Source organism: Pseudoxanthomonas sp. SE1, assembly GCF_029542205.1.
In the GTDB taxonomy this organism is placed as follows: domain Bacteria; phylum Pseudomonadota; class Gammaproteobacteria; order Xanthomonadales; family Xanthomonadaceae; genus Pseudoxanthomonas_A.
In genome coordinates this window covers 655,686-771,028 of record NZ_CP113783.1, presented here as the reverse complement: position 1 = coordinate 771,028, position 115,343 = coordinate 655,686, and the positions used below count along the sequence as shown (strand labels likewise).

Genomic DNA, 115,343 nt, shown 5'->3' with positions numbered 1-115,343 from the left:
GCGAGAAATTGTTAGCGCATAGCCTGGGGGTGCGTTTTAGGATCGCCCGGTACACGTGATCAAGCTCGCCTTCCGAGATGGGCGCTGGATTGTTCCGAAAGTAGTCTGGTGAGAACTCTTTCTCGTAGTCGGCACCGAACGCCTGCACTGCGAGCCTACGATCGTACTCATGGTCGTCCGAATTGTAGCCATTCTTGTTCGTGACTATGGCCAAGAAGGGCTGCGAAACTGCAGAGACCTTCAATCGCAGCATGTGTGCGTTGTCATTGCTCACAAGCTTGCTCGCGCCAATCGCCTGAAGCCCGGCAAAGCCAACTATCGCGAAAACAATTGGCAACCAGAGCCTGCGTTGCGCAAAGACACTGCGCCAGCCGAGCAAGAGAGGCACCAATACCGCGTTGAAGATCATTCCGTGGCGCATGCCAAGGCAGAAGAACAGCGAAAGGCCCAACAAGAAGCCATCCATCCCGGTTGCCCGATACCCTGGCTCGGCCCTCATCCTGTAAGCGAGTGCCGCCATGAACACCAGGCCATATGCGATCGGCACATCTTTCCAAACGACGCCGAGGTAGAGCAGCGTATGGAGTGATGCAGCCCAAGCGACCACGGCGACACACCCAAGAAGCCGGGTGCCTTGGCGATGGAGGGAGTGACGTAAGGATTGGTACAGCAGCATGCAGCACCAGGCAATCTGCAAGCTGGTGTAGAGCCAGTAGGAATCCAGCGGAACCGCGAGAAACCTGACGAGCAACGCATTCAGGAGAGGATGATAAGTCGTGTACTCACCCCCGAGAGCCTCTCGGGTTATGAATAGCGAGTCATGCGTCGCGAATCCTGGCCAAGAGTAGAACCTGGCGACGACACCTGTCAGCACGATCACCCCAAGGATGAAGGGCAGCGTCCGTCCGGCTTCCTTTCGTAGATGACTCATACTCTGCTCAATCCTCGATCAATGGCGTCCATACGCAACCTCACGGCATCACCAAACACTCGCTCTCCAATCAGGCTCGTCGCGCTCGACAAGACTCTGGAGGTCAAAGCTTCGTCCGCGCAAGCTCGCTCGATGCTGGTCGCCCACGCCAACGCGCTATTGTCTGACTTCATGCAATCCATGTCGACGCGAAGCGACGAATACGCCGGCACGTCCGAAACCAAGGCGGGCATGCCAAGCGCGGCGTAGTCCAACACCTTGATATTGCTCTTGCTGTCATTGAATCGCGAACGCAGCAAAGGAGCTACCCCCAGCCTTCGAGCCCCTTGCAGGCAAAGCCAGTGCACGAAGGCCGGGTAAGACGCACCTATGTGCGAGGGAATGGCTAGCACCTCGAGCCATGGGAATTCACCATAGTGTGAGGACACGCCGACGACGTCCAACTTGTACCTGCCCGGCGCACGCCGCTCAAGCAGGGCCATCGCTTCGTTGAGCAGGTCGAGATCTGCAGCGTGAGTCCGAGTTCCCATGTAGAGCAGCCTCGACACAGGACCACTTACCAAGGCCGGGCCACCGGCCGTTACCCACAGGCCTGGATCCAACGCATTCGTCATCAACAATGGAGGCGATCTGGAAATGCCAGCCGAATTTCCGGCCAAGTTGGGTGTAGAGCACCAAACCTGGTCCGCGGCCTGCAACGACGCTCGGACTGCTTCGAGCTTCCCGGCGTACACGCGCCGCTCGAACTGATCATCCAGCTCGAACAGGTTGTCGTCCAGATCGTAGATCATGGTCGCGCCGACTGCCTTCGCGACCTTCACAACCGCAGCGACATCATCCGATGTCGGCAGCGCCACACGCTGCCATACGATGACATGAGGTTGAAATGCCTCGACTTCCTCTGCGACGAGGTAACGGACCTCCCAACGACCATGTGTCGCATCGCGAATCGCATCGAAGAACGTTGACAGTCGAATCGTTCCACAGGGCGACAGAACGCCTCCCAGCCTCTCGGGAATGACGGCTATCCGCATGATCATGCTCGTCGCCCCCGTGGGATCGACAGCAGGAGATCAGCAAGCGATCCGGCCGAGATCGTCGGAGGAACCGTCCTGTGGAGGTCATTCCCCGCCAATCGTTCTATGAACGCACCCAGATGGGTTGCAACGATCGGGACACCGGAGCGAAGAGCCGTCGTCAGGGTGTATGAATAGGTCTCCGGCGCCTGCGACGCAAAAAGGATGATGTCAGGCTGTGCCTCGACAACTAGATCATCAAGCTTCGAATCATCGTACCTGCCGGAACTCGAGAACACCGGCGACAGTCTTTTCGGAACCTCGCCTTGAGGATCACCGATGAGGTGGATTTCAAGCGGCAATGATCTTCTCAGCACCTCTTCGGCCAATGCGAGTACCAGCTTCCTGCCCTTGTGGGGTGCGAGGGCGCCGAACAGCACGACCCGACGCTTCGTCCTCCCACCGACAGGTACGTCAAAGGTACCCAGCGACCTCAGGTCTTCGTGCGGCACGACTTGGAAGGCGCGTTGGAAATAGCGCTGCATCCGTGACGCGCAATCTCCACTTGGTGCTGCGAGAGCACTCGCACCGAGCACCAGCCACTCATTGTGAATCCGCCAGTTCCGGATGTCGCTCGAAGCATGGCTGGGCCGCGTGCTTATGCACTCGTCGCAACCTTTGAGTGCAGGCTCGCCACAGTAATTCCCCGACGCATCGGTCAACGTTACCTGCGGGCAAATAGCGAAGTAGTCATGGGCCACGAAGTCAAACGGAAGACCCGAGATCGCGATCGCCTTGCGTAGCACCTCGGTGAACCCTAGTACATGGTGGATCTGGATGCGTCCGGCACCCATCGCCAGCAGCAACGCGGAGAGCTCTTGGGCGTTCTCCACATCCACCTCTACAGCGAATCCGTCCGTCGCATGGGGGCACTCGACCCTCACTCTCCGTGCATAACCTTTCACGGGGCGGATCACGATCGTCCTGCTGCCGGATGGAGTCGCGCGCGCCACGTCCTGCACGTGGCGCTCGGTCCCCCCCCCCAAGGCATGGGTGAACAGGACGCGTACATCAATGGCCAGGGTGCGCCATCGAGCAAACGTCAGCCTGATCCGTGCATGCAGGCCAGGGTCACCGCGCACGAAATTGGTGACATCGCCTGCATATTCGGGATAGCGCCCGCGAATGATCTCCTCGCCAATCAGTTTGCTCGGCTTGCTTGAGGTGGTGAAGCTGACTTCCCCGGCATGCTTGACGTATACATCGAGCGCAAGCAAATTCTTCATGCCATTGCGCATCGCACGCTGGCAGAAGTCGACTTCCTCACCGTAGCCCTTGCCGAAAGCCTCCTCATCGAACAAGCCGATCTTGCGCAAAGCCTCAGCCGTGATCAACATGCAGAATCCAACGCCCGTCGGCAGCTCAACACTGAGCCCGGCATTGGTGGCCGCCGCCAGCGAATCGATACTTCCCGCCGTCTCCCCCTCGGGGACAGCATTGGGGCCCAGCTGCGGATAGCTGCAGATGGTTGCGTTGTTTGACATAGCTGTCACGGTGGCGACATCGCTGTTCGCGTCCACATGGCCCCGGAGTCTCGCAACCCAGTCACCTGAAACTTCCGTGTCGCTGTTCAGCAAGATGACACTGTCAAAGTCCGGGAAAAGCAAGGCGGACTTCATCGCCTTGTTGACTGTCCTTACGAAACCGAGGTTCTCATCGTTTTCTACATAGATCAGTCGATCATTCTCGGCCGCCAACACACGCAAGAATTCCGTGATCTCAGGCTCAGGCGATGCATCGTTGTAGAGATGCAGGCGAAGCCTGTTCTTGGGCATATTCTCCAGCACTGATTCAATGCAGGCTCGGGTCTCTTCCAGCCCGCGATAGACGGGAACGATGACATCGACCGGTGCGTGCGGACGTCGTTTCGCAACGCCATCCACCTGGCCTGTCAACCGGCCCACGCTTAAGTCTCGCTTCAGATGCTGGATGCCTGCTGGTCTTCCAACGACCAGATAATGGGAGAGAGGATCCCACCCGCCAAGCGATGAACGCCCCACGTCGACGACATACCCGAAGGAGTCGAAATCCGGTCCCGGGCTACGGCCCTCAGCAGCTCCGTAAAGGCCGAAGTGCAACGATGGCGCCATGCCGGAACTCGCCACATCGGGATTGGCGGACCTGTACCACGCGGGATCAAAGTACTCGTTCGGTCGGCGACCTTCCTGTTCACCGTACAGCACGAAATGAATGAGCGGGTTGAATCCCCCCTCCCTCACATCATCGTTATGCGCCAGATAGAACGCCTGATCGAAAAGTGCATGTGGAGCATTGAATTCCCTCCAGTTGGACAGGTATTGCGCCAGGACGGCCTTGAGGGTTGGCCGCCGCCGCGCGCTTGAAAGGCGCGCAGCTACTGGATCAAACCATGGATGGGGTCTGAGTCCGATGTAGTCTCCAACAAGCCAGTAGTGGATGAGTGCCTCACCTGCCGTGGCATCCAGGCCATAGCGTGACCTGTACCAATCCAAGCCCAGCAATGGCGAAGCCAGTGACAGCGAATCACCAACCAAGGCCTCCGCAAGCTCCCGTCGCCCTCCCTGAAATCCCGCTACTTCGCCAACCCACTCAGGGTCCAGCAGCGGGCTGGAGGCAATGAGGCGAATCTTCAAAGCGTTAGGCAGTACGCGCCAAGGGTTACTCAACGCCAAGCCGCGGAGCACGTTGCGGAACCGGCTTTTCTTGAGGCGATCGATGATCATGCTTGGCCCTTCTTGGCCCGCTTGGCCAAGTACTTCTGCCTCCAGGTCATTTCCGAGACGCGCTTCATTTCATCTATGCTTGCGTTCGCCTTCCCTAACGCTTCCGCCTGATCCCCCAACTCCTTCTTCAGAAGATCCTGGGCCTCAAGCAACAACGCCAACCTCCCCTCGATCCTCGCTGCCATGTCGGCCAGCCTACCGGCCTGGCTCGCTTGAACTTCTGCCAGGGGCTCGAAAAAGCGACACATCTTCTCTACCGAAGCCGACAGATCGTTCAGACGAACTGACTGGTCATGGTTGCTTTCGAGAAACTCAGCCCGGGTCTGCGCTATTTGGCTCGAGCTATGCTGCAATCGCGACGAGAGCTCGTCGATGTCCCGATGGAGCTCGTCGCGCATAGAAGTCTCGCCCGCTTGGCGGACTTGGCCAAGGATGCCCTCCCTGATCCTGAAAAGCTCATGTGCGATCGCGGAATCCGCACTCTGGTGAGAGAGGGCGAACTCCAGGACGCCGTGTCCTGGGCTAGCGCGGGCGGCGGCGGAAGACCACAGATCGTCAACCGAGAACTCGAAGTAGACCTCACCGCCGTCGTTGAGCAGCGACATCGCTTCGCCGTCACGGAAATGTGCGCAACTCGCTGAGATCAGGCGAAGATGGGTATCGAAGAGTGGGGACAACTCCGCGCGCGCGTCACCACCCCAGCCCCAGCGCATCGCGCGCAAAGTGTTGCAACCAGCGAGTGCTGGCGCACTGATGCGGACGACTTCGGGGCGAGCTCCGGACGGCAATACGAATTTCACAACACTGGCCGCGCCATCGCTCACCAGGCTGGAGGGCCGAACCGACAAGTCATCTGCATACCCATCATCGGCTCGTGCCCGATAGCAAAGCAGCCATCCATCTTGGGGACCTCCAACCGCTTCTGCCCCGGCATCCGCCCGCGCACTCTCGATCCGCAGCCTCGCCATATGGCGAAGCGCTCCGCGCACATCGACCTTAGCACCGCCCGAATCCTGCTCCAGCCCATGACCCCGGAGGTGCATGGCAGCGATCTCCTCCTCCGCTGGTTTACCCAAACGGAAGCGGATGTAATCGGCCGAGAATACCTGCGAGTAGGGAACCAGATAGCCCAATAGAAAGTAGGCCAACTTGCGCCCACGCTGTTGGGGGTCCTTTTCGCGGACGACGAATCCATAGGATGCATCCCCCTCGACATCAACTTCGAGCTCCAGCATGAGGGCTTCGAGGCCAACGCTGGAGTTCACGCAAACCACCTTGTTGCACTGCGCAAGGAAGTCCAGGACGGTAGCCGAAGAGTCGTGCTCCGCCATCCCCTGCCTGACTTGAAATCTACTGCCAGGATGACTCCGTATGAGCGGCAACTCGGGCGGGTTCTCCAGCAACGCCTTCGCAATCAGGCTTGCATTGTCGAAGCCATTACTGAAAGAAATCAGGTTCGAATCATCCTCGACCTGCAGTACCACGCCCAAGCGATTCCCGGGACCGCGCTTCTCGCACTCCATCGATGAGAATGCGCGACGAAGCTCAGGAACATCGAACTCTTGCGCCCAGACGCCTGGATCACTCTCGTAGCGCCGCGCGGCTTCCGTGTTCCCGTTCACCCCGGAAAAATCGAAGTAAGCCGTCGGCCGATACTGGGGCTCGCGAAGGGGACCCACTTCCAGGTGAACTACCGGGATTCCACGTGCCGCGGCGACTGCGCTTAGAGATGGACAGTTACTCCAGCTAAGAATTACCTCGATGTCATCCGGAAGCGAAGACAGGCCAGTCTCGAGCGCTTGCCTTACCTCCGGAACATCTTCGCTCAAGAAAGCCTTAAAGAAAGCCAAAGGATTGCCACCGAAACGTGGCAGCAGCCGCGTCATCAGCTCTGGATCAAGCAGCGAGAAACGATGCCGCTCGAGAGTCGTCGCGTCCGGCAGACCATAACCATGCTCAATCTGACGATGCTGCCCAAGCTCGACCCTGCCTTTCATCGCGGCGCTATCGCACGGCTCCAGGTAATCGGCCGAAAGAAGGAACGCCATGGGTTCTTCAATGGACGACAGCAGCTTGTAGAAAACCCACAAGTATGGCGCGCTTATCCCTCGGAAAGCGTATGGCGACAAGAATGCTGCGATCATAGCCTGCCAGCCTTTGCGGACACGGGTGCGAAAACGACGCCGACTTGCTCGCGAGGAGACCAGAACTTTATGGACTGGATGGGCCGTCGCTGATCAAGCTCTTCGCGCACCCCATTGGCAATTCGCGCGAGGCCACAGTGGATCAGATACTCGCCAGCGCTGATTGGTAGCTTCGCCGAAAACTCTACGACTTGCCGCCCGCGCTCGAGAATGATGGGGAAACCTGCGCGGATATTGTTGTCTCCCCAGATATCCCCCCCTTGTGTCTTGGTGATCGAGACACCGAGGGCAATGTCATCGAGCATCTCGGACGATGCGATCGTGAATCTGAAGGTCAGCTCTTCCCCAGACCTGACGACTGGGCTTTGGTCGAAACTGCTGCCATCGCGCCGAACGATGTCCATTTTTTCGATTATCGCGCGCGCGGTCCCGAATCGCTTCTCGGATATATCGTCGTTTACGCTCCGGCGTTGGGCTGCCGCCAAGTACTCGGCGGTCACTTCCATACGTTCCGGGCAACTGTCGGAGGCCTGCCCGGGCCTGGCCGCAATCATTCCTTTCTCGTAAGTGAGTACAGCCGCCAACACATCGTTGGTGTCGATCTGTATGCTGCCAGCATCCATCACGATGCATCGATCGGCGTACTCGAGGATGCTGCCAGTGGAATGGGTCACCATCAGAATGGTCACGCCCCTCCTACGCAGCTCTTCCATCCTCCTGAAGCATTTGTACTGGAAGCCTATGTCACCAACGGAAAGCGCTTCGTCGACGATTAGTATCTCCGGGTCCACGCAGGCTTGGACCGCGAATGCAAGCCTCACGTACATGCCACTTGAATAGGTCTTGATCGGCTGGTCGATGAAGTCGCCGATGCCAGCGAATTCCTCGATCTCGGGCAATCGCCGCTCCATCTCGCGACGGGACAACCCGAGCAATTCACCGTTCAGGATGACGTTCTCACGGCCAGTGAATTCAGGATTGAAACCTGCGCCCAGTTCGAGCAACGCAGCGATACGCCCCCTGACATCCACGCTACCCTCGGAAGCCGCGAGGGTCCCGCAGATAATTTGAAGGAGGGTTGATTTTCCTGCGCCGTTACGGCCGATGATGCCAATGGTCTCCCCTTTCATCATCTTGAAGGAGACGCCAGAGAGCGCCTTGAACTCTCGGTAGTAGTTCTTCGAAGCAAGACCGAACAGCCTCCTCAAGCGCGGCAGCAGGAACTGCTTCAGCCGATCACGCGGAGTCTCGTAGATCGCGAATGACTTACTGACGTTGTCGACCGAGATCGCGACTTCAGAGGACATCTGCAAACCCCTTCCGCGTCCTCTGGAACCAGGCGAATCCAGCCCACGAAACCACGATGGCCACCGTGAGGCGAAGGACATACGTGCCTCCATGTGGAAACCGCCCTTCGACTAGAACGCCTCGCACGTCCTCGATGATCGATGTCAGAGGATTGAAGTGCATGACCTGCTGTATGTCTGCAGGCAACGCGGATACAGGATAGAAGATTGGCGACAGGAACAGCAGCGCCGTGGTCACCAGAAGTATCACTTGGCTGACGTCGCGCAGGTAAACGCCCAAGGATGCGAGGAACCAACTCAGCCCAAGGGTCAGGAAGAGCATCGGAAGTATCACGACGGGGAAAAGCCATGCGGTGGCTGGAGGCACACCGAAAAAGACGAGACAGAAAAGCACCCAGACCAGCAGACTGACCGCCCCATGAAAAAGAGAGCATCCCAGTGAAACCAGAGGCAGTATCTCCAACGGAAAGACAACCTTCTTAACGTAATTGACGTTCATCAACACCAGCGTCGGCGCCCGGTTGAGGCACTCCGAGAGTATGTTGAACACCAAGAGCCCCGAAAACAGGATCATCGCGAACTCAACCTTGGAGTCGGAGCCCCCACTCCAGCGCGCCTTGAATACAACGCTGAATACGAAGGTATAGATGACCAGCATCATCAACGGATTGAAGAAAGACCAGAGTGTGCCGAACATGGAGCCCCGGTAGCGACCGAGTACTTCCCGTTTTACGAGGGCCCATATCAGCGAACGATGCATCATGAGCGTGGCGGGCATCGACGCGGGACTGATTGGAAATTCCTTCATCACTCGTCTCGCGTGCGGTTGCCAACACGTGGACAAGGGCCCGCGATCATCCGCTTACTGTTCAAGAGCAAGCCCCCTGCGCATGTCCGCAAGCAGGTCTTCGATCGCCTCCGCCCCGACACTCAACCGCACCAGCCCGGCGGTGATCCCCAGCGCGTCGCGCCGCTCCACGGGGACCGAGGCATGCGTCATCACCGCGGGGTGGTTGACCAAGCTTTCGACGCCGCCGAGCGATTCGGCCAGGGTGAACAGCCGGGTATTTTCGCAGAACCGGCGGGCGGCATCGAAACCTCCCTGGATAACGATGGAAATGATGCCGCCGAAGCCTTGCATCTGCCGGCTCGCGAGCGCGTGCTGCGGGTGCGATGCCAGGCCGGGGTAGATGACTTTCTGGATCGCGGGATGCGTTTCCAGCCACTGCGCCAAAGCCATTGCATTCTCGCAATGCGCCTTCATCCGCAGATGTAGCGTCTTCAGTCCACGCAGCGCGAGGAAACTGTCGAACGGCCCCTGCACCGCGCCGATGGAGTTCTGCAGGAACGCCATCTGCTCTGCAAGCTCCGCATCGTCACCCACGACCACCATGCCGCCGACCATGTCGGAGTGACCATTGAGATATTTGGTAGCGGAATGCATCACGATGTCCGCGCCGAGTTGCAGCGGACGCTGCAGGATCGGCGAGGCGAAAGTGTTGTCGACGACCACGCGCAGGCCGCGCTTGTGCGCGATATCGCTGATGGCGGCGATGTCGACGATCTTCAGCATGGGGTTGGTGGGCGTCTCCACCCACACCAGTCGCGTTTCCGGGCGAATGGAGGACTCGAACGCCGCCAGGTCGGTCATGTCGACGAAGCTGAAGTCCAGCCCCGCCGTGCGTCGGCGCACGCGTTCGAACAGGCGGTAGCTGCCGCCGTACAGGTCGTCCATCGCCACGACGTGGCTGCCGCTGTCCAGCAGTTCCAGAATCGTCGAGGTGGCCGCCATGCCGGAGGCGAATGCGAAGCCGCGGGTGCCGCCTTCGAGCGCGGCGACGCAGCGTTCGTAGGCGAACCGGGTGGGATTGTGGGTGCGCGAGTACTCGAAGCCCTGGTGCACGCCCGGACTGCTCTGCGCGTACGTGGACGTAGCGTAGATCGGCGGCATGACGGCGCCGGTGCTGGGGTCGGGCGACTGGCCGCCGTGGATGGCCAGCGTGCCCAGCGCCAGCCCGTTCGGCTCTGCGCTATCGGAAGTGGAGTGTTGCGCCATGTTCTTGTTCCTTGAAACAGCCGGGCATTCTACCAGCCTGGTCTTAACGTAACGTCCCTGCCACGCCGCCGCCCGCGGGGTCCGCGGACGTCCTTCCTTTACTGTGCGCGGCGTCGCAGGTAGTTCAGCAGGTCGATGCGGGTGATCAGGCCCAGGAAGGCGTCGCCGTCGGTAATGATGGCTACCTGTCCCCGGTCGAAGACCGGCAGCAGCGCCTCGATGGGCGACCGTACGTCCAGCCGGTCCAGCTTGCTGACCATCGCGGTGGAGACGGGGTCGCGGAAACGCGCTTCGTCGCCATACACATGCAGCAGTACGTCGCTTTCGTCGACGATGCCGACCAGCCTGTCGCCTTCCATCACCGGCAGCTGCGAGACGTCGTACAGCTTCATGCGCTGGTAGGCGGTCGTCAGCAGGTCCGTCGGGCTCACCACGACCGTGTCACGCTGGCTGTACGGACGCAGGATCAGGTCGCGCAGGTCTCCGTACTGGGGCCGGTCGATGAACCCGTTGTCCAGCATCCAGTAGTCGTTGTACATCTTGGACAGGTACTTGTTGCCCGTGTCGCAGACGAACACAAGCACCTTCTTCGGCCCGGTCTGCTCCCGGCAGTACTTCAGCGCTGCGGCCAGCAGGGTGCCGGTGGACGATCCGCCCAGGATGCCCTCTTTCGCCAGCAGCTCGCGCGCGGTCAGGAAGCTCTCGCGGTCGCTGATCGCATAGGCCTTCTTGACCCGGGTGAAGTCCGAGATCTGGGGCAGGAAGTCCTCGCCGATGCCCTCCACCAGCCAGCTGCCGGACTTGGTGCTCAGCGTGCCTTCGTTGATGTACTGGGTGAGGATGGAACCGACCGGGTCGGCCAGCACCATCTCCGTCTGCGGCGAATGCTCGGCGAAGCAGCGCGACAGGCCGGTCATGGTGCCGGAGCTGCCGCAGCCGAACACGATGGCATCCAACTGGCCGTCCATCTGGCGCAGGATCTCCGGGCCGGTACCGAATTCGTGCGCCGCCGGATTGTCCGGATTACCGAACTGGTTGATGAAATAGGCACCCGGCGTTTCGCGGGCGATGCGCTCGGCCAGGTCCTGGTAATACTCGGGGTGACCCTTGGCCACGTCGGAGCGGGTCAGGATGACCTCGGCGCCCATGGCCTTCAGGTTGAAGATCTTCTCCCGGCTCATCTTGTCCGGGACCACCAGCATCAGTTTGTAGCCCTTCTGCTGGGCCACCAGGGCCAGGCCGATGCCGGTGTTGCCGGCCGTACCTTCCACCAGGGTCGCGCCGGGCTTCAGGTCGCCGCGCTTCTCGGCGGCCTCGATCATCGACATGCCGATGCGGTCCTTGATGGAGCCGCCGGGGTTGGCGCTTTCGAGCTTCAGGTAGAGCGTGCAGAGCCCGGTGTCGAGGCGCTTGGCCTGGACGATCGGCGTGTCGCCGATCAGTTCGAGTACGGAAGAGTGGATCGCCATGCGGCCGTGCATCCGGTGCGGTACAGGCCGGGATTATCGCATTTGGGTGGCGCGGACGGCGACGGCCGACGAGGAGGCCGTCGCCGCCCGCGACAAGAAAGTGGCGGGGCAGGCGTCAGTGCGGCTTGGCGTCGTAGATCCGGAGCAATCGCTCCTTGGCGTGCAGCTTCTCGCGCTTCATCTGCCCGAGGCGGTTGTCGTCGATGGGCAGCACGCCCAGTTCGGCGTCGGTGACCTTCTTGTCCAGCTCGCGATGGCGCTGGTAAAGCTGCTTGAACTCCGGATCGGCCTTGATGAGTGCATCGATTTCGGCCTGCGGTTGACCTTCGAACATGATCGTTACCTCCTTCAGCGGAAATACGAACGCCCCGGCCTTTGCAGGCGCGGGGCGTTGGCTTGGGAGCGGAGCATCTTGCCGGCACCGCGGGCACCTCCCACCGGAATGCCCGCTGCAGCCTGGCTGCCGGCGGGGGTCTCCTGCGGAATCGGTACGGGCGTCATCGGGTCGATTCTCCGGTGAGCCAAGCGACAGGGATCGCTTGGGTATACGACCCTACTCCTCACTGCCGGGCTCGACAAGACCCGTCGCAAGTGGTTGATTCGAAAGGATTCCGCCCGTAAGCGGAGCATTCAGGCCCGCCTCGCAGCCGCCTTGCGGATTCGTACAACCCCATGATTTACATGGGGATATCAATGCGTGATGACGACCTCCAGCGCGCGCGCCTTGCTGCCGGTGCCCTTGCCCGCGCTCTGCAGGCGCGACTTGGGTACGCCGGCCGCCATCAGGGCATCGCGCAGCGCATCGGCGCGGCGCTGTCCGGGGGTCTGCTTGTCCCCGAACCCGTCGATGCGGGCACGGGCTTTCGGATTGGCCTGCAGGTACGCGGCGAGCGCGCTGGCGCTGGACGCGCCGCCGGCGGACAGCTTCGCCGAACTGGCGGTGAAAACATCCGCCCCCAAGGTGAAAACCTCACCACGAGTGTCGAACTTCGAAGCGGGCAGCTTGGCGCCCGAGACCAGTTCCGCCTCCTCGCGCGCCAGCTTCAGCTCGCGCTGACGGGCCGCACTCAACCGGTTCGCCTGCTGGCCCGCGACGGTATCCAGCGTGGTTTCCGCTTCCTGGCGCGCCAACGCCTCGGCTTCTGCGGCCATGCGGAGACGTTCGGTTTCCTCGGCCTGGATCTGCGCCTGCACTCGCAGGCGTTCCGCCTCACGGCGCGCGCGCTCGGCTTCGCGACGGCTCGCCTCCACCAGCAATTCGCTGCGGGTGCGGTCCAGCCTGTCGGCTTCGCGGCGGGCGGCCTGCGTACGTGCGGCGATCTCCGCGATCTCCACCCGGCGTTCCGCTACGTACTGGGCGGTCTCGCGCTGGCTGCGACGCGCCTTGTCGAAGGCGGTGATGGCCTGTTGTGCCCGCAACTTCTCATAGGCCGCCAGTTCCCCCAGCGCCGGATCGGCATGCAGGGCCGACAACCGCTGGTTGAGCTGCAGGACCACCGGATTGTCGGCTGCTGACACGGTGACGGAACTCAGCGCCAGCATCAGCCCCAGCGCACCGGTCCGGATCACCTTGCTGGACGCCCTCATCGCTCGCCCTCCGCGCCGATCTGGCGTTGCAGGTCGGCGATCTCCGTCTTCCGCTGCGCCACTTCGGCCGTCGCCACCGCCTCCAGGCTGCGGGCGCGCGCAAGATCCGCGTCCGCCGAGGCCCGCAGGGCCAGATCCAGCGCGTCCTTCTTGTCGCGTGCCGCATGCGCAGCCTGCGCCTGCGCCAAGGCCTGTCTCGCGGCCTCCAGCGGCTGCGGGGCGTACTGGTCCGCATCGGCCTGGTCTGCGCGCTGCACTGCCTGCACAGCGGCTTCCAGTTCAGGGGGCAATGCGCTCTGGGCCAATGCAGGCCCGCCGGCCACGGCCAGTGCTGCTACTGCGGCCGCCATCACATGCAGGGGCCGGCGGAAGTGTGAGAAGCTAACTGTCATTGGGGTGCCGTGACGTTGAGGGGTGCGCGCGGCCATTGTCGGAAGCCTTTGGCGCCGTTGCAACGTCGCGCCGCGCATCTTGGGAGCTTTGCACATGGACATCGGCTATTTCCTGAAGCTGATGACCGAGAAGAACGCCTCGGACATGTTTCTCACCACCGGGGCGCCGGTGTACATCAAGATCGAGGGCAAGCTCTATCCCTTGGGCAATACCGGCCTGCCGCCGGGCATGGTGAAGAAGATCGCCTATTCGCTGATGGACGAGGGCCAGGTGCCCGTGTTCGAGCGCGAACTGGAGCTCAACATGGCCATCGCCCTGCAGGACGCAGGGCGCTTCCGCGTCAACGTCTTCAAGCAGCGCGGTGAGGTGGGCATGGTGATCCGCGCGATCCGCAGCGTGATCCCCAGCATCGAAGAGCTGAACCTGCCGCCGGTGCTGAAGGACATCATCATGACCCCGCGCGGGCTGGTGCTGATTGTGGGCTCCACCGGATCGGGCAAGTCGACCTCGCTCGCCTCGATGATCGACTATCGCAACACCACCAGCACCGGCCATATCCTCACCATCGAGGATCCGATCGAGTACCTGCACAGGCATAAGCAGTCGATCGTCAACCAGCGCGAAGTGGGCCTGGACACGCATGCGTTCCACAACGCACTGAAGAATGCGATGCGCGAGGCGCCGGACGTCATCCTGATCGGCGAGATCCTGGACGCCACCACGATGGAGGCCGCCATCGCCTTCGCCGAAACCGGCCATCTGTGCCTGGCGACACTGCACTCGAACAACGCCGACCAGACCATCGAGCGCATCCTCAACTTCTTCCCGGAAAGCGCGCACAAGAACGTATTGATGAACCTGGCGCTCAACCTGCGCGCCGTCGTATCCCAACGCCTGGTGAAGGGTACCGACGGGCGTCGCATGCCGGCGGCGGAAGTGTTGATCAACACGCCGATGATCCGCGACCTGCTGCGCCGCGGGCAGGTGCACGAGATCAAGGCCGCCATGGAGGAATCGCTGGAGGAAGGCATGGAGACCTTCGACCAATGCCTGTTCCGCATGGTCAAGGAGGGCCAGATCGAGCAGGAGGAAGCGCTGCGCGCAGCGGACTCGCGCGACGGCCTGGCACTGAAGTTCCGCCTGTCCGAAGGCAGCAAGGGCGAACACGACCCTTACGCCGACTACGACACCGGCAGCAGCAGTTCGCCGCGCATCACGCACGGCTTCGGCTGACTGCACCACGGCGGCAGTGAGCAAAAAGGGCGGAGAACTCCGCCCTTTTTCATTCAGGCATTTGCGTCAGGCTGGTTTTCCGGGCGCGCCTGATCGAAGGCCGGCAGAGCCAGGCAGGCCTGCTCGATGCGGACGATGGCCGGGAATGCCGCCAGGTCCACGCCAAAGCGACGCGCATTGAACACCTGCGGCACCAGGCAGCAATCCGCCAGCCCCGGCGTCTGCCCGTGGCAGAACAACGCGCCCGTTGCGGCGTCTTCGGCGAGCAGCGACTCGATCGCCTCGAATCCTTCGACGATCCAGTGCTTGACCCACTCGTCGCGCTCGGACTGCGGCACGTTCCAGGTACCGTCGAAATACTGCAGCACGCGCAGGTTGTTGAGCGGATGGATGTCGCAGGCGACCATCTGCGCTAGTGCACGCACGCGCGCACGGTCGCGCGCCGTCATCGGCAGCAGCCGGGGGGAAGGCCAGGCTTCGTCGAGGTACTCGAGGATCGCCATCGACTGTCGGATCACGCGCACGCCATGTTGCAGCGTGGGCACCATGTGCTGGGGATTCTTGGCGACGTAGTCCGGATTGTGCTGCTGCCCGCCTTCACGGACCAGATGCACGGGCACCGTTTCGTATGGCAGCCCTTTCAGGTTCAGGCCGATGCGCACGCGATAGGCGGCACTGGAGCGCCAATAGGAATACAGCCGCAGTTGCTCAGCCATGCAAGCCGCCTCCCGCGGTTTGCCCCTTCGATTGCCTGGAATACGCGTCCATGTCCGCCTCGAGCCTTCCTTTGTTCACACTGGCCCCGCGCGCGCCATCAAGGCAAGGGCTGCGGCTCCATCCTTTGCTCGATCACACCAAAAATGGAACGGCCGTCACGGTCTTTCATTTCGATGTGGACGACATCGCCGAACTTCATGAACGGCGTCGAGGGCTTGCCGTCACGCAGGGTTTCCACCGTGCGCTGTTCGGCAAAACACGAGGCGCCCTTGGACGTGTCCTCGTTGGCAATGGTGCCGGAGCCGACAATCGTGCCCGCCGACAGCGGCCGGGTCTTGGCCGCATGCGCGACCAACTGGGCGAAATCGAACTGCATGTCCACTCCTGCCTCGGGTGCGCCGAACCAGGCGCCATTGATGTGCGTCACCAGCGGCAGATGAACCTTGTTGTCGCGCCAAGCGTCGCCCAGTTCATCCGGGGTGACGAACACCGGCGACAACGCCGAACGCGGTTTGGACTGCAGGAAGCCGAAACCTTTCGCCAGTTCGCCCGGGATCAGGTTGCGCAGGGACACATCGTTCACCAGACCTATCAGCTGGATGTGGCCCGCGGCCTGCGTCGCCGTGACCGCCATGGGCACATCGTCGGTGATGACGACGATCTCCGCTTCCAGATCGATGCCATAGTCTTCGCTGACCACTTTCACCGGATCGCGCGGGCCATGAAAGGCGGCGCTGGTGGCCTGGTACATCAGCGGATCCGTGTAGAAGCTCGCCGGGACCTCCGCGTTGCGGGCGCGGCGGACGCGCTCCACGTGCGGCAGGTAGGCGCTGCCATCGACGAACTCGTAGGCCCGCGGCAGCGGCGCGGCCAGCGCCTGCATGTCGATGTCGAACGCGCCGTCGGCGTCGCCGGAATTCAATGATTCGTACAGCGCGTTGAGACGCGGCGCGGTGTTGCTCCAATCCTCCAGCGCACGCTGCAACGTCGGTGCGATGCCGGTGGCGCGCACGCCGCGGGCCAGATCACGCGATACGACGATGAGCGTGCCGTCACGACCGCCTTCCTTCAGGGAACCCAGCTTCATCGGAACTCCAGATGCCGGCGCCCACGCGCCATGGTTTCAATTGTAACGAAATGCGCGCCACAGTCAGCCGGCGCCCGGATCACCTTGGAAGCCGTCCCGACGGAATGTCAGCACCAAGGTATCGCGATGACCCCGTCCATCCAGCGGCTGGATCGGGGTGGACTCATGAATCACGCGCTCGTCATCCAGGAACAGCAACGACCATGGCGCTTCCAGCGTAAAGCGCTGGCCGTCCGGGCCCGCAGCAGCGAACACCCGGGTCTCGCCGCCCTTGATGCCCATGCGCGCCAGCAACAGCACCGCGACGAAATCCACCCCATCCCGATGCGCGCCTTCGGGCGTGGGACGCCCGATACCATCCGTCGTGTCGATGCGGAACTGGTGGGCCTCCACGAACCACGGCCGTTCGCCCTTCAGCGTCGAGCACCATCGCCCTAGTCCGGACAACAACTGTCGCCATGCGGCGTTCCCACTGACGGCAGGCTCTATCGGTTCGAACCAGCGCTGCATGCCGCCATGGAGGGCGTTGTAGTCCAACGACTGCCAGTGCGCACGATGCGGAGCCTGCGCCATGCTGTCCGCGTCGACGATGAAGCAGGAATGCCGACGGCGCCGGTAACGTCCACCGTCCTTCAGGTACTCGTCCACTTCCAGCCGCTCCCAGCTTGGCAGCAGCGGGTCCAGGGCGTCCAGGCCGACGCCGGTCGCGTCGGCCATGGCGCGCGGCTCCAGCACCACGTAACCGCGCTCCTGCATGCGGCGCAGGGCCTCATCCGGCGGACAGAACGGGGGTTGGAACATGGCGACCATCGGCGATATCCCTCAACGCAAAAACCCGCCAGAGGCGGGCTTTTGCGGATGTCCAGTGGACTTCAAGTTGGCAGCCCCGGATGGATTCGAACCACCGAATGCCTGAGTCAGAGTCAGGTGCCTTACCGCTTGGCGACGGGGCTGTATAACCAGTGACGCGTAGTGTAACGCGTCTGTTAGCGCTTGGAGAACTGGGTGGCGCGGCGCGCCTTGTGCAGGCCGACCTTCTTGCGCTCGACTTCGCGCGCATCACGGGTCATGAAGCCCGCCTTGCGCAGCTCGTTCTTCAGGGTTTCGTCGTACTCCACCAGCGCGCGGGCGATGCCCAGGCGGATGGCGCCGGCCTGGCCGGTGGTGCCGCCGCCGGTCGTGGTGACCTTGATGTCGAAGCTTTCGGTGTTCTTGGTCAGCTCCAGCGGCTGGCGCACGATCATGCGCGCGGTTTCACGGCCGAAGAACTCGTCCAGCGGACGGTCGTTGACGGTGATGGTGCCGGTGCCCTTGCGCAGGAACACGCGGGCGGTGGAGGACTTGCGACGGCCGGTGCCGTAGTTCTGAGTGATAGCCATGATTAGATGTCCAGGACCTGCGGCTGCTGAGCGGCGTGCGGATGATTCGGGCCGGCGTAGACCTTGAGCTTGCGATACATGTCGCGGCCCAGCGGGCCCTTCGGCAGCATGCCCTTCACGGCGGTTTCGATGACGCGCTCCGGGTGGCGCTCCAGCGCCTGCGCCAGGGTCTCGGTCTTCAGATTGCCGATATAGCCCGTGAAGCGGTGGTACTTCTTGTCGGCCAGCTTGTTGCCGGTGACGTGGATCTTCTCGGCGTTGATGACGACCAGGTAGTCGCCGGTATCAACGTGAGGGGTATAGACGGGCTTGTGCTTGCCGCGGAGGCGGCGGGCCAGCTCGGTGGACAGGCGACCGAGGGTCTTGCCTGCTGCGTCGACGACGTACCAGTCGCGCTGGACTGTCTCGGACTTGGCGGTAAAGGTGCTCATGTGGATCTCATGTGTCTGGTCGGGCGGATTCCGCGGTTGCACCGGCGGAACTTTGCCACGCGTTGTGAAGGGTGAAACGGAAGAGGCGGGATTGTACGGGGCGAGGGCGCCGCGTGCAAGTCGCCGGAGCGCCCCTGCCCCCATGCCGGTTGACCGGCAGACGCCCATGCGGCGAGCCGGCACAATGGCGGCATGAACACACGGACCTTCTCCCTCCTGGACCACTGGCTCGTGGAAGCCCAGCGCGGCCTGGACACGGTCTTCGGCAATCCGCCGGCCAACCGCCCCAACCCGGCCGGAGATACCCCGGAGGTCGCGCTCGATGCCGCCGAGCAGCATCATGCCGCCGGACTGATGCGCATCAACCACGTGGGCGAGGTATGCGCACAGGGCCTCTATTTTGGCCAGGCCGCCGTTGCACGCGACCCCGCGACCCGCGCCCACCTGATGGAAGCCGCCCAGGAGGAAACCGACCATCTGGCGTGGTGCGCCGACCGGCTGCGGGAGCTGGACAGTCGCCCCAGCGTATTCAACCCGCTCTGGTACGCCGGCAGTTACGCACTCGGAGCCTTGGCGGGCCTGCGCGGGGACGGCTGGAGCCTGGGCTTCGTGGTCGAAACCGAGCGCCAGGTGGAAGCCCACCTGGACGAACATCTGGAAACCCTGCCCCCTGCCGATCTGCGTAGCCGGGAGATCCTGACCGTCATGAAGGCCGACGAAGCCCGCCACGCCGACCACGCGGAACAGGCCGGCGCACGCACTCTGCCCGCCCCCATCCCGACGCTGATGGCCGGCGCCTCCAAGCTCATGAAGGCCGTCGCCTACAGGCTGTAGAGCGGAGCTGGCGCCACTGCCTTTCGGCCGGGACACCATGCGCCGACCCCCATGTGGAGCCGAGCAGGCTCGGCTCTATGTCTCGTGCATCTGCAGACGACGGGCGGCGATGGGCGCATCCAGTCGTGCGCGGGGCGCGCGCTACGACGCCAGCTTCAGGCCGATGATGCCCGCCACGATCAGGCCTATGCAGACCAGTCGCGCCGCCGTGGCGGGCTCCTGGAACAGCCACATGCCGACGAACGCCGTGCCCACGGCGCCGATGCCCACCCAGATGACATAGCCCGTGCCGAGCGGGATGTGCTTCAGCGCCACCGCCAGCAACCAGAAGCTGGCGGCCGCCGCCACCGCGGTGATCACACTGGGCACCAGGCGAGTGAAGCCCTCGGAATACTTCAGTCCCACCGCCCACGCCACTTCCAGCAATCCCGCCAGCACCAGATACACCCACGCCATACGTCACCTCCTCAGGTGGATTGCCCGGGCCATAACGCAGAACGGCCCGGAACTCGCGTTCCGGACCGCCGTCGGTCCTGATGCGCGGCTCGCGCCGCGGGCGGGTCGTCCCGCCGTTTGTGTGGGCAGACTAGCGCAGGCCATCCGAACCGGATGTAACCCGCACCCGTCGCCAACCCGTCATTCCGACAGATTGCGCCCGTGGTACAGCTCTTCGATCTCCCGCTTCAGGCGCGCCTCGATCTTCATGCGCTCCTTGAACGACAGGTTCTTGGCCTTTTCCTCGAACAGGTAGTTGTCGAGGTCGAACTCCTTCAGGTGCATCTTCGTGTGGAAGATGTTCTCCTGGTAGACGTTCACGTCGAGCATCTCGTAGCGCGACTTGATGTTCTTGGCCAGGAAGTCCTGGATCGAATTGATCTTGTGGTCGATGTAGTGCTTCTTGCCCTTCACGTCGCGGGTAAAGCCGCGCACCCGGTAGTCCATGATGACGATGTCGGACTCGAGGCTTTCGATCAGGTAGTTCAGTGCCTTCAGCGGCGAGATCACGCCGCAGGTGGCCACGTCGATGTCCGCGCGGAACGTCGCGATGCCGTTGTCCGGATGGGTTTCCGGATACGTGTGCACCGTGATGTGGGACTTGTCCATGTGGGCAACCACCGCGTCGGAGATGATCTCCTTGCCCGCATCCTTCTTGTCGATCACCGGCTCCTCGGAGATGAGGATCGTCACCGACGCGCCCTGCGGATCGTAGTCCTGGCGGGCCACGTTCAGGATGTTGGCGCCGATGATCTCCGCCACATCCGTCAGGATCTGGGTCAGGCGATCGGCGTTGTATTCCTCGTCGATGTACTCGATGTACCGGCGGCGCTCGTCCTCGGACGAGGCATAGCACACGTCGTAGATGTTGAAGCTCAGCGCCTTGGTGAGGTTGTTGAAGCCTTGCAGCCGCAGGCGAGGCAGGGGTTTTACCACGGCGGTGGTCCCTCTCTGGGGGGTGTCGGATGAGGGGGCGGATTATGCGCCATATGGGATGACAGCGGAATGTCCGCGGCCGCGCGTCGGCGGGCCGCCGCAGGACTGGCCCAGCCCTTGCATGGCCTGCGTTTGCCGTGGGCCACGTATTCGGACTAAGCTTCCTGAATTACAAGCCGTGACCACCATGAGCCCAGGCATCCCCCTTTCAGCCCCCGCTCGCCCCGCCGCCAGCCCCCTGACGCCGGACAACGCCACGCTTGAGCGCTTCCTGGCCCACAGCCATCGGCGCCGCTACCCGGCCCGCGCCGACGTCTTCCGCCCCGGCGACCCGGCGGGCACGCTGTATTACGTGGTCAGCGGCTCGGTCAGCATCATCACCGAGGAAGACGACGACCGTGAGCTGGTGCTCGGCTACTTCGGTTCCGGCGAGTTCGTCGGCGAGATGGGGCTGTTCATCGAGTCGGACCGCCGGGAAGTGATCCTGCGCACCCGCACCCAATGCGAACTGGCCGAAATCAGCTACGAACGCCTGCACCAGCTGTTCATGGGCACGCTGTCGGCTGATGCCCCCAAGCTGCTCTATGCCATCGGCGCGCAGCTCTCGCGGCGCCTGCTGGACACCAGCCGCAAGGCCAGCCGCCTCGCGTTCCTCGACGTGACCGACCGGATCGTGCGCACCCTGCACGACCTGGCCCGCGAGCCGGAGGCGATGAGCCATCCGCAGGGCACCCAGTTGCGCGTCTCGCGCCAGGAATTGGCCCGCCTGGTGGGCTGCTCGCGCGAGATGGCAGGCCGTGTGCTCAAGAAGCTGCAGGCCGATGGCTCCCTGCATGCGCGCGGCAAGACTGTCGTGCTGTACGGTACCCGCTGACCGCAACCATCCAAGCAGGCCACCGAATGGTCGCCTGCCCACCGACCGCCATGTCGTGCGTTCCGGGCATTTCGCACGGCCATTCACCCGAAGCTGAACCCTCTTCGTCCCTGTGCCCCTCCGCGCGTGAGCCGGGCTGACCGTCCGCATCCGCACATGCCGCAGCCGTCCGGCATCAAACGCCTGGACAGGCGCGCGCGGCGGCGATCCGCGCGCACCCGGCCTGCTGCTCCCTCACCGCAGGAATTCTTCAGCGGAAGATATCTTGCGGCGCCTGCGTCCGTTGCTCCATGGCCGGACCTGCGACGCGTTGCTGCGCGTCCAGCGCCTGCTGGTGCGCGTCGACGCGGGCATACCATGCCTGACCGACAGCGGATGCCTGCAGGCCCTGTTGCGCCGTCTGCAGCGCCGCAGGGCTTCCTTCGCGTGCTGCCGCCAGCAGACGTTCGATCTCCGGGCTCGGCTGCCACGCAGCAGGAGCGCCTGACGTGACCGATGGGGCAGGCGTCGCCTGCGGTGTGCCGGTCTGACGGCGCACCTCCTGCGCTGCCGGCTCGCCCGGGGCCATCGGCCCCCGAACGCGATCGATGCCGTCGAGCACCAGGCCCAACGGACCGCGCGCCGCGACCGTGACGCCGCGACGCAGATCGCCTACATCGTTCCGATAGTCCGCGATGATGCCGCGGTGATCCTCCGCGAGCCGCCGCGCCTGCGGATCGGCCAGCGCGGAGCGATCGGCTCGCCCTTCGTCATCCACCGGCAGGAAGTTGTGCATGCTGTGCGAGTCGGCGGACACCACCGACGCGGCCAACGGCATGTCCCGCTGCAGCAGGTCCCGCAGCATGTTGCTGTGATAACCGGTGCGGTGGAGGGTCTCGATCTCCTGCGCAGTTGCGTAGACGCGCATCTGCCCGTAATGGGGACTGGCAGAGCTGACCGCGTCGACCGCCATCACGTGGTTGGTCACGCGGTCGCCACCTTCCGGAATGCGCCGGTCCAGGCTGGCCGCGCCATAGGCGTTGAACGTCTCGCCCCGCAAGTCGAAGTGGTGGGCGGACACTTGGGCCAGCGTGCCGCCGAGGGAGTGTCCGGTCACGGTCACTTCGGGCACCGCTCTGCCCGGCTCGCGTCCCTGCCGTTCCGCGTACTCGACCGCGCGACGGGTCAGTTCCACCGCATCCGCGGCCTGGCTGTTGGTGCGCGCGAACACCATGCCGCCGTCGGCGACCACGCCGTCGCGGAAAGCCTCCCGCCCGAACTCGGTGCCGCGATGGGCGGCGACCACCGCGCCACTCGCCTCATGCTGATAGACGGTGCCCTGGTAACCGGTGCGCGGATTGTCCGCATGGTCGATCACGCGGTAGCGCTCGCCGCCGATGACGACGTCCTTGTTGAGCAGGCCCTGCATCTGCCCGCCACGGTCGTAGCTGTGGTCCGCAAGGTAGGCATACTGCTGCGAGGTGAGTCCCATGGTCAGGCCTCCTTCGCGGTCAAAACGATGCCGAAGAACGCGTCACGCTGGTCGGCCGGCACCTTCTGCAGGTCCGGCTGACCGTAGTCGCGGTAACTGTCCGTGTCCGGCTCGCGCGGATAGCGCGCCTTCCAGTAATGGATCGCCTTGGGCGTGCCCTGCGGCAGTTCGTCGCCATTGAGCTTGGCCACGAAGCGCGTGCCCCCCTCGGCACCCGGTGCCTGAAGCTGCACCTGGGCCTGGATCAGCTGCCAGCGGCACACGCCGCGCCCGTGGTAGTCGGCATCGACCATTCCGTCGGCATGGAAGACACCGGCGTACTCGTTGTCGGAGACGCGCTGCAGGCGCACTGGGATGTCGTGGGTCGGCACGGCCGAGGTATGGCCTCCCGGATTGTCCTTCGGTGGCGGCAGGCATTCGGGATTGACGACGTCGTACTGCGCCGCGCTGGAGACGACCTCCAGGGGACCGGGAGCTCCCTCGATGCGCAGCGTCAGACGATAGGTCTGGCGCGGAGCGGGATTCTCGGTGAATGTCGGGGGGCTGTTCTGACTGTCCATGGCACCGCTGCAGGCTGTGGGGGAAACAAGAAGGAGAAGGAAGGCCGTCGTCAACGCCTTACTTCGCCCATCCGGTAAGTGATCCATCTTCATTCTCCTCGACTCGCATCGGCGACTGACGCCGTCCTCGGGATTCCGGCTGTACGGAGGCACGGCACAAGAACCGGGACCCGCGCACACCTTGACGATTGACGATCGCGTTGAACGACGGGCGCAGAGCCACGCTGGCCGGCGCCCCACGCGACTCAACGGGCCGGACCCGTCGGGTCGCGGCCCATGACGGACGGTTCGATCGTTGGCGATTCCTTCCGCCACGAATCGCCCGCGGGCGTCTTGAGGTAGTCTTCCAGCGCCTGGCGCATGGCCCGGTCATCACCCCCGTGCATCGCGGAGAACATGCGATCCACGAACGAACGCTGCGCATCCTCACTGCGTGGATTCTGCGGTGTAGTTTCGGTGGGCTTGGGGTCGCGGTTGGCCGCCGCCAGTGCTTCACGCGAACGCTCCCCGAAGATCCCGTCCACCTTCAGCCCACGATCTTCCTGGAACGCGCGCAAGGCATGCTCGGTCTGTGGGCCGAACTTGCCCGACACCGTTTCCAATGGGCGACCATCGGCGCCCCGATACCCCAGCTGGTTGAGTTGCTGCTGCAACTCGCGCACCGGGGCTCCCGATGCGCCGTCCCGCAACACCTCAGGCGTTGCAGTGCGGGCCGGCACCGCCGCATCCCGCTCGGCACCGCGCAGAGGGGGCAACGGATCGACCTGACGGCCGTCGCGCCACATTTCGAAGTGCAGGTGGGTATCTCCCTGCGCCGGCGTGTTGCCGGTACGCCCCATGGTGCCGATCTGTTGCCCGGCCTCCACCCGCTGGCCGTTGCGCACGCTGAACTCATCCAGGTGGAAGTACTTGGTGAGCGAGCCATCGTCATGCCGCACGTGCACCGTATTGCCTGCCGCGCCATTGTTCGGGCGCACTACCACCGTCCCACCGGCCACCGCCACCACCGGATCGCCGACATCGCCCTGGATGTCGATGCCGCCATGCCGCCGACCACCACTGCGCGGCGTACCGAATTCGCCCCGGCCTTCGCGCGGCTTGTCGGCCTCGTTGATGTCGCGATTGCCCGGCGTCGGCCACGCGAGTCCGCCTTCGCGCGGCTGCGCTTCCTCAGGCTGGGCGCGGTTGCGCTGCTGTTCGGGCAACGCGAGCTGCTGCGCGATGGCGTCGCGCGTGCGCGCGTCGGCGTTGCCGGTGGCTTCCAGCTGATTTGCTGTCTGGAACGCACGCACCGCTTCCTGCGTCCTGCCGCCATAGATGCCCGAGCGCGTTTCCAGCTCCGCTCCCTGGCCATCGCGGAACCCAAGCTGGTTCAACGACGCCTGCAAGGCGCGCACCTCTTCGCCCCGCTCGCCGTTCTGCAGCACGTCATCGGCCAGCGGCGAAGCACGCTCGCGCACGGCCGCATCGGCCTGGCTGGCCTGGATGCCGCGATCGGGGATGCTGATGGCCGCGTACTTGGTGTTCCAGTACTGCGAGAACGTCGTCGCCAGTTCGCGATCATCGAGTCCGCGAAGTTCTGCAGGCTTGCGCCCTGTCAGTCTCTCGACATCACTGGCACTGATGTTCCCCAATATATTCCGGCGGGTACTCGTGAGCGCGAACTCTCCTGTCGCGATGGCGCTTTGCACAGACTCATAGCCAGCAGCCCCCTGCTGGTGAGCAAGATAAAGATCGAGCCCGCTTGGCGTCGTGTTTCCGGACAGAAAATCGTGGCCGTTACGCTGCTGTCTGCGGCTGATGTCCGCAAGATTGTCCTGGTACAGCGCTGCGGCCGCACGCGTACTCTGCACGGGATCGAATTCCTGGCCCGTTATGCCGTAATCCTCCGCCGTGCGCGGCATGAACTGAAACAACCCCTTCGCACCACTGGGGTTGCTTGCATCGGGGTTGAAGCGGCCGCCCGTCTCGATGTAGGCGAACCGCAGGAAGTCCTCGCGGGGAATGCCGCTCGCCTGTGCCTGGCGTTCGACGATATCGAGGATCTGTTCACGGGTGTAGTCACTGGCCATCACTGGCTCCTCTTGCTGATGTTCGCGACCGTGGGTCGCAGGACGTCAACCGGGCTCGATCCGTGAGCCTTCTACAGGACGGTCAACTCGAAAGGTTCAGGGCGTGTAGCGCTCTGCATTCGCGTCGAAGCGGTAGGTTACCGCATCCGCGGGCCCGAGCGTACGTACCTTGCCGGAGCCGGAGTTCGTGTTTCCCGAGGGGGTGACTTTCAATGCAGGCAGTCCTCCGTCCGACGCCGGCTCGAAGGCCAGTTCGCCGGTGCTGGCCGTGCAGGGCATCACCTGACCGTCACTGCAGGCAGCTTGATTGTCCCCGCCAACGCGCACGCTGCCAATGTATCCCCACTGACGGAACGACAATGCGTCCTTGCCATTGGGATCGAAGAGGAACATGGCGAACGACTGCACCTCCTCGCCATTCATGAAATCTCGCGTGGGAACAGCCAGCACGTAGCGACCATCGGCCGTTGCGTACCCTTGCGCCTTGCGCGACGTATCGATCTCGTCCGCGCGCCCCAATCGTCCGAACTCACCGACGTAGCCATCGGTATCCGGCTTCGACCACTCCACCTTGCCATCCTTCTCGACGCGCGTGAACGTCGCCTGCGAGATGGCGACATGCTCGGGATCATCCATCATCCCGTTCTCGCCCTCTGGACCTTCGCCCTCGCTTTTGCTGCCGAAACCGGTGAAGTAATGCTTCCCGTTCAGATCGAACGCATGGCCGTACCAGTAGCTGACGGTGGCGCCGCCGTCGACTTTGTAGCTGACCGCACCATCGCCGTCGCGCTGGTAGATGAAATACAACACGCTATCGGCGGAGGGCGGCTTCAGCTCTGACATGTCGTGTTCCTTCTTTTCTGGGCGAACTTCCTGATTGGCCGTATCCGCGACGCGTGCGGTCTGCGCATCGCAACCGCTGCCGAGCAGCACCATCACGACCAGGAAAAAATGGAGGGCGTAGTTCATGGATTGCGACCTCGTATGCGATGCCTCAGCATCGGTAGCTGAACTGACCACACTCAAACCGCCACCATGTTCGTGTCTAGCAGGAGCGCGTCAGCTTTCCCTAGAAGCGAGCTAGCATGCGGCATCCCATTTCGGATGACACAGCAGCAACCGATCAGCTGCTCCTCGTCCGCATTGGCCACCGTAACTCGACTCGTATTGGCGCATCCGAACAAGCAACCAACCGTAGGGATGCCACTAGAGCACGACGCATGATTTGTCCGCATAACCGTTGAGCCCATGGTGCAATCTAAAACAAGCAAGCCTGCCGGCGATGTCAACCCATCCGTATCACTCGTAGATCAGGATAGGAGCCGTACAGTTCGTATATTTCACTTGACACACACGCCCTCCATTTTTACTTGAGCAACCATCAATAGCCAGCTTGGAGGCGGACTCAATGGTCGGTGCGCTCTGATAGGTCGGCATCATCGGCGCCTTGAGATCATCGACCACTTCAGCCACTACGGCGCAACTGTTCTTGTAGGTGAAGACGAACTTGCACTCCCAGCCTCCCATGGCCTTGCACTTTGCGACTGCCTCTCGACGTGCGTCTCTGCGACTGAAATGACCTGTGGATGTGCCGACGTTTCCGGAATCCGTGTCCTCTGCCAAAGCTCCCCATGTCGCCTTCCAACGCGTGTAGACCTTTCCTGCAGGAAGATCCCACCGCCCCCCGCCCCTCCACCGGGGCCGCAAGCAGGGGCTGCCTGGCGCCACACCCTGGGGGGGGGCTGTTTGCGCGTAAGAAGCCATCGAGAACATAAGCAAGACTACAAAGACCGTCGTGCGCATCATGAATGATCCATCCTTAGCTGTACCGTCTATGTGTTGGATAAGAAGGAGCATTGCCATGCGCTTGCGTAGGCGCCGGTGACTGCTCGCCACTGCTTACACCGGCTGACCCGGTGCGCCGGGCTGTTGCGACGGCCGAAAAGCACTGTAAGGCGTCAAGTTGCAAGCACTCCCTCGAACAACATCGCGGCCATAGAAGGAGCCTTTACGATGAGCGTGGTCAGAATGAGTTCCAACCAGCCCAGCCGCATCGCTGTGCCGACGACATTTTCGCTGCCGAGTAGGGACGGCCGGTTGCAATTCCCTTTATCGGTAGTCCAACACGGGAGCTGTACAGTTGGAGTAAACGATCTTGCACTTGTGACCATTGTTATCACGAGCGCAAGCTTCAAGCACAGGCCTGCTTGCCTCCTCTACGCTGGGACCGCTCCCTTGAACTGAGGCGATCGGCTGGAGGTCCTCGACAGTCTCGGCAACTACGGCACATTGATTCTCATACGTCAGCGTGACCTTGCAGTTTCTCCCGCCCAAAGCGGCACATTTAGCCATCGCCGCCTTGCTGGCGGCTCGGCGACTGAACTGACCTGTTGAAGTTCCAATCACAGACTGCGCATCATCTGATGCAAATGCACCCCATGTCAGTTTCCAGCGCTGTCTCGGCATCGACGGAGGAGGCGGTGGAAGCCACCCTCCACCACTCGGACCGCAAGCAGGGCTACCTGGCGCCACACCCTGGGGGCAGGCTGTTTGCGCATTGGCTGCTGATGCCCCGCCAAGTAGAAGAAACAACAGTACTTCTTTCGATTCCATGGCAAACCTCACAGAGCTAGGCGATAGCACTTCTATGGCTATGAACGGTCATTGGAGTCTGCTGGACAGAGCTATTCGCTGCTGGCGCCGGCGCGTATGAGGGCTCCACATCGATCACTCGTGGATCAGAACCGGGGCAGTGCAGTTCCTGTAGTTCACTTGGCAGGTGCCTCCTCCATTCTTACTTGAGCAAATCTCAAGGGCCCGCCTGGAAGCGTCCTCAATGGTCGGCGCAGCCTGAACTACAGACATTGGCGAGTTGACAGCATCGACCGGATCAGCCACCGCCGCACAACTATTCTTGTAAGTGAAGATCAACTTACATTCCGAGCCACCGATAGCCTTGCACTTTCCCACCGCTTCGCGGCGAGCGTCCCCGCGACTGAAATGACCCGTTGATGTGCCAACTTTCCCGGCAGCGGTATCCTCTGCCAAAGCCCCCCATGTCGTCTTCCAACGCGTATAGACCTTTCCTGCAGGAAGATCCCACCCGCCTCCTACGCCCCCACCCGGACCGCAACGTGGATCCCCAGGTCCTACGCCCTGTGGACACGCGGTCTGCGCATAAGAAGGGATCGAGAACATCAGCAGGAGCAACGAAATCGTTGTGCGCATCATCGACGGCCACCTTAGTTGTATTGCTTGTTCATTGCATGCGAGGAAGGATAGGTGGTATGCGATGGCGAGGTAACCTGCGCCGAGGATTGTCCCCCGCTGCTTACTCCGCTATAGCCCGGCTGACCTGGCGCACCTGGCTGCTGCAATGGCTGGAAAGCACTGTAGGGCGTAAATTGACCAAGCGTTCCCTGAAACAGCATCGCCGCCATCGGCGGGGCGCTTACGATGAGCGCGGTCAAGATCAAACCGAGCCCACCTTGCTGCATGGCCATGTTGGTAACGTTCTCTCCGCCAAAGCCCAACGCACTGGTAATCCAGAATGCGGTTCCGACGGCAATAACCATGTCCAAGGCAAGCGTGACCATCACGGTCAGCAATGCCATCGAGAACAACGTCCCTATTCCGTACATGAGCCACTTCTGGAAAAGTGATTTGGTTTGCTCGAACAGAAGGCAGAGAATGAAGACCGGCCCCATGGCGATAACCAGGCCGATCGCAACTTTGTTCAGCATCATCGCCACTGCCGCCATGATGGCAGGCGCTCCCAACCCTACGCCCGTGAAAAGCAGCGCCCTTTCTTTCTGCTTCTCGGTCACCATGTCGTGATTGCTGTCTACCGTATCGATGGCGGACAGCGCAACCTGCATGATGGCCAGCGTTCGGTCGATGTCTCCATATGCACCGCCTTCATCCGGTTCGCCCGTCATCGTTTCATTGATGGTCTTCGTCAGCCCGTCCGTCAGCGACTCATAGATCGGACCCCAGGAAACGGCGGCGCCCAGTGCGATGCCCACGATGAATGTTGCCCGAAGCGAGCTGACTACCAGGGCCAGCATGGATTCCCGAGACTGCCCGGTAACGATCCGATATCCCTGGATCATGATCCACAGCGTAAGGAGTATCGTCCCGATACCACCCACGACTCGCATGACTCTTCGGCCAAGATTTGGCAGGTATTCATTGATAAGCTCGTCATCGATGAAATCGTTGATCTCATGGAAGAAGACCATGTTGGGTAATGACGCATGCAGGGGCAGCCATCCTGCTGCCGCCTCCATGATCGAGAGCGCTCCGACGTCCATTTATGTGAGGGCCTGTGCTTGATGGTTGATCACGATCCAGCTTGTCATGGTGACGCAGACGCTATCGCTCTCGACTGCGCGCAACCTGCAGGGCACCCTTCAGGGCGCCGTACTGGACGACGTCACCCAGCAAGCCACGTCCCTTGCCGTTGAACGCGGCCTGACCCAGCCACACCTGCTCGGTGTTCAAGGCTTTCAGACTTGCGTCATAGGCATCCAACAGGGTATTCGCGTTCTGGATGTCAAGAGCAACGTACGCCTCCAGTTGGGCGATGTTGGCTTTCACTCGTTCCAGCGCGCCCGGTTGATCCGCGGGTACGGCAGCAGCCTGCTTTTTAAGTTCCTCCATTTGCCTATCCCTGACATCAAGATTCTTCAGCACTCTCACCATCACGTTGTAGCGCGTGTTCTCTGTCTGGATGATCGCGACACAGTTCTTGAACTGACGCTCGGCAATACTCTTGAGCTGTGCTGGACCTGTGCGCAGGCCACTGCCAGTGCCGCAGCGCTCTGCCACATAGTCGTTCAGACCACGCTCCGACAATGTCTCGCGATAGCCCAATCCACCATTGAAAGATGGTCCGTTCACATACTTCTGCTCAAGCTCGCGGATCTGCGTGCGGTACTGCTCCATCTGCCTCTGCAGCTCTTGATACATCTGCCTGTACTGCTCGATCCACGCGAACTTGTTGATGCCGATGTGCGCGCCATCGATCACGGGAACTCCCGACGCTTGCGTGGCGCCCCACGGTACGAGCAGGATCAACGCCATGACAGAAGCGAGGCGACGCTTCGGCGCGGAGTGGCAGTGGGCTGAGTTGACGTGAGACATAGACCATCTCTCCTTGTGCCGAGCGGGTCACGGCGACCTCGCCTGCCGGCATGCTTGACAGTTGACTTACTAGGTATAGGCGCGCCTACTGCTCCCGCTTTTTTCCTGAGGCGATCGGGAGGAGGCCATACGGCCCGAGCCCTTCCGCTCCTCCTGGAAGCGCGGCAGCCACTGCTCGGGCAGCAGATCGGCCTTGTCGATCTCAAGGCGCTGCGCTTCTTCGTCGACGATCCGGTGCATGATCTCGATGTTGTCGGTACTGGCCGAGATCACCGCCAGCGCATCATCCATGCCGCGCAGGTTGAGTTGACAGACCGTCGACGCATGTCCCTGCTTGACGAGGAAGCAGCGCGAGCGTTCGTCCAGGCTCTTGATGACCTGGAACTCGGCATCGGTCAGCTTCAGGCCATCGATGTAGTCGTCGCGGGACGCATTGGGATTAGGCAACAGGATCAGCGTGGCGGTCTGCTCGATCAGCGCGGCGGAAATGTCGCTCGCCAGCGCATCTTCCGGACTCTGCGTGGCGAAGATGCCCAGGCCATTCTGCTTCCGGATCGTCTTCTGCTTGTTCTTGGCGAAATCCTTGAGCGCGCCACCACCGTCGAGGATCTTCCAGAACTCGTCCATCACGTAGATGAGCGGACGCCCGTCGATCAGCTCCTCCAGCCGGTGCAGCAGGTAATTGATCACCGGCACGCGGATCTCGGCATTCTCGATGACGTCGGTGTAATCGAAGCCGATGATGCTAGCCCGGTCGAGGTCGATGGTATCCACCGGATTGTCGAAGACCCAGCCCAACGCGTTGCCGGCTGTCCACTTGCGCAGGCGCGCGTACAGGCCGTCGTCGCCCATGTTGGGCAGGCTCTTCTGGAAATTGGTCATCGAGCGCAGGTGGAATGGCATGTCGAGCATCGCCTCAACCGCCCGGAACACGTCCTCGTCCTCACGGGCGGTGTAATGCGTCTTGGCCGCCAGCACCTTGATCAACCCGGCGAGGAACTGCACGTTGGCATCCGTTCGCTCGCACTGGAACGGATTGAAGCCGGTCGGCTGGCCATTCTCCAGCGCCAGGTAGTTGCCGCCGCAGGCGCGTACGAAGATCTCCGCGCCACGATCCTTGTCGAAGAAGAAGATGGTCGGCACCGGATCGAACTTCTGGACCTGGCTCAGCAGGAAGTTGATCAGTGCCGTCTTGCCGGTGCCCGACTTGCCGATGACCATGGTGTTGGCGATCGCTTTCTCCCCCAACGAATTCTCGGCAGGATGGGTAGCGTGGAAGTTGAAGTAATAGGGCTGGCCATTGGTGGTCTGCAGTACGGTGACGCATTCGCCCCAGGGGTTATTGTCCCGCTTGCCGGTGGCGAAGTTGTGCAAGGGCGACAGGCCCAGGAAGTTCAGCGAGCTGACATTCGCCAGCCGTGTCCGGTAGCGCCAGTTGCCGGGCAGCTGGGAGTAGAAGGACGAGCACACCGCCAGGTCCTCCTTGGTAGAAACGAAACCGGCATTGGACAGCTCGGCCCGGGCCACCGCGACGTTCTGTGAGAGGCGTGCCTGATCCTCCGCATACAGGGTCATGATGAAGTGATACTCGCCCAGCACGAAGTTGCCCGAGGCGACCTGATCCATGGCACCGTCCAGTTCCGCGATCTGGCTGACCGCCTTGTCGCCGGACGAGATCATCATTCCCTTGGTGCGGTCCAGCACCTTCAGCGCGTCCTGTCGCCCCATCGGACTGAACGAATGGGTGATGACGTACTCGAAGTCGAGGTACTTCAGTCCGTTGAGAATGCCGGGCCAGGTGCCGTCCGTGTACTCCTTTATGTTGAGGATCGCGCCGAAATGGTTCTGCCCGTCAGGCGTACTGACCACGAAGTCGCCGGTCTTCGACGAGAACATGTGCCGGCTGACTGCGAGGTAGTCGTAGAGTGGCGCCCGCAGTACCGGGACAGGCTCCGAGATGCGGTTGAGCACGAAGCCGAAGAACTCCAGCGTCTCGGAGAAAACGCCACCCGTGTCGGACTCGTACATGCCCAGCCTGACCGGCGCGTAGTCCTTCAGCACCGCCTCCACATTGCCTGCCAGTTCCATCAGCTTGGACACGGCCTGCTCCTGCTCGGCCTGCAGGCGAGGGATATTCGCGGACTTCTCGACGAACTTCTTGCCCATCACGATAGGTCGGAAGATCATCGTGAGGTACAGTTCGTTCCGCATGATCTTCTGCGCAGACAGTGCGTCGAAGTAGCCGTCGGAAAGCGTCTGATTGAACGTCTGGCCGAAGCGCGCACCGGAGCGGACGCGTCCGCGGCGCCGCAGGTCATGTACCCAGAACGCAACGTTGACGAAGTCGGGGGCCCGCAACGTCTGCAGCATCCGGTTGAACGTGTTGTGTCGATGCTCCAGCTCCCATTCCTCACGCCCTACGAAGGGAAGCCCATCCATCCGCCAGGTCAGCAGGAAATCGCCACCCGTGGTCTTGACCACGTGCGGCGACACATGGGCGGACAGGGGGATGAACTCGGCGATGGACAGGTCGGGCGCGAGCATGGGTTCAGTCCGGGATCGATTCGTCGAAACGCTTGCGGTACGCATTGGGCGTGAAAACCCACATACCTTCATGGTGACGGAGGTTCCGGACCTTGGTCCGGAACTGCCACCGCAGCCCGAGCAGCCGGAAGATCATCTCGTCGCGGCGCGCCATCTGCCGCATGATGAAGATGACCACCGGCAGCAGGGCCAGGAAGAACATGTTGAAGTAGAACGTGAGCAGCAGGCAGCCGCCCGCCCCGATCGTGAAAGGCACGTAAGGCACCCCCATGAACATGGGCGGGCGTGTGCAGCCCCTGAACAGCACGTTCTTATGCATGCTGCAGCAGCATCTGGCCGACCACCATGGCCGTGGAGGTCACGTCGTCCGGCAGCAGCATCTTCGCGATCTGCGCCGCAGCACCGATCAGGAAACCGCCGACCAGCACCGGCGCCACGTCACCGATACGCTTCTGATTGAATGCGATCTGGTACCCCGCGAAGATCACGGCGATGGTGACGATGGCGATGGATGCAACGTTCAGCAGGGAATTTATGTTGGTGAAGAAACTGGTAACGCGCCCCTGTGCACCCGTGGCGTCCTGGGCAAGCGCGAGTTCGGGAAATGCCAGTGCGACGGCAGAGGCCATCATCACGACCAGGGCGGTGGATGCCTGCTTGGCTTGAGTAACGTGCGTGTTGTTCATATGTCGACCCCAAATGGTGGTTGCAATGGTGGGTGGCACTTTCGCGTGCCGTTGAGCCATCCGTGGCGGGTACTGCTAGAAGACGAAAGCGTCATCCCTCCCGGATACCTGCACGACCTGCGGCGCCGGTGGCGTCGCGGTTGTGTTCTGGTGATAGGCCTGCACCAGCACGGGTGCGTCGGCCGACGGTTGCGCAATCACCGGCGCAGCGTTTGTCGCAGGCGCGGATGCGGGCGGTGCCTGGAGCGCCCCCGCCACGGACATGGCGGATGCGGGCATGGCGCTTCGATTGGACCGCGCTTCCTCAATGCGACGCGCCACGCGCGACGAAGGTACGCTTGCGGCGTTCGTGCGAGCAGCCGCGCTTCGCCGCGTCCCCGTCGTGCGATCGATCACCGGGATGGCCGGCGCGGTGTCGTCGCCAGGCTGGCGTTGCCAGGATGCCAACACCTTCTGCACGTAGCCATGCCGGTATCCGGTGACGAAATTTCCGGAGTAGTAGCAGCTGAAGGATTTCCCCCAATCCTGGCCGGATCGTGCATAGCATTCAGCCAGGATCCGCGAGCCCGCACGAAGGTTCGGGCAGACATCGAACGCCTTCTCGTAACTGTCCAGGCCTTGCTGCGCCAGGTTGTAGCGATTGACCTGCGCCAGCCCCAGCGAGAAGTTGTAGCCGCGCGCCTCGAGCATCCTCGCGGTAGACACGGCTTCCGGCAGATTGCGCGGCTGCCGCGCCAGGCGGCCACCCACTACGCCGATGGCGTAGCGATTGAATGAAGATTCGACCTTCACCACGTGGTGCATGACCGTGGCGGGGACCGCCAGGTCGGTGCATCCCATCAGCTCCATGCCAGGCAACATCGCCTCACCCTCCTCCCTGCGTGCGGGCAGGGCCGACACATCGCCGGATACCGCCCGCGTCCTTCTGCGACGACGCGTGCCATTCTCCTCGCACGGACGCCTCCAATGCGGACATCAACGGGTTCGGGCGCAGTGAATCCATGCAGGGCTCCAGTCAGGAAAGCGCGCGGGCGGGATCAAAATCGATGCCGGTGATGTAGCGGCGCCCGGCGTGGGCCTTGATGTGCACGACGATGTCGATCGTCATCTTCAACAGACGCTTGATCACCTCGAACTCCAGGCCGGCACCTTCGGAAGACGCTTTCACCATCAGCGCCAGTTGATCCCATGTCTGCGCCGTGCTGCCCGCGTGACAACTGGTAATGGACCCGGGATGGCCGGAGGCGCAGTTCCGGATGAAATAGAACGACTCGTCGCCGCGCAGCTCCGCCAGGATGATGCGATCAGGCTTCATGCGCAGGCAGGCCTCCATGCAGTTCTTGGCAGTGACGTTGCTGGCGCTCTGCCCCCCCTTGGAGTAGAGCAGGTGCACGACATTCGGTTGCCGGATGAACAGTTCGCGCGCGTCCTCGATCGTCACCAACCGCTCCTGGTCGGGGATGTGGTTCACCAGCGATTTCATGAAGGTCGTCTTGCCGCTGCCGGTCGCGCCTGCCACGACGATGTTCTTGTGGTAGTGCACCGCCTTGCGGAAGAACTCGGCGTAGTTGCGGCTGCGCCGCAGTTCCAGCAGCTCCTGGTCGTGGTCGCCCAGCGATTGCTGCTGCTCCAGGATCTCGTCGAAGAAACCATCCTGCTCGTACTGCTCAAGGGTCTTGCTGAACTTTGCCGGCAGGCGGATGGTGATCGACACCTTGCCGGCATCGCAAGCCGGCGGAATCACGAACTGGGCGCGCTGGCCGGTCGGGAAGGTCAGCGACACCATCGGATCGATGTCCGTGATGCGCTGGCCCGTGTTGCTCTCGTTGACCACCGACGTGCAGAACTGCCGCGCCCGCTCGAACGTCAACGTCGGTACGTCGGCCTTCAGCCAGCCGGCGCGCGCCGTTTCGAGGTAGATCTCCCCCGGGCGATTGATGCAGATCTCGGTGACATCCGAGGAATGCATGTGCTCGCCGATCCCGAGCACCTGGTACTGGTAGTCCAGGAACTCGTTCGAAACGCGGGCGAGAGGTTCGTTCTGCGTGTCCATCGTGCCGCCTGTCAGCGCATCACTGCCGAGAAGTCGACATCACGGGCCACATAGACGTTGACGATGGTGCCCTGGTTGATCGTCACTGTCGGCGGGCGCGCCATGTTGCGGTCCAGCGCCATGTTGGCCAGGCGCTCCATGGTCCTGGCGGTATTGCTCTCGTAAGGGTTCTGGACAATGGCGCCGTTGACGATCGAGGTTTCCTGGGGACCATGCTTGGCGCCGGCGTACTTGAAGGCGTCACTCAGCATGCTGATCAGCAGCGCGGAAGAGATGCGCTGTGCCCAGTGCGCGGAATAATGGCCGGGATTTCCGGCGGCGCCCAGCATGTCGGTACCCGGGCTGCGCATGTTGACGTCCATGCCCGTGGGCGTGGTGATGCGGTCCCAGACGATGGCCGCGCGCTCGCCGATGATGGCATCGGAGTTGTAGCTGCCCATGACCTTCGAGCCACGCGGCAACAGCAGGCGCTTGCCGTTGACGGAGTACACCGGCTCGGTCACTACGCAGGACGTGTAGCCCGGGACGTCCGTGATGACGCGCGATTCGAGCACGCAGCGGATGTAGGTGCCACGGATCAGCAGGGTGTTGGGGTTGTAGAGCGGCTTGGCGCTGGTCACGTCTTCCGCTTTTACCGACGGAGTCGCCTCCGGCGCCGTACCAGCTTGCATCATTAGGCGCGCATATTCGTCGGGCGACATCACGCCAGCCATCGCCCCGGATTGGCCCGACGCTCCGCCGCCCATCCCTGATCCGTCCATGATGCGTCGGTCCCGCAGGGTCAACTCATTCGATCCTCCGATAGCGGGGCCCTGAAGGCTCAGACTACTTGGCGGGGGTGGTGAATCATCGATGACGGGCAATGGCGGCAGACTAGGCTCAGCGACCATGACAGGTTGCTCGGGCGGCAGCTCCGGCAGGTCCTTGGGTGCTGCTGGAATTACGACCTGTTCGCCAGGCAATTTCCTAGAGGCGTCACCATCGGGATCAGACACGACGCTACTGAATATCCAGAATGCAGCCAGCAGCAACAGCAACACGATACCACCCAGGAACAGCAGCGCCTTGCGGTTGAGCCGTTGCACATCGGCCGAGCGCAGGTAGGGGGCGCCGGCATCCAGGTCGGGATCAACCGCGGGACGCGCTGTCTGGTAAGGATTCTGCGGCGCCGGGCGTTCAGCGCCCATGTCCGGTTGGTCGTGCGGCGTCTGGTTCATCGTTCCGGGCTCCTGCGCAGGCCGACCACGTTGTCGCCGTGGCGGATGACCAAGTAGGGGTATGTCCCATGCACGACGATGGTGTCGTCCTGCACCGTCGAGTTGACGACGAACTCTTCACCCCCCTCGCTGTCCCGCGCGAACACCACGGGGAAATTGCCGCTGGGGAAGCGCGTGCGGTCCCCCATCCGGATGTACGTGAAACGGCGATCGTCATAGACCGTCGTCGGCACCAGCCACGTGGGCCCGCGCTTGCGCTGGGCGTAGTCGTAGTTGAAGTGATAGGCGCGGTCCGGCTCGACGTCGGTACTGAGCTCCGGCGCGACTTCCTGCGGCTTGTTGGTGGCACCGGCGAAGCTGGTGTCACCGGGGTAGGCGAACTTGATGCGATATTGCACGCCTGCCGCGCGCGCCTGGTCCAGCACGCGCCAGTCCGTGGCCACCACCTTGAGCTCGAAGATGTAGGAGTGGGCCGCCGTGCGTACCAGCAGGTTGGTATCCACGTCGACATTCTTCGGCTTCAGATAGAACACATTGCCGCGGCGGGTGATGTCCCATCCCCCGCTGAAGCCGGTGCTGAAGTCCAGGATCTCCTCGTGTGGAGAGAGCTCGATCTGGGTCGTGATGCCGAGGCCGGTACGCACCGGGTAGACCTTGTCCGGTGCGTAGGTGTACTCCTCGATCACCTGCGCCATCGCCGGCAATGTCGTGAGCAACAGGCCAATGACGGCCAAACGCAGCGCGTCCTTCCACCTCATCGTTGGGGCACTCCGGGTCCGGTCTGGGTTTCCGACTGCTCCGCAGGCTGCGGCACTGTCGATACGTCGTTCTCGCTGGGTGCGGCGACGGCTCCGTCGACCCCGGCGGTAGCAGGATCCGCGGCGGGTGCCACAACCGGCTGCGAAGGTGGCGCCGGCGCGGCGGGCGGCGCAGGAAACTCCCGCTCCGGTACGGTCGCCGCAGCGAAGTCGTCATCCACGCGATAGTTGGTGACGCGGAATCCAAGGGGATTCAGCAGCCGGTCCTCTTCGCCCAGGCGGAGGTCGGGGTTGTAGGTGAACTCCAGCGTCGCGATCCGGCTATCCAGCGGCTGTACCTGGCCACGTCCCTTGTCGTACAGGCTGCGCTGGAACCGCACCGTCGCACCCGTGGGCCGGGTACCCGCGCCACCCCCGATCAGGACGATGCTGAGGATCCGCGCGCGCACGGAACTGGACGCGCCATACAGGCGGAACGGACGCTCGGGGTTGCTCTCCGAATGCAGCGCGATGTACGCCGGTGCGACCGCGGGTCCCGCCATCGACAGTGTCGTGCGCCAGTTGCGCTGACCTATCAGACCGGAATCGTAGGACTCGCGGGCGAGGACGAACTGCGCCACATTGCTCTTGTTGATCGCTTCCTCGGTGGTGACGTCGCGATCCTGGAAATTCCCCGACAGCCGCGCCACGCTGGCCGTACCGGTATACGGGTCGGCCATCACCAGGTACGGCACTTTCTCCTTGAGCGGCAGGAACAGGAAGTATCCACCCGCCAGGATCAGCGACATCACGATGGCCGACCACGCCACCAGCCATGCGCGACGCTCGCTCTTGCGCGCACGCTCCGCCAGCGTCAACTCGAAACTGACGCCCTGCGCTACAGCGCGGTCGATATCAGGGGACGATGTCTTCTTCCTGGAGAACATACTTGCGGCCCGTAACCCTATTCGTCCATGGCCGCGGCCGGCGCGGGATCCGTTGCGACCTGCGAGGCCTGGCTCACGATGATCCGCGGGCGCTCGACCACTACCCGGACGCCTTGCGACGCATAGGCCGCGGACAGTTGCGCCGCCGCATCCTCGAGACTGCCCGTGCTGATCTGCGCCACGGGCGCGTACAGTGTGTAGTCATTCGGATGCAGGTACGCCAGCGTGAGGCGTGCATCCTTCGCCCAGCGACCGAGCATGCTCTTCAATGTTCCATCGACGGGCGACGCCTGGTACACGTAGCCCTGCTGCAGGGGAATGGCCTGCGGCGCTTCCGCGAAGCGGTTGACGGGCCTCCAGCGGCCACCTATATCCGCCGCCCTGGGTGCGGCGCATCCAGCCACAATCAAAGGCACCATCAACATCGACGACAACATCACACCGCGAATAACGACGTTCCGGCTCACGCATCCACCATCCTGCAATCGTCGGCAACACACACCCGATGCGCGCTCCCTGGGGAGTGCGTCACGGCACTGATGAATGTCTCCGGGTGGCAAAGCGCGCCACAACGCGCCCGGGGCCGCAGATCTTCCGCGGTCGTCGCCGTGCACGGAACATGCGCCCGTGCATTACCCCCTGTAATGGCATCCATGCTCTTCCGCTCCTTTGGTCTTCATGCACGCGTTGATGCGCGTTGCACATCAGATCCGGTACTGCATCACGACCTTCGCGCCGAACATAGCCACGAGATTTTGTGTCGTCAACCAACATTGGAAGTAAATCTGTTTACAGAAATCACATTGACCATATGTCGATGAGCGTAAAGCCCATAAAACAAGCCATTTATTGCAGGACGATGAAGTCGAAGATATTTGTTCGATCACGAATGTGAAGATGCGCGTTAAAGGTTCGATCTGGTCACAGAGTCACGTGAAGCGCATCTTCACCGCGATGAATGAGTGTGACTTTCACATTTCCAGCCGTCTTCGTGCGCATACGTCACACGAACTACATGAGCACTCACACCCGCTTGAAACACGGATGCGTATCGCGTCATTCTTCCGCCGTGATATGCGACGGGATGCAGGGAGCATTATGGAATCGGCGAAGATGGAAGAATTCATTGCCAACGCGGCACTGCTGGCAGCGCACCTCACGCAACAATGCGAAAAAGCCTCCGCCGCACAGCATGCGTCCGCTCAGGAACTGCAGGGTTCCGCCATCGTCGTGAGGAACACCATCGAGGAAGGCAAACGCGAGATGTCGGAGCAGGCACGCATTGCGGTACGCGACGCCCTGTCGCAGGAAATTCCGCGTGCCACGCAGGATATCGGCGACACCGCTACCCGCCTGAAGCAGGTCGCCGACCATCTGCAGCGAGAACAGGCGGCGCTATCCCGGCGCGTAGGCTTCCTGGGATGGAAGTCGTTGGGGATCCTGTCTGCGGGCTGCCTTCTGCTCGTCGCCGGCACCGGTTACGCAGCCTGGCACAACATCGGCCGCGCCGAGCGCGCGCATGTGGATGCCGAGGTGCTCGAAGCGCTGCAACAGGTGACCATCACATCTTGCGGCGGCACGCCCTGCCTGAAGCTTCAGGAAGGACTGCCACGCTGGAAGAAGAACGATCAGTACGTGTTGATCGACACCGGGGAAAGCCGGATGGATGGCAAGCATGAGGACGGCGGCCGCTGAGGCACGCCACGAAGCAGGCAATCGCGTCCAACTGTCATGACGCGGTTTCAAAGGGGGATGTTTGGGCAATGTTCGCGTTCTGACCGCACTGGTCCTGGCGGTACTGGCCGCCACGGCGGCGGTCTATCTTTCCGGCTACCTGGCGCTGCTGTTCCTCGGCATGGACGGCGACCTGCTGCGCTTCGGTACCTATTTCGACTATCTGAAGCATCTCGACCACCCCCGCGTGCAGCCTTACGCATGGCGGATCAAGGCAGCGGGCGGCATCGGCGGCGGATTGATGCTGCTGGCATGGGCAGCACTGGTGGTGATGCTGTTCAAGCTGCGCAGCCATCGCAACCTGCATGGCCGCGCCCGTTTCGCCGGCATGGTCGACGTGGCGAGGAAAGGCTTCCTCGGAAACCGGGACGACGGCATCGTTGTCGGCCAGTTGAACGGCAAGCTGCTGAGGCTTCCGGGACAGCAGTTCGTGATCCTCGCGGCGCCCACCCGTTCGGGCAAGGGTGTCGGCGTAGTGATCCCCAACCTGCTGGACTATCGCGAGTCGGCCGTGGTGCTGGACATCAAGCAGGAAAACTTCGACCTGACCTCCGGCTGGCGACAGTCGATCGGCCATGAGGTGTACCTGTTCAATCCGTTCGCGGAGGACAGGCGCACGCATCGCTGGAATCCGATGACGTATGTCTCGCCGGATCCCGCGTTCCGGGTATCGGACCTGCAGAGCATCGCGGCGATGCTCTACCCCGATGCCGACGACAAGGACAAGTTCTGGGTCAGCCAGGCGCGCAATGCGTTCCTGGCCTTCTCGCTGTATCTGTTCGAACGGCACGACCATGACCGCAGCGCGGAGCCGCCGACGCTGGGCGCCGTGCTGCGCCTGGCCTCGGGAGACGGCGGCGAACTCAAACCCTACCTGCAGAAGCTGGTACAGGCGCCCTTCCTCAGCAGCCACGCGCAGACCGCGTTCGCTGGATTGCTCTCACAGGCCGACGTCACCTTCGCCTCCATCATCGGCTCGTTCCGCGAGCCACTGAATCCCTGGCTCAATCCTGTGCTTGACGCCGCCACCAGCGCCGATGATTTCCGCCTCGACGATGTGCGCAGGCGCCGGATGACGATCTATGTCGGCATCCAACCCAACAAGCTGGCGGAGAGCCGGCTCATCGTGAACCTGTTCTTCAGCCAACTGATCAACGTCAACACGAAGGTGTTGCCCCAGAACGATGCTTCGCTCAAGCACCAGTGCCTGCTGCTGATGGATGAGTTCACCGCGATAGGCAAGGTGGACATCATCGCTAAGGCGGTCGCGTACATGGCGGGCTACAACCTTCGCCTGCTGCCGATCATCCAGTCGATGGCGCAGCTGGATGCCGTCTACGGTAAAGAGGTCTCGCGCACCATCATCACCAATCACGCGCTGCAAATCATCTATGCGCCGCGCGAACAACAGGACGCGAACGACTACTCGGAGATGCTCGGCTACACCACCATCCGGCGGCGTGCTCGCACGCGCTCGCATGGCCAGGGGCGCAACGTATCCGACAACGAGGTGCTGGAGAAGCGCGCCCTGATGCTGCCACAGGAACTCAAGGCGATGGGACCGGAAAAGGAGATCGTGCTGTACGAAGGCCTCGCCCACCCCATCCTGTGCCGCAAGGTGCGCTACTACCAGGACAGCTATTTCACCAGGCGGCTGATGTCGAAGGTCGACGTCGAGCCCCTACGGCTCTGAGCGTCCGCAGGCGGTGGCAGGCCAGGAAGGCCGCGGTAGAATCCCGCGACCCGACCCGGCCGAGATGACACCCATGCAATGCCCCAAGTGCCAAGGCACGATGGAACTGATCACCATCCCCCAAGCCAACGTCCATCGCTGCACGCAGTGCAAGGGCCTGTGGTTCGAAATGGTGGATCACGAGACGCTGAAGGACCGCGCGGAAGAGATCGACATCGGCGATCCGGCGCAGGGGGAGCAGTACAATCGGATCGACCGGATCACCTGCCCCGCCTGCATCGGCGAACGCCCATTGATCCGCATGGTCGATCCGCTGCAGCCGCATATCTGGTTCGAGAGCTGCAAGGGTTGCTACGGCCGCTTCTACGATGCAGGCGAATACCAGGACTTCGCCGAAATCGAGTTCGCCGACCTGATCAAGGACTGGAAGGCACCCGAACGGATCTGACCCGGCATCCGCGGGTCAGGTTGCCACAGCACCACCACGGTCCTTGCAACCCCAGTTGAGGATGGGGGTCCCCGGCGGCAGCACGCGGCGGAACATCGCCACGCGCGCGGGCTTCGGGTTCACCACCACCGGGGCACGCGCGGCTTTCAGCAGCGGGAGGTCGGCACTGCTGTCCGAATACGCGACGGCAACCTCGCCATAGCCGCGCTCGCGCAGCATGCGCATCTTCTCTTCGTTGTGGCAGTGGCGCGTGGCCACTACCGCGCCCAGGCGCGGGCCGACGGCGGTGCCGATGACCGGCACGCCCTCGTGGGCGACGAAACTCAGGATCGCCCGCGCCAGTTCCGGCGGCGCGCCGGTGGCCACCACCACGTTGTCGCCACGGGCACGGTGGTCGCGGAACACCTCGAGGGCATGCGGCAGCAGCCTTTGCTGCACGTCATCGCGATGACCCGCCACGTATTGGTCGATCAATGCATCGAAGCTGCGCCGACCGTGCAGGCCGAACGTACCGATCCAGATGTAGCCGGAGATCCCGCGCCGTCGCGTGGGCAGGAACGCCACCATCGGCCCCAGTACGACGGATGCGGCCAGCGCAACGATTGCGCGCAGCGGATTGCGCTGGATCAGCCATTTGACCAGATGGCCACCGGAATCGCCGTCGTACAACGTGTGATCGAAATCGAAAACGACGACCGGGGCGTCCGGGCGTGGCAGCGGATAGGAAGCGTCGGTCATGCCGCGAAGAATAGCTGACGCAGCGCCTCACCCGGCTCCTCGGCGCGCATGAACGTCTCGCCCACCAGGAACGCATTGACACCGGCTGCACGCATCGTGGCCACATCGTCCGGCACCAGGATGCCGCTTTCGGTCACCAGCAGGCGGTCCTTCGGCACCGCATCCTTCATCGCCAGCGTCGTTTGCAGCGATACTTCGAACGTGCGCAGGTTGCGGTTGTTGATGCCCACCAGCGGCACGGGCACCTGCAGGGCACGCTCCAGTTCGTCGATGTCGTGCACTTCCACCAGCACATCCATGCCCAGCTGCATGGCCAGGCCGGACAGGTCGACCAGTTGCCCGTCGTCCAGTGCCGCCACGATCAGCAGGATGCAGTCGGCACCCAGTACGCGCGCCTCGTACACCTGATAGGGGTCGACCGTGAAGTCCTTGCGCAGCACGGGCAGCGTGCACGCCTCGCGCGCCTGCTTCAGGTAGTCGTCGGCGCCCTGGAAGAAGTCGACGTCGGTCAGCACCGACAGGCAGGCCGCGCCTCCGAATTCATAGCTGACCGCGATGTCGGCCGGACGGAAGTCCGGACGGATCACGCCCTTGGACGGGCTGGCCTTCTTCACCTCGGCGATCACCGCCGGATCGCCCTGCGCGATCATCGCGTTCAGCGCGTCGGCGAAGCCGCGCGTCGGCGGCGCATCGGCGATGCGCGCGCGCAGGTCGGCCAACGATACGCGGGCGCTGCGCTCGGCGATCTCGTCCGCCTTGCGGGCGAGGATGGTGGTGAGGATGTCGCTCATTGATTTTCTGGTCCGGTCCCGTGGCAGCGCACGGCAAGTTGCATTGTCGCATCCATGCCGCGTCATGTAAGAGGTGCTTCAGCTCCAACCGGATTCACTACGACGGCCACCCGGCAGCCGGCCGTTCCCCATACGGTCGTGCTGCGGCGCATTCGGCATTTTGGGGGAGGAAAGGCTGTCGCGGCGCGGGCTGAAGCCCCTCCTACACACCTTCCGCCCGGTCCCACCCGTACGCCCGCTCGACCTTGGCCACGCGCAGCTCGAAGTGGTCGTACCAGTCCCGCCGCCCCTGCTCGCGCGCCGCGGTGTGTTCGGCGTGCTGCCGCCAGGCGTGGATGGCCGCCTCGCTGTCCCAGTAGGCGACGGTGATGCCGAAACCGTCCGCGCCGCGCGTGGACTCCACGCCGAGGAAGCCGGGTTGCTGCTGCGCCAGTTCGACCATGCGCTCGGCCATGGCGCCGTAGCCGGCCTCATCTTGGCTATTGCGCAGCGATGAGAAGATCACCGCGTAATACGGCGGTTTGGGCAGGCTGGCGAATCCGCTGGCGGCCATGTCATGCCTCCGTGTGCGGCAGGCCCAGGGCCTGCGTGGTCGCGACGAACTGGTGCAGGCGCTCCAACGCCTTGCCGCTGGCGATGGCATCCCGTGAACGGACGATGCCGTCCTCGATGCTCTCCGCCACGCCGGCCACGTACAGCGCCGCACCCGCGTTCAGCACCACGATCTCGCGGGCGGGACCGGGCTTGTTGTCCAGCACGCCCAGCAACATCGCCTTCGATTCCGCGGCGTCGGCCACGCGCAGGTTGCGGCTGGCGGCCATCGCGATGCCGAAGTCTTCCGGGTGGAGTTCGTATTCCCGCACTTCGCCGTCGCGCAACTCGCCGACCAGCGTGCCAGCGCCCAGGGACAGTTCATCCATGCCGTCGCGACCCCAGACCACCAGTGCGCGCTCGGCCCCCAGCTCCTGCAGCACGCGTGCCTGGATGCCGACAAGGTCCGGATGGAAGACCCCCATCAGGATGCTGGGCGCGCCCGCAGGATTGGTCAGCGGTCCCAGGATGTTGAAGATGGTGCGCACGCCCATTTCGCGCCGCACCGGTGCCACGACTTTCATCGCGGGATGGTGCACCGGCGCGAACATGAAGCCGATGCCGGCTCTCGCGATGGACTGCGCCACCTGCTCCGGCTGCAGTTCGATGTCGACGCCCAGCGCTTCCAGCACGTCGGCGCTGCCCGACTTCGACGACACGCTGCGGTTGCCATGCTTGGCGATGCGCGCACCGGCGGCGGCCGCGACGAACATCGAGCAGGTGGAGATGTTGAACGTATGCGAGCCATCGCCGCCGGTTCCGACGATGTCGACAAGATGCGTCCGGTCGGCGACATCCACGGTGCGCGAGAACTCGCGCATCACCGTGGCGGCGCCGGCGATCTCGCCGACGGTTTCCTTCTTCACGCGCAAGCCGGTCAGGATGGCGGCGGTCATGGTCGGCGACACGTCGCCGCGCATGATCTGGCGCATGAGGTCGACCATCTCGTCGTGGAAGATTTCGCGATGCTCGATGGTGCGCTGCAGGGCTTCTTGAGGTGTCAGTGGCATGGGGGCTCCGTAGGGTGGGCCCTGGCCCACCGGCATGGCGATGGCGGGCCCGGGCCCGCCCTACATCATCGTTCGAGGAAGTTCTTCAGCAGGGCATGCCCATGCTCGGTCAGGATCGACTCGGGGTGGAACTGCACGCCTTCCACGGGGTACTTGCGGTGGCGCAGGCCCATGATCTCCTCGATGCTGCCGTCGTCGTTCTCGGTCCACGCGGTGATTTCCAGCGCATCCGGCAAGCTGCCGCGCTCCACCACCAGCGAGTGGTAGCGCGTGGCCTCGTAGGCGTCCGGCAGACCGGCGAACACGCCCTTGCCTTCATGGCGGATGCGCGAGGTCTTGCCGTGCATGATGCGGCCCGCGCGGATGACGTTGCCTCCATAGGCCTGGCCGATGCTCTGGTGACCGAGGCAGACACCGAGGATGGGTGTGTTCGCACCCAGCCGCTCGATGATCTCCAGCGAGACTCCGGCTTCGTTCGGCGTGCAGGGGCCGGGCGAAATGACGATGCGCTCGGGCGCGAGCTTCGCGATCTCGTCGACCGTCATCGCATCGTTGCGCACCACCTTCACCTCGGCACCCAGAGATTGCAGGTACTGCACGAGGTTGTAGGTGAAGCTGTCGTAGTTGTCGATCATCAAAAGCATAGAGAATCCTTCAACCTTTCATCATCGCCGTGGACGACGCCAGGGTTTCGATCACTTCGTGCGCAATCTGCCTCATGCAGGCAGGCACAGGGTTCGGCATCGGCGTGGGGTCGCCCCCATTAATGGAAAACACCCAACCCAGCGCGTTGGCCCGGCTTAGGCTGAAGTACTCGGACTCCAACCCAGCGTCGACATGCGCCCCTCCATCCGTATCCGCGACACTGAGCACCAAATCCCTGCGCGAAAAATCCTTTACTTTGGGGATTCGAACAACAGGGTGACCCCACCAGTCAGAGAATACAGTCTTCTTAAAACCCGCTTCCGGTACAAATCCAGAGATGCAACGAGGGACGAAACTGACGTCGCCCGTATCAAACCTCATCGATACCAGCAATGATTGCGGCGCGAGATTACTCGCACTGATTGGACCAGCTGTATCGATGTAGCGCAGCCCAGACCGTAGCTGGAGTTGTTCAAGCAGAGACCTTTGTCTTTTCGTCTCATGTAGAAGAACTCTCAGCGACGTTGACATCGGCTTTGCCATCGAAGTCTTTCCTTGATCGAAAGCCGCCGAGTATTCAGAAAGAAGTTCAATCTGCTCCGACAATGCAGCCTGCAGCTCCGACCTACTTTTCTTAATACGACCAGTCAAGTTCACAACCCCTTCGCCGCTTCCGCCACCGCGCGAAACAGCGCGCGGCCCTTGTTCATCGTCTCGTCCCACTCCTTCTCGGGATCGGAGTCGTAGACGATGCCGGCGCCGGCCTGCACGTGCAGGCGGCCATCCTTGATGACGGCGGTGCGGATGGCGATGGCGGTGTCGGCATCGCCGTGCCAGCCGATGTAGCCGATGCTGCCGGCGTAGACGTTGCGCTTGATCGGCTCGAGTTCGCGGATCACTTCCAGCGCGCGGATCTTGGGCGCGCCACTGACCGTGCCGGCCGGGAACGTCGCGCGCAGCACATCGGCGTAGCTGAGGCCCGGCAACAGCTTGCCGGTGACCTCGCTGACGATGTGCATGACGTGGCTGTAGCGTTCGATGACGAACTGCTCGCCCACCTGCACCGTTCCCGCTTCCGACACGCGACCGGTGTCGTTGCGGCCCAGGTCGATCAGCATCAGGTGCTCGGCGCGCTCCTTGGGGTCGGCCAGCAACTCGGCTTCCAGCGCGAGATCCTCCTCGTGCGTCTTCCCGCGCGGACGCGTGCCGGCGATGGGCCGCACGGTGACTTCGCCCTGTTCCAATCTCACCAGGATTTCCGGCGAGGAACCCACCACCTGCACGTCGCCGACATCGAGGAAGTACATGTAGGGCGACGGGTTCAGCGCACGCAGGGCGCGGTAGACATCCACCGGCCGCGCATTGAATGGCACGCTCAGGCGCTGGCTCAGCACCACCTGGAAGATGTCGCCGGCGCGGATGTATTCCTTGGATTTTTCCACCGCAGCGATGAAACCGTCGTGGGTGAAGCCGGACACGAAGTGGCTTTCATCCAGCACGTCGCGGGTGATCGGCGTGGGATACGAGCCGGGCTGCCGGAGCTTGGTGGTCAGCGCATCCAGCCGTGCCTGCGCGGCGTCCCATGCGCCCGCCTCGCGTGGATCGGCGTGCACGATCAGATAGAGACGGCCCTTGAGGTTGTCGAAGACCGCGACTTCTTCCGACAGCATCAGCAGGATGTCGGGGGTGTCGAGTTCGTCGGGCTTGTCGCCCGTCGCCAGTCGAGGCTCGATGTAGCCGATGCACTCGAATCCGAACCAGCCCACCAGTCCGCCGGTGAACCCGGGCAGGCCTTCCAGTTTGGGTACCGCATAGGCGGCGCGCAGCGCTTCGACTTCGGCGAAGGGATCGTCCACATCGCGCGCCTCGACCAGCTGGCCATGATCGCGGATTTCCAGGCGATGGCCGTGGAAGGTGACCACGCGCCGCACCGGCAGACCGATGATGGAATAGCGGCCGAAGCGTTCGCCGCCCTCCACCGATTCGAACAGGTAGGTGTGCGGCGCGTCGGCGAGTTTCAGGTAGACCGAGAGCGGCGTGTCCAGGTCGGACAGCACTTCACGGACGACGGGGATGCGGTTGAAACCTTCAGCAGCGTACTGCTGGAACTGGTCGTGCGAGATCAAGCGGGCTTTCCTTCCGGGACGCGGTGGCGGTATGGGCGACGGCTACGGGCCACCATCGCCAGCCAGGGCGTGCGGAATCTTTGGAAAGCGGGAGCGCGGGATGGGACACGGCCCTACTTTACCCGACGCGCGGACCCGCCGGCCACTGGGCATCCGGTTGCATGCGCAACGGACAGTCCGCCGGCAGGTGCATGCGGGCGCGGCCGGGGACGCATTCGATGCGGAAGCGCCGGGACTGGACGGGCTCGCCATCCAGGTTGAGGGTGATCGGCTGCTCGGCCTCCAGTTCGACCCATGGCAATCGGGCACGGGTGGCCACGCGCTCCAGCGCGGCATGCTTGCCGTCCTTCACCAGTGTTCCCACGGTGGCGGCCACCTCGCCGGACAACTCCGGCACGATGGTCAGGTCCAGCGCGCCATCATCGACCAGCGCATCCGGACACAGTGCCTGCCCGCCTCCCGCCTGGCGTCCGTTGCCGATGCCTACGGCGATGAACTCACCCTGCCAGTCGAAGTCCGGGCCGTGCACGCGCGCGGTCACCGGCTCGATGCGGCCCAGCTTGGCGATCCCGGTGACCAGATAGGCCAGGCCGCCGAGCATTTTCTTGAGGCCTTCGTCGGTCTCCACGGTGACCTCGGTACCGAAGCCGCCACTGGCGAGATTGGCGCACCAGTGCTCGCCGTCTTCGGCATCGATGCGCAGCAGGTCGATCGATACAGCCGCGATGTCCCGGACCAACCGCAGTGCGGGCAGTGCTTCATCCGGAATGCCGGCCGCCATGGCGAAATCGTTCGCAGTGCCCAGCGGCACCAGCCCGAGCGACGGCAACGCATCGGCGGCCTCGTCGCGATGCGCGAGCGTGGTCGCCACTTCGCTCAGCGTGCCATCGCCACCGGCGGCGATGACGGTATCCACGCCGTCGGCGATGGCCTCGGCGACGTAACGCTCGGCATCGCCGTCTTCCCAGGTCACCCGCACGTCGAGTGCGATGCCTTCTTCGCGCATCGAACCCACGGCGTCGCGCAGGTCGTCGTCGCCGGCGGATTTTCCGTTGAGGATCAGGCGCCAGCGAGGTGCGGTCATGGGAAGTTCCTTGGGGGACGCGCGAGCATAGCCGCTCTCCTGTAGGAGCGACGTGAGTCGCGACCGTACGCCGTCGCGACCAGCGAACCTGTCGACCAGAGAGCCCTGGAACTGATGATCCGCGGTCGCGACTCACGTCGCTCCTACAACATCCCAGCCATCGTCATCTTCCCGTCACAGACCATCCGTAGCGTGGGAGGCCATAGCAGGGACGACGGGCGGAGGCAGGATCAGCCTCCAATTCTTCCGGGGCGGTGGCGAAGGCCACCGCCCTTTTCCGTGTAGAGCGGAGCTTGCTCCGCTTCGGCAGATCCCCCGGGAAAGCGGAGCAAGCTCCGCTCTACGCGCCGATCAGGCGCGCGCGTCGGCCACCGCGGCGCGCATGCGATCGATCACATCCTTGTAGTCAGGCGCATTGAAGATCGCCGAGCCGGCAACGAAGGCATCCGCGCCCGCCGCCGCGATCTGGCCGATGTTGTCCGCCTTCACGCCGCCGTCGATCTCCAGGCGGATGTCCTTGCCGGTCTTGTCGATCATCGCGCGCACGGCGCGCAGCTTGTCCAGCGCCGACGGGATGAAGGCCTGCCCGCCGAAGCCCGGGTTCACCGACATCAGCAGCACCAGGTCGAGTTCCGGCAGCACCCAGTCCAGCACGTCCACCGACGTACCCGGATTGAGCACCAGGCCGGCCTTGCAGCCCAGGGACTTGATCAGCTGGATCGTACGGTGCACGTGCTTCGAGGCTTCCGGGTGGAAGCTGATGATGCTGGCGCCTGCCTCGGCGAAGTCCGGCACGATCCTGTCCACCGGCTCCACCATCAGATGCACGTCGATCGGTGCGGTGACGCCATGCTTGCGCAGCGCGCTGCACACCAGCGGGCCGATGGTCAGGTTGGGCACGTAATGGTTGTCCATCACGTCGAAGTGCACCCAGTCGGCGCCGGCCTTCAGCACGTTGTCGACTTCCTCGCCCAGGCGGGCGAAGTCGGCGGACAGGATGGACGGGGCGATGATGCAGTTCGACATGGAGGGGCTCACTTGCGCTTGCGCAGGGTCTTGATGCGGTCGTAGGCGGCGTTGATCTCGCCGGCTTTGTGTTCGGCCTGGCGACGCAGCTCTTCCGCGGCGCCGGCCATCTTGTCGGGGTGGTATTGGGAGATGAGCCGGCGGTAGGCCTGGTCGATCTCGGCATCGTCCGCGTCGCTGGTCAGGCCGAGTACGCGGTATGGGTTGTCGCGGCTGAGCTTGAACCAGTCCTCGTCGAAGGCGTGGCCGATGATCAGGCCCACCAGGCCGCCCAGGGGATGGCGCATCAGCAGCCAACCCGCCACGAATCCCAGCAGTTTCCCGTACCAGCGCTTCATCCAGCCCGCCTTCTTCAGCAAGTGGGCCATTTTACGGCACACACGGCCCCCAAGCGCCGTACACTACGCGGCCCGGTCCGGTACCTGGCCCCGCAGCAGCGGGTGATGGGCCACCCCGGGGCACGGGCGCACGGCCTGCCGCACGCCCCCACGACGCTGTACGCCTCGCTGGTTTCCGGAACTCCCCAAGGAGTGTTTGTGCCCACGACGTTGCTTCAATCCGATCTGCCCGGCCTCACCCTGCGCCACCGCGGCAAGGTCCGCGACGTGTTCGACCTGCCCCGCGACCGCCTGCCCGCCGATGCGCCCGACGGCGATTGCCTCCTGATGGTGGCCACCGACCGCCTGTCCGCGTTCGACGTGGTGCTGCCCGACCCCATTCCCGGCAAGGGCGAGATGCTCTGCCAGATCTCCAACTTCTGGTTCGCCAAGACCGCGCACCTGATGCCGAACCACCTGACCGGCATCGATGTCGCCAGCGTGCTGCCGGCCGGCGTGGACGCCTCGCTGTACGCCAGGCGCGCGGTGGTGACGAAGAAGCTCAAGCCGGTGCCGGTGGAAGCCATCGCACGCGGCTACCTGATCGGCAGCGGCTGGAAGGATTACCAGCGCACCGGCAAGGTCAGCGGCATCGAACTGCCCGACGGCCTGCGCCAGGCCGAGAAGCTGGCCGAACCCATCTTCACCCCGTCGACGAAAGCCGCCGTCGGCGACCACGACGAGAACATCGATTTCGACGCGATGGTGAAGACCGTGGGCGCCGAACTGGCCGAGCGCGTGCGCGACGCCACCCTGCGCATCTACCGCTTCGCTGCCGATTTCGCCGCCGAGCGCGGCATCCTGCTGGCCGACACCAAGTTCGAGTTCGGCACGGACGAGGACGGCCGCCTGTACATCATGGACGAGATGCTGACGCCGGATTCCTCGCGCTACTGGCCTGCGGACCAGTACGAAGTCGGCACCAGCCCGCCCAGCTACGACAAGCAGTTCGTGCGCGATTATCTGGAAACGCTGGACTGGAACAAGACAGCCCCCGGACCATCGCTGCCGGCCGAGGTCATCGAGCGCACGCGCGCCAAGTACGCCGAAGCGCTGCAGAAGCTGGCCGGCATCGTGGTCGAGTAGGCGATTCGCGCTCTGTGGGAGCGACGTCAGTCGCGATGAGGCATCACCGATAACCGCCATCGCGACTGACGTCGCTCCCACAGGTCAGAATGGCGGCTTCCGCATTGGAGACCGCCATGAATGCAGGCTTCCTGTACCTGAGCATCGCCATCGCCGCCGAGGTCATCGCCACCAGCGCACTGAAAGCCTCCGAAGGCTTCACCCGACCGGGTCCTTCGCTGCTGGTCGCCGCGGGTTACGGCATCGCGTTCTACTTCCTGTCGCTCACGCTGAAGACGGTGCCGGTCGGCGTGGCCTACGCGATCTGGTCCGGCGCCGGCATCGTGCTGATCGCCCTGATCGGATGGGTGGTACTGAAGCAGCCGCTGGACCTGCCCGCCATGCTGGGCATGGGCCTGATCGTGGCCGGCGTGGCGGTGATCCAGCTGTTTTCGAAGGCCGCCGCGCACTGATCGGCCGGGACCGACCACCGGCCCGGCAACCCTGGCCGGGCTGGGGTATGCTCCATACCCTGCCGCATTGCCATCCTCGGGAGGGATGAATGAACGCAACCGCGCAACGCCCGGTGGACCGCTGGTTCGCCAGCTATTCCGGCGACCACCAGAACGACACCAACCAGCTGATCCACGTCTTCGCCGTGCCCATGATCCTGTGGACCGTGGTCGCGCTGCTGTGGTGCATCCCGGTGTTCGGCACCTGGATCAAGTCCGGCGCGTGGGCCGCGTTGGCGATGTTCGGTGCGTGGATGTACTACTACAAGCTCTCGCGCCCGCTGGGCTTCGGCATGCTGGCGATCTTCATCGCCATGGCCTGGCTGACGCGCTGGCTGGAAAGCCTGCTGGGGCTGCAGAATCTGTTCTTCCTCGCGCTCGGCGTGTTCGTGGTCGCGTGGATCGCGCAGTTCGTCGGCCACAAGATCGAAGGCAAGAAGCCCAGCTTCCTGACCGACCTCACCTACCTGCTGATCGGGCCGGTGTGGGTGCTCAGCAAGTTCTACCGGAAGATGGGCTGGAAGTACTGACGTGGAGCCGGGCTTGCCCGGCTGATGCCGAGGCTGGCATCGCATCGACTTCTCCAGGAGCAGCGGAGCAAGCTCCGCTCTACGCACCCACCGCACGCGCGTCCATGATGAAGGAGCGCGGCGCATAGCCGAAATCACGCTCTGCCGGCGAAGCATCGAACACCAGGTCATCGCGCATCCGCGAGACCGCATCGTCGGTAAGCGCCCGCATCATGCCGGCACTGCGCGCCAGCGACAGCGCCACCTTGAACATCGGCACCGGCACTTCCCACAGTCTCGCCGGCGGATCCAGCGCCACCAGCGTGCGCGCGATCATCTCGCGATATGCCAGCGTCTCGCCCCCCGGCAATGCATACGCCCGCCCATGCGTGGCGGACGCATCCACGACTGCGAGCGCTGCCGTCGCCAGGTCGTCGACATGCACGGGCTGGCGCCTCCCGGTGGCGCCCCGCGGCAACACGAAGCATCCCACGCGCCGCGCCATCGCCGCGATCCGCGCCAGCGTCTGGTCGCGGCCTGCGCCATAGACCAGGGTCGGACGCAGCACCGTCGCTGCCGCGCCGTTCGCTCCAGCCGTGTCGAAGACGAGCCGCTCCGCGGCCTGCAGACGCGCAACGATGTCACGTTCGTAGGCATCGCCCGATGCCTGCTTGGTATCCAGGCTGGTGGATCCGAACGCGATCACGCGCGGCGCCGCGACCAGGCCGCGTGCATACCATTGGGCGAATCCATCCAGCGGGCCCGTGCTGAAGATCACGTCGACCGCCGCCGGCAATCCGGCGACGGCGGCGAACTCACCCGTCAACCAGCGGATACTCGACGAAGCCGCCCTGGGTGTCCGCGATACCGCGAACACCTGCCACGCCGCACCTTCGAGGCGCGCCAGCAACGCTTCGCCGATCTGCCCGCTGGCGCCGAAGACGAGGGCCGTGCGCATCCGGCGTCAGGCGTCCCGGCCGGCGGCATCGTCGACGGCATCGACAGGCTGCGGAGGCTCGCCGCCCGGCATCGGCGGACGCTCGGCCATGTGCAGCGACAGCGCCGCCTTCGCCATCAGGTGTGCGCTGATCGGCGCGGTGATGAACAGGAACGCGGTGATCAGCAGTTCGCGCGGCTGCGGATCGGTGCCACCCAGGGCGTGGTACCCGACCGAGGCGATCAGCACGCAGCCGACACCCAGCGTGCTGGCCTTGGTCGGTCCATGCAGGCGCTTGAAGAAGTCCGACAGCTTCACCAGGCTGAAGGAGCCGACGAGGATGAAAAAACTGCCGATGGCCAGCAGCAGCACCAGCAGGATGGCGAAGACCCAGCTCATTCGACGACATCCCGGCGCAGCACGTACTTGCTCAACACCACCGTACCCACAAAGCCCAGCATGGCGATGATCAGCGCGGCCTCGAAATAGACCGCCGTGCCTAGGTACATGCCGAACAGCATGAGCTGCGCGATCGCGCAGACGTACAAGGTATCGAGTGCGAGGATGCGGTCCGGCACGCTCGGTCCACGGACCAGCCGATACAGCGCCAGCAGCATGGCGACACCGACGACATGCATCGAGGCGATCACGGCGTATACCACCAGGGTCTGCGGCATCATGGGAATATCTCCATCAGCGGCGCCTCGTAGCGCGTCTTGATCTGCCGGACCACTTCGTCGGCATCGTCCAGGTTCAGCACGTGCACCAGCAGGTGGCGGCGATCCTCCGACAGCGCAGACGACACCGTACCCGGCGTCAGCGTGATGATGCTGGTCAACGCCGCGATGCCGTGGATGTTGTCGATATCCAGCGGCACCCAGATGAAGCCGGGATGGATCTTCCGCTCCGGGCCCAGCACCTGCAATGCCACGGTGATGTTGGCCTGCACGATATCCCGCAGCAGCACCCCGAGCATGCGCGGCACGCTGCGCAGCCGGCCGATGCGCGCGAACTCGCGGTCCAGCCGTGCCGCGAACGGCGGGATCAGGAGCGCCAGCACCAATGCCATCACCACCTGGCCCGCGCTGATCTCGTCGTTCATCAGCAGCCAGAAGCAGAATACCGTCACGCTCAGCGGCAACGACGGCAACCAGCGCTTGCGCCATGTCGCGACCATGCTCAGGGCTCCCTCAGGGTTGGCGTGGCGGCGCGCATGTGGTCGACGTAATCGGCCGGCGCCTGCAGTTGCGTCGCGGTGGCGCGCGTGTAGTCCAGCACCGGCGCGGCAGCCAGCACCAGCACCAGGCCATAGGCCAGCAACAGCACGATGGCCGCCGTTTCCAGTGGACGCGATGGCGCGTGCACCGCCTCGTGTGCGGGCGTGTAGGCCTCCAGCGTGTGCTGCCCGGCATCGGGCCAGGGCTCGACACGCCAGAACAACCGCGTGCCCGCACGTGCCAGCCCGACCAGCATCATGAAGCTGGTGCCCAGCACCAGCGTCCAGATCCAGAACGTATGCGGCCCCGGCGGTACGGCTTCCAGCAGCAGCAGCTTGCCGATGAAGCCCGACAGCGGCGGCAGGCCTGCCAGCGAGACCGCCGCCACCAGGAAAAGCAGACCCGGCACGGTCTTGTCCGGCAGCGCGGCGATCACGTCCTTGCGGTCGCTGGCGCGGCCGCGACGACGGCGGATCAGGTCGGCGAGCAGGAACAGCGCCGCACCGGCGAAACTGCTGTGCACCAGGTAGTACAGCCCCGCGCCGACCGTGCCTGCGGAATGCAGCGAGAATGCGACGAACAGGGTCGCCGCCGAACCGAGCACCAGGTACGCCGCCAGCGCGCGAAGACGCTGCGCGGCCAGCACGCCCAGCGAAGCCAACACCAGCGTGGCCGCCCCCAGCGCCAGCAGCGCCGGCCATGCGAACCCATCCAGCGGCCCCGCCGCACCGAAGCTCAGCGTGCCCAGCCGCAGCACCGCGTAAAGCCCCACTTTGGTCATGATGGCGAACAGGCCGGCGACCGCAGCAGGCGCATGCATGTAGGTATCGGGCAGCCAGAAGTACATCGGCAGCAGCGCGGCTTTCGCGCAGAACACCACGAACAACAGGCCTGCCGCCGCCCGCACCAGCGCCAGGTCGCCTGGCGGCAGCTGCGCCACGCGCACCGATATCTCGGCCATGTTCAACGAACCGAGCAGGCCGTACAGCAGGCCGAGCGCGATCAGGAACAGCGTCGATGCCGCGATGTTGAAGCTGACGTAATGCAGGCCCGCACGCATGCGCTCGCCACGCCCGCCGCTGAGCATCAGGCCGTAGGACGAGATCAGCAGCACCTCGAAGAACACGAACAGGTTGAAGATGTCGCCGGTCAGGAAGGCCCCGTTCAAACCCATCAGCTGGAACTGGAAGAACGCATGGAAATGCGGCGCGCGCCGGTCCCAGCCGGCGCACGCGTGCAGCAGGCAGGCGGCCGCGAGCAGCAGGCCGACCAGCAGCATCAGCGCCGACAGGCGATCCACCATCAGCACGATGCCCAGGCGTGCGGGCCAGTCGCCGAGCAGATAGACCGAGACCTCGCCGGACGCCGCCGGGGCGACCAGCATGCAGGCCACGGCCAGCATCGCCGCGATCGAGGTCCACGCGACGATGCGCTGCGGCACCATGCCGAACCGGCGGTGTTCGAAGAACAACACGATCGAAGCGGCGAACAGCGGGATCAGGATCGGCAGTACCGGCAGGTGGTTCATGCGCGCGGCTCCGCCTCGTCGGCCTTGGCGGCGACGCGGGCTTCTTCATGCCGGCGCTGTTCGCTGGCGAGGAATTCGTGTTCGGCCTTGCGGCCATCCACATGGTCGCTGTCGTTGTCGCCGCGGCTGCGGATGGCCAGCACCACGGTCACCGCCGTCATCGCGAAGGCGATCACGATGGCCGTCAACACCAGCGCCTGCGGCAGCGGATCGGTGTAGTTCGCCAGCGTCGGCGTCACGCCGTCGCGCAACACCGCCGGCTTGCCGGGCACCAGCCGCCCGCCGGCGAAGATCAGCAGGTTGGTCGCGTACGACAGCAGCGTCAGCCCGAGGATGATGTCGAAACTGCGCGCCCTCAGCAGCAGGTACACGCCCGCGGCGGTGAGGATGCCGATCGCGCTCGCCATGGCCAGCTCCATTACCGTGCACCTCCCATCAGCGCAGTTCCCCCGTGCGGGTGGAGCGCTCACCCGGTTCCATCACGCCCAGGTGCGACACGCGCGTGCGCGACGGCTTGATGGTGCCCATCATCGACAGGATGAGCATCGCGCCGCCGAACACCACCAGATAGACGCCCGTATCGAATCCGATCGCGCTGGCCAGCGGCACCTTGCCGATGACCGGCAGGTCGAGGTCCAGGTGGCCACTGGTCAGGAACGGCAGGCCGAAGCCCATCGACGCCACGCCGCTGACGCCGGCGACGAGCAGGCCCACGCCGATGCAACGGACATAGTCGAAGCCGAAGCGCGATTCCACCGAAGCCGCGCCCTGGATGACGTACTGCACCAGCAGCGGCACCGCCAGCACCAGGCCGGCGATGAAACCGCCACCCGGCGCGTTGTGTCCGCGCAGGAACAGGAAGACGGACACCGTCAACGTCAGCGGGAACATGATCTGCGCCAGGTCGGCCGGCACCGGCAACGCGATCGGAGGTCCCGACATGATCTTCTCCGGCGCCATCCGCGCGCGGCGCAGCAGCGCATGCACGATCAACGCCGCGATGCCGAACACCGTGATCTCGCCGAAGGTATCGAAGCCACGGAAGTCCACCAGGATCACGTTCACCACGTTGCTGCCATAGGCCTCCGGCAACGAACGCGCCAGCAGTTCGCCGCTGATCGTGTCGCCCGGCCGGGTCATCACGAGATAGGCCAGCGTACCGGTGCCAAGGCCCGCCGCCAGTGCCACGGCAATGTCGCGCACGCGGCGGCGCGGCTCGCGCTCGGGCGGCGAGCGCGGCGGCAGGTAGTGCAGGCCCAGCAACAGCAGGACCAGGCTGACCATCTCCACCATCAGCTGGGTCAGCGCCAGATCGGGCGCGGACAGGAACACGAACGCCAGGCTGACCATCAGCCCCGCGCCGCCCAGCACGATGACCGCCAGCAGCCGTTGCCGGTACAGCCGGATCGTCCACACTGCGCAGCCCACCAGCACCAGCCACAACAGCCAGCCCAGCAGCGGCATGGGCTGTGAACCGCGCCACTGCAGCGGTGCCGCGTCGCCACCCACGAACGGCGCCGCGCCCGCCGCGAGGGCGGCCAGCAGCAGGAACAACAGGCTGCGCTGCAGGCTGCCGTTGGCGATCCGGTCGGTGAAACGGCCGGCCAGTCCGTAGAGGGCTTCCATGTTCCAGCGGAACACACTGCGTCCCAGTGACCGCCGCACGATGGCATGCAGGTCGAACAGGCGGCGCAACCCGAAGTACAGGGCGATGCCGCCCGCGATGCCGGCAAGGCTCATCAGCAGCGGCTTGTTGATGCCGTGCCAGACCGCCAGGCTGTACTCGGGCATCGCGTCGCCGAGGATCGCGCCGGCGCCGGCGTGCAGCACGGGTGCGATGGTCCACGCCGGGACCATGCCCACTGCCACGCACAGCACCACCAGCACTTCCACCGGGATCTTCATCCAGCGCGGCGGCTCGTGCGGGGTGACATCCAGCGCGCGCGGACCCTCCCCGAAGAACGTTTCGTAGACGAAGCGCAGGCTGTAGGCCACACCGAATACGCCATACAGCAGCGCCGCCACGGTGATGATGTCGCGCATCGCGCGATGGCCGCCGATGTCCAGCGCTTCGGCGAAGAACATTTCCTTCGACAGGAAGCCATTGAGCAGCGGAATGCCCGCCATGGCCAGCGAGGCGATGATCGCCAATGCGCTGGTCCATGGCAGGTAGCGCCTCAGGTTGCCCAGCCGCCGCATATCGCGCGTGCCGGTCTCGTGGTCGATGATGCCCGCCGCCATGAACAGCGAGGCCTTGAACGTGGCGTGGTTGAGGATGTGGAACACGCCGGCCACCACCGCCATCGGCGTGGAGATGCCGAACAGCAGCGTGATCAGGCCGAGGTGCGAGATGGTGGAGTACGCCAGCAGGCCCTTCAGATCGTGCTGGAAGATGGCGCACCACGCGCCGATCAGCAGCGTCAGCGCACCGACGCTGGTCACCACGTAGAAGAACAGGTCGGTGCCCGCAAGCGCAGGATGCAGGCGCGCCAGCAGGAACACGCCGGCCTTCACCATCGTCGCCGAATGCAGGTAGGCCGACACCGGCGTCGGTGCCGCCATCGCGTGCGGCAACCAGAAATGCAGGGGGAACTGCGCGCTCTTGGTGAACACCCCCGCCAGCACCAGCGCCAGCGCCCATGGATACAGTGCACTGCCGCGGATCAGGTCGCCCGAGACGAGCACCACATCAAGGTCGTAGCTGCCGACGATGCGCCCGATCAGCAGCACGCCGCCGAGCAGCGCGAGTCCACCGGCACCGGTGATCGCCAGCGCCATGCGCGCGCCTTCCCGCGCATCCTGGCGATGCGACCAGAACCCGATCAGCAGGAACGAACTGATGCTGGTCAGTTCCCAGAACACCACCAGCAGCAACAGGTTGCCCGCCAGCACCACGCCCAGCATCGATCCCATGAACAGCAGCAGGCATGCGAAGAAGCGTGGCGCGCTGTCCTTCGCGCTGAGGTAGTAGTGCGCGTACATCACCACCAGCGAACCGATCGCCAGCACCAAGCCCGCGAACATCCACGCCAGACCATCCAGACGCAGCGTGAAGGACATGCCGATCTGTGGAATCCACGCGTAGTCGGCACGCACGTTCCAGCCCTGCAGGACGCTCGGCGTCATCCACGCCAGCAGCACCAGGCCCAGCAGCGGCGCCAGCCCGGCCAGCCATGCCGTCGCGCCGCGCGGAAGGCCGCGCGCCAGCGCCACCACCAGCGCCAGCACGAAGGGCAGCGCCAGCAGGATTTCGAGGAAAGGGATCATCAACCGCCTTGCGTTGCAGGGAATGCGTCATTCGCGAGCAATCGCCCGAGTTTAACAAACCCGTTCACGTCTGCCTGAGCCTGCGTTCAGATCAGGCGAGCAACGCGACTTCCAGCACCACCCAGCCCACGAACGCGGCGAGCAGCAGCCCGCCCTCCAGGCGGCTGATGCGCAGGTCCCCGCGCAACATCGGGTACAGCACCAGCACGAACGCGATGGCCGCCGGCAGTTCGAGCCGCACGAACGACGCGGGCAGGGGCATCGGACGGAACGCCGCCATGCCGCCGACCACGACCAGCAGATTGAACAGGCTGGAGCCGATGACGTGGCCGGCCACCATGTCGCCCTGCCCGCGCCTGGCGGCCATCACGGCGGCGGCGACTTCCGGCAGCGCCGTGCCGATCGCCACGGGCAGCAGGCCCGTCAGCAACGGCGAAAGACCCCACTGCGCACCGATCATCGGTGCTCCCTGCAGCACGAAGCGGGCCCCGTAGTACAGCAGCGCGGCGGCCACCGCGAAGCGCAGCAGATTCATCCACAGCACGGTGTGCGTGACGGCGAACGCCTCCACGTCGGTACGCACCCGCGCATCCTCGCGCGACGCACGCGCCAGCAGGAACGCCAGTACGGCGGCGAAGCCCAGCAGCAGCACCATGCCCTCCACCCGGCTGACCACGCCATCCAGGCCGAACACGATCAGCGCCAGAGAAGCCAGCCCCAGCAGCACCAGCAGTGGAGACAGCATGCGCATCCGGATCACGACCGGCGCGACCAGCGCCGCGATGCCCAGCGTCAGGCCCAGGTTGACGATGTTGCTGCCCACCGCGTTGCCGAGCGCGAGTTCCTGCGCACCCACCCACACGGCACGCGCGTTGACTGCCAGTTCCGGCAGCGACGTGCCGAAGGCGATCAGCAGCAGGCCCGCGACGAAGGGGGACGCGCCGAAGCGCTGCGCCAGACCCGAAGCACCCTTGACGATCGAATCGCCGCCGAGCGCCAGCAACACCAGCCCCAGCACGAAGTATCCCCAGGCTTCCATCATCGCCGACCCCTTCCCGTGTGGTGTCCGGCGATTCTATGCCTGCCCGCGACGGCAGGGCCAGCGATGGCCCGCTGGCGACGGACGCGCTGACTCAGGAGCAGCCTTCCACGTAATCGACCTGCGGCGACAGGCCCACGCGCCACGCGGTGACCTTGCCCGCCGCATCCGCCTCGAACACCAGCCGGGTCGGCGCCACGTCACCGGCATCCATCGCCAGGTACTGGCCACCCTGCGTGTACTTGTGCGGCGACGCCTTCAGCGCGCCGCCGTACAGCTTCTGCAGCTCATCGACGCCCATGCCGACCTTGCCACCACCCGGCGCGGTTTCCTTGTCGGTGCCGACGTCGTATCGCACGAACCTGCCTTCTTCCATCATGAAGGCGAAGTCGGCGGGCCGACTGATCCACTTCGGCCACACGTAGTGGCAGGTCGTGCCCTCCGTCGGAGCGCCGTTGAGCTCGCCGCCCCACGCGGCGCGCGCTTCATCGACCGTGCTGCCGAGCTTCATGTCGCCATAGCCGAGGAAGCTCGCCTGGCTGACCGGACCGGCCGGTGCCGCCGTGTCGTCCACCGCGGGAGCAGGTGCTGGCGCATCGGCCATCGGCGTGCTGGTCGCCGTCGTGGTCGGTCCGGCCTCGGCGGAGGCGGGCGCCTCCGGGCGCTGGCAGGCGGACAACAGGGTGACCACCATCACGATCAGCAACAACGACTTCATAGGCTCTCTCCAGTGCGCAAACCTGCAGACTAGCGTCATCGCGTTAAGTCGCCGCGAACGCACGACTGTCATGGGCACTTCATCGCGCACGACTAGGCTGCGTGCGGGTTCCCTCTCCACTCGCCATGCGCCCGTCCAAGACCGACCTTGCCCGCCAGACGTTGCAGGCCCACACGGGAACGCTCGGCATGCGCGAGCGACGTGCGCTGATCCTCTGCGATGGACAGCGCGACCTGGCCGAACTGGTGCGCCTGCTGGGCCAGGATGCGCCCCTGCTGATACAGCGCCTCGTGCAGGCGGGCTACCTGACGGCCGCGGACACGACAACGATGCCCATGGCCACGACAGGCACCACCCGCGTGCCGACCAACATCACTCCGGCCGGACCGCGCCGATCGCTGGTCGCGGCCAAGGTCTACCTGTCCGGCATGCTGGAGTTGCAGCGCGACGACGGCGCACGCCACCACCGCGAACGCCTGCTGGCGAGACTGGACGATGACGCGATGCTGGAAGCATTGGCCGGCGCATTGCGGTTCCTCGAAGCGCGCATGGCGACGACACTTGCGGGCCGCATCCGCGAACGCCTGCTGGAGGCCCTGCCGCACGAAGCCGCACAGCGCCTGCAGCACCTGTCCGACACACAGGCGGAAAGCGCGGCTACCTGAGCGCGCCTCAACCCTTCGGCGCGAAATGCTTGCGCAGGCCGGCCCAGCACGCCTGGTAGTCGCGCTGGCGGTGCACGGCTTCGACCGCCTGCCGCGTGGGACGGATCACAGCGCGCGTCTCGAACATGAAAGCCATCGTGCCGGTGATGACATCCGGCTTCGACAGGTCCGCGTTCGATGCCTTCTCGAACGTGGCCGCATCCGGCCCGTGGCCCGTCATGCAGTTGTGCAGCGACGCACCACCCGGCGCAAAGCCTTCGGCCTTGGCGTCGTACACGCCATGGATCAGGCCCATGAACTCGCTGGCGATGTTGCGGTGGAACCACGGCGGACGGAATGTGTCCTGCGCCACCAGCCAGCGCGGCGGGAAGATCACGAAATCCATGTTGCCCACGCCCGGCGTATCGCTCGGCGAGGTCAGCACCAGGAAGATCGACGGATCCGGATGGTCGTAGCTGATCGAACCGATGGTGTTGAAGCGGCGCAGGTCGTAGCGGTACGGCGCGTAGTTGCCATGCCAGCCGACCACGTCCAGCGGCGAGTGGCCGATGTCCGCACGCCACAGGTGGCCCTGGAACTTGGCGATGAGCTCGAACTCGCCCTCGACATCTTCGTACGCCGCCACCGGCGTCTCGAAATCGCGCGGATTGGCCAACCCGTTGGAACCGATCGGACCCAGGTCGGGCAAGCGCAGCGCGGCGCCGAAGTTCTCGCACACGTAACCGCGCGCCTCGCCATCGGGCAATTCAACGAGGAAGCGCACGCCGCGCGGGATCACCGCGATCTGCTGCGGTTCGACCTCGATCACGCCGAACTCGGTGGCAATGCGCAGGCTGCCCTGCTGCGGGACGATCAGCAGTTCCCCGTCCGCATCGTAGAAATAGCGGCCCTGCATCGACCGGTTGGCAGCGTACAGGTGGATACCGACGCCATGCATCACGTCCGGCGCCCCGTTGCCCGCCATCGTGTACAGGCCATCGACGAAATCGGTCGGGGTTTCCGGCATCGGCAGCGGCGACCAGCGCATCTGGTCCGGCGACACCGGTCCGGCGCTGAAGTCGCTGTGCAGGTGGTGCTGCGCATACGGCACGAACGGACCATGCATCGCCGCCGGGCGGATGCGGTACAACCAACTGCGCCGGTTCTCCGCGCGCGGCGCAGTGAAGGCCGTGCCGCTCAACTGTTCCGCGTACAGGCCGTGCGCGACGCGCTGCGGCGAGTTGCGGCCCTCCGGCAACGTGCCGGGGATCGCTTCGGTGGCGAAGTGGTTGGCGAAGCCGGCCATGTAGCCGCAGTCTGTGGAGGTCTTCATTCTCGATGCCTTTAAAGCCCCTCTCCCGACGGGAGAGGGGTTGGGGTGAGGGGCGATGGTGAGACGGTCCGGCAGATCGCCTCGACCACCGCTTCAATCTGCATCAGCACGTCGTTGTCCCAGAAGCGCAGGACAGTGAAACCCTTCGACTCAAGAAACCGGGTCCGCGCGCGATCGGATTCTTCCGCGTGTTGCGATCCGTCGACTTCAACCACCAGATCGGCCGACAAGCAGCAGAAGTCGACCGTGTAGGGCGGGATGGGATGCTGTCGGCGGAATTTCAGCCCGTCGATGTTGCCCCCACGCAGGACAGACCACAGCTTGCGCTCCGCATCCGTCGAACCGCCGCGCAGTTCCCGCGCACGCTCGAGGGATCGGGTCGCCATGGGAGGTCTGCGGCGGTTCGTCATCGTGATCCTCCTGCCCCTCACCCCAACCCCTCTCCCGGCGGGAGAGGGGCTTCAGGCACGAGCCTACAGCACCCCGCGCTTCATCTGGTCCCGCTCGATGCTCTCGAACAGCGCCTGGAAGTTGCCTTCGCCGAAGCCTTCGTTGCCCTTGCGCTGGATGATCTCGAAGAAGATCGGACCCAAAGCGTTCTGGGTGAAGATCTGCAGCAGCTTGCGCTGCTTGGTCTCCACGTCGGCGTCGATCAGGATGCCGTTCTTCGCCAGCCGCGCGACATCCTCGCCGTGGTCCGGGATGCGCTGGTCGATCACCTCGAAATAGGTCGCGGGCGTGTCGAGGAATGCGACGCCGGCTTCACGCATCTTTTCCACCGTGGTGTAGATGTCGTCGGTGAAGCAGGCGATGTGCTGGATGCCTTCGCCCTTGTAGGCGTCGAGGTACTCGTTGATCTGCGACTTCGGGTCGCTGGACTCGTTGAGCGGGATACGCACCATGCCATCCGGCGCCGTCATCGCCTTGGAGAGCAGTCCGGTCTTCGCACCCTTGATGTCGAAGTAGCGGATCTCGCGGAAGTTGAACAGCCGCTCGTAGTAATCCGCCCACTTGGCCATGTTGCCGTGGTACAGGTTGTGGGTCAGATGGTCGATGAAGGTCAGGCCGAAACCTTTCGGCAGCAGGTCCACACCGGGCAGGTATTCGTAATCCGGATCGTGGATGGTGCCCTTGTCGTCGTAGCGGTCGACGATGTAGAGCATGCAGTCGCCGATGCCCTTGATGACCGGCGCGGCGACCGCCTTGGTGAGTTCGTCGGCGGCATCGAACGACTCGGCGCCGTTCTTGAGCGCCTGCACGCGCGCCCATTCGGCCAGCTTCCTGACCCGGATCGCGAAGCCGCAGGCGCTGGGGCCGTGTTCGGCGGCGAAGCGCGCGGCGAAGGAATCCGGGTCTTCGTTGATCAGGAAGGTGCAGTCGCCCTGGCGATAGGTGCTGATGGCGCGTGTCTTGTGGCGCGCGACCTGCACGAAGCCGAGCTTGCGGAAGTAGTCGTGCAGGTGGTGGGCCTGGCCCTGCGGCGCGGCGAACTCGACGAACTCGAAACCATCGATGCCCATCGGGTTGTCGAACGTCGTGGGCTGGATACCCAGGTTGGGTTGTGCGTTCATGGGGCGCCTCGCTAGGCTTGCCGGGTCAGGCCCCATTTTATAGTTTCAGCTGAAACCAACCACAAGTAGCAGCGCAACATGAGCCAGCCCGCCAACCCCGTCGTCCACGCCGATTTCGACCTCGACCGCCTGTTTTCCTACCGGTTGAGCGTGCTGTCCAACCGGATCAGCAGCGCGATCTCCCGCGAATACCATCGCCGTTTCGGCCTGGCGATCACCGAATGGCGGGTGATGGCGGTGCTGGGGCGCTTCCCCGGCCTGTCGGCCGGCGAGGTCGCCAACCGTACCGCGATGGACAAGGTGGCGGTCAGCCGGGCGGTGGCCCGCCTGCTGGAGCGGGCGCTGATCCAGCGCGAGATCCACGGCGACGACCGTCGCCGCTCGGTGCTGGCGCTGACCGACGAAGGTTTCCGGGTTTACGACGAAGTTGCGCCGATGGTCATCGAATACCACCAGCGCATGCTGGAACCGCTGACCGACGAGGAGCGCGCGATGCTGGACCAGCTGATCGACAAGCTGGCCGGGGAAGGCGTCAAGCGCATCGAGGGCTGAGGCCTTCCAGATCCGGAAACGAAAAACGGCGGCCGATGGCCGCCGTTTTTCTATGGATCCCCGCTTTCGCGGGGATGACGCATCGGCAAAGGCGCGCCCGTGGGGGGCGCGCCGATGCGTCACTTCACGCCATGCATCAGCTTCTGGATCAGCGGCGCGATCACGAACAGCAGCACGCCAGAACCCACCAGCGCCCAGAAACCGAACGTGTACCCCGCGTGCGCGGACTGCACGGTCATGCCGCCTTCGCCGCTGACCTTGCCGGCGAAGATGCCCGCCATGTTGTTGCCGATGGCGATGGACAGGAACCAGCAACCCATCGCCATGCCGGCCAGGCGCGACGGTGCCAGCTTGGTCGTCATCGACAGACCGATGGGCGACAGGCAGAGCTCGCCGACCGACTGGATCACGTAGACCATGAAGAGCGTCCAGAACGGGATCTTGCCGTTGGCATCCACCATCCCCGACAGCGCCATCATCAGCAGCAGGAACGCCAGGCCGTTGAAGATCAGGCCCAGGCCGAACTTGCGCGGGATGATGGGGTTGTTCTTGCCCATCTTCACCCACAGCCAGGCCAGTACCGGCGCCAGCGCGATGATCGCCACAGAGTTGACCGACTGGAACCACGAGACCGGGAAATCGCTGGTGCCGGCGAACATCTGGAAGAAGCCTTCCATGCCGATGTTGCGGTCGACGATGCGGTCGGCCAGGAAGTTGAACGAGCTGCCCGCCTGCTCGAAGAACATCCAGAACAGCACGTTGAACACGAAGATCACCAGCATCGCGACGACCTTGTCGCGCGCCACCTTGCCCTCGCGCAGGCCCTCGACCACCAGCATTACCGCCGGGATCACGAACAGTGCCATCAGGATGGCCTGCAGCAGGTTGGCGTTGATCGTCAGCAGCGCATAGAACATCGGGATGCCGATCACCGCACCAAAGAGCACGACCAGGCTGACATTGCGCAGGCCGGTCTGGTGCTCTGCCGGCAGACCGATGCCTTCCAGTTGCTTGCGGCCGAACCAGAACCACACAAGGCTCAGCAACATGCCGACGCCGGCCGCGATGAAGACCACCTTGTACGCGGGCATGTCCTCGATGCCGAACACCTTCTTCGCCAGGTACTGGGTGACGATCGGCGCCAGCAGCGCACCGATGTTGATGCCCATGTAGAAGATGGTGAACCCCGAGTCGCGGCGCGCATCGCCCTGGGCGTACAGCTTGCCCACCATGGTGGAGATGATCGGCTTGAACAGGCCGTTGCCCACGATGATCGTGGCCAGGCCCAGCTTGAACATCGCCTCGCTGGGCAGGGCCAGCAGGAACAGGCCCGCCGACATGAAGATCGCGCCGAGCAGGATGGAGCGCTGGAAGCCGATCAGCTTGTCGGCCACGTAGCCGCCGAAGATGGCGCCCGCGTAGACCAGGGCCAGGTAAGCACCGTACAGCTCGCTGGCCGGCTTTTCACCGGAGGCGTCGCCACCATGGAACTGCGCCACGATGTAGAGCACCATCGCCCAGCGGATGCCGTAGAACGCGAAGCGCTCCCAGAATTCGGACATGAACAGCATCCACAGCGGACGCGGATGCCCCAGGACTTGCTTGAATTCCGGTATCCGTTCCGGCGTTGATGACTCGACGGCTCCGCTCATGCGGGCTCCCCCTAGAAATAAAGTGGTTCAGGATTTCGGTTTCCCGTGCAACGAGCACGGGACGGGCGAGGATTACCGACGTGGCCGGGGGCCGTCAAATCGCTGAAATACAGGCGCGGCAACGGCCATTTGGCCTGTTCAGCCATTCAATTCGCTGATTTCCAAGGGATTTTTTGCGGAAATGGGGCCGATCCCGGCTTCAACGACCCGGACCGATCGAGGTCCGCACATCGAACAGTTCCGGGAAGAACGTCAGTTCCAGCGCCTGGCGAAGGAAGCCCACGCCGCTGGAGCCGCCGGTGCCGCGCTTGAAGCCGATGATCCGCATCACCGTGCGCATGTGACGGAAACGCCACAGCTGGAACTGGCTTTCCAGGTCCACCAGGTCCTCGCACAGCGAGTACTCGCGCCAGTAGCGGTCGGTGTCTTCGTAGATCGCCTCGAACACCGGCAGCAGGGCGGCGTCGGCGGCGTGCGACTGGCGCCAGTCCCGCTGCAGGTGCTGGGCGGGGATCGCATGGCCCCAGCGCGCGAGGTACATCAGGAACTCGTCGTACAGGCTGGGCGCATCCAGCACCGTCTCCAGCCCGGCATGGCCTTCCGGATCGTGCGCGAACACCTTCAGCATCGCCGCGTTCTTGTTGCCCAGCAGGAACTCGATGGTGCGGTACTGCAACGACTGGAAGCCCGACGACGGGCCCAGCAGATCGCGGAAGCCCATGTACTCGGACGGGGTCAGCGTCTCCAGCACCGACCACTGCTCGGTCAGCTGGCGCAGCACCTGCTTGGCGCGCGCCATCACCTTGCGGCACTGCCAGACCTGGTCGCGCTGGAGGAAGCCGATGGCCGCCTGCAGCTCGTGGATCATCAGCTTCATCCACAGCTCCGAGACCTGGTGCTGCACGATGAACAGCATCTCGTCGTGGTGCTGCGGGTCGGAAACCGGGTGCTGCGCCGACAGCAGGCGGTCCAGCTGCAGGTAGCCGCCGTAGCTCATCCGGCCCGAGAGGTCGGTGTGGATGCCTGCTTCCAGCGGGCGCTCGTTCTTTTCTACGGCCATCCGTCGATCAACCGGGAGCCACCCGGGGGGCGGCGGGGGCGCCAGCGTAACCGAAGACGGCAGCGGACTCCGGCAAAGCGACGGAAAACCGGCACTGATGTCATGCCCATGCAATGCGCGTACCACAGGCTTGGGCTACATTGCGTCGGCCGGGGGCCGATCCGCCTCCGACGGGGGCGGCGTCCAATCCACTGAGGGAGATTCCGTAACATGGAAATGCCACGGGGCCGCCTTGCGGCCGTGTTAGCGTCTTTCGCCTTGCTGTTCGCCGCTTCGTCGGCGCAGGCACAGGTGGTCATCAGCCAGGTCTACGGCGGCGGCGGCAACAGCGGCGCCACGCTGAAGAACGACTTCATCGAGCTGCGCAACAACGGACCCACTGCGGTCGACCTGACCGGCTGGAGCGTCCAGTACGCCTCCTCCACCGGCACCACCTGGAATGGCCGCACCAACCTCAGCGGCAGCATCCCGGCCGGCGGCTTCTACCTGATCCAGCAGGCGCAGGGCGCCGGCGGCACGGTGGACCTGCCCACGCCGGATGCTGTCGGCACCATCGCCATGGCCGGCACCGCCGGCAAGGTGGCCCTGAGCCGCAGCACCACGGCACTGACCGGCGCGTGCCCGACCGCAGATGCCAACGTGGCCGACTTCGTCGGCTTCGGCAGCGCGGCCAACTGCTTCGAAGGCAGCGCGCCGACCGGCACGCTCAGCAACACCACCGCCGCGCTGCGCGGTGGCGATGGCAGCATCGACACCAACAACAACGGCGCCGACTTCGCCGTCGGTGCGCCCAATCCGCGGAACAGCGGTGCCGAGCCGCCGGAACCGCCGGACCCGCCGCTGGCGCTGACCATCGCGCAGATCCAGGGCAATGGCCTGCTGTCGCCGCACGACGGCAAGCGCGTGGTGACAGAAGGCATCGTCACTGCGCTGAAGTTCAACAACGGCTTCTTCCTGCAGGCCGCCAACGACGACGGCGACCCGGCCACCTCCGACGCCGTGTTCGTCTTCACCAGCAGCGCACCGCCCGCCACCGCCGCGGTCGGCAACCGCGTCCGCGTGACCGGCACGGTCGAGGAATACACCCCCTCGTCCAATCCGCACCAGCTGGCCATCACCGAAATCGTCACGCCGACGGTCGAAGTGCTGGAGACCGGCGTCGCCCTGCCCGCCGCGATCGAACTGACCGCAGCCGAGCTCGGCCCCGACGCCCTGCCCGGCACGCTGGAGCGCGTGGAAGGCATGCGCGTCAGCGTGGCGCAGTCGGTGGCGATCGCCCCGTCCGGCGGCAGCCTGGACGAGAACGACGCGCTGTCCTTCAGCGACGGCGTGTTCCACGTCGCCCTGCCCGGCGTGGCGCGTCCGTTCCGCGAACCCGGCATCGCCGTGATGGATGCCATCACCCTGCCGGCCGGCAAGAATCCGCCACGCTTCGACACCAACCAGGAACGCCTGATGGTGCGCAGCCGCGGCCAGGTCGGCGCGCAGCCGCTGTCGGTCGACACCGGGGCGGAGGTCGCCGGCCTGCTCGGCGTGCTGGACTACTTCGCCGGCACCTGGGCGCTGCTGCCCGACGTGGCCACGCCGCCTACCGTCAGCGGTGGGCACCTGCCGGAAGCCGTCAACGACGCGAGCTACGACGAAGTCACCGTCGGCAGCTTCAACCTGCTGCGCCTGTTCGACGAGGTCAACGACAGCAACGGCGCGGTGACGCTGACGCCGGAAGCGCTGGACAAGCGCCTGGCCAAGGCGGCGCTGGCGATCTGCGACTACCTGAAGACCCCGGACATCCTGGGCGCGGTGGAAGTGGAGAACGTCCGCGTGCTGCAGCTGCTGTCCGAGCGCATCGACGCCACCTGCGCCGCGCGCCCGGGCTACGTGCCGTACCTGCAGCCGGGCAACGACGTGGGCGGCATCAACGTCGGCTTCCTGGTCAGCTCGCGCCTGACCGCCGACGGCGTGGCCCGCGTCGAGGTGCTGGACGTGGCGCAGTTCGGCAAGGAGACCACCATCGCCAACCCGAACGGCACCACCAGCCTGCTCAACGACCGTCCGCCGCTGCGCCTGCGCGCCCGCGTGCACCAGGACGCCGCGTCGAGCTATCCGCTGACGGTGATCGTCAACCACCTGCGTTCGCTCAACGACATCAACGACACCCTGCCCGGCAGCAGCGGCTGGGCCACCGGCGGCGAACGCGTGCGGGTGAAGCGCGGCGCGCAGGCGGTCTACCTGGCCCAACTGGTGCAGGAAATGCAGCAGGCGAACCCCGACGAGAAGATCGTGCTGGTCGGCGACTTCAACGCCTTCGAGTTCAACGACGGCTACGTCGACGTGATGGGCATCCTCAAGGGCGAAGCCGCACCGGAAGACCAGGTGCTGACGTACATGCCCAGCCCGCTGAGCGTGCCGCTGATCGACGGATCGCAGCTGATCGCCGATCCGGCGCACCGCTACTCGTACGTCTTCGAGGGCAATGCGCAGACGTTGGACCACGTGCTGGTCAACGAATCGCTGGTGATGGACGCCGCGCTGCGCGTGGACCACGCGCGGATCAACGCGGACTTCGGCGTGGACAACTTCGGCGACGCCACGCTGGCCGTGCGCTCGTCCGACCACGATCCCGTGCGCCTGAGCATCCGCGTGCCGTCCTTCGCCCGCGCCGACCTGTCGGCCACAGTGTCGGCCGACCGGGCCACCGCCAGCGTCGGCGAGACCGTGCGCTACACCGCCACCGTCCGCAACGCCGGCCCGGGCGCGGCATCGCCGGCGGCGTTCGCCTTCGTGTTCTCGGCCGAACTGTCGCCGTCGTTGACCACGCTGCCGGCCGGCTGGAGCTGCGACGCAGCCGAGGTGACTGCCGGCACCACCCGCGTGGCCTGCACCACGTCGTCGCTGGCGATGGGTGCCGAAGCGACGTTCGCGATCGACGCCATCGTGCCGGCCAGCGCCGCGGGCACCACGCTCGGCCTGGGCGTGTCGGCCAACTCGACCGTGCTCGATCCGGCCAACGGCGACAACACCGCGTCCGTCTCGGTCGCTGTGGCTGCGCTGCCGCAGACCCGCGCCGACCTGTCGGTGCGGCTGCTGGGCGCTGCCCTGCCGCTGCGTCGCGGCACCATCGCCACGCTGCTGGTGCCGGTGCGCAACGCCGGTCCGGATGCGGCCGAGCAGGTCACCGTGCGCCTGACAAGCAACGTGGAAGCCCGCTACGCCGCCGTGGCCGCCCCCAGCGGCTGGAGCTGCACGCGCGTGCAGGACACCACCGAAGGCGCCGCCGCCGATTGCACCCGTCGTGGCGCCATGGCGCGCGGCGTGCAGACGCTGGCGTTCGCGCTGGTGGTGCCCGGCAAGCCCAAGCGCGGTACCGAACTGGAGTTCGACGCCACCGTCAGCAGCACGACGACGGACCCGAACCCCGCCAACAACCACGACCGGCTGGTCCAGCGCATCCGCTGAACTTTCGCGCCATCGTGGGGTCGACAGGGGCGCGGGCAACCGCGCCCCTTGTCGTTTGCGCAGCCCGCGACGCGCATCACGTCCGACCCACGCCGGCCGCAGGCGGACTGACACCGAACGACAGCGCGGCAAGCGCCTGTTTCCGCACCGGTTTCTTCCAGGAGCCGCGCGCCATTCACCCCCGTCTTGCTGCATTGCACGACAGCTGCCCGGCCCACAGCTCCTAAAATTACATTTGAAACCAATTCCGCCACTGACGAGAACACCGTCCAGATGAGCATCGCCGCAAGCTTCGAGATCGAATACCTCCAGTACCTGGGCCCCGACGGCACCCTGGTGCGCAACGACCTGCCCGAGGCCGGGCGCGACATCGCCCGCCTGCGCGAGCTGTTCAAGCAGATGCTGTTCGTGCGCACCTTCGACACCAAGGCCATCGCCCTGCAGCGCACCGGCAAGCTGGGCACGTACGCCAGTTGCCTGGGCCACGAGGCCACCCACGTCGGCATCGGCGCGTCGATGCGTACTGGCGACGTCTATGCGCCCAGTTACCGCGAGTACGGCGCCATGTTCATGCGCGGGGTGAAGCCGCGCGATGTGCTGATGTACTGGGGCGGCGATGAACGTGGCAGCGATTACGACCGCGGCAGCGATGCACGCAACGACTTCCCGTTCTGCGTGCCGATCTCCACGCAGTGCCTGCACGCCGCCGGCGCGGCGCTGTCGTTCAAGCTGCGCAGGCAGCCGCACATCGCGGTGAGCACCTGCGGCGACGGCGGCTCGTCGAAGACCGACTTCTATGCCGCACTGAATTCCGCCGGCGCCTATGAACTGCCGCTGGTACTGGGCGTGATCAACAACGGCTGGGCGATCTCGGTGCCGCGCAGCGCGCAGACCGGCGCGCAGACGCTGGCGCAGAAGGGCCTGGCCGGCGGCCTGCACTGCCTGCAGGTGGACGGCAACGACCTGATCGCCGTGCTCGAAGGCATGCGCCGCGCCAGCGAGCGCGCCCGCAAGGGCCAGGGCGGCACGGTGATCGAATTCGTCACCTACCGCCTGTCCGACCACACCACCGCCGACGACGCGCGCCGCTACCGCGACGACGCCGAGGTGAAAGCGGGCTGGGAGCGCGAACCGATGACCCGCCTGCGCACCTGGCTGACCGCGCAGGGCGCCTGGAGCGAGGCCGACGAGGCCGCATGGAAGGAAGACTGCGGCGCGCGCGTGGACGAAGAGGTCAACGCCTACCTCAACACGCCGGTGCAGCCGGTCGAGGCGATGTTCGACTACCTGTACGCCGACCCGCCGCCGGAACTGCTGCAGCAACGCGCCGCCGCCATCGCTGCGGAGAACCGCCCGTGAGCACCGTGATGAAGCCCGAAAACAAGACTGTGGGAGCGACGTCAGTCGCGAAACCGGACGCCGTGGCGACCCCGACCGCGATCACCCTGATCGAAGCCATCACCCAGGCGTTGGCCTGGGAGATCGCGCACGACGAATCCGTGCTGGTGCTGGGCGAGGACGTGGGCGTGAACGGTGGCGTGTTCCGCGCCACCGCGGGCCTGCAGCAGAAGTTCGGCCCCGAGCGCGTGCTCGACACGCCGCTCGACGAGACCACCATCGCCGGCCTCACCGTCGGCCTGGCCGCGCAGGGCATGAAGCCGGTCGCCGAAGCGCAGTTCGACGGCTTCGTCTATCCGATGGTCGATCATCTGATCTGCCACGCTGCACGCCTGCGTACCCGCACGCGCGGCCGCCTGCACTGCCCGATGGTGCTGCGCGTGCCGTGGGGCGGCGGCATCCGCGCGCCGGAGCATCACAGCGAGGCCAATGAAGCCATCTTCACCAACGTGCCCGGCCTGCGCGTGGTCATGCCGTCCTCGCCTCAGCGCGCCTACGGCCTGCTGCTGGCCGCGATCCGCGATCCGGATCCGGTCATCTACATGGAACCCAAGCGCATCTACCGCCAGTACAAGGAAGTGGTCGCCGACGACGGCGAAGCGCTGCCGCTGGACGTGTGCTTCGTACTGCGCGACGGCACCGACGTGACCCTGGTGACCTGGGGCGCGCAGGTGAAGGAAGCGCTGGAAGCGGCCGACAAGCTGGCCGGTGAAGGCATCAGCGCCGAGGTCATCGACGTGGCCACGCTGCGCCCGCTCGACTTCGACACCATCGCCGAATCGGTGGCCAAGACCGGCCGCTGCGTGATCGTGCACGAAGCCCCGCGCACCGCCGGCTTCGGCGCGGAGATCGGCGCGCGCCTGGCCGAGCACTCGATGTACGACCTGCTGGCCCCGGTCGAGCGCGTCACCGGTTACGACACCCACATCCCGCTGTTCCGCCTGGAAATGAAGTACCTGCCCAGCGTCGACAAGATCGTCGCAGCGGCGAAGCGGGCGATGGCGAACGGCTGATGCACGCCCGCGCCGTCCGCGACTACCGCACGCAGTACGCGAACCCCATCCGGTTCGCGCGCGGCGACGTGGTCGCGCTCGGCGCACGCGACACCGAGTGGCCGGCCTTCGCCTGGACCACCACCGCCGACGGCAATGCCGGCTGGGCGCCGGTGGACTGGCTGCAACCGCGCGACGACGGTCACGCCGTCGCGTTGCGCGACTATTCCGCACAGGAACTCGACGTGCAGGCCGGTGACACCGTCGCCCTGCTGCACGAACTGGGTGACTGGTGGTGGTGTACGCATGCGGACGGCCGCAGCGGCTGGCTGCCCGCGCGCGACCTGGACCTGATCAACGAAACGACTTCCGAAGAGACATCCGAATGAGCGAGAGCAAGACCTTCCACCTTCCCGACCTGGGCGAAGGCCTCCCGGACGCGACCATCGTCGAATGGTTCGTCAAGGAAGGCGACGTGATCCGGCTGGACGAACCGCTGGTCTCGATGGAGACCGCGAAGGCCGTGGTCGAAGTGCCCTCGCCGGTGTCCGGCAAGGTGATGAAGCTGGCCGGCGCGGCAGGCGATGTCGTCGTCACCGGCAGCATGCTGGCCGTGTTCGAGCCCGACGCCAGCCTGCCCCAGCGCGCGGAAGGCCAGGACACCGGCCATCACCATGGTCCGCCCAAGCCCGCTGTCGTGGGAGCGACGCCAGTCGCGAGTCCCGCCACCGACACATCGCCCGTCGCGACTGACGCCGCTCCCACAGAGACCGACGCCGGCACCGTGGTCGGCGCCATGCAGTCGTCCAATGCGGTGCACACCGAACAGGCGATCGCCGTGGGCGGCGTCAAGGCCATGCCCGCCGTGCGCGCGATGGCGAAGAAGCTGGGCGTGGACCTGACCCGCGTGCGCGCGACGGGCGGCGACGGCGCGGTGACGATGCAGGACGTGAAGCAGGCGGCTGCCGATGGCACTGCTCCTGTAGGAGGGGCTTCAGCCCCGACGCTTTCCCACCGTGCGGTCGGGGCTGAAGCCCCTCCTGCAGCGGCACCTCCCGCGCAGCGCACCGCGCTGTCTGCCAGCGGCAAGCCGATGCGCACGCAGCCACCGGGCGTGTCGGTCAGCGGCCAGCCCGAGCAGCTCAAGGGCGTGCGCCGCAACATGGCGCGCGTGATGGCCGATGCGCATGCCAAGGTCGTGCCGACCACGCTGAGCGACGATGCCGACGTGCATGCGTGGACGCCCGGCAACGACATGACCGGCCGCCTGGTCCGCGCCATCGTGCGCGCCTGCAAGACGGTGCCGGCGATGAACGCGTGGTTCGACGGAGACAAGCTCACCCGCACGCTGCACCCGCATGTGGACATCGGCATCGCCGTGGATACCGACGACGGCCTGTTCGTGCCGGCGCTCCGCAACGCCGACCTGCTGGAAGCCGGTGGCGTGCGCGAGAGCATCAACCGCCTGCGCGCGCAGGTGGAAGGCCGCAGCATTCCACCGTCCGAACTGACCGGCTACACGATCTCGCTGAGCAACTTCGGCATGTTCGCCGGCCGCTATGCCACGCCGGTCGTGGTGCCGCCGTGCGTCGCCATCGTCGCCGCGGGCCGCGCCCGCCACCAGGTCACGCCGGTGATGGGTGGCTTCGAATCACACAAGGTCATCCCGCTGTCGGTGACCTTCGACCATCGCGCCTGCACCGGTGGCGAAGCGGCACGGTTCCTGAAGGCGCTGATCGACGACCTCGCCCTGCCGTACTGAAGGGCCGGAATGATAGCGGAGGAGCGAGCGGCAGGAAGGCTCGCCCTTCCTCCCTCGCCTCTCTGCGCTCCGGTTCCAGCGCCTGCGGACGACACCTGACCGCGGAGTCTGGCAGGATGCCGCCGTCATACCACCGCAGGAGTCGCCATGACCCATCGCAGTCGCCTCGCCGGTTTCATCATCGATTGCCAGGGTGGCGACCATGACGCTGCCGCCACGTTCTGGAGCCGCGCGCTCGGGCTCCCGGTCACGGAAACCTACGAAGAAGGCCAGGCGCGCTACGCCGAACTCGGCGAGGCGCCCGGTGGCCTGCACGTGGAAGTGCAGCGCGTGGATCACGCGTCGCGTGTGCACCTGGACATCGAGAGCGATGACATCGATGCCGAAGCGGACCGCCTGGAAGCACTTGGCGCCAAACGCATCGGCTTCGTCAAACGCTGGTGGGTGATGGAAGCCCCGACCGGGCACCGCTTCTGCATCGTCCGTCTGCGCGACCGCGCCGGCGCGGTCGAACCGAACACCTGGGACTGAAGGAGCGCGCCACCATGGCACACCGCAGCCGCCTCGCCGGTTTCATCATCGACAGCCAGGTCGACGACCTGCCCGCTGCATCCGCGTTCTGGAGCTCGGCGCTGGGACTGGAAGTCACCCATCCCGATGATGGCGACCTGGGCATCTACGACAAGTTCGAACCCGGGCCCGGGGGCCTGCATATCGAGGTGCAGAAGGTGAAGCACGAAGCCCGCGTGCACCTGGATATCGAGACCGACGACATCGAAGCGGAAGTCACACGGTTGGAAGCACTTGGCGCCAAGCGCGTGCAGCACGTGCGCAACCGCTGGTGGGTGATGGAAGCGCCCACCGGCCACCGTTTCTGCGTGGTGCCGATGGATGAAGGCAGCACGCGCGGCGCGCCGAACCGCTGGCCCTGAGGGCAGCGGGTCACCGCACCCGGGCTACCTGGTCGTTCCAGAAGGACAGCAGGTGCTTCAGGCCGGGAGACGATGCGATCTCGTCCTCCAGCCATGGCAGGTCGCGCTGCCATTGCGCCTGGCTGAGCTGCTGGACCAGGCTCTGTGGCGCCTCCGCGAACCCCATGTGCCAGCGCTGCAGGCGGCGCGCATCAAGGCTCCCGTGCTCCAGGATCTCCAACTCGCGGTGCTGGCGCGCACGGGCAATCCGCGCGTAGATCTGCTCGACATCGGCACGGGCGCCTTCGAGGTACTGCACGAAGCGTTGCCCACCGTAGATCAGGGTGCCGGTGACGTTGGCCAACTGGTTGTTGACGCGTGCATCGAGCAGCAGGGCATCGAGGTCGGCGGTCTCCAGCGGGCGCGCGGCCTGGCTCTGGTAGACCAGCGCATGCAGTGGAGCCATCGGATGCCCGGGGCGGCGCGGAAAGGACACGGAGCATACCGCGCCACCCGCCCCACGCAACGTGCGCGGGCGCCGCTATTTGCGTTCAGTCTCCGAACGTTCGCGCGTGGCCTTGAACTCCGAACCTTCCCGCCAGTACGGCCACCCTTCGCTGTCGGCGATCCCGCGCCCCATCGCGTACAGCAGCTCGACATCCTGCGCCTGCCCCACCGCTTCCCAGTTCGACGTCCATGCATCGCAGGGCTGGTGGTAGCACTTGGCGAAGTACGCATCGCGCAGCGCCTTTCCGCTGGAAACACCGCCCTCCACACGATCCAGTCCGGCGCCGATGGTGATCGCCGGCACGCCCGCACGGGCGAAAGCGAAGTGGTCGGCGCGGTAGAAGAAGCCCGCTTCGAGGTTCGGGTCCGGCGAATAGGTGCGCCCATGCGCTTGGGCCACGCGTTTCAGATCGTCTTCCAGCGAAACGCGCCCGTTGCCCCAGGAGGCGATGTCGCGATTCGGCCCGTCCGGACTGAGCATCTCGATATTGAGCACCGCGGCCGTCTTTTCCAGCGACGCCACGGGGTTGGCCGCATAGAACATCGCGCCTTGCAGCCCCTTTTCCTCCGCCGTCAACGCCATGAACAACAGGCTGCGCTGCGGACGCGGACCGGCGGCGAACACGCGCGCCAGTTCGATGACGGCCGCTACCCCCGTGGCATTGTCGACGGCGCCATGCCGGATCGCATCACCGCCGGCGTCGGGTTCGCCGATGCCATAGGCGTCCCAGTGCGCCGAATAGACCACGGTTTCGTCCGGGCGCTGGGCGCCTTCCAGTCGGCCGATGACGTTGCGCGTGATCACCTGATCGCGCGCCACCCTGAAGTCGGCCGACATGGTGGCCCCGCCCAGCGCCACCGGCGTGAAGCCGGCCGTCTGCGCACGCCGCTTCTCCGCGGAGAAATCCAGACCCGCGCGCTGGAACAGCGACACCGCCAGGTCGCGCTGCATCCAGCCACGGAACAGCGTGTGGTACTTCGCCGCATCCGCGCGCGGGATGTCGAACACCGGAGAAAGACCCGACGCACGGACCGTGCTCCAGCCGTAAGCCGCCGGCGCGGTCTCATGGACGATCAAGACACCCACGGCGCCCTGCCGCGCCAGCTCTTCGTACTTGTAGGTCCAGCGTCCGTAGTAGGTGACCGCCGTTCCGTCGAACGCGCCGGGCTGCGCCGTCTCGTAGTCCGGATCGTTGATCAGCGCGACCGCAACTTTCCCGTGCAGGTCCGCGCCCTTGTAGTCATCCCAGTTCCGCTCAGGGGCGCTCACGCCGTAGCCGACGAACACCAGGGGCGCATCGACGACATGCACGCGTTCAACCGGACTCAGGCTCTGCACGACGACATCGTCGCCATTGACCAGGGCCTGTGTGTCACCATCGATCTTCAATACCGCGTCCACCGCACCGTCCACCCGTGCGCGCACCAGCGGGACGTCCTGGGTCCAACCGCCGCGCTCGCCTCCCGGCTGCACGCCTGCCTTCTGGAGTTCGTCGACGACGTAGGCGATCGTCTTCGTCTCGCCCGGCGTCGCAGGTGCACGGCCTTCGAACTCGTCCGATGCGAGGACGCGGACATGACGCGAAAGGTTGTCGGCGCTGATGCCGCCGCCGGGAACATCAGCGGCGAGTGCGGGAGTCGCGCCAACCGACAACAGCAGCACGGGGAGGAAGTGCTTCATGGGAATCCTGACCTCAGTCGACAGACGTCGCGAGTCTAAATGATCCATGTGGGAGCGACGTAAGTCGCGAACAGCATTTGCGCGCGCGATCGCGACTCGCGCCGCTCCCACTGGCTCGGGATCAGCGGAGCGCCGACTTGTTCATGGCCGCCCGCGATCCAGCCAAACGCCCAGGCCCTGCGCATTCAATTCGATATCCATCGCGAGGACGCGTTCTACCTCCTCGTCGGCCAGCGGCGCCCGCAGTGCGTGCGCACGCTCCAGATACAGCGCTGCGAGACCGGCCACGATGCAGCGATGGCGATCCGCACGCCCATCGCAGGCGTCGGCGATGGCGACCATCGCGTCGATCTGCTCGTACAGCGCCTGCGCCAGGCGCGGCACGTCGTCGATGCGGCCGTAATGGGTCAGGTACATCGCATCCGGCGCATAGGCCACCATCCGCGCGATGCTCGCCTTCAATGCCGCGGGCTCGAACTGGACCGGTGTGGTCGTCGGCAGGATGAAGGCGCCCTGTGGGCCATCCAGTTCGCGATAGGACAACCCGAACGTATCGCCGGTGAACCAGCTGCGGCTGCGCGCGTCCCAGATGCAATGATGGTGGCGCGCATGGCCAGGGGTGTCGATGAACTGCAACGGGCGCCCCGAGAGCATCACCGTCTCGCCATCCTCCACCACGCGTACCCGCGCGTCGGGGACCGGCATGAGGGTGCCGTAGCTGCGCTGCATTTCCTCCTCGCCGTAGACCGCCGTCGCACCCGCGATCAGCTTCGCCGGATCGATCAGATGCGATGCTGCGCGGGGATGCGCGACAAGGGTCGCGTTCGGCAGCTGTTGCATCAGCAGCCCTGCGCCGCCTGCGTGGTCCAGATGCACGTGGGTGACGATGAGGAAGTCCACCGCATCGGGCTCCAGTCCAGCGGACTGCAGTGCGTCCAGCAGGCGCGGCACGGAATGGTTCGTCCCGCAATCGATGAAGGCGCCGCGCCCTTCCTCGACGATGAGGTAGGCGGCGTCGAAGTGCTCACGCTGGAACGCGGTGTCGATGGTGTGGATGCCGTGGAGGCTCATCCGCGGGCCTGTGTGGGAACGGATGACCCGATTCTAGTCCCCGCCCCGCATCTGCACGACCCGCCTTTGGTGGAACGATCCGTCCGCGCGCGGCTCAGCCGCGCGACAACCACCAGCCGCGCAGCGGTACCGCCAGTGTCAGCACGAACAGGAACGCGCCGTAGGCCACCAGCGTGGCCAGCACCTGCTTCCAGATGGCGCCGGTGCCTGCATCAGCGGCACCCAACGCGTAGCCCCATTGCATGCCGATGAAGCTCAGCACGAACGCCACAGCCAGTACCGCGAGATCGAAGCCCGTGCGGCGCGCATTTCGCGGCTGACGCGGAAACAGCCAGTACAGCGAGCCCAGCAGCAGGAACCAGGGCAGGAACAGGATCACCGCAAGATACGGCATGGACTCAGGCCTCCGCGGCGCGCAGCGCGGCCAGCGCCGCCAGCACGTCGCCGACGGGCACCTGCAACACGATCTCCGGCGTTTCCATCGCGTCCGCCTGCTCGGCCTGCTTCAGCACGCCGATCAGCTTGCCGGCGTCCTTCGGAGAATCGAAACCGTTGCTCTGCACCAGCACATTGCCGTCGGCATCGGCCAGCTTGAAGTAGAAGCGGCCATCGGTGTCGCGGTACTGCTTGAACACCGGCAATGCCGCCTTCGATGCCATGGCCCTGCTCTCCACCACCGGCTGCTGCGACAGGTCGCGCAGGCCTACCGCGTGGCGCAGCTCGGCCAGCAGCGGTGTGGCATAGCGTTCGCGCAGGCGGCGGGCGCCATCGCGCAGGATGGTTTCGATGTCGCCTGGCTTCGCCATCAGCGCTTCGTACTTCTCGCGCAGCGGGGCGATCTCGGCATCGATGCGCTCGAACAGCTGCTGCTTCGCATCGCCCCAGCCGATGCCGTCGGCGAACCGCTGCGCGAACGCGCGCGTTTCCTCGGCGGTGCCGAAGGCCTGGTACAGCTGGAACAGCGCCGAGCCTTCCGTGTCCTTCGGCTCGCCGGGGCCGCGCGAGTCGGTCAGGATGGAGAACACCAGCTTCTTCAGCTCCTCGCGCGGCGCGAACAGCGGGATGGTGTTGTTGTAGCTCTTGCTCATCTTGCGGCCATCGAGACCGGGCAGCGTGGCCACGTTGTCGTCGATCAACGCTTCCGGCAGGGTGAAGTACTCCTTGCCGTACACATGGTTGAAGCGCTGGCCGAAGTCGCGCGCCATCTCGATGTGCTGGATCTGGTCGCGGCCCACCGGCACCCGATGCGCATTGAAGATCAGGATATCGGCGGCCATCAGTACCGGGTACATGAAGAGGCCCGCGCTGACTCCGGCATCCGGGTCTTCGCCCTCGGCGTTGTTCTTGTCCACGGCCGCCTTGTAGGCATGCGCGCGGTTGAGGATGCCCTTGCCCGCAACGCAGGTCAGGAACCACGTGAGCTCGGTGATCTCCGGCACGTCGCTCTGGCGATAGAACCACACCTTGTCCGGCTCCAGGCCGCAAGCCAGCCACGTCGCCGCGATCTCCAGCGTGGAACGCTGGGTACGCGCCGGATCCTGCGCCTTGATCAGGCTGTGCAGGTCGGCCAGGAAGTAGAAGCTCTCCGTGTCCGCCGCACGGCTGGCGGCCACGGCGGGGCGCACGGCACCGACGTAGTTGCCCAAGTGGGGCGTGCCCGAGGTGGTGATGCCGGTGAGGACGCGCGTGGTCATAAGCGAAGCGGGGGAATGCGGGAAAGCAGCCAGTTTACCGGCTGGGGCCGGATACTGCCGGCAGCGCGCCTGCGACACAGGGTCGCAGTGGTTCAGCCCGCCCGTGGCTTGACCGGGCGGCACACCGCGCCGACCGGCAACCCCACTGCCGGTGGTGGTCCGTTTCCAGCAGCGTCCCCACCTGGAGAACGGACATGCTGCACCGGATCCTTGTTTCCCTGGCAACCCTTGCCCTGCTGGTTGCCTGTGTACCCACCCACGCCCGCCCGCTGGTCGATGTCGGCGTGATCGACCGCGACACCGGCGAATGGCTTGCCCAGCATCCCCATCGGGGCGATGCGTGGGTCGCCGGCACCCCCGGCCACCGCTACAGCGTGCGCCTCACCAACACCACGGGCGAACGCGTCCTGGTCGTGCTGTCCGTGGATGGCGTCAATGCGATCACTGGCCAGACCGCGCATCCTTCCCAGGCCGGCTATGTACTGGAACCCTGGCAAACCACCGAGATCAACGGTTGGCGCAAGTCGATGGACGACGTGGCGCAGTTCGTGTTCACTGATCTGGGCGACAGTTACGCCGCACGTACAGGCCGGCCCCGGAATGTGGGCGTGATCGGAGTGGCCGCATTCCGGGAAGCGCGCAGTTACCGGTATCCGCAATACGCTCCGCCCCCCATCGCCCGGCCCCCGATTGGGACGCGAAAAGAAGCGGAAGCTGCGGCACCGGCATCGTCATCGCGTGCGATCGCGGCGGACAACGTCGCCCGGGAGCAGAGCATCGGCACGGGCCATGGCGGACGCGAGTGGGCGCCGACTTCGCGCACTGGGTTCGACCGCGCGACCCGCCAACCCGAACAGGTAAGCCAAGTGCGTTACGACGAGCGCCGTCGCCTGGTTGCGATGGGCGTCCTGCCGCGTCGCCACGGTCCCATCTGGCGCGATGAAGCTCCGCGAGCTTTCCCGGACGGCTTCGTGGCGGATCCGCCACGCCATCGTTGAACATGCAAAAGCAAACGGGCCGCATGAAGCGGCCCGTTCTGTCCCGGTCCTGCGGACGCGATCATGTCAGTGCTTGAAGGTCTTGTCGGAACGCAGCGTGCGCTGGAAATCCTCGACTTCCGTATGGGCCCGATCCCGGTCGTAGCCATAGCGCTCCTGCAGCCTGCCTTCGAGGTATTCCGCATTACCCTGCGCGACCTTGAAATCGTCATCGGTCAGATCGCCCCACTTCGCCTGGATCTTGCCCTTCAGCTGCTTCCAGTTGCCGGCGATGATGTCCTGATTCATGGTGTTTCCTCGCTTGGTTGAGCGGCAGGGGGCGCCGCGGAAACAGCATCGCAGCCCGCGTGTTCCCATCCGATCAACTGCGCGTCAACACGCCATTAGGATTGACTGAACAGTTCAGTCGCATGATGGCGCGCTCGCACGGAGGAATGCACTCGACGGGGCGTATTCCTGATCGTCGCGGCCCATGCACTGCAGATACCGACAAAAGAAACGGGCCGCGATACGCGGCCCGTCTCCTGGTCTCCAGACCCAATGGCTTATTTGCCCGAGGAATCCTCGACCTTCTCGCCCACCTTCTGCACGTCCTTGCCGAACCCCTTGACGGTGTTGCAGCCGGACAGCACGGCGATGGAGAACAGGGACAACAGCAGCAACGCGACGATACGCTTCATAAGCGACTCCTGTGGACGGTATTCACGGTCTGGAGCGCGCAACGTCCGGAACACGCCGGCCATGCCGCCCCACCCGTGCAGTCTGATTTAAGCACGCTGGCTGGCGGCTGACCAAACCCTGGCCGGCAACGCGGAAGGGCCGGTTTCCCGGCCCTTCCTTCGGTTCGCATCCGGAGGATGCGGTCAGCCGACAGCGCGCATCAGCACTTGCCGTCCTTGCAGTCCTGGGCCTTGTCTTCGACCTTCTCGCCAACCTTCTGCACGTCCTTGCCGGCACCGGCCATGGTGTTGCAGCCCGACAGGACCGCCATCGAGAACATCGCCGTCAGCAGCAGCATCATTGCACGCTTCATGTGTCATCTCCTGGGTGGAAAGGGTGCCATTGCGGGTGCGTCCCACACCGCAGCGGCGTGTGGTGCACCTTCGACGCCGCGGCGTATAGGCCGCGTGAAACCATGGGCCACCCGTTCAGTCGCAGTTTCCCCGATATCCCTGCACCCCTAGTCGCGCATCAGCGTGGACTTGCCGAACAGGCTCTCCACCAGGTCCACCGTCAGCTTGGCGGTGCGGTTGCGACGGTCCAGCACCGGGTTCAGTTCCACGATGTCCAACGAACCCATCAACCGCGTGTCCGCGATCATCTCCATCACCAGTTGCGCTTCACGATAGTTGGGACCGCCCGGCACGGTGGTGCCCACGCCGGGCGCGATGCTCGGGTCCAGGAAGTCCACGTCGAAGCTCACGTGCAGGTGGGTGTCGGCATCCAGGCCGTCCAGCGCAGCCTCCATCGTGCGCTTCATGCCCACCTCGTCGATGTAGCGCATGTCGTACACGTCCACCTTGTGGTCCTTGATCAGCCGCTTCTCCTCCGGATCGACCGAACGGATGCCGATCTGCCGGACCATCGACGGCGTGATCGCGGGCGCCTCGCCCCCCAGCCTGGTCAGCGCATCCGGACCGATGCCGCACAGGCACGCCACGGGCATGCCGTGGATGTTGCCGGAAGGCGTGACCTCGCTGGTGTTGAAGTCCGAATGCGCATCCAGCCACAGCACCCGCAGTTTCTTGCCGACCCTGCGGCAGTGTTGCGCGACCGCGGTGATGGAACCCATGGCCAGGCAATGGTCGCCGCCCAGCATGATGGGCAACCGCTGCTGGGCCAGTTCGGTAGCGGTGGCATCCATCACCGCGCGGTTCCACGTCACGACTTCATCGAGATGCCGGTAGCCGTGGACGGGGCCGGTCCAGGGATTGGCGGGACCCTGCACGTTGCCGGTGTCGATCACGTCCACGCCCCGTGCCGCCAGCGCTTCGGCGAGACCCGCGATGCGCAGCGCATCGGGCCCCATGCGCGCGCCACGATGGCCGGCGCCGACGTCGGTAGGCACGCCGATCAGGGACACGGGAGGAAAAGCTCGACTCATGGGTACGTCCTGCGGAAAACAGACGCACAGTCTATGCCGTCGGCGATGACGGGCCTGTGGCATCGCAGCACGCGAATGGGCGTTGCGCCAACAGGAAATGGTGCCGCTTATCCGAATCGAACGGATGACCTACCGCTTACAAGGCGGTTGCTCTACCAGCTGAGCTAAAGCGGCGCGGGCGGCAATTCTAGCGCAGTGCCGTGCATTCGAGGGGTTGCGGCGTACCGCTGGACGCGGCACGGGCAAGCACGACGGGGTCGACCCCCTCCACGACGCCGGCATCCAGCCACCACAGACTGGGTCCCGCGCGGCCGACGGGCTGCATCTGTGCGGTGAACCCCGCAGCCTGCAACTGCGATACGCGGCGCTCGGCGGCTTCACGGCTGCGATACCGGCCCAGTGCGATCCCGTTGGCCTGTTCCCCCTGGCGCACGACGAGGAAGTCGTCGAATCCCGCCGCCCCGATGCGGCCGGCGATTGCCTGTGCCTCTTCCAGCGATGGCGCGGGAGGCATGATCACTTCGTAGCCGCTGGCGCTGAGGCCCGGCACTTCCCGCAGGCGCGCCCGCAGGAGCTGGCCCTTGACGGCCTCCTGGGCGAGGTTCGCCGCCGTCTGGCTGGTAAAGGGTCCGAGACTGAAGCACGCGGCCAGGATGTCCGGCGTCGTACGGGCGGCAGTGGCCGGCGGCGGCACGGTGGCCACAGGCATCTCATCGACGAGCTGCAGGCGCGCAACGCCGGCAGGCAAGGGCGGCGGCGGCACCGGCTCGATGGCGGGACGGGTGAGCCACCACGCGGCAGCGCCCAGGTTCAGGACGATCAACAGGACGATCAGGGCACGGATCAGCATGCTGCGATTCTAGCCGTGCTCAGGCGGCGGTACCGAGCTGCGCCCATACAGCCAGCCCTTCGAGCACCAGCGCCGGCGCCAACTCACCATCGCGCAGCGAACGCGCGAGCTCGGTGGCACCCCCGCCATGCAGAAGCAAGGCGGGGCGCTCGCCCAGGAGGTCATGCGCGTATTGCAGGCTGCGCTCGATCAATCCCAGGGCAGCGCCGCCACAGCCCGATGCCAGCGCGTCGAGGGTGTCGGTGGCGAATTCGACGTACCCGCCGCCTTGCGAAGGCAACTGCACGGCCGCTTGCTGGAGTGCTTCACGCATCAGGCGGGGCGAGGGCGCGATGCGTCCGCCGCGATGCCGCCCGTCCGCGTCCAGCAGATCGACGGTCACCGCCGTGCCAACGCCCACCACCAGCCACGGCTGCGCGGCGCGCGCGCGCGCCGCCAGCAGGGCCAGGAAGCGATCCACGCCCAGCCGTCCGGGGTCGGCATAGGCGATGTGCACGCTGGCCAGTGCTGGCTGTGTGCGCGCAATGGAGATGCACCCGAAACGGGTGGTCAGCCAGTCGACCACCGCGGCGGTACGTACGGGTGACGCGACGCTGGCAAGCACCGCGGACGACCATCCATGCGTGTCGATCGCCGGAACGGCGGCGTCGAGCGCGGCGATGAAGTCGCCGTCGTATCCGATCGCCCGCACTTCGCCCAATGTCCCGTCTGCCCTCAACGGCGCACCCTTCAGGCGCGAATTCCCCAGATCGAACACCCACTGCGTCATGTCGCCCTCACGCTGACATCGCCGGCATGCACCTGCCGCTGTAGCTCGCCCACGCGCACCTGCAACGCACCGTCATCGCCGATGCCTTCCGCCACACCATGTTCGTCGCCCTGTAGACCATGCACGATGACCTCGCGCCCCACCAGCACGTCCAGCGCAGCGTACCTCGCACGGAACGGCGACAGGCCTTCGCGATCGAACAGTTCGAGCGCGGGCAGCAGGGTGTCCAGCAGGCGGGACGCCACACCGTTCCGCGAAGGCGGGACGCCGCCCAGTGTGGCCAGGTCCGTCCACGCCTGGCCGATCATTGCCGCGGCAGGCGCCGGCATGCGCACGTTCACACCGATCCCGATCACGGCGCGCACAGGGCCACCATGCTCACCGCCGCCTTCCACCAGGATGCCGCCCAGTTTGCGGCCCTGCGCCAGCAGATCGTTGGGCCACTTCACGCCAACGGTTTCGTAGCCGGCCTGCCGCAGGGCTTCCGCGACCGCCACGCCGACCACCAGGCTCAGACCCCCCAGGCGCGCGAGTCCGCCCGAGAACTGACGCGAGAGCGACAGATACAGGTTGGCCGCAATCGGTGACGCCCACTGTCGCCCGCGCCGGCCACGGCCACCGGTCTGCTGCTCCGCCAGCAACACGGCAGTCCCATGTTCGGGCGTCTTGCGGCGGAGCAGCTCGCTGTTCGTGGAATCCAGCGACCATGCGATCTCAAGCGATGCCAGACACGAAGCTGTCGGGGCCTGCAACTGTGCGCGTATCCGATGGGCGTCCAGCAGCTCGACCGGTTCCGCCAGCGAATAACCGCGACCCGGCTGCGCACCGATATGCAGGCCGCCCGCACGCAGCGTTTCGATCCGCTTCCACATGGCGGCGCGGGTGACCTTGGCGTCGCGCGCGAGTACGTCGCCGGAGACGGGGCCCTCGATCAGACGCTGCAGCAGTTCGCGTTCGCCGGTCATGCGCGGCGGCGCCAGATGCGCACGCGTTCGAAGCGCGACTCGGTTCCGGCATGCAGTCGCCGCAGGTTGGCGCGATGGGTGAACAGCACCAGCGTCGCGGCGGCGACAGCGAACAACTGCACAGCGCGGTCCGCGTGCATCCACCATGCCAGCGGCACCAGGCAGGCGGTGGCGATGATCGACGCCAGGCCCACGTACCCGGTCGCAACCAGCACGCCCAGCCAGACCAGGAACAGCGGCAACAAGGCCAGCGGCCAGAGCACGGCGACGCCCCCCAGCAACGTGCCCACGCCCTTGCCGCCGCGGAACCCGTGCCAGATCGGCCATACATGTCCCGCCGTCGCAGCCAGCGTCGCCAGGAAACCCAGCGCGCGTGGCGACAGCGGGCCCTCCATCGGCGCGAACCGCAGTGCCAGCCACGCGGCCAGTGCACCCTTGCCGATGTCCACCAGCACTACACCGAGTGCGAACTTCGCTCCCTGCGTGCGGAAGGCGTTGGTGCCGCCCGCGTTTCCACTGCCCTGCGTGCGGATGTCCACGCCCCGCAGCCGGCCCAGCATGAGGCTGCCCGACACGGAACCGAGCAGGTAGGCCAGCAGCAACAAGGTGAAGACGATCAGCATGGCGCCATTATGGGCCACGCCCCTCCTCGCTCAGGCATCAGGTGCCGGCTGCACGGCCACGATCAGGGCGCCCTGGCCGGCATGCGCGCCGATGGCCGCCCCCGTTTCCACCAGTCGGTCCTCGCTGATCCGCAGCCGCGCGCGCAGCGCGGCGAGCAATCGCTCGCCCTGCGGACGCGCATCGCAGTGCCCCACGATCACCCGCCAGCACTGCCCGGATTCCAACTGGCGTGCGACCCGCCGCGCGAAGGCTTCCGGCGCGCGCTCACGCGTCAGCAGGATGCCGGCGACCGTCATGCGGCCTTCGGCACTCATCTTCGCGATCGGGGTCAGCGCGCTCAGCTTCGCGATCGGCGCAGCCCAGCGCGGGATACGACCACCGCGCACGGCATGGGAGATGTCGGGTGCGATGGCCCACATCCGCGTCAGCGGGCGCAGGCGCTCCAGCTCGGCCACCACGTCCGCTTCGCTGCGGCCTTCCGCCGCGAGTTCGGCGGCACGCCACACAAGCAGCGCCTGGCCACAGGCCGCATTGACCGTATCGAACACCCTTACGCGCCCGGAGGGATCACGCGCGGCGGCATGCTCCCCCGATTGCAGCGTGCCCGACAGCGCGCGCGACAGGCCGACATAGAGCACCCGCGCATGGTGGGCCAGCGACAGCTCGAACTGCCGGCGGAAGTCGCCCGGCGGCGGCTGGCTGGTGCGCGGCAACTGGCGCGAGACCGCCATGCGCCGGTAGAACTCGCCCGTCGACAGGCCCACCTTGTCCAGGTAATCGCGGCCATCCAGGTCCACCCGCGCCGGCACCACACCGATGGCATGACGTTCGGCAATGTCTTCCGGCAGATCGGCGGCGCTGTCGGTGACCACCACCAGCGATTGCGTGGCGGCGGCGACCGCGTTCTGGCGGACCATGTCGTCCGCCTTCATGCCTTCGACGTGGCCCTGCGCCGCGCACGCGTCGAAGAGTACCTGCGGCGATCCGATGTGCGCGTGCACGCGAAGACGTGACGCGCCACCCGCGATGACGATGGAGTCCGCGCCGCCGGCCTCCAGCGCGGCACGCAGGCGATCGCGGTCCAGCGCCTCGCCCAGCAGCAGGCATTCGGTGCACCAGCGGCGCGCCGGGTCGATGGCATGGTCGTGGACCATCGGACCGGCGGCATCGTTGGCCGCGCCCGGCGCGCTGGCGCGCACGCGCACCGCGCGTGGTCCGCCCTCGACGAACTCGGCGATGCCCTCCAGCAGATCGACAAACCCTTGCGCACCGGCATCGACCACGCCCGCACGCTGCAGCAAGGCCATCTGGCGCGGCGTGTCGGCGAGCGCGCGACGCGCGCGGACGAGCGCACGGACGAAGCCGCTGCGTGCGTCGGACTGGTTGCCCTCGCCGGCCGCGGCATCCAGTTCCTCGGCGAACGCGGCGATCACGCTCAGGATCGTCCCCTCGACCGGCTGCGCCAGTGCCTGGCGTGCACTCTGCGCGCCCTGACGGACGGCTGCGGCCAGCGAACGGGCATCCAGTTCCGGCAGGTTGCGCACGCGCTCGGCCACGCCATGCAGGAACTGCGCGAGGATGGCGCCGGAATTGCCGCGCGCACCATCGATCGCGTCGTTGCCTACACGGCTCAGCAGATCGCCGACATGCTGGCTGGGCTGGCTGAGCGCACCATGCAGCACGCTGCCGAGCGTCGATGCGAGATTGTTGCCGGTATCGCCGTCGGCGACCGGGAATACATTGATGCGGTTCAACGCGTCACGCCCGGCAATCACCCGGCGGGCCCCCGCGATCAGCGCCAGGCGCAGGGCAGGAGCGGTCAGCGGGCGGGAGTCGGGTGCGGGCATCGCGGCAGTCTGACGCAACCGCTTCCGCACTCCTGCTGCGACGCAACAGGCCGGGGCCCGTTTCCCTCGATCCATCGCCGTGGGAAGGCATTTCGTCGCAGGGCCGGCCGCATTCATGCCGGCCGGAGCCATTCCCGCTATAGTCGGCGGCGTCATCTGGCCGCTGTACCCCGACCGACAGGAGTCCCTCCGATGTTACGCGCCAGCCTTGCCCTGCTGCTTCTCGGCGCCTCTGCGGCGGTATTCGCCCAGAACGGGCGCAGCATCGCCAATGGCAATGCCACCACCTGCCAGGATGTCGCCGACCGTGCCGTCGCCGACCGCCCGGGTGATGCCGTGCCGACCACTCCGGACGCACGTCGTGCGCGCGCCACCGCCGTGCGCAACAAGTACGCCGCACCCACGGGATTGACGCCCTCCACGTCGCGGGGCGGCGGCGATGACGACGATACCCCGCTGCCGCGCAACCGCGGCTCCAAGTGGCACAGCTTCCTGCCCGGCATGTTCCGCTGACGCGGACGGCCTCACCCGGTGATTGGCCTGTTGCGCCGCCTGCGGCGCCCCTCCCCGTCCATCCAGGACGACCTCTGGCGGACCGTAGCCACTGACACGCCCTGGGTGTCGGCACTGGATGACGTACGTTCGGACAGATTGCGTGGATTGTCGGCGCGCTTCCTTCGCCAGAAGACCATCACGCCGCTCGCCGGCCTGAGCCTGGACGAAGCGCAACGCGTGCAGCTGGCGGCGCTGTGCTGTCTGCCATTGCTGGAGTTCGGCGAAGGCGGCTTGCGCGGCTGGTCACAGCTGATCGTCTATCCGGACGCGTTCCGCGTGCAACGCACGCATACCGATGCGGCCGGCGTGTTGCACGAGTGGGAAGACGACCTGGCCGGCGAAGCCTGGGACCAGGGTCCGCTGATCCTGTCGTGGGCCGACGTGCAAGCCGACCTGGCCGAACCCGACGCCGGCTTCTGTGTGGCCGTGCACGAGATGGCGCACAAACTGGATGCGCTGGATGGGGAACTCGATGGCACCCCGCCACTGCCGGACGAATGGCATGGCCGCTGGGCGCGCGACTTCCAGCGCACGTACGACGACTTCTGCATGCAGGTGGACCTGGGTCGCGAGACGGCGATCGATCCGTACGCCGCCGAGGCACCGGAAGAATTCTTCGCCGTCGCCACTGAGTACCACTTCTCTGCGCCGGGCGTGCTGGCCGACGCGATGCCGGAGGTGGCCGCGCACCTGCGACGATTCTACGGTCCGTCGCCGTTGGCGACGACGTAACGGTCACAGGCCTGGCGGCAACCTTACCTCGAAGCGTGCCCCACCCAGTTCCTCCGAGCGCAGCACCTGCAGTTCGCCGCGATAGTCGCGGATCAGGTCCTGCACGATCGACAGTCCGATACCGTGTCCCTGCACGCGCTCATCGCCGCGCACGCCCCGCTGCAACACCTTGGACACGTCCTCCTCGGCGATGCCCGGGCCATCGTCATCCACGGCCAGGAACAGCCCGGGCCTGCGCTGCGGTGCCGTCGCGCCCACCTTCACCGTCAGCAGCACGCGCGAACGCGCCCACTTGAAGGCGTTCTCCAGCAGGTTGCCCATCAGTTCCTGCAGATCGCCCATCTCGCCATGGAAGCGTGCGCGCGGATCGATCTCGAATTCGCAGATGACGCCCTTCGACGCATAGACCTTTTCCAGCCCCCGCACGATCTCTTCGGCGTTCGGCTCGATGGCGATCGCCGCAGAGAACAGCTTGTGACCGCTCGAAGCCGCACGCGCGAGCTGGTAGGAAACGAGGTTGTTCATGCGCTTGAGCTGCACGTCCAGTTCCTCGCGCAGCGATTGCGGATCGCCGTTGTCGTCCAGCTGCGTACGCAATACCGCGATGGGCGTTTTCAGGCTGTGCGCCAGATCGGCCAGCGTATTGCGCTGACGCTCCAGGTTCTCGCGCTCGCTTTCGATGAAGGCATTGATGCTGTCGGTCAATGGCTCGAGTTCGCGAGGATGGCTCTCCGTCATGCCCGACAACTCACCGCGCTGCACCCTGCTGAGTTCGAAGATCACCCGCCGCAACGGACGCAGGCTCCAGCGCAGCACCAGCATCTGCAGCAGCAGCAGGATCACGCCGGCACCACCCAGATAGACCCACAGGGAGCCTCGGAACACGCGGATCTGCGTGCTCAGCGCCTGCGCGTCCTCCAGGATGTAGATGCTGTAGGGAATCTCGGCGTGCTGGTGGGTTGCTGGCCAGGCATAGCCAACGCCATAGCGATAAGCCTCGCCGTCACTCCCGTCCGCGCGGCGTATCGGCAGCGGCCCCTCGAATGTCTCTTCCAGCGCGCCCAGTCTCCGGGGTACCGGCAATTCGGGGCCCAGCGTCGAGTTGGAGCCCCAGGGCGGCACGTTCTGCAACACCACCTGTGCATACATGCCGCTGTCGGGCATGTCGAAGCGGGGATCGGGTGTGTTGTAAGGCGGGATCAGCGTGCCGTTGCGACCGAATTCCACCTTGTCGGTGTAATACAGGGCATAGCTCTTCAACCGCTGCCGAAGATTGTCCTCGGCCGTATCGACGAACGCACGATCCAGCGCGTAGCCGGCCAGCGCGAGAAAGGCGAGCAGCGCAAGGCTGGCCGCCAGCAACTGGCGCGCGCGCAACGAGCGCGGCCGCCACCCGTCGAACCGGTGGCGGCCGACGTGGGCGGGCGGTACAGCGCCGGAAGGTGGCGCGGGCATCAAATGCTGGCGATGCCGGCGCGGTCCATCAGCCTTCGCCGGTGCGCGGGATGGCGAAGCGGTAGCCGCGGCCGCGTACGGTCTCGATCGGCTTCAGCTCGCCTTCGGGGTCCAGCTTCTTGCGCAGGCGACCGATGAAGACTTCCAACACGTTGGAGTCGCGGTCGAAATCCTGCTGGTAGATGTGCTCGGTCAGGTCGGCCTTCGAGACCAGTTCGCCCGCGTGCATCATCAGGTACTCGAGCACCTTGTACTCGTAGCTGGTGAGGTCGACGTTGCTGCCATTGACGCTGACCGTCTGCGCGGCCAGATCCAGTGCGACCGGACCACATTCCAGCGTGGGCTTGCTCCAGCCGGCAGCGCGGCGCAGCAGTGCGTTGACGCGGGCCAGCAGCTCTTCCACGTGAAAAGGCTTGACCAGATAGTCGTCGGCGCCCTGCTTCAGGCCTTCCACCTTGTCCTGCCAGCTGGAACGCGCGGTCAGGATCAGCACCGGGAACTTCTTGCCCTCGTCGCGCAGGGCCTTGATCAGCTCCATGCCGGACATCTTGGGCAGGCCGAGATCGATGATGCCGACATCGAACGGCACCTCGCGCCCCATGTACAGGCCTTCTTCGCCATCCTGGGCCGCGTCCACCGCAAAGCCTTCGCGCTTCAGGCGCGCGGCGAGGGTTTCACGCAGGGGGGCTTCGTCTTCGACCAGCAGGATACGCATGGACTCTCCTTGGGAATGCGGCGCGGCCGAGGGACCGCGCGGGCGTGCTCGTGATGAGCCGTGATTCTACGTAAGACTACGGGCGGGAGGGGTTATCGCCGCGTGGAGGCTGCGTCATTTCGCGCCGGGGCCGCACCGGCGCATCGATGCCGCGACGCGAGCCGCCCGCATCATCCATGGTGCGCACCCGGCCACGGTCGTCGACGTACTTCACGCGATTGATCTCGCGTCCTTCGTACTGCATGCGCTCGACGCTCAGCACCTGTCCGCCGGTCTCATTGCGCACGCGGCGCACCGCATCGGACATCGATGACCGGTGCCTCGTCATCTCCGCACGCGACGGGCCACGCTCACGCGCAGGCGGTGCTTCGTCACGGCCACGCTCGTCCTGCGCGTGCACAGCGTGGGTACCCGTGAGGGTGGCGAGCACCGCCACGGTAATGGCAGCCAGGAGGGAGGTACGAAAGCGCATAACGGAATCGTAACGGAACTGGGGTCGCGAAACTGAACGGAACCCGAAACCGCCTCGGGGGGAATGGAAACGAAGTCTTGGCCCGCGGCGGTGAATCCGTTCTGAATTTATCCACAGGGCAATACCCCGCATTCAGCCTGCTGAACGGTCAGAAAACCTCGGCCACACAACATCTTAGCGAACCGCCGCCGGCTTCGATGGCATCCAGCGATACGTTGTGCACGGCAAAGCCGGCCGCTTCAAGCTTCGCCACTGCGGCTGGCCGCAGGGCCGCGTGGGCGCGCCGGCTCATCCAGACCGACGCCGGCGACAGTGAGATGGCATTACCGGCGAAGGCCGCCTGCTCGGCTCCGGTCAGTTCGATCACGCCCGCGGGATACAGCGCCTCCAGCGCAGGCACCAGGTCTGCCCCCAGCCCGTCCGGATATACCACCGCAGCACGCCCGGCCAGCACCGCCAGCAGCACATTGGTGTGGTACTCGCCCGGGGCGAGATCGAACATCAACGTCGCGCGCAGGCCGAACGCCTCGTGCATCCGCGCCGCGCCGATCTCGTCGCAGCGCTCGGACAGCCCACAGAAGCCGATGCCGCGTGCCCGATCGATGACCAGCGCCCCGGTGAGTTCGCAGGGATGCGGCTGGGTAGACAGGTCGACTTCCGCGTATCCCAGCGTGTCGCGGAAAAAACCCCGGATATCGGACCGTTCCGCCTCGCGCTGGCGTACCGGGTGGCGCATGCGGCCGATGACCAGCCGCGGCTCGCCACCGACCCGCGCGGTGGCGAAGACGTTGTTGGGGAACACCGCATCCGGTGTCGCTTCGCGGCCCGGGAAGCAGAACACCGGCACCTCCTCCGACAGCGCGCGATGCAGCGCGTGGTGTTCGCGCAGTGCCGCGCCGGTGTCGAAAACGCCAGCATCGGCCATGTAGCGGTTGTCCTGGGCCGACTGCTCGGCGCGCATGAACCCGTACGGCGACACCAGGAACGCCGCGCGCGCGGTCGCCGGGCCAAAGTCGGACGCCAGCGTCCGCGCATGGGCGATGAAGGCATCGATGTCGCGCGTGATCACGGCTCAGGCCGCCGGCCGCAGTTCGCGCGTGGTCGCCGCCAACGCCTGTTCCACCAGCAACCAGTCAGCGCCGGGCCTGTGCGCGCCTTCGCTGAGGATCTGCCGGAATGCGCGTCCACCCGGCTGCGCATGGAACAGCCCCAGCACGTGCCGGGTCAGGTGCTTCAGCGCCACACCCTTCGCCAGTTGCGTTTCGACGTAGGGACGCCACGCGCGCAGCAGGTCCGTGCGCGACGCGATCCCGCCGCCGAACAGTGCCGCCTGCATTTCGTGCAGCACGTAGGGCTCGTGGTACGCCGCGCGGCCGATCATCACGCCATCGCTGTGCTGCAGGTGCTCGTGCACCTGCGCCGTCGTAGTGATACCGCCATTGATCGCCACCGTCAGTTCCGGCCGCTCGCGCTTGAGCCGGTAGGCCCAGTCGTAGCGCAGGGGCGGGATCTCGCGGTTCTCCTTCGGCGACAGTCCTTGCAGCCAAGCCTTGCGCGCATGCACGAAGAAGACATTGCAGCCGGTCGCCGCCACGGTATCGATGAAGGTGCGGAAAAGGTCGTAGTCCTCCTGCTCGTCCACGCCCAGCCGGCATTTCACGGTCACGGGAACATCGACTGCATCGATCATCGCCGCCACGCAGTCGGCGACCAGCGCAGGCTCCTTCATCAGGCAGGCACCGAAGCGCCCCGCCTGCACGCGGTCCGACGGGCAGCCGACGTTGAGGTTCACCTCGTCGTAGCCCCAGTCCTGCGCGATGCGCGCCGCCTGCGCCAGGTGAGCCGGCTCGCTGCCGCCGAGCTGCACCGCCACCGGATGCTCGACGGCATCGAATCCCAGCAAGCGATCGCGGTCGCCATGGATCACCGCCTGCGCATGCACCATCTCGGTATACAGCCGTGCCTGCGGCGCCAGCAGCCGGTGGAACACGCGGCAATGCGTGTCCGTCCAGTCCATCATGGGCGCCGTCGACAGGCGGAACCGGTTCTGATCGGTGGTGTGCATGGGCGCATTTTACCTAGGGCCCTGCAGTACGTCGCGCTTGGACCCGGATGACCCGAGCCCTCGCGCACCGGCTCACACGGGTGCGGCCGGAAGCACGACCGTGAACGTGGTCCCGACGCCCATCTGGCTCTGTGCCGTTATCGCACCGCCTGCCCGTGTCACCAGATCGCGAATGACGGACAGGCCAAGGCCGGTGCCCTCGCCCGCCGGCTTGGTGGTGAAGAAGGGGTCGAAGACACGCGCCAGCACCTCTTCCCCCATGCCGGCGCCGGTATCGGCGAACTCCAGCACGCTGCCACCGTCACCACCTTGCGCGACGCCGATGGAGAAGACGCCGCCATGGGGCATCGCATGATCCGCGTTGGCCGCGATATTGAGGACCATGAGCTCGAACCGGTCCCTGTCCATCCGGATCGGTGACGGGGCATCGCCCAGGGCGAAACGCAATTCCACCTCGGGCTTGAGCAACTGGCGCAGCATGGTCTGGATGTCCACCAGAGCGCCGGCGGCATCGAAAGTCTCTTCCGCGTAGTCGTCCTGGCGCGCAAACGTCATCAGCTTGTGGGTCAGCAGCGTCGCCCGGCGCGCGGCCGCCTCGATGCCTTCGAACGATGTCCTGCCGTCTTCGACCTGGCCCGCCCTGAGGCCCTTGCGCGCGTAACCGCTGATCACGGCCATGATGTTGCCGAAATCGTGCGCCACGCCTCCCGCCAGTCGACCCACCGCCTCGACCTTGCGGGCGTGGATGAGTTGCTCCTGCGCGAGCTCACGCTCATTGATCTCCTGCAGCAGGCGCTGGTTCGCCGCCGCGAGCTGGTTGCCGCGCTCCGTGGCTTCGCCCAGGCTCTGGCGCAACGCGGCCGAACTGCGGTCCAGCACGATGGCGATCATCAGGAACATGGCGGCACTGAAGGCGGCGTCGCCGTACAACGCGGCGGCATCGCCCTTGCGGGATACATCCACCGAGATGCCCAGGAAGAACGCGGCCACGATGCACGCGAACATCAGCCAGAGCGCTCCCCTGCCCACCACCAGCCCCGCGATCGCCATCCAGATGACCAGCACCGGCTGTTCGAAGCGTTGCGCACCGAACCCGGTGGTCAGGTAGGCGGGCACCACCGAAGCGGCGAACACGACCAGCAGGAGCCGCGAGGCCCACACGAAGCGCCCATGCCGGATCAGCACGAAGCTGATGGCGGCAGCGGCACACACCGACAGGCTCAGCGTCATGCTGGTCAGCTCGCCCGGCCGCCACGGGATATCGACCGCAAAGGCGCGATACGCCCACGCGAGCGCAGGCAGCACCGCCAGCAGCAACGAGATCAGCTGCAGCATCGGCGCATTGCGCCTGTCGACCGGATCGGCGATGGGAACATCGCGCCACCAGGCCATCGGCGCGCGCCACAGGCGGGCCAGACGCGACCCTGGAATACCCTGGCGCCCGCGGGCGACGAGGATGTCGCCCTCACTCATGAATCCGCTCTCCGGACGTCCGGACGACGCGCAGGTTCCCCATCACTCCACTCCATCCATCCACGAAGACAGGTGAAGTATAGGCGTTACTGTGAGTCGACCCGGGCGGACTGGACGAGCAACCGCACTTCGACGCGGCGATTGGGGATCAGGCATTCGCGCAGGGCCGCCTGGGGCTTCACACCGTCGCACTGCTGGACCTGCTCCGCGTCACCCTTGAAGGTGTACCCGATCATGGCCGGTTCGATGCCGCGCTCCATGAGCAACGCCTGCACGGTCTGGGCACGCCGTTCGGAGAGCGCCTGGTTGTAGTCGAATCCGCGCCCCTGCAGACGGTCGGCGTGGCCGACCAGTTCGACGCCTGTCAGCGTCAGTCCTTCCTTGGGCAGGCGGGCCAGTTCGCGGTCCAGGCTCCACAGCGAATAGACACGGATGTCGTCGCGACCGGAGCGGTCGAACTCGAACAGCACGTTGACGGTCAGCGCGGTTCCGGCGGGCACCACGGCGGGCGCGTCGGGCGCGGCGCCGCACTGGCGCGCCATGGCTTCGGCGTCGCCGACCCAGTCCTCGGCGATCTGGATGTAAGGCTTGGCGTGGCGCCACTGCTGCTGGTTGAACTCGTTGCCCGCGTGCACCAGCTCCACTTCGCCGCAGGCCACGGCCTGTTGCGCGCAGCTGAAGCCCTGCGTGCCGTGGATGGCACGCAGGCGTTGCCACAGATCCTCGCGCACGCGTGCGGCACCGTTCACCAGCGGGGTGTCGGTCGGCAGCGGCGACACGCCCTGCTCCATGCCGACGATGAGCTTCTCCGATTCGGTCAGCGCTGCCTGCGGAAAGTCGCTGCGGTCGTTGCGGCTGTATTCGTGGAAGGACACGTCCAGCCAGCACTGCGCCTTGGACAGGTGGTAGTCGCGCACGGGGCGGCCGGCATCGTTGAGCGCCTTGATGCGCCCCTGCGTGTGCTCGTAGCCGGACAGGTCGGCGTGGATGGCCTCGTCGGTGATCCGGTCGCGTTGCGGGGTGAGCACGGTCTGCTGCGCGCTGGCGCCGATGGCCAGGGTGGCGAGGACGGCGGCGGCGAGAAGGGTGGGCTTGGTGATGGTCATGTCGTGTTTCCTCAGCGCACCGGGTCGCGGTAGCGGACGTCGTCTCTACGGAAAAGGTCTTCGTCGAACTTGAAGCGCAGGCGGATGAACGCGCCCTGCTGCGTGTACTCGTAACCGGTCAGGTCCTCGTCGCCGCGGAAGCCGGTGGCGTTGTAGCCCGCCGACAGCCAGAGGTTCTGCCGCAGCAGGCGCCCTACTTCCACGCCGAACGCATACTGGTTGGCGCCGTCCTGGCCGCGGAACGCGGAACCCAGCACGCCGATGTCCCAGTTCTCGGTGATGTCGTAGACCACGCGGCCGGACACCAGCACCGCGTTGAAATCGTCATCGACGCGCCCGGTGTCGGCATAGAAGAAGCTGTCCTGCTGCCACTTCGCGGCCACGCGGCCGGTCAGCCACCACGGCCGCGACGGATGCCAGTCGGCATGCGCCGAGACGATGTGCGCGCTGGTGCGGATGTCCTGGCCCGTGTCCGAACCGAAGCCCGAACCGTCCATGCCGCTCTCGTCCTTCTCCAGCTTGTACTCGTAGCGGGCCAGCGCGTTGACGCGATTGGTGTCCGTGTCGCGGTACGCCGCGCCGATCTGGAAGCGGTCCTGCAGCACGTCGCCGCGCGCGTCGTACTCGGTGCGCAGCAGGTAGTTGCGGGCCAGCAGCGTCCAGTCGCGGCTCAGCTTGCGGGCCGCCAGGAACTGCAGCAGCGTGGTGTTGTAGCCCTCGTTGGTCGGCGTGCCGGCCACGTCGTCGGAGATGCGGTGCTCCACGCGCATGCTGCCGCGCCACATCGGATTGGCCGTGTAGTCCATTGCGACGCCGATGCCGGTCGAATCGCCGACGTTGCCGGAGATCACGTTGGTATGTTCCAACGACGTATCCAAGCGCAGGCCCTCGCGCAGGTCCCAGCGGTTGCGGATGCCCGACGCGGCCTGGATGTCGCGGCCCGCGATGGCATCACGCAGCCGGTACTCCGAGAACAGCTGCGTATCCTTGATGAAGCTGGTATCCACGCCCAGCGCGAGCGTGTCCGCCTCGCGGCCATCCTGGGTCAGACCATTCACGCCGCTGATGCCGGTCTGTTTTTCGTAGCGGCCATACACGCGGCTGCGTTCGCGCAGCTGGTAGTCCATACCGAGCGCCACACGGTTGCGGTCCTCGCCATGGATGTCCTGCTCCACTTCGCCACCCAGGCTGAAACGGTCGCTGGCGCGATAGCCCACGCCGATGCGCAGCATGTCCGAGGACAGTTCGGTGCCCACCGGCAGGCCGCTGGCCACGTCGTTCGGATTGCCGCTGCTGATGATCGGCAGGCCGGTCAACGGATCCAACGGTTGCTGGCCATAGCCGAGCGCACCACCGCCCGACCCCGTGGCGTAGCCGCCCGACAGTCCGCCGATGTTGCCGTAGCCGCTGCTGGTGGCCCACGTGTAATAGGCGCCGACCGTCTCGCGGATTGCGCGGTAGCCGAAGTCCAGCGTCAGCTTGTCGGTCAGCTTCACCCGCGTGCCCGCACTCGCGGCGTTGCGTTCGCCGCCGTCGGGATTGCGGTCTTCGCTGCGCAGCCCTTCGGCATACAGCTCGAACCGGTCGTTGAGACGCCAGCGCGTGGTCAGGCTGTACTCGCCGCGGCCGCCGTACAGCGGCGAAGCGGGATTGTTGAACTCCGGATCGGACTGGCCGGCGAACAGCTTCAGGTCCACGTCCTCGCTGGCGTGTCCCAGCTCCACCCGCCACGCGTTGCCCTCCACCAGCCCGCTGAGGCCCTGCAGCGCGGGCGTGCCGTACTGGTTGACCGAGTTGGTATTCACTTCGCTGCGCGTGCGCGCGGCTTCGGCCACCAGCCACGTGTTCGCGCCCAGGCGGTAGCCGATGTTTGCGCTGCCCATCTCGAAGGCGGCGAAGGGGTTGCGATCGTCGACGTAGGAGCCGCCGATTTCGCCCTTCTCGCCCACGCGCAGCTGCGCATCCGCGCCCAGCACCAGGAACTTCTCGGTTCCCTGGTCCAGTTCGTAGGTGATCCGCAGCGAAACCGGGTTGAGGTCGCTGTCGAACGACGGCAGGAAGCTGTTGAGCAGGATGCGGCCGGAGAACGGCTCGAAGCTGTAGTCCACCAGCCGCCCCAGCGGACGCACCGAGACGATGCGCGAAGGCTGGTTGCGGTCGCGCACGACCACTTCCACGCGCTCGCTGCCTTCCAGTACCGCATTGTTGCGCAGGCCGTAAGGACCGCTGCCGGAGGCGGGCAGTTCCTCGATCACCTGGCGCAGCGAATCCTCGATGGCGAAGACATTGCCGCGCACGCGTGCATTCTCGAAGTGCCAGCCCAGGCCGGTGGCGGTGCGGTTGTAGGTGCCCAGCACGCGCGGCGCTGCGCGGGTGCCGGCATCAACACCGGTCTGCGTCGCGAGGTTGTCGCCGGTCTGGAAATCGCCATACAGCAGGTAGCTGCGGCCCTTGTCCACGCGCACGTACAGGCGTTCGGCCGAACGCGCATCGAAGCCGCGCAGCGAGGCGTCGCCGTATACGGGGTAGAACTCTTCCGGCTGGATGTCGCGCAGCAGGCGGGCACGCACTTCCTTGTCGGAATCGTAGGCCGCGGTGAGCAGGTATTCACCCTTGATGGTGCCCTTGGCGAAGAACGCCGCGCGCGCCGCGCCATTCGCCTTGCCGCTGTTGAACTGCTTTTCCCAGCGACGGATCTCGCGCTCGAAGCCGTCGCCGCGCTGCGTCCCGTTGATCAGCCCGTCACCGTTGCGACGGAAGTTGATCACGCCTTCGATCAGGCCCGTGGCGATCATCTCGCGCATTTCCGGCACGAAGCCGACCACGCCCTCGGCGCTGTGCGCGCCCGACGTCACCCGAAGCAGCACGTCCTGCGGATCGTGCGGCGCGAGCAGTTCGAATTCGGCCCTGCCGTCGCGCACGGGAAGCTGCACACCGGGCGTGACCTTGTCGGCATCGAGCCGGCCGGGGCCGAGTTCGTCGGTGCGTCCGTCCGGCAGCTTGATGCGCCCACCGGTGTGCTCGATGGTGGCGAACGCGTCGCCCGCCATCGGCTTGCCGTCGGCATCGAACAGCTGCACCACCACGCGCACCGGCGACTGGCCGTCGGCCGGGACGCCGTCGCGGTCGACCTCGACCACCACGCGGTCGACGCCCGCGTTGACGCGGTAGTCCACATTGCCCGGCTGCGCGTACAGCGGTTGCGACGCGGTGTCCTGCAGCTGCGGGGATTGCGGGAACAGCGGCGTGCCCTGCCCCAGCACGGGCGTGAAGCGCTGGTCCCCGGACACGGTCTGCGCTGTCGCCAGCGTGGGCACGATGGCCAGCGCGAGGGCGAGCGCCAGCGGATGATGGGAGTGACGCGTGACACGCATGGGCTTGGCTTCCGACAGGGATAAGGGGCGGGAGGGAATGCGGCTCATGGCTGCACCTCCTTGCCTTCATCCCCATCCGTGGCGGTCGGCCTCGGCGCGACGATCGGCTGCTGGTTGGCCGAATCGGTGGCCTGCTGCGGCGCGCGCGCCGGCTTGCTGTCGAAGCGCAGCGGTTGCTGGTTGCGTTCGGTCTCCGGCGCGCGGATCTCGCCCTGCGTGCGGCGCGCCTTCACCTGTTCCATCACCGGGTTGGAGCAGCTGCCCTCGATGAAGTCCGCGCGGTGCAGCTCACCGTTCTTCAGGTCGATGAAGAGGCTGTCCGCATCGCCCAGGTTGCGGTTGCTGCTGGTGGTCAGGCGCGAGCCGACCGGCAGCGTCGACGCATCGACCTTCAGGGTGTGGCTCTTCGGCGGCAGGCCGCAATAGCTGTACTTGCCCTCCGAGTCGCTGACCATCCAGGTGCCGTCCTCGAAGTACATGCGTACGCCGGGGATGCCGATCTCTTCGCGGTCCTGCACGTGGTTGACGTTGCAGTCCACGAAGATCTTGCCCAGCACGCAGCCTTCGTCGGTGAACACGCCACCGCTGACGATCACGCGGTACTCGGCCGGATTGGACGGCACCACGCCGCCGTTCGGGTACGGCGCCAGCGTGGTCGGATCCACGCAGCCGCCGTCGATCGAGCAGCCGTAGGCACGCGCACGGTTGATGCCATCGCCCTGCATGCTGCCCACGCCGACGCGCACGCGGTAGCTGAGCGTCTTCTGCGCGCCGACGGCGAGCGGACCGACATCGAACACCAGCGTCGGGCCGGGCTTGCCCAGCGGATTGGCGATGCCCGCACCATCGACACGCGCGGTGCCGTCGATGAAGGTGAACCCGTGCGGCAGGCGGTCGACCACGTTGACCGTGCCCATCGACGCACCCGCCGTCTGGCGGATGGTGATGGTGTAGACCAGGCTGTCGCCCACTTCCACCGTCTTGCGGTCGCCGGTCTTGGTGATGACCAGGCCCGGTGCGACCTGCGGGTCGAGCGGGATGTGGTTGTGCACCGGCGTGGCCACGCCCGAGCCCAGCGTCAGGTCCAGGTAGTAGTGGGTTGCGGTGCCCACCGGCGCCGTCGGCGCGGTGGCGTTGGTCTGCACCGGATACCCCACGCCCGGCGTGGACGGCGGCGACAGCGGCGCGGTTTCCGCCGGGATCATGCCGGACTCGAACGCGTAGCCGGCCGGCGGCTCCACCTCCAGATGGAAGCGGCACGAGGCAGGCGCATCCGGACCCAGCAGGAACTGGTAGAAGCCTTCCACACCGACCGTCATCGACACCGACGTGCCCTGCACGGTGTAACCGCCCAGCGCGGCGTTCAGCACGTGCTGTTCCGGCGTGTAACCCGCGCAGGTGCCTACCGGCGTCAGCGTCACGCGTGAGCCGGGCACCGGCGTGCGCGTGGTCGCGTCGTACACCACGCCACCAGGGTTCAGCGGCAGGCTCTGCTGCGGCAGGTTGGCACCCGGTGCCAGCACCACCGCCAGATGCGTTGAGCCGTTGTCGCTGCTGCGGCACGAACTGGCCGTGCCGTTGGCGACGGCACTGCCCGCATCGCACGGCACCGGCGGACCGGTGACGGTTTCGCCACTGACCGGCAGGCCCCAGACCACGCCCGTCGCCGGGTCGCGGAAACGGATGGCCAGCGGGATGCCCGGCACCTGGTCGGCGATCGAGTACGTACCGTCCGCGCCCGTGGTCGCCGTGCCGACCACCTGGCCGCTGTCGTTCACCACTTCCACCACCCAGCCGGACAGGCGACGGTCGCCGCCGTCGATCAGGCCGAACTCGCTGCCCTGGTCGAACCACACCGTGCCCGACACCGACGCGGACAACTGCACGGCGGTGGGCAGGCGGCACGCGTTCTGCGTGATCGCCGGATCGCACACCGGCAGATCGGCCGGATTGCTTTCGAAGTCGGCGCGCTCATCGGTGGTCGGCGTGCGGAACTCGTTCTCGCCGCCGCCTTCCACCAGCACGGCGTTGTTGACCGGCGAACCGGTCGCCGCCGACGCATCCACGCGGACCTGCGCGACGATGGTATCGGCCAGCGTGGCACCCGCCGCGATTACCGCACTGCTGCTGCAGCGGAAGCGGTTGTCGCCGGACGCGCCGGTGCAGGTCCAGCCATTGCCGGTCGGCGTGGCCGCCAGCGTGAGGCCGGCCGGCAGGCGGTCTTCCACCACGTATTCACCCGCGCTCGGCTGCTGGCCGATGTTGCGCACACGGATGGTGTAGCTGCCCGGGTTGTTGACGGTGAACGTGGTGGGCGTGGCGGTCTTGCTGACCACCAGGTCCGGCGAATCGCCGATCTCGCCGAAGTTGTTGTCGATGGAATCGCCGCCCGGCGGCAGCACGATGCCGCTGATGGCCGACGGCGTGGTGCTCACCGGCGTGGCGACGCCCACCGACGTGCCATCGAGGGTGCCCGGCGTGGTGATGCCGTTGAGGGTCTCCGCCGGCTGGGTGGGCTCGGTCACCGTGTAGGTGCCCGGACGCAGGTCGTCGAAGCGGTAGCGGCCTTCGCTGTCGGTCGTGACGGTGACGTCGACCGTTTCGCCCAGCTCATTGGTGCCGGTCAGCACGACCTGCACGTTGGGGAAGCCGCCTTCGCCGGCATCGATCACGCCGTTGTTGTTGCCGTCGTTGTAGACGCGGCCGGCGATGCTGCCGGAAGGCACTTCACCGAAGTTGTTGCCGCTGGCTTCCTCGCCCACGCCCAGCACGACAGCGCTGATCACCGACGGTGTATTGGTCGGCGGCGTGGCGGTGCCGCCCCCCGTGCCGGGCACGGTGGTGCCGTTGAGCGTGCCGGCCGGCTGGTCGGGCTCGGTGAGGGTGTACGTGCCCGGCGGCAACTCGGTGAAGGCATAACTGCCATCCGGCTGCGTGGTCACGTCGCGGGTGATGGTGTTGCCGGCCAGGTCGATGCCGGTCAGGCGCACGACCACGTTGCCGATGCCCTGCTCGGACGGGTCGATGACGCCGTCGTTGTCGGTGTCTTCCCACACGCGCCCGCTGATCGCGCTGTTCAACGGAATCTCGCCGAACAGGTTGTCGACCGATGCGCTGCCCGGCGTGGTCAGGTCGATGGCGCTGATCGCGCTGGGCACGGTGGTGATCGGTGTGGCGGTGCCGGTCGACGTGCCGCCGACGGTGCCCGCGACGGTCTGGCCGTTGCTGGTGCCGGTGGGCTGCTGCGGCTCGGTCACCGTGTAGGTGCCAGGACGCAGGCCGTCGAAGGCATAGTCGCCGTTCGCATCGGTGGTCGTGGTCACCGACACCGACGCGCCGGTGTCATCGGTGCCGGTCAGGGTGAGGGTCACACCGTCGATGCCGGTTTCGGCCGCGCCCGACTGCACGCCGTCGTTGTCGGCATCGAAGAACACGCGCCCGGACAGCGACACGCCCAGCGTTTCACCGAAGTCGTTCTGCACCGAATCGCCGCCCGCGGGCAGGACGATGCCTGTGATGGCGCTGGGCAGGGTCGCCACGGGCGTGGCGGTGCCGCTGCTGCTGCCGCCGACATTGCCGGCCACCGTGATGCCATTGAGCGTGGTGACACCGCCCACGACAGGCTGCGCCGCCTGCTCGGTCACCGCATAGGTGCCGGCCAGCAGATCCCCGAAGCGGTACGCGCCATTGGCGTCGGTCACGGCGGCGGCGACGGCATTGCCCAGCGCATCCAGCGTGCCGGCAGGCAGGCCGACGCTGACCCCGGCGATGCCGTTCTCACCCGCGTCACGCACGCCGTTGTTGTTGGCATCCAGCCACACACTGCCGGACAGCGATGCGGCCAGTTCGCCGAAGTCGTTGCCGCTGGAACCGGCGGCCGGCAGGTTGGTCAGCGTGATGGTGTTGGACGAGTTCTCCTGCCCATCGGCCAGCCCGGTGGGCTGCGTCTCGACGATGCGGTAGTTCTGGCCCGTGATCGCACCGCCGTAGCTGTAGCCACCGTTCGCATCGGTGGTCAGCGTGACCGGCGGCAGATCGTCGCCGGTGCCGAACACGCCATCCGGGCCGGCGCCTTCGATGACCACGGTGACGCCGGGGATGCCGGGTTCGCCACCGTCCTGGTCGCCGTTGTCGTTGCGGTCCAGATAGACCGTGCCGCTGATGACGGCATTGGCGAGTTCGCCGAACAGGTAACCGGTGGCCGCCTGACCTGCATTGATCGCGATGCCGTCGATCACGTTGGACGTGGTGGCACTGCCCGGCGTGGCGGCGTTGCCCGGCGTGTGCCGGCCATCGATGTAGCCGGTGGGCTGCGTCTCGGTGATCGTGTACGTGGTGCCGGCCTGCGGCGGCAGCAGGTCACGGAACACGTACGCACCGGCCGCGTCGGTCTGCGCGGCGACATTGACCGCATTGCCCAGCACATCGGTGCCGGTCAGCGTCACGGTGACGTTGGCGATCGGATTCTCGCCACCGTCGAAGGCGCCGTTGTTGTTGTTGGCGGCAGTGGTCGAGAAATCCTCGAACACCACGCCGGCGAGCGAACCCAACGTCTCGCCGAAGTCGTTGCCGGCGGAACCGGCCGGAGGCAGGTTGGCGATGTCGATGGCGTTGGTGGGATTTTCGGTGCCGTCGGCATAGCCGGCGGGCTGCGTTTCGCTGACGCGGTAGTCCTGCCCGACCACCAGATCGGTGAACTGGTAGGCGCCGGTGGCATCGGTCTGCACCGTCACCGGTGCCGGATCATCGCCATTGCCGAAAATGCCGTCGGCGCCCGCACCGGTCAGCGTGACGCTGACGCCCTGCAGCCCGCCGTTCGGGCGCGAGTTGACCGTGCCGGCGTCACCGCCGTCGAAGTCGCCGTTGCCATTGCGGTCCACGTAGACGCTGCCGGAAATACCGGCCACGGCGTCTTCGCCGAAGTTGAACACGGAGCCATCGGTACCCGCACCCAGGTCGATGCCGCTGATGCGGTCGGTGGTGGCGGCATCACCCGCCACACCGGTGCCCGGCGTACAGCCTGTGGCGCACGGCGCGCCGCCAACCTGGCCGGGATTCACCGCCGTCGGACGGTTCTGGTAGCTGCCGGTCGGCAGCACTTCGCGCAGCGTGTAGACGATCAGCGGATCCAGATTGCTGAAGCTGTAGGCACCGCTGCCATCCGTCGTGGTCGTCGCGACGACGGCACCACTGCCGGCGTCGAGCAGTTCGACCGTGGCACCGCTGATGGGCGCATCGCCCCCGTCGCGGACGTCGTTGAAGTTGCCGTCGATGTAGACGAAGCCCGACAGCGCCGGGCGGCGCACTTCGGGGAAGTCGTAGCGCACGCCGGCCTGGTCGGCGCCGACCGGGATGGCGGCGATGACCGAGTCGGGCGAACCGGCGCTGTAGGTGCCGCCCAGCGAAGGCTCCGCGCCACCGCTGGTGGGCAGGGCCACGGGACTGTTGACGAAACCGGCAGGCTGCGTCTGCGTCAACGTATAGCCGGCGGCATCGGCCGGCGACAGATCGGTGAAGCTGTAACTGCCATCGGCCGCCGTGACCGTGTTGCGATTGACGGCGTTGCCGTACGCATCGACGCCGGTCAGGGTGATGGTCACACCCGCGATGGCGGGCTCGGTGGCGGCGCCCTGATGGGTGCCTCCGTTGGCGCCGGCGCGGTCACGATCTTCGAACACCACGCCCGCCAGGCTGGAACGCGTGACGCCCAGTGGCACGGTGGTCGTGTTGTTGCCCGGGACCGGATCGACCTGTTCGGTCGCGATGGTCGCGGTGTTGTTGGTGGTACCTCCGGCGGGATACGCATCCCAGCGCGCGGGCACGATGATACGTGCGCGACCGGTGACCGTCATGTCGCCCAGGGTGCAGGTGACGGTGTTGCCCGCCTGGCTGCAGGTGCCCGTACCGACGGGTTGCTCGTCGCCACCCGGATCGGGACCGTCTTTCCGCCAGGTGATCGGGCCGGTGACGATGAGGTTCGCCGGCAGCGTGTCGGTCACCACCGTGCCGGTGCCATTGAGCGGACTGGTACCGGTGCGATCGCGCGAGAGACTCGCGCCCGGACCGTTGTTGACCCCGCCGATCACGTAATAGAACGGTTGCCGCAGCGACACCGAAGCGATGGTCGGCGGCAGCGCCACGGCGGGATCGGGATCCGGTGCCAGCGCGACCATCGTCTTGGTGACGGCCAGATCGGCGCGCGAACGGATCGTCGTGTCCTGGTCCGCGGTGTTGTTGGCGAGGTTGGTGTCGGTCTCCGCCGAGCTGGCGGTGGCCGAGTTCAGCAGCGTATCGCCGGAGGCGCCGGGCGGCGTCTCGTAGGCATAACGCAGGTAGAGCGTGCTGGTCTGGCCGGACGCCACCACACCCGGCAGGTTGGTGGAAAAGCCGATGCCCGGCATCACGCAATCCAGCACCAGCGGCGCACCCGCCGTGGGGTTGCTGCCTGCGGTCACGCTGCAATCCGTGTCGACGAACGGTCCCGTCGTCGACGCGGACACGCCCAGGAAGCGCACGGTACGGCCCGCGAGCGGCGTCAGCGTATCGCTGATGCGCACGTTCGTCGCCACCGACGGTCCGTTGTTGCGCACGGTCACGCGGTACGTGATGGCGTTGTTGGCCGGTGTCAGGGCGTCGTAGCCCAGCGGGTCCACGCCGCCGGTGAAGCCGGTATCCACCTTGTTGGTGATCAGGTCCACGCTGCCGCTGTTGAACGGCAGGCTGGCGCTGCGCTGGTCGTCGCCGGCCGTGGCGTCGGTATTGAAATCGAAGCTGCCGTTGGCATCCGAACCGCTGGCCGGGTCGGGCGTGCCGTCGTTGTTGCGGTCGAAGAAGAAGTCCGCCACGTTGGTGAACACGCGTCCGGTGTTGCCGACGTTGACGTTCGGACGGATCACCACGGTCAGGCTTTCGGTCTGGCCATTGGCCAGCGACAGCGGCGCGCAGGTCAGCGTGACCTGCGCGGTGCCCGCCGTCGGATTGGCATACGACACGCCACCTGCGGCAGGCGCCGTGGTGATGCCGGGACCGGGCGTGGCCGTGCACGCGGCGGTGCCGCCCCCGGTGCGCGTGGCCGACATCAGCACGAAGCCGGCATCGTCAGCGGGCAGCGTGAACACATCGCGGAACACCACGCCCGGCACCGTCGACGGCCCTTGGTTGCGGAACGACATCACGTAGGTCGTGTTGACGCCGGCCTGGCCGGTCGCGCCCGAGGTGATGCTCTTCGCCGTGGTCTGCACGTTGGCCACGCGGTCGATCTGCAGCCAGTCCGACGCGCTGTTGTTGGCCGCGTCGATCTCGCCGACCGACCCCGCCACGGCGGCATCGATGCCCACCCCGGCGGTATTGCAGAACGCATTGGTCGTGGGCACGCCACCACAGGTGCCCGCGCCCAGACCGGCGCTGTCGAACAGCGCGCGCTGCACCGTCAGTACGATGACGGCGCTGGCGCCATTGGCCAGGGCGGTGGTGCCGGAACGGCACACGACCGACGCGCCGGTCGTGCAGGTCCAGCCCGCGGGTGCATTCGCGCTGACGGTGGTGCGGCCGGCCACGAAACCCGGGATCGCATCGTTCACCACGATGCCGGTGGTGCTGTCCGGGCCATCGTTGGTGACGGTGAGCGTGTAGGTCACCGTGTCCTGCGCGGCAGTCAGCACGTTGTCCACATCGCCCGGACCATTGGTCTGCTTGGCGATGCGCAGGTCGGCGCGCTCGTCGGTGGTGCGGGTGCCGGCGCCGCTGCAGTCGTTGCCGGTTTCCGGGTCCTGGTCGATGCCACCGGCCGTCAGCGGTTCGACCGAACCGTTGGAGCCGCCGGTGCACGCGGTGTTGGTCAACGCGCCCGCGGCACGCGCACGGCTGATGATCTGCAGTTGCGGCGAGTTGGTGTTCACCGCCAACGGAAGCGAGCCGGCATTCAGGTCGCAGGTCACGCGCTGCCGCGCGGGCGGCACGGCGTATGGATTGTCGACCGCGCAGGTCCATGGACCCGACGCGGACACGAACTCTTCACCCGCTGCGAGTTCGTCGACCACCTGCACCTGTCCGCTGGCGGCACGCGGCCCCAGGTTGCGCACACGGATCAGCGAGGTCATGCGGCTGTCGGTGTCGGGGCCGATGCCGTCCCACACCGCCACCAGGGCCGGCGACTTGGTCTTGGTCATCGACAGGTCGGCACCGTCGGCCAGCACGGTGAAGGTGACGCTGCCATCGTTGTTGTTCACGCCCAGGACGGGACCGTTCGGATCCGGCGTGGTGGAGGTGATCGTCGCCGTGTTGGTGACGTCGCCGCTGCTGTTGACGCCCGTGGAGGGCACGGTGGCGACGATGGTCAGTGTTTCCACCGCGCCGACCGGCATGGCCGCTGCGCGCGTGCACGTCCGCGTGCCGTTGGCGCCATCGTTGCTGCAGGTCCAGCCACCCGGCTGGGTGCCGCCGGTGATCACGAAGCCCGCCGGCAGCGCGTCGGTGAGGCTGACGTTCTGCGCCACGCTCGGGCCCAGGTTGCGCGCGGTCAGGGTGAAGGTGACGGACTGGCCCGCGATCGCGGGCGCGGGTGCCGCGGACTTGCTCAGGGCCAGGTCGGCACCTGCCGTGATGCTGGTGGTGACGTTGGCATCGTTGTTGCTGGGGTCCGCATCCGGCGTGCCGATGGCTTCCACCGTCGCCGCGTTGATGATGTTGCCGCTGCCGGCGTTCACGCGGGCACGGAAGGTGAAGCTGCTGCTCGATCCCACCGCCAGCGTGCCGGCGTGGGTCGCGGTCATGGTGCCGCTGTTGAACGTCCAGCCAGCGCCATTGAAGCTGCTGGCCACGTACGTCGTCGCCGCCGGCAGCGTGTCAACCACGCGGAAGTGGGTGGATGCGCTCGGGCCGTCGTTGAAGACGGTCAGCGTGTAGGTGATTTCGCTACCGCCCACCACGGGATCCGGCGTGGCGCTCTTGAGCAGGCGCAGGTCGCCAGCGGTGGTCAGCGTGGTGGCTTCGTTGCGCTGGTTGTTGGCGGTGTTGGTGTCGCTGGCGAAGAACGCGTCGCCCGGCGTGAGCGCGGTGATCGGCGTGCCCGCCGGCGGTACCGCGGAACCGAATCCGATGGCGCCCCGCATCGTCACCGTGCCCGGCGCCTGGCCGCCCGTATCGACGCCGAGTTGGAAACTGACGGGCGCGCCCTGCGCCGTCTGCGTGCCCACCAGTTCGCCCACGGCGCACACCACGCGTGCGGGCACGCCGGCATCGGCGCTGCAGAACGCCGGCAGCGTGCCAGCCACGGTGCCGGCAGGCAGGTCGAAGATGACCACGGCGTTGGGCACCGTATCGGCGGCGCCGTTCTCGACCGTGACGTTGTAGACCACCTCGCCACCGGCCGGCGTCGGATCGTAGCCCGTGTCGGAGAGGTCCGTGATCTGCAGATCGGCCGCCAGTGCGGCAGGTGCCAGCAGCCATGTCGCCAGGGTCATCCAGCGCCACGCCCGGCTGCGATTCCGCAGCGACCCCCCTGTCGAACCCGCGCGCGCGCGCGCGCATCCGCCGATCAACGTCGGCTCACCCTGCTTGTTCACTGACTTTCCCCTGTTCCACCTGGCCGGATCGAACCCGGCAAGCCATCAGGACGGCGTTGCCCGCGCCGCGGCGGAAACCGTGACGGGGGGTCGACCCTCGGGATGGCGAGAAGACATCACCGCTCGTGCGGTGCGGCTCCGGTACCGATGCCGGTATCGGAAGTGCGCGAAGTCTCTAGTGCATGGGGACGTGCATCAATGACGGCGGTTCACCAAAACTCACCGATCCTCACGGAGGAGAGCCTCAGGGTGCGAATACGTAGCCGACGCCACGCACGGCACGCAGCGGCAGGGGCTGCGAAAAACGGCTGCTGACCTTGCCGCGGAGACGATGGACCAGAACGTCCAGCCGATGGGGATCGAAATCCCAGGGTTGATCGGTCAGCATCTCGATCAGGGCCGTTCTCGATACGGGTGTGCCAGGCTGCTCCAGAAGCCGTGCGAGGATCGTGCGTTCCGCCTCGCTGAGCGCCAGCGTCCTGGCATCGGGTCCATGCAACGTCCAGCCCGCGTCGGACAATGACCAGGTGGGCGCATCCTGGTCATCCAGTGCCGGGCCATTCATCGCAGGTGCCAGCCGACGATGAAGATTGGCGACCGCCACGGCCAGCACGTCGTAATCGACGGGCTTGGTCAGGAAGAGATCGGCGCCTTCTTCAAAGCTCTGTGCCATGAGCTTCTTGCCGCCGCGGCCGGTCAGCACGATGATGCCCACCGAGGCAAGCTGCCGCAGGTGCGACGCAACCCCAAGCCCGCTTTCGCCAGGCAGGCCGATGTCCAGGACGACGATGTCGAGCGCCTGGACACTCATGTGGCGGTACAGGGCTTCTGCACTCGCCAGACCTACAACGTCGTAGCCACGCTCGCCCAGTTCCTCAACGATCAGGCCCCGCAGTTCGTCTTCATCCTCGACAACGGCAACGCGTGGAGACGGCAGATCGTGTTGGCTCATGGAAAGAGGAAGTCGACGGCTCAAATGTAGCGTAACTCACATTTCGCGTCTTATGTCCACGTGCGCGCGGGAAAACATCGCACCCGGCAGCTTCCCCCCATGGAGGACCCGGCCGAACACAGCGCCCGGCCACCTGGTTGTCCAGATGCTGACGTGCATGCCTGGCGGCGGATGCGTCAATGTCGCGTGCCTCTTCCGCAATGCCCGCAACGAGCTCTGCGCGGCATCGCCCTCCCCACGAGGCACGCGTTCGTCAGACACGTGGAGTTTCCACACAGCCTCGGGTACAGGCGGGCATGGATCACCGAGGCAACTCGACGAGACCCTTTGCCGTCAGACTCAGGCGTCGGGTGGGATTGACGGATTCCACGAAGTCGGTGTCATGGCTTACAACCACCATCGCGCCTTCGTAGTTCTGCAGCACCTGTTCAAGCTGCAGGACAGCTTGCAGATCGAGGTTGTTCGTAGGTTCGTCCAGCAACAGCAGCTGGGGAGCATCGTCCGCATGCAGCACACAGGTCAGTGTTGCCCGCAGGAGTTCTCCACCGGACAGCGCGCTGACCGGCAATTTCATGCGGTCGCCCCGGAATCCAAGCCGGGCCAGTACGTCAGCGCGTTCCTGCGGTGAAAGACGGGCCGCTGTGTCCGCAAGATTCTCGGCTAGCGACTTCGCGGGTACCAACTGGTGCAGGCGCTGGCTGAGATAGGCTACGCGGGTGGCGCCGACGCGACGCTCTCCAGCCGTGGCGTTCATGTCGCCCGCAAGAATCCGCAGGAACGTGGTTTTTCCCACGCCGTTGTCCCCCATCAGTGCAATACGCTCTGGCCCGCGGATCGTCAGCGTCATGCCGCGCGCATCCCACAGGGGCCCGTCTTGGCCGAGCGCTTGCACGCTCTCCACGGTCAGCACGTGTTGCGTGGGGCCTACACGCGTGGCCGGCAGTGAGAAGCGGGGCATGGCAGATGAGGATGCGCCCTCCTCGGCGCTTTGCAGCGCATTCCGCATCTGGTCCACGCGTTCGCCATGCACGCCCGCGGCCCTACCGGCGGACACTTCGGCTCGGCGTGCCAGCGTACCTGCGACGATTCTGGGCAACCCTGCGTTGGGGGCCTTGCGCGCGGCATCGGATGCGCGCCGGTCCGCGCGCTCGCGAGCCTGTTGCATCTCGTGCTTCTCGCGTCGCAATTCCTTGCGCAGATGCTGCACCTGCTGCTCGGCAGCGGACTGCTCGCGATCTGCTACAGACCGGTAGGCGCTGTAGCCGCCTCCGACCATGCGAAGGCGCGTGGGTTGCAGTTCCGCGATTTCCTGCATGTCTTCCAGCAAACCTCGATCATGGCTTGCCACCAGGAGGCATCCACGGAACGACTCCAGCACGGTGCGCAGGCGTTGGCGTGCTTTCCGGTCAAGGTGATTGGTGGGTTCATCCAGCAGCAGGACATCGGGCGCGCGCAGCAGCTGGCCCGCCAGCGCCACGGCCATCACCTCACCCCCGCTGAAACTGGAGATGCGCCGCTGCAGGCAGACCTCATGCAGGCCGAATGCCGCCAGCTGCGAGGCGATGCGCTCGCGCAGGTCCCAGTGGCCGTCGGCCCGCTCCAGCTGGGTGACATCGGCTGCGCCGGCGAGCACCGCATCCACCGCTTCCAGCGCATCCGTGACGCCCAGCAGCTCAGCGACAGTGGCGTGGGCGGTGCTGTTCCAGCGTTGCGGCAGATAGCCGCGCCGACCGGCGATGTCGACTGCGCCGGCCTGCGTTGCAAGCTCGCCTGCCAACAGGCGTAGCAACGTTGTCTTGCCCGCCCCATTGGGCGCGACAAGACCGATCCGGGACGGGCCAAGGACGAATGACAAATCGGCGAAGACAGGCGTGCCGTCTGGCCAGGAAAAAGAGAGATGGGAGACGCGGATGCGTGCGCCGGACATGGGTTCCTCCTAAGGTCGCCCAACGTAGGACGATCGAAGCCGAAGCACCCGACAGTGCCGGGTTGCTCATGCGTTTCAGGGGAACGGGGCTATCACACGTCAGGCGGACTCCTGGATCACGTCGATGGCAGGCATTGTGTCAGCGAGCGGCGCCCTGGTGCTGAACGGTTGACGAAGGCGTGGAGCGCAACTCGATCGTCGCCTGTAGACCGCCACCCTCCCGATTCGACAGTCGCAGTGCGCCGCCGAGTGCCTGGGTGAGTTGCTGGGCGATGGCCAACCCAAGGCCTGTGCCGCCCGTGCCGCGGCACCGCGATGGTTCGAGCCGTTGAAAGGGTTTCACTACATTCTCCAACTGCTCGGGCGGAATACCGG

Annotated in this window: 104 protein-coding genes and 2 tRNA genes (2 of these 106 cut by a window edge); 21 read left to right on the top strand and 85 right to left on the bottom strand. The window is 65.6% G+C overall.

The genetic code is table 11. From position 1 onward, the window contains the following. The 11 genes from OY559_RS03500 to OY559_RS03450 all read right to left on the bottom strand — a co-directional run. Nucleotides 1–931, bottom strand: partial view of a hypothetical protein gene (locus OY559_RS03500; protein ID WP_277728729.1) — the 5' portion only. 494 nt of this gene lie to the left of the window's left edge; the window shows 931 of its 1,425 coding nt (coding positions 1–931); its start codon is at nt 929–931; the stop codon falls past the left edge of the window. Further along, nucleotides 928–1,971 (bottom strand): glycosyltransferase family protein, encoded by a 1,044-nt coding sequence (locus tag OY559_RS03495; protein ID WP_277728728.1) that lies wholly within the window; start codon nt 1,969–1,971, stop codon nt 928–930. The genes OY559_RS03500 and OY559_RS03495 overlap by 4 nt, the downstream gene beginning before the upstream one ends. Continuing rightward, nucleotides 1,968–4,709: a glycosyltransferase gene (locus OY559_RS03490; RefSeq protein WP_277728727.1), complete on the bottom strand. Its 2,742-nt coding sequence runs from the start codon at nt 4,707–4,709 to the stop codon at nt 1,968–1,970. The genes OY559_RS03495 and OY559_RS03490 overlap by 4 nt, the downstream gene beginning before the upstream one ends. After that, nucleotides 4,706–6,799, bottom strand: coding sequence for a GT99 family glycosyltransferase N-terminal domain-containing protein (locus OY559_RS03485; RefSeq protein WP_277728726.1), 2,094 nt, complete (start codon nt 6,797–6,799; stop codon nt 4,706–4,708). The genes OY559_RS03490 and OY559_RS03485 overlap by 4 nt, the downstream gene beginning before the upstream one ends. A gap of 50 nt (nt 6,800–6,849) precedes the next feature. Further along, nucleotides 6,850–8,160, bottom strand: a complete 1,311-nt coding sequence (locus OY559_RS03480; RefSeq protein WP_277728725.1) for an ABC transporter ATP-binding protein — start codon at nt 8,158–8,160, stop codon at nt 6,850–6,852. Continuing rightward, nucleotides 8,150–8,857, bottom strand: a complete 708-nt coding sequence (locus OY559_RS03475; RefSeq protein WP_277729904.1) for an ABC transporter permease — start codon at nt 8,855–8,857, stop codon at nt 8,150–8,152. Before OY559_RS03475 ends, OY559_RS03480 begins: the two co-directional genes overlap by 11 nt. A 165-nt stretch (nt 8,858–9,022) precedes the next feature. After that, a complete protein-coding gene (locus OY559_RS03470; protein ID WP_277728724.1) occupies nt 9,023–10,216 on the bottom strand; it encodes a cystathionine gamma-synthase in 1,194 nt (397 codons plus the stop codon). A gap of 98 nt (nt 10,217–10,314) precedes the next feature. Continuing rightward, complete coding sequence (locus tag OY559_RS03465; RefSeq protein ID WP_277728723.1) at nt 10,315–11,685, bottom strand: pyridoxal-phosphate dependent enzyme; 1,371 nt, start codon at nt 11,683–11,685, stop codon at nt 10,315–10,317. Nucleotides 11,686–11,800: 115 nt separating this feature from the next. Continuing rightward, the gene (locus OY559_RS03460) at nt 11,801–12,019 is read right to left on the bottom strand and encodes an HP1242/YdcH family protein (protein WP_142123411.1); all 219 of its coding nucleotides are present in this window, start codon (nt 12,017–12,019) and stop codon (nt 11,801–11,803) included. Nucleotides 12,020–12,375: 356 nt separating this feature from the next. Continuing rightward, entirely contained in the window at nt 12,376–13,272 is an 897-nt protein-coding gene (locus tag OY559_RS03455) for an OmpA family protein (protein WP_277728722.1), read from the bottom strand. Next, nucleotides 13,269–13,664, bottom strand: a complete 396-nt coding sequence (locus tag OY559_RS03450; RefSeq protein WP_277728721.1) for a DUF4398 domain-containing protein — start codon at nt 13,662–13,664, stop codon at nt 13,269–13,271. Before OY559_RS03450 ends, OY559_RS03455 begins: the two co-directional genes overlap by 4 nt. A gap of 94 nt (nt 13,665–13,758) precedes the next feature. Between OY559_RS03450 and OY559_RS03445 the strand changes: the two genes are divergently transcribed. After that, nucleotides 13,759–14,898, top strand: coding sequence for a PilT/PilU family type 4a pilus ATPase (locus OY559_RS03445; protein WP_277728720.1), 1,140 nt, complete (start codon nt 13,759–13,761; stop codon nt 14,896–14,898). A gap of 53 nt (nt 14,899–14,951) precedes the next feature. On the opposite strand, the gene maiA is transcribed toward OY559_RS03445, so the two are convergent. The 6 genes from maiA to rplM form a co-directional block, all read right to left on the bottom strand. Then, nucleotides 14,952–15,614 (bottom strand): maleylacetoacetate isomerase, encoded by a 663-nt coding sequence (gene maiA / locus OY559_RS03440; protein ID WP_277728719.1) that lies wholly within the window; start codon nt 15,612–15,614, stop codon nt 14,952–14,954. 98 nt (nt 15,615–15,712) lie between these two features. Beyond that, nucleotides 15,713–16,702 carry a fumarylacetoacetate hydrolase family protein gene (locus OY559_RS03435; RefSeq protein ID WP_277728718.1) on the bottom strand — a complete coding sequence of 330 codons (990 nt, stop codon included), beginning with the start codon at nt 16,700–16,702 and terminating at the stop codon, nt 15,713–15,715. A 63-nt stretch (nt 16,703–16,765) separates the two neighbouring features. Beyond that, on the bottom strand, nt 16,766–17,503 hold the full coding sequence (locus tag OY559_RS03430) for a 2OG-Fe dioxygenase family protein (RefSeq protein WP_277728717.1): 738 nt from the start codon (nt 17,501–17,503) through the stop codon (nt 16,766–16,768). A 77-nt stretch (nt 17,504–17,580) separates the two neighbouring features. Continuing rightward, nucleotides 17,581–17,655: transfer RNA gene (locus OY559_RS03425), tRNA-Gln, on the bottom strand. A gap of 33 nt (nt 17,656–17,688) precedes the next feature. Beyond that, complete coding sequence (gene rpsI / locus OY559_RS03420) at nt 17,689–18,081, bottom strand: 30S ribosomal protein S9 (RefSeq protein ID WP_142123406.1); 393 nt, start codon at nt 18,079–18,081, stop codon at nt 17,689–17,691. 2 nt (nt 18,082–18,083) lie between these two features. After that, the gene (gene rplM, locus OY559_RS03415) at nt 18,084–18,512 is read right to left on the bottom strand and encodes a 50S ribosomal protein L13 (protein ID WP_055936916.1); all 429 of its coding nucleotides are present in this window, start codon (nt 18,510–18,512) and stop codon (nt 18,084–18,086) included. 192 nt (nt 18,513–18,704) lie between these two features. Between rplM and coq7 the strand changes: the two genes are divergently transcribed. Continuing rightward, nucleotides 18,705–19,346, top strand: coding sequence for a 2-polyprenyl-3-methyl-6-methoxy-1,4-benzoquinone monooxygenase (coq7, locus tag OY559_RS03410; RefSeq protein ID WP_277728716.1), 642 nt, complete (start codon nt 18,705–18,707; stop codon nt 19,344–19,346). Nucleotides 19,347–19,487: 141 nt separating this feature from the next. On the opposite strand, the gene sugE is transcribed toward coq7, so the two are convergent. Beyond that, nucleotides 19,488–19,802, bottom strand: a complete 315-nt coding sequence (gene sugE / locus OY559_RS03405; protein ID WP_277728715.1) for a quaternary ammonium compound efflux SMR transporter SugE — start codon at nt 19,800–19,802, stop codon at nt 19,488–19,490. A gap of 180 nt (nt 19,803–19,982) precedes the next feature. Continuing rightward, nucleotides 19,983–20,777 (bottom strand): adenosylmethionine decarboxylase, encoded by a 795-nt coding sequence (gene speD / locus OY559_RS03400; RefSeq protein WP_056879496.1) that lies wholly within the window; start codon nt 20,775–20,777, stop codon nt 19,983–19,985. 187 nt (nt 20,778–20,964) lie between these two features. On the opposite strand from speD, the gene crp reads away from it, so the two are divergent. Continuing rightward, entirely contained in the window at nt 20,965–21,651 is a 687-nt protein-coding gene (gene crp / locus OY559_RS03395) for a cAMP-activated global transcriptional regulator CRP (protein ID WP_225590783.1), read from the top strand. Nucleotides 21,652–21,901: 250 nt separating this feature from the next. Here crp and OY559_RS03390 read toward each other — a convergent pair whose 3' ends face one another. From OY559_RS03390 to OY559_RS03320, 15 genes are all read right to left on the bottom strand, one after another. Beyond that, complete coding sequence (locus tag OY559_RS03390) at nt 21,902–23,122, bottom strand: alpha/beta hydrolase family protein (protein ID WP_277728714.1); 1,221 nt, start codon at nt 23,120–23,122, stop codon at nt 21,902–21,904. A gap of 2 nt (nt 23,123–23,124) precedes the next feature. Beyond that, entirely contained in the window at nt 23,125–23,682 is a 558-nt protein-coding gene (locus OY559_RS03385) for a hypothetical protein (RefSeq protein WP_277728713.1), read from the bottom strand. A 245-nt stretch (nt 23,683–23,927) separates the two neighbouring features. Continuing rightward, nucleotides 23,928–25,754 carry a peptidoglycan-binding protein gene (locus tag OY559_RS03380; protein WP_277728712.1) on the bottom strand — a complete coding sequence of 609 codons (1,827 nt, stop codon included), beginning with the start codon at nt 25,752–25,754 and terminating at the stop codon, nt 23,928–23,930. Nucleotides 25,755–25,850: 96 nt separating this feature from the next. Beyond that, nucleotides 25,851–26,723: a hypothetical protein gene (locus OY559_RS03375; RefSeq protein WP_277728711.1), complete on the bottom strand. Its 873-nt coding sequence runs from the start codon at nt 26,721–26,723 to the stop codon at nt 25,851–25,853. 2,273 nt (nt 26,724–28,996) lie between these two features. Continuing rightward, nucleotides 28,997–30,043, bottom strand: coding sequence for a TrbL/VirB6 family protein (locus OY559_RS03370; RefSeq protein WP_277728710.1), 1,047 nt, complete (start codon nt 30,041–30,043; stop codon nt 28,997–28,999). Nucleotides 30,044–30,128: 85 nt separating this feature from the next. Next, nucleotides 30,129–30,839, bottom strand: coding sequence for a type IV secretion system protein (locus OY559_RS03365; protein WP_277728709.1), 711 nt, complete (start codon nt 30,837–30,839; stop codon nt 30,129–30,131). Between the two features lie 129 nt (nt 30,840–30,968). Continuing rightward, nucleotides 30,969–33,443 carry a VirB4 family type IV secretion/conjugal transfer ATPase gene (locus OY559_RS03360; RefSeq protein ID WP_277728708.1) on the bottom strand — a complete coding sequence of 825 codons (2,475 nt, stop codon included), beginning with the start codon at nt 33,441–33,443 and terminating at the stop codon, nt 30,969–30,971. 4 nt (nt 33,444–33,447) lie between these two features. Next, a complete protein-coding gene (locus tag OY559_RS03355; protein WP_277728707.1) occupies nt 33,448–33,762 on the bottom strand; it encodes a VirB3 family type IV secretion system protein in 315 nt (104 codons plus the stop codon). Further along, entirely contained in the window at nt 33,755–34,129 is a 375-nt protein-coding gene (locus tag OY559_RS03350; protein ID WP_277728706.1) for a TrbC/VirB2 family protein, read from the bottom strand. Before OY559_RS03350 ends, OY559_RS03355 begins: the two co-directional genes overlap by 8 nt. Before the next feature lie 75 nt (nt 34,130–34,204). Further along, on the bottom strand, nt 34,205–34,990 hold the full coding sequence (locus OY559_RS03345) for a lytic transglycosylase domain-containing protein (RefSeq protein ID WP_277728705.1): 786 nt from the start codon (nt 34,988–34,990) through the stop codon (nt 34,205–34,207). Between the two features lie 154 nt (nt 34,991–35,144). Further along, a complete protein-coding gene (gene virB11, locus OY559_RS03340) occupies nt 35,145–36,197 on the bottom strand; it encodes a P-type DNA transfer ATPase VirB11 (protein WP_277729903.1) in 1,053 nt (350 codons plus the stop codon). Then, the gene (locus OY559_RS03335) at nt 36,194–37,399 is read right to left on the bottom strand and encodes a TrbI/VirB10 family protein (protein ID WP_277728704.1); all 1,206 of its coding nucleotides are present in this window, start codon (nt 37,397–37,399) and stop codon (nt 36,194–36,196) included. The genes virB11 and OY559_RS03335 overlap by 4 nt, the downstream gene beginning before the upstream one ends. After that, the gene (locus tag OY559_RS03330; RefSeq protein WP_277728703.1) at nt 37,396–38,157 is read right to left on the bottom strand and encodes a TrbG/VirB9 family P-type conjugative transfer protein; all 762 of its coding nucleotides are present in this window, start codon (nt 38,155–38,157) and stop codon (nt 37,396–37,398) included. The genes OY559_RS03335 and OY559_RS03330 overlap by 4 nt, the downstream gene beginning before the upstream one ends. Then, complete coding sequence (locus OY559_RS03325; protein WP_277728702.1) at nt 38,154–39,083, bottom strand: VirB8 family type IV secretion system protein; 930 nt, start codon at nt 39,081–39,083, stop codon at nt 38,154–38,156. Before OY559_RS03325 ends, OY559_RS03330 begins: the two co-directional genes overlap by 4 nt. A 17-nt stretch (nt 39,084–39,100) precedes the next feature. Beyond that, on the bottom strand, nt 39,101–39,502 hold the full coding sequence (locus OY559_RS03320) for a hypothetical protein (RefSeq protein WP_277728701.1): 402 nt from the start codon (nt 39,500–39,502) through the stop codon (nt 39,101–39,103). Nucleotides 39,503–40,016: 514 nt separating this feature from the next. Here OY559_RS03320 and OY559_RS03315 point away from each other — a divergent pair. The 3 genes from OY559_RS03315 (at nt 40,017) to OY559_RS03305 (ending at nt 42,958) form a co-directional block, all read left to right on the top strand. Further along, nucleotides 40,017–40,778 (top strand): hypothetical protein, encoded by a 762-nt coding sequence (locus OY559_RS03315; RefSeq protein WP_277728700.1) that lies wholly within the window; start codon nt 40,017–40,019, stop codon nt 40,776–40,778. Nucleotides 40,779–40,857: 79 nt separating this feature from the next. Further along, nucleotides 40,858–42,510: a type IV secretory system conjugative DNA transfer family protein gene (locus OY559_RS03310; protein WP_277729902.1), complete on the top strand. Its 1,653-nt coding sequence runs from the start codon at nt 40,858–40,860 to the stop codon at nt 42,508–42,510. Between the two features lie 100 nt (nt 42,511–42,610). After that, nucleotides 42,611–42,958 carry a hypothetical protein gene (locus OY559_RS03305; RefSeq protein WP_277728699.1) on the top strand — a complete coding sequence of 116 codons (348 nt, stop codon included), beginning with the start codon at nt 42,611–42,613 and terminating at the stop codon, nt 42,956–42,958. Nucleotides 42,959–42,973: 15 nt separating this feature from the next. Here the strand turns inward: OY559_RS03305 and OY559_RS03300 are convergent, their stop codons facing one another. The 10 genes from OY559_RS03300 to OY559_RS03255 all read right to left on the bottom strand — a co-directional run bounded on the left by OY559_RS03300 (nt 42,974) and on the right by OY559_RS03255 (nt 51,307). Further along, the gene (locus OY559_RS03300) at nt 42,974–43,696 is read right to left on the bottom strand and encodes a haloacid dehalogenase-like hydrolase (protein WP_277728698.1); all 723 of its coding nucleotides are present in this window, start codon (nt 43,694–43,696) and stop codon (nt 42,974–42,976) included. Beyond that, a complete protein-coding gene (gene trpC / locus OY559_RS03295; RefSeq protein ID WP_277728697.1) occupies nt 43,693–44,487 on the bottom strand; it encodes an indole-3-glycerol phosphate synthase TrpC in 795 nt (264 codons plus the stop codon). The genes OY559_RS03300 and trpC overlap by 4 nt, the downstream gene beginning before the upstream one ends. Nucleotides 44,488–44,689: 202 nt before the next feature. Beyond that, nucleotides 44,690–45,040, bottom strand: a complete 351-nt coding sequence (locus tag OY559_RS03290; protein ID WP_277728696.1) for an antibiotic biosynthesis monooxygenase family protein — start codon at nt 45,038–45,040, stop codon at nt 44,690–44,692. A 1-nt stretch (nt 45,041) separates the two neighbouring features. After that, on the bottom strand, nt 45,042–46,088 hold the full coding sequence (trpD, locus tag OY559_RS03285) for an anthranilate phosphoribosyltransferase (RefSeq protein WP_277728695.1): 1,047 nt from the start codon (nt 46,086–46,088) through the stop codon (nt 45,042–45,044). A 65-nt stretch (nt 46,089–46,153) separates the two neighbouring features. Then, nucleotides 46,154–46,732: an anthranilate synthase component II gene (locus OY559_RS03280; protein WP_277728694.1), complete on the bottom strand. Its 579-nt coding sequence runs from the start codon at nt 46,730–46,732 to the stop codon at nt 46,154–46,156. A 10-nt stretch (nt 46,733–46,742) separates the two neighbouring features. After that, entirely contained in the window at nt 46,743–47,384 is a 642-nt protein-coding gene (locus tag OY559_RS03275) for a hypothetical protein (RefSeq protein ID WP_277728693.1), read from the bottom strand. A 2-nt stretch (nt 47,385–47,386) separates the two neighbouring features. After that, a complete protein-coding gene (gene trpE / locus OY559_RS03270) occupies nt 47,387–48,859 on the bottom strand; it encodes an anthranilate synthase component I (protein ID WP_277728692.1) in 1,473 nt (490 codons plus the stop codon). Nucleotides 48,860–48,977: 118 nt separating this feature from the next. Next, on the bottom strand, nt 48,978–49,943 hold the full coding sequence (yegS, locus tag OY559_RS03265; protein WP_277728691.1) for a lipid kinase YegS: 966 nt from the start codon (nt 49,941–49,943) through the stop codon (nt 48,978–48,980). Between the two features lie 351 nt (nt 49,944–50,294). Next, a complete protein-coding gene (gene rpe / locus OY559_RS03260) occupies nt 50,295–50,969 on the bottom strand; it encodes a ribulose-phosphate 3-epimerase (protein WP_277728690.1) in 675 nt (224 codons plus the stop codon). 8 nt (nt 50,970–50,977) lie between these two features. Next, nucleotides 50,978–51,307 (bottom strand): J domain-containing protein, encoded by a 330-nt coding sequence (locus OY559_RS03255; RefSeq protein ID WP_277729901.1) that lies wholly within the window; start codon nt 51,305–51,307, stop codon nt 50,978–50,980. 198 nt (nt 51,308–51,505) lie between these two features. On the opposite strand from OY559_RS03255, the gene OY559_RS03250 reads away from it, so the two are divergent. From OY559_RS03250 to OY559_RS03240, 3 genes are all read left to right on the top strand, one after another. After that, nucleotides 51,506–52,432: a phosphoribosylaminoimidazolesuccinocarboxamide synthase gene (locus tag OY559_RS03250; RefSeq protein WP_277728689.1), complete on the top strand. Its 927-nt coding sequence runs from the start codon at nt 51,506–51,508 to the stop codon at nt 52,430–52,432. A 116-nt stretch (nt 52,433–52,548) separates the two neighbouring features. Next, nucleotides 52,549–52,884, top strand: a complete 336-nt coding sequence (locus OY559_RS03245; RefSeq protein ID WP_277728688.1) for a DMT family transporter — start codon at nt 52,549–52,551, stop codon at nt 52,882–52,884. A gap of 89 nt (nt 52,885–52,973) precedes the next feature. Further along, on the top strand, nt 52,974–53,453 hold the full coding sequence (locus OY559_RS03240; RefSeq protein WP_277728687.1) for an Mpo1 family 2-hydroxy fatty acid dioxygenase: 480 nt from the start codon (nt 52,974–52,976) through the stop codon (nt 53,451–53,453). A 79-nt stretch (nt 53,454–53,532) separates the two neighbouring features. Here the strand turns inward: OY559_RS03240 and OY559_RS03235 are convergent, their stop codons facing one another. The 9 genes from OY559_RS03235 to OY559_RS03195 all read right to left on the bottom strand — a co-directional run bounded on the left by OY559_RS03235 (nt 53,533) and on the right by OY559_RS03195 (nt 62,138). After that, entirely contained in the window at nt 53,533–54,390 is an 858-nt protein-coding gene (locus OY559_RS03235; protein WP_277728686.1) for an NAD-dependent epimerase/dehydratase family protein, read from the bottom strand. Nucleotides 54,391–54,396: 6 nt separating this feature from the next. Next, complete coding sequence (locus tag OY559_RS03230; RefSeq protein ID WP_277728685.1) at nt 54,397–54,768, bottom strand: Na+/H+ antiporter subunit G; 372 nt, start codon at nt 54,766–54,768, stop codon at nt 54,397–54,399. Beyond that, on the bottom strand, nt 54,765–55,049 hold the full coding sequence (locus OY559_RS03225) for a K+/H+ antiporter subunit F (protein WP_277728684.1): 285 nt from the start codon (nt 55,047–55,049) through the stop codon (nt 54,765–54,767). Before OY559_RS03225 ends, OY559_RS03230 begins: the two co-directional genes overlap by 4 nt. Then, nucleotides 55,046–55,546, bottom strand: coding sequence for a Na+/H+ antiporter subunit E (locus tag OY559_RS03220; protein ID WP_277728683.1), 501 nt, complete (start codon nt 55,544–55,546; stop codon nt 55,046–55,048). Before OY559_RS03220 ends, OY559_RS03225 begins: the two co-directional genes overlap by 4 nt. A gap of 2 nt (nt 55,547–55,548) precedes the next feature. Continuing rightward, entirely contained in the window at nt 55,549–57,114 is a 1,566-nt protein-coding gene (locus tag OY559_RS03215; protein WP_277728682.1) for a monovalent cation/H+ antiporter subunit D, read from the bottom strand. Further along, the gene (locus tag OY559_RS03210; RefSeq protein ID WP_277728681.1) at nt 57,111–57,533 is read right to left on the bottom strand and encodes a Na+/H+ antiporter subunit C; all 423 of its coding nucleotides are present in this window, start codon (nt 57,531–57,533) and stop codon (nt 57,111–57,113) included. The genes OY559_RS03215 and OY559_RS03210 overlap by 4 nt, the downstream gene beginning before the upstream one ends. Nucleotides 57,534–57,549: 16 nt before the next feature. Then, nucleotides 57,550–60,381, bottom strand: coding sequence for a monovalent cation/H+ antiporter subunit A (locus OY559_RS03205; protein WP_277728680.1), 2,832 nt, complete (start codon nt 60,379–60,381; stop codon nt 57,550–57,552). A 91-nt stretch (nt 60,382–60,472) separates the two neighbouring features. Then, the gene (locus tag OY559_RS03200; protein WP_277728679.1) at nt 60,473–61,423 is read right to left on the bottom strand and encodes a calcium/sodium antiporter; all 951 of its coding nucleotides are present in this window, start codon (nt 61,421–61,423) and stop codon (nt 60,473–60,475) included. 91 nt (nt 61,424–61,514) lie between these two features. Continuing rightward, a complete protein-coding gene (locus OY559_RS03195) occupies nt 61,515–62,138 on the bottom strand; it encodes a lectin (protein WP_277728678.1) in 624 nt (207 codons plus the stop codon). Nucleotides 62,139–62,263: 125 nt separating this feature from the next. On the opposite strand from OY559_RS03195, the gene OY559_RS03190 reads away from it, so the two are divergent. Then, on the top strand, nt 62,264–62,803 hold the full coding sequence (locus tag OY559_RS03190) for a hypothetical protein (RefSeq protein WP_277728677.1): 540 nt from the start codon (nt 62,264–62,266) through the stop codon (nt 62,801–62,803). Nucleotides 62,804–62,810: 7 nt separating this feature from the next. On the opposite strand, the gene hmgA is transcribed toward OY559_RS03190, so the two are convergent. From hmgA to hppD, 3 genes are all read right to left on the bottom strand, one after another. Further along, nucleotides 62,811–64,115, bottom strand: a complete 1,305-nt coding sequence (hmgA, locus tag OY559_RS03185; RefSeq protein WP_277728676.1) for a homogentisate 1,2-dioxygenase — start codon at nt 64,113–64,115, stop codon at nt 62,811–62,813. A gap of 11 nt (nt 64,116–64,126) precedes the next feature. After that, nucleotides 64,127–64,525, bottom strand: a complete 399-nt coding sequence (locus tag OY559_RS03180) for an endonuclease domain-containing protein (RefSeq protein ID WP_277728675.1) — start codon at nt 64,523–64,525, stop codon at nt 64,127–64,129. A 63-nt stretch (nt 64,526–64,588) separates the two neighbouring features. Continuing rightward, complete coding sequence (gene hppD / locus OY559_RS03175; RefSeq protein WP_277728674.1) at nt 64,589–65,686, bottom strand: 4-hydroxyphenylpyruvate dioxygenase; 1,098 nt, start codon at nt 65,684–65,686, stop codon at nt 64,589–64,591. A gap of 78 nt (nt 65,687–65,764) precedes the next feature. On the opposite strand from hppD, the gene OY559_RS03170 reads away from it, so the two are divergent. Beyond that, the gene (locus tag OY559_RS03170) at nt 65,765–66,238 is read left to right on the top strand and encodes a MarR family winged helix-turn-helix transcriptional regulator (protein WP_277728673.1); all 474 of its coding nucleotides are present in this window, start codon (nt 65,765–65,767) and stop codon (nt 66,236–66,238) included. Nucleotides 66,239–66,357: 119 nt separating this feature from the next. On the opposite strand, the gene OY559_RS03165 is transcribed toward OY559_RS03170, so the two are convergent. Continuing rightward, nucleotides 66,358–67,890 carry a peptide MFS transporter gene (locus tag OY559_RS03165; RefSeq protein WP_277728672.1) on the bottom strand — a complete coding sequence of 511 codons (1,533 nt, stop codon included), beginning with the start codon at nt 67,888–67,890 and terminating at the stop codon, nt 66,358–66,360. A gap of 199 nt (nt 67,891–68,089) precedes the next feature. Further along, entirely contained in the window at nt 68,090–68,950 is an 861-nt protein-coding gene (locus OY559_RS03160) for a tryptophan 2,3-dioxygenase (protein ID WP_277728671.1), read from the bottom strand. A gap of 240 nt (nt 68,951–69,190) precedes the next feature. Here OY559_RS03160 and OY559_RS03155 point away from each other — a divergent pair, with 240 nt between their 5' ends. From OY559_RS03155 to OY559_RS03125, 7 genes are all read left to right on the top strand, one after another. Then, nucleotides 69,191–72,406, top strand: coding sequence for a lamin tail domain-containing protein (locus OY559_RS03155; RefSeq protein ID WP_277728670.1), 3,216 nt, complete (start codon nt 69,191–69,193; stop codon nt 72,404–72,406). A gap of 273 nt (nt 72,407–72,679) precedes the next feature. Continuing rightward, nucleotides 72,680–73,765 (top strand): pyruvate dehydrogenase (acetyl-transferring) E1 component subunit alpha, encoded by a 1,086-nt coding sequence (gene pdhA / locus OY559_RS03150; RefSeq protein ID WP_277728669.1) that lies wholly within the window; start codon nt 72,680–72,682, stop codon nt 73,763–73,765. Between the two features lie 62 nt (nt 73,766–73,827). After that, nucleotides 73,828–74,817 carry an alpha-ketoacid dehydrogenase subunit beta gene (locus OY559_RS03145; protein WP_277728668.1) on the top strand — a complete coding sequence of 330 codons (990 nt, stop codon included), beginning with the start codon at nt 73,828–73,830 and terminating at the stop codon, nt 74,815–74,817. Next, nucleotides 74,817–75,185 (top strand): SH3 domain-containing protein, encoded by a 369-nt coding sequence (locus OY559_RS03140; RefSeq protein ID WP_277728667.1) that lies wholly within the window; start codon nt 74,817–74,819, stop codon nt 75,183–75,185. Before OY559_RS03145 ends, OY559_RS03140 begins: the two co-directional genes overlap by 1 nt. Further along, nucleotides 75,182–76,558, top strand: a complete 1,377-nt coding sequence (locus OY559_RS03135) for a dihydrolipoamide acetyltransferase family protein (protein WP_277728666.1) — start codon at nt 75,182–75,184, stop codon at nt 76,556–76,558. Before OY559_RS03140 ends, OY559_RS03135 begins: the two co-directional genes overlap by 4 nt. Before the next feature lie 147 nt (nt 76,559–76,705). Next, a complete protein-coding gene (locus tag OY559_RS03130) occupies nt 76,706–77,089 on the top strand; it encodes a VOC family protein (protein ID WP_277728665.1) in 384 nt (127 codons plus the stop codon). 14 nt (nt 77,090–77,103) lie between these two features. Next, nucleotides 77,104–77,490 (top strand): VOC family protein, encoded by a 387-nt coding sequence (locus tag OY559_RS03125; RefSeq protein WP_277728664.1) that lies wholly within the window; start codon nt 77,104–77,106, stop codon nt 77,488–77,490. Between the two features lie 10 nt (nt 77,491–77,500). Here the strand turns inward: OY559_RS03125 and OY559_RS03120 are convergent, their stop codons facing one another. The 5 genes from OY559_RS03120 to OY559_RS03100 form a co-directional block, all read right to left on the bottom strand. Next, nucleotides 77,501–77,935, bottom strand: coding sequence for a BLUF domain-containing protein (locus OY559_RS03120; protein ID WP_277728663.1), 435 nt, complete (start codon nt 77,933–77,935; stop codon nt 77,501–77,503). A 75-nt stretch (nt 77,936–78,010) separates the two neighbouring features. Further along, complete coding sequence (locus OY559_RS03115; protein WP_277728662.1) at nt 78,011–79,657, bottom strand: M28 family metallopeptidase; 1,647 nt, start codon at nt 79,655–79,657, stop codon at nt 78,011–78,013. A gap of 141 nt (nt 79,658–79,798) precedes the next feature. Next, complete coding sequence (locus OY559_RS03110) at nt 79,799–80,728, bottom strand: MBL fold metallo-hydrolase (RefSeq protein WP_277728661.1); 930 nt, start codon at nt 80,726–80,728, stop codon at nt 79,799–79,801. A gap of 94 nt (nt 80,729–80,822) precedes the next feature. Further along, nucleotides 80,823–81,122: a hypothetical protein gene (locus tag OY559_RS03105; protein WP_277728660.1), complete on the bottom strand. Its 300-nt coding sequence runs from the start codon at nt 81,120–81,122 to the stop codon at nt 80,823–80,825. Between the two features lie 4 nt (nt 81,123–81,126). Continuing rightward, entirely contained in the window at nt 81,127–82,422 is a 1,296-nt protein-coding gene (locus OY559_RS03100) for a tryptophan--tRNA ligase (RefSeq protein WP_277728659.1), read from the bottom strand. Between the two features lie 194 nt (nt 82,423–82,616). Between OY559_RS03100 and OY559_RS03095 the strand changes: the two genes are divergently transcribed. Then, entirely contained in the window at nt 82,617–83,420 is an 804-nt protein-coding gene (locus tag OY559_RS03095; protein WP_277728658.1) for a hypothetical protein, read from the top strand. Nucleotides 83,421–83,486: 66 nt separating this feature from the next. Here OY559_RS03095 and OY559_RS03090 read toward each other — a convergent pair whose 3' ends face one another. The 10 genes from OY559_RS03090 to OY559_RS03045 all read right to left on the bottom strand — a co-directional run bounded on the left by OY559_RS03090 (nt 83,487) and on the right by OY559_RS03045 (nt 90,579). Continuing rightward, the gene (locus OY559_RS03090; RefSeq protein ID WP_055937072.1) at nt 83,487–83,708 is read right to left on the bottom strand and encodes a CsbD family protein; all 222 of its coding nucleotides are present in this window, start codon (nt 83,706–83,708) and stop codon (nt 83,487–83,489) included. A 257-nt stretch (nt 83,709–83,965) separates the two neighbouring features. Next, nucleotides 83,966–84,100 (bottom strand): entericidin A/B family lipoprotein, encoded by a 135-nt coding sequence (locus OY559_RS03085; protein WP_192200131.1) that lies wholly within the window; start codon nt 84,098–84,100, stop codon nt 83,966–83,968. Between the two features lie 200 nt (nt 84,101–84,300). Then, on the bottom strand, nt 84,301–84,453 hold the full coding sequence (locus OY559_RS03080) for an entericidin A/B family lipoprotein (protein WP_055937078.1): 153 nt from the start codon (nt 84,451–84,453) through the stop codon (nt 84,301–84,303). A 147-nt stretch (nt 84,454–84,600) separates the two neighbouring features. Beyond that, the gene (gene rocF, locus OY559_RS03075) at nt 84,601–85,524 is read right to left on the bottom strand and encodes an arginase (RefSeq protein ID WP_277728657.1); all 924 of its coding nucleotides are present in this window, start codon (nt 85,522–85,524) and stop codon (nt 84,601–84,603) included. Between the two features lie 98 nt (nt 85,525–85,622). After that, a tRNA-Thr gene (locus OY559_RS03070) sits at nt 85,623–85,698 on the bottom strand. A 13-nt stretch (nt 85,699–85,711) separates the two neighbouring features. Further along, nucleotides 85,712–86,374, bottom strand: coding sequence for an SPOR domain-containing protein (locus OY559_RS03065; RefSeq protein ID WP_277728656.1), 663 nt, complete (start codon nt 86,372–86,374; stop codon nt 85,712–85,714). A 19-nt stretch (nt 86,375–86,393) separates the two neighbouring features. After that, nucleotides 86,394–87,143: a type III pantothenate kinase gene (locus OY559_RS03060; protein ID WP_277728655.1), complete on the bottom strand. Its 750-nt coding sequence runs from the start codon at nt 87,141–87,143 to the stop codon at nt 86,394–86,396. Continuing rightward, entirely contained in the window at nt 87,140–88,108 is a 969-nt protein-coding gene (gene birA / locus OY559_RS03055) for a bifunctional biotin--[acetyl-CoA-carboxylase] ligase/biotin operon repressor BirA (RefSeq protein ID WP_277728654.1), read from the bottom strand. The genes OY559_RS03060 and birA overlap by 4 nt, the downstream gene beginning before the upstream one ends. Further along, on the bottom strand, nt 88,105–88,731 hold the full coding sequence (gene plsY, locus OY559_RS03050) for a glycerol-3-phosphate 1-O-acyltransferase PlsY (protein WP_277728653.1): 627 nt from the start codon (nt 88,729–88,731) through the stop codon (nt 88,105–88,107). The genes birA and plsY overlap by 4 nt, the downstream gene beginning before the upstream one ends. A gap of 30 nt (nt 88,732–88,761) precedes the next feature. Beyond that, a complete protein-coding gene (locus OY559_RS03045) occupies nt 88,762–90,579 on the bottom strand; it encodes a DegV family protein (RefSeq protein ID WP_277728652.1) in 1,818 nt (605 codons plus the stop codon). Nucleotides 90,580–90,771: 192 nt separating this feature from the next. Between OY559_RS03045 and OY559_RS03040 the strand changes: the two genes are divergently transcribed. Further along, nucleotides 90,772–91,092, top strand: a complete 321-nt coding sequence (locus OY559_RS03040; protein WP_277730076.1) for a hypothetical protein — start codon at nt 90,772–90,774, stop codon at nt 91,090–91,092. Between the two features lie 60 nt (nt 91,093–91,152). Further along, nucleotides 91,153–91,866 carry a M90 family metallopeptidase gene (locus OY559_RS03035; RefSeq protein WP_277729900.1) on the top strand — a complete coding sequence of 238 codons (714 nt, stop codon included), beginning with the start codon at nt 91,153–91,155 and terminating at the stop codon, nt 91,864–91,866. A 3-nt stretch (nt 91,867–91,869) separates the two neighbouring features. On the opposite strand, the gene OY559_RS03030 is transcribed toward OY559_RS03035, so the two are convergent. The 12 genes from OY559_RS03030 to OY559_RS02975 form a co-directional block, all read right to left on the bottom strand. Beyond that, nucleotides 91,870–93,321 carry an ATP-binding protein gene (locus OY559_RS03030; RefSeq protein ID WP_277728651.1) on the bottom strand — a complete coding sequence of 484 codons (1,452 nt, stop codon included), beginning with the start codon at nt 93,319–93,321 and terminating at the stop codon, nt 91,870–91,872. Between the two features lie 28 nt (nt 93,322–93,349). Continuing rightward, the gene (locus OY559_RS03025; RefSeq protein ID WP_142123336.1) at nt 93,350–94,036 is read right to left on the bottom strand and encodes a response regulator transcription factor; all 687 of its coding nucleotides are present in this window, start codon (nt 94,034–94,036) and stop codon (nt 93,350–93,352) included. A 76-nt stretch (nt 94,037–94,112) separates the two neighbouring features. Further along, on the bottom strand, nt 94,113–94,508 hold the full coding sequence (locus OY559_RS03020; RefSeq protein WP_277728650.1) for a hypothetical protein: 396 nt from the start codon (nt 94,506–94,508) through the stop codon (nt 94,113–94,115). 148 nt (nt 94,509–94,656) lie between these two features. Next, complete coding sequence (locus tag OY559_RS03015; RefSeq protein ID WP_277728649.1) at nt 94,657–95,577, bottom strand: arginine deiminase-related protein; 921 nt, start codon at nt 95,575–95,577, stop codon at nt 94,657–94,659. Nucleotides 95,578–95,580: 3 nt separating this feature from the next. Next, nucleotides 95,581–96,573, bottom strand: a complete 993-nt coding sequence (gene dusA, locus OY559_RS03010) for a tRNA dihydrouridine(20/20a) synthase DusA (RefSeq protein ID WP_277728648.1) — start codon at nt 96,571–96,573, stop codon at nt 95,581–95,583. A gap of 72 nt (nt 96,574–96,645) precedes the next feature. Further along, nucleotides 96,646–98,046 (bottom strand): sensor histidine kinase, encoded by a 1,401-nt coding sequence (locus OY559_RS03005; RefSeq protein WP_277728647.1) that lies wholly within the window; start codon nt 98,044–98,046, stop codon nt 96,646–96,648. A gap of 86 nt (nt 98,047–98,132) precedes the next feature. Continuing rightward, nucleotides 98,133–99,152 carry an OmpA family protein gene (locus tag OY559_RS03000; RefSeq protein WP_277728646.1) on the bottom strand — a complete coding sequence of 340 codons (1,020 nt, stop codon included), beginning with the start codon at nt 99,150–99,152 and terminating at the stop codon, nt 98,133–98,135. 11 nt (nt 99,153–99,163) lie between these two features. Next, nucleotides 99,164–102,574, bottom strand: a complete 3,411-nt coding sequence (locus OY559_RS02995) for a hypothetical protein (protein WP_277728645.1) — start codon at nt 102,572–102,574, stop codon at nt 99,164–99,166. Then, nucleotides 102,571–111,987, bottom strand: coding sequence for an SdrD B-like domain-containing protein (locus OY559_RS02990; protein ID WP_277728644.1), 9,417 nt, complete (start codon nt 111,985–111,987; stop codon nt 102,571–102,573). The genes OY559_RS02995 and OY559_RS02990 overlap by 4 nt, the downstream gene beginning before the upstream one ends. Before the next feature lie 346 nt (nt 111,988–112,333). Further along, nucleotides 112,334–113,041, bottom strand: coding sequence for a response regulator transcription factor (locus OY559_RS02985; protein WP_277728643.1), 708 nt, complete (start codon nt 113,039–113,041; stop codon nt 112,334–112,336). Nucleotides 113,042–113,342: 301 nt separating this feature from the next. After that, nucleotides 113,343–114,968: an ABC-F family ATP-binding cassette domain-containing protein gene (locus OY559_RS02980; RefSeq protein WP_277728642.1), complete on the bottom strand. Its 1,626-nt coding sequence runs from the start codon at nt 114,966–114,968 to the stop codon at nt 113,343–113,345. Nucleotides 114,969–115,107: 139 nt separating this feature from the next. Continuing rightward, on the bottom strand, nt 115,108–115,343 hold the final stretch of the coding sequence (locus OY559_RS02975) for a sensor histidine kinase (RefSeq protein WP_277728641.1). The gene runs 1,123 nt beyond the window's last position; only the last 236 of its 1,359 coding nucleotides appear in the window; its start codon lies beyond the right edge, outside the window; it ends in the stop codon at nt 115,108–115,110.

Bases quoted from the DNA above. Each gene is read 5' to 3' on its own strand.
- pdhA (WP_277728669.1), top strand. From the start codon at position 72,680: ATGAGCATCGCCGCAAGCTTCGAGATCGAATACCTCCAGTACCTGGGC.
- yegS (WP_277728691.1), bottom strand. From the start codon at position 49,943: ATGACCGCACCTCGCTGGCGCCTGATCCTCAACGGAAAATCCGCCGGC.
- hmgA (WP_277728676.1), bottom strand. From the start codon at position 64,115: ATGAAGACCTCCACAGACTGCGGCTACATGGCCGGCTTCGCCAACCAC.
- OY559_RS03465 (WP_277728723.1), bottom strand. From the start codon at position 11,685: ATGGCGATCCACTCTTCCGTACTCGAACTGATCGGCGACACGCCGATC.
- OY559_RS03495 (WP_277728728.1), bottom strand. From the start codon at position 1,971: ATGATCATGCGGATAGCCGTCATTCCCGAGAGGCTGGGAGGCGTTCTG.
- OY559_RS03060 (WP_277728655.1), bottom strand. From the start codon at position 87,143: ATGACGCAGTGGGTGTTCGATCTGGGGAATTCGCGCCTGAAGGGTGCG.
- OY559_RS03125 (WP_277728664.1), top strand. From the start codon at position 77,104: ATGGCACACCGCAGCCGCCTCGCCGGTTTCATCATCGACAGCCAGGTC.
- OY559_RS03320 (WP_277728701.1), bottom strand. From the start codon at position 39,502: ATGGTGCCTTTGATTGTGGCTGGATGCGCCGCACCCAGGGCGGCGGAT.
- OY559_RS03280 (WP_277728694.1), bottom strand. From the start codon at position 46,732: ATGCTTTTGATGATCGACAACTACGACAGCTTCACCTACAACCTCGTG.
- OY559_RS03195 (WP_277728678.1), bottom strand. From the start codon at position 62,138: ATGAAGTCGTTGTTGCTGATCGTGATGGTGGTCACCCTGTTGTCCGCC.
- coq7 (WP_277728716.1), top strand. From the start codon at position 18,705: ATGAACACACGGACCTTCTCCCTCCTGGACCACTGGCTCGTGGAAGCC.
- OY559_RS03210 (WP_277728681.1), bottom strand. From the start codon at position 57,533: ATGGAGCTGGCCATGGCGAGCGCGATCGGCATCCTCACCGCCGCGGGC.
- OY559_RS03165 (WP_277728672.1), bottom strand. From the start codon at position 67,890: ATGAGCGGAGCCGTCGAGTCATCAACGCCGGAACGGATACCGGAATTC.
- rpsI (WP_142123406.1), bottom strand. From the start codon at position 18,081: ATGGCTATCACTCAGAACTACGGCACCGGCCGTCGCAAGTCCTCCACC.
- rpe (WP_277728690.1), bottom strand. From the start codon at position 50,969: ATGTCGAACTGCATCATCGCCCCGTCCATCCTGTCCGCCGACTTCGCC.
- OY559_RS03190 (WP_277728677.1), top strand. From the start codon at position 62,264: ATGCGCCCGTCCAAGACCGACCTTGCCCGCCAGACGTTGCAGGCCCAC.
- OY559_RS03220 (WP_277728683.1), bottom strand. From the start codon at position 55,546: ATGGTCGCGACATGGCGCAAGCGCTGGTTGCCGTCGTTGCCGCTGAGC.
- sugE (WP_277728715.1), bottom strand. From the start codon at position 19,802: ATGGCGTGGGTGTATCTGGTGCTGGCGGGATTGCTGGAAGTGGCGTGG.
- OY559_RS03360 (WP_277728708.1), bottom strand. From the start codon at position 33,443: ATGCTCGCGCCCGACCTGTCCATCGCCGAGTTCATCCCCCTGTCCGCC.
- rplM (WP_055936916.1), bottom strand. From the start codon at position 18,512: ATGAGCACCTTTACCGCCAAGTCCGAGACAGTCCAGCGCGACTGGTAC.
- OY559_RS03120 (WP_277728663.1), bottom strand. From the start codon at position 77,935: ATGGCTCCACTGCATGCGCTGGTCTACCAGAGCCAGGCCGCGCGCCCG.
- OY559_RS03115 (WP_277728662.1), bottom strand. From the start codon at position 79,657: ATGAAGCACTTCCTCCCCGTGCTGCTGTTGTCGGTTGGCGCGACTCCC.
- OY559_RS02980 (WP_277728642.1), bottom strand. From the start codon at position 114,968: ATGTCCGGCGCACGCATCCGCGTCTCCCATCTCTCTTTTTCCTGGCCA.
- plsY (WP_277728653.1), bottom strand. From the start codon at position 88,731: ATGCTGATCGTCTTCACCTTGTTGCTGCTGGCCTACCTGCTCGGTTCC.
- OY559_RS02995 (WP_277728645.1), bottom strand. From the start codon at position 102,574: ATGAGCCGCATTCCCTCCCGCCCCTTATCCCTGTCGGAAGCCAAGCCC.
- OY559_RS03435 (WP_277728718.1), bottom strand. From the start codon at position 16,702: ATGAAGCTGGGTTCCCTGAAGGAAGGCGGTCGTGACGGCACGCTCATC.
- OY559_RS03065 (WP_277728656.1), bottom strand. From the start codon at position 86,374: ATGCTGATCCGTGCCCTGATCGTCCTGTTGATCGTCCTGAACCTGGGC.
- OY559_RS03105 (WP_277728660.1), bottom strand. From the start codon at position 81,122: ATGCCGTATCTTGCGGTGATCCTGTTCCTGCCCTGGTTCCTGCTGCTG.
- OY559_RS03330 (WP_277728703.1), bottom strand. From the start codon at position 38,157: ATGAGGTGGAAGGACGCGCTGCGTTTGGCCGTCATTGGCCTGTTGCTC.
- OY559_RS03130 (WP_277728665.1), top strand. From the start codon at position 76,706: ATGACCCATCGCAGTCGCCTCGCCGGTTTCATCATCGATTGCCAGGGT.
- OY559_RS03345 (WP_277728705.1), bottom strand. From the start codon at position 34,990: ATGTTGCCTGGCATGGAGCTGATGGGATGCACCGACCTGGCGGTCCCC.
- OY559_RS03100 (WP_277728659.1), bottom strand. From the start codon at position 82,422: ATGACCACGCGCGTCCTCACCGGCATCACCACCTCGGGCACGCCCCAC.
- birA (WP_277728654.1), bottom strand. From the start codon at position 88,108: ATGACCGGCGAACGCGAACTGCTGCAGCGTCTGATCGAGGGCCCCGTC.
- OY559_RS03375 (WP_277728711.1), bottom strand. From the start codon at position 26,723: ATGAACTACGCCCTCCATTTTTTCCTGGTCGTGATGGTGCTGCTCGGC.
- OY559_RS03350 (WP_277728706.1), bottom strand. From the start codon at position 34,129: ATGAACAACACGCACGTTACTCAAGCCAAGCAGGCATCCACCGCCCTG.
- OY559_RS03255 (WP_277729901.1), bottom strand. From the start codon at position 51,307: ATGAAGCGCTGGTACGGGAAACTGCTGGGATTCGTGGCGGGTTGGCTG.
- rocF (WP_277728657.1), bottom strand. From the start codon at position 85,524: ATGAGTCGAGCTTTTCCTCCCGTGTCCCTGATCGGCGTGCCTACCGAC.
- OY559_RS03450 (WP_277728721.1), bottom strand. From the start codon at position 13,664: ATGACAGTTAGCTTCTCACACTTCCGCCGGCCCCTGCATGTGATGGCG.
- OY559_RS03085 (WP_192200131.1), bottom strand. From the start codon at position 84,100: ATGAAGCGTATCGTCGCGTTGCTGCTGTTGTCCCTGTTCTCCATCGCC.
- OY559_RS03480 (WP_277728725.1), bottom strand. From the start codon at position 8,160: ATGTCCTCTGAAGTCGCGATCTCGGTCGACAACGTCAGTAAGTCATTC.
- OY559_RS03445 (WP_277728720.1), top strand. From the start codon at position 13,759: ATGGACATCGGCTATTTCCTGAAGCTGATGACCGAGAAGAACGCCTCG.
- crp (WP_225590783.1), top strand. From the start codon at position 20,965: ATGAGCCCAGGCATCCCCCTTTCAGCCCCCGCTCGCCCCGCCGCCAGC.
- OY559_RS03455 (WP_277728722.1), bottom strand. From the start codon at position 13,272: ATGAGGGCGTCCAGCAAGGTGATCCGGACCGGTGCGCTGGGGCTGATG.
- OY559_RS03430 (WP_277728717.1), bottom strand. From the start codon at position 17,503: ATGTTCCAACCCCCGTTCTGTCCGCCGGATGAGGCCCTGCGCCGCATG.
- OY559_RS03290 (WP_277728696.1), bottom strand. From the start codon at position 45,040: ATGGCCGCCAGCGGATTCGCCAGCCTGCCCAAACCGCCGTATTACGCG.
- OY559_RS03305 (WP_277728699.1), top strand. From the start codon at position 42,611: ATGGAACTGATCACCATCCCCCAAGCCAACGTCCATCGCTGCACGCAG.
- OY559_RS03235 (WP_277728686.1), bottom strand. From the start codon at position 54,390: ATGCGCACGGCCCTCGTCTTCGGCGCCAGCGGGCAGATCGGCGAAGCG.
- OY559_RS03020 (WP_277728650.1), bottom strand. From the start codon at position 94,508: ATGCGCTTTCGTACCTCCCTCCTGGCTGCCATTACCGTGGCGGTGCTC.
- OY559_RS03045 (WP_277728652.1), bottom strand. From the start codon at position 90,579: ATGCCCGCACCCGACTCCCGCCCGCTGACCGCTCCTGCCCTGCGCCTG.
- OY559_RS02985 (WP_277728643.1), bottom strand. From the start codon at position 113,041: ATGAGCCAACACGATCTGCCGTCTCCACGCGTTGCCGTTGTCGAGGAT.
- hppD (WP_277728674.1), bottom strand. From the start codon at position 65,686: ATGAACGCACAACCCAACCTGGGTATCCAGCCCACGACGTTCGACAAC.
- trpC (WP_277728697.1), bottom strand. From the start codon at position 44,487: ATGAGCGACATCCTCACCACCATCCTCGCCCGCAAGGCGGACGAGATC.
- OY559_RS03245 (WP_277728688.1), top strand. From the start codon at position 52,549: ATGAATGCAGGCTTCCTGTACCTGAGCATCGCCATCGCCGCCGAGGTC.
- OY559_RS03025 (WP_142123336.1), bottom strand. From the start codon at position 94,036: ATGCGTATCCTGCTGGTCGAAGACGAAGCCCCCCTGCGTGAAACCCTC.
- OY559_RS03240 (WP_277728687.1), top strand. From the start codon at position 52,974: ATGAACGCAACCGCGCAACGCCCGGTGGACCGCTGGTTCGCCAGCTAT.
- OY559_RS03180 (WP_277728675.1), bottom strand. From the start codon at position 64,525: ATGACGAACCGCCGCAGACCTCCCATGGCGACCCGATCCCTCGAGCGT.
- OY559_RS03225 (WP_277728684.1), bottom strand. From the start codon at position 55,049: ATGATGCCGCAGACCCTGGTGGTATACGCCGTGATCGCCTCGATGCAT.
- OY559_RS03365 (WP_277728709.1), bottom strand. From the start codon at position 30,839: ATGGCGTTGATCCTGCTCGTACCGTGGGGCGCCACGCAAGCGTCGGGA.
- OY559_RS03380 (WP_277728712.1), bottom strand. From the start codon at position 25,754: ATGGCCAGTGACTACACCCGTGAACAGATCCTCGATATCGTCGAACGC.
- OY559_RS03160 (WP_277728671.1), bottom strand. From the start codon at position 68,950: ATGGCCGTAGAAAAGAACGAGCGCCCGCTGGAAGCAGGCATCCACACC.
- OY559_RS03215 (WP_277728682.1), bottom strand. From the start codon at position 57,114: ATGAACCACCTGCCGGTACTGCCGATCCTGATCCCGCTGTTCGCCGCT.
- OY559_RS03475 (WP_277729904.1), bottom strand. From the start codon at position 8,857: ATGTTCGGCACACTCTGGTCTTTCTTCAATCCGTTGATGATGCTGGTC.
- OY559_RS03000 (WP_277728646.1), bottom strand. From the start codon at position 99,152: ATGACCATCACCAAGCCCACCCTTCTCGCCGCCGCCGTCCTCGCCACC.
- OY559_RS03325 (WP_277728702.1), bottom strand. From the start codon at position 39,083: ATGTTCTCCAGGAAGAAGACATCGTCCCCTGATATCGACCGCGCTGTA.
- OY559_RS03460 (WP_142123411.1), bottom strand. From the start codon at position 12,019: ATGTTCGAAGGTCAACCGCAGGCCGAAATCGATGCACTCATCAAGGCC.
- OY559_RS03135 (WP_277728666.1), top strand. From the start codon at position 75,182: ATGAGCGAGAGCAAGACCTTCCACCTTCCCGACCTGGGCGAAGGCCTC.
- maiA (WP_277728719.1), bottom strand. From the start codon at position 15,614: ATGGCTGAGCAACTGCGGCTGTATTCCTATTGGCGCTCCAGTGCCGCC.
- OY559_RS03370 (WP_277728710.1), bottom strand. From the start codon at position 30,043: ATGGAGGCGGCAGCAGGATGGCTGCCCCTGCATGCGTCATTACCCAAC.
- OY559_RS03470 (WP_277728724.1), bottom strand. From the start codon at position 10,216: ATGGCGCAACACTCCACTTCCGATAGCGCAGAGCCGAACGGGCTGGCG.
- OY559_RS03090 (WP_055937072.1), bottom strand. From the start codon at position 83,708: ATGAATCAGGACATCATCGCCGGCAACTGGAAGCAGCTGAAGGGCAAG.
- trpD (WP_277728695.1), bottom strand. From the start codon at position 46,088: ATGCCACTGACACCTCAAGAAGCCCTGCAGCGCACCATCGAGCATCGC.
- OY559_RS03300 (WP_277728698.1), bottom strand. From the start codon at position 43,696: ATGACCGACGCTTCCTATCCGCTGCCACGCCCGGACGCCCCGGTCGTC.
- OY559_RS03230 (WP_277728685.1), bottom strand. From the start codon at position 54,768: ATGAGCTGGGTCTTCGCCATCCTGCTGGTGCTGCTGCTGGCCATCGGC.
- OY559_RS03335 (WP_277728704.1), bottom strand. From the start codon at position 37,399: ATGAACCAGACGCCGCACGACCAACCGGACATGGGCGCTGAACGCCCG.
- OY559_RS03385 (WP_277728713.1), bottom strand. From the start codon at position 23,682: ATGGACAGTCAGAACAGCCCCCCGACATTCACCGAGAATCCCGCTCCG.
- OY559_RS03355 (WP_277728707.1), bottom strand. From the start codon at position 33,762: ATGCATAAGAACGTGCTGTTCAGGGGCTGCACACGCCCGCCCATGTTC.
- OY559_RS03490 (WP_277728727.1), bottom strand. From the start codon at position 4,709: ATGATCATCGATCGCCTCAAGAAAAGCCGGTTCCGCAACGTGCTCCGC.
- OY559_RS03140 (WP_277728667.1), top strand. From the start codon at position 74,817: ATGCACGCCCGCGCCGTCCGCGACTACCGCACGCAGTACGCGAACCCC.
- OY559_RS03170 (WP_277728673.1), top strand. From the start codon at position 65,765: ATGAGCCAGCCCGCCAACCCCGTCGTCCACGCCGATTTCGACCTCGAC.
- OY559_RS03005 (WP_277728647.1), bottom strand. From the start codon at position 98,046: ATGAGTGAGGGCGACATCCTCGTCGCCCGCGGGCGCCAGGGTATTCCA.
- OY559_RS03095 (WP_277728658.1), top strand. From the start codon at position 82,617: ATGCTGCACCGGATCCTTGTTTCCCTGGCAACCCTTGCCCTGCTGGTT.
- OY559_RS02990 (WP_277728644.1), bottom strand. From the start codon at position 111,987: ATGACCCTGGCGACATGGCTGCTGGCACCTGCCGCACTGGCGGCCGAT.
- OY559_RS03200 (WP_277728679.1), bottom strand. From the start codon at position 61,423: ATGATGGAAGCCTGGGGATACTTCGTGCTGGGGCTGGTGTTGCTGGCG.
- dusA (WP_277728648.1), bottom strand. From the start codon at position 96,573: ATGCACACCACCGATCAGAACCGGTTCCGCCTGTCGACGGCGCCCATG.
- OY559_RS03030 (WP_277728651.1), bottom strand. From the start codon at position 93,321: ATGCCCGCGCCACCTTCCGGCGCTGTACCGCCCGCCCACGTCGGCCGC.
- OY559_RS03390 (WP_277728714.1), bottom strand. From the start codon at position 23,122: ATGGGACTCACCTCGCAGCAGTATGCCTACCTTGCGGACCACAGCTAC.
- OY559_RS03110 (WP_277728661.1), bottom strand. From the start codon at position 80,728: ATGAGCCTCCACGGCATCCACACCATCGACACCGCGTTCCAGCGTGAG.
- OY559_RS03080 (WP_055937078.1), bottom strand. From the start codon at position 84,453: ATGAAGCGTGCAATGATGCTGCTGCTGACGGCGATGTTCTCGATGGCG.
- OY559_RS03040 (WP_277730076.1), top strand. From the start codon at position 90,772: ATGTTACGCGCCAGCCTTGCCCTGCTGCTTCTCGGCGCCTCTGCGGCG.
- OY559_RS03205 (WP_277728680.1), bottom strand. From the start codon at position 60,381: ATGATCCCTTTCCTCGAAATCCTGCTGGCGCTGCCCTTCGTGCTGGCG.